The 109,060-nt window shown below is 65.3% G+C and carries 95 protein-coding genes, 1 tRNA gene and 2 pseudogenes; 23 read left to right on the forward strand and 75 right to left on the reverse strand.

The window, feature by feature from the left end; genetic code table 11:
- Positions 1–151 precede the first annotated feature (151 nt).
- The 3 genes from ACPUER_RS10270 to ACPUER_RS10280 all read right to left on the reverse strand — a co-directional run bounded on the left by ACPUER_RS10270 (position 152) and on the right by ACPUER_RS10280 (position 3,110).
- On the reverse strand, positions 152–1,834 hold the full coding sequence (locus ACPUER_RS10270) for a fimbria/pilus outer membrane usher protein (protein WP_425131022.1): 1,683 nt from the start codon (positions 1,832–1,834) through the stop codon (positions 152–154).
- A complete protein-coding gene (locus ACPUER_RS10275) occupies positions 1,794–2,435 on the reverse strand; it encodes a fimbrial biogenesis chaperone (RefSeq protein ID WP_425131023.1) in 642 nt (213 codons plus the stop codon). Before ACPUER_RS10275 ends, ACPUER_RS10270 begins: the two co-directional genes overlap by 41 nt.
- Positions 2,436–2,528: 93 nt before the next feature.
- On the reverse strand, positions 2,529–3,110 hold the full coding sequence (locus tag ACPUER_RS10280; RefSeq protein ID WP_425131024.1) for a Csu type fimbrial protein: 582 nt from the start codon (positions 3,108–3,110) through the stop codon (positions 2,529–2,531).
- Positions 3,111–3,714: 604 nt separating this feature from the next.
- Here ACPUER_RS10280 and ACPUER_RS10285 point away from each other — a divergent pair.
- Both ACPUER_RS10285 and ACPUER_RS10290 read left to right on the forward strand, forming a co-directional pair.
- The gene (locus tag ACPUER_RS10285) at positions 3,715–4,026 is read left to right on the forward strand and encodes an EAL domain-containing protein (RefSeq protein WP_425131025.1); all 312 of its coding nucleotides are present in this window, start codon (positions 3,715–3,717) and stop codon (positions 4,024–4,026) included.
- 379 nt (positions 4,027–4,405) lie between these two features.
- Entirely contained in the window at positions 4,406–5,815 is a 1,410-nt protein-coding gene (locus ACPUER_RS10290) for a GGDEF domain-containing protein (RefSeq protein WP_425131026.1), read from the forward strand.
- A gap of 628 nt (positions 5,816–6,443) precedes the next feature.
- Here the strand turns inward: ACPUER_RS10290 and ACPUER_RS10295 are convergent.
- The 5 genes and pseudogenes from ACPUER_RS10295 to ACPUER_RS10315 form a co-directional block, all read right to left on the reverse strand.
- Positions 6,444–6,588 (reverse strand): annotated as a pseudogene (locus ACPUER_RS10295) (IS5/IS1182 family transposase); the annotation flags it as partial.
- 223 nt (positions 6,589–6,811) lie between these two features.
- Positions 6,812–7,405: an NUDIX hydrolase gene (locus ACPUER_RS10300; protein ID WP_175958755.1), complete on the reverse strand. Its 594-nt coding sequence runs from the start codon at positions 7,403–7,405 to the stop codon at positions 6,812–6,814.
- Between the two features lie 602 nt (positions 7,406–8,007).
- Positions 8,008–8,262 (reverse strand): DUF2489 domain-containing protein, encoded by a 255-nt coding sequence (locus tag ACPUER_RS10305; protein WP_175958754.1) that lies wholly within the window; start codon positions 8,260–8,262, stop codon positions 8,008–8,010.
- The gene (locus ACPUER_RS10310; protein WP_175958753.1) at positions 8,259–8,789 is read right to left on the reverse strand and encodes a hypothetical protein; all 531 of its coding nucleotides are present in this window, start codon (positions 8,787–8,789) and stop codon (positions 8,259–8,261) included. Before ACPUER_RS10310 ends, ACPUER_RS10305 begins: the two co-directional genes overlap by 4 nt.
- Before the next feature lie 291 nt (positions 8,790–9,080).
- On the reverse strand, positions 9,081–9,992 hold the full coding sequence (locus ACPUER_RS10315; protein WP_175958752.1) for a LysR family transcriptional regulator: 912 nt from the start codon (positions 9,990–9,992) through the stop codon (positions 9,081–9,083).
- Between the two features lie 106 nt (positions 9,993–10,098).
- On the opposite strand from ACPUER_RS10315, the gene ACPUER_RS10320 reads away from it, so the two are divergent.
- A complete protein-coding gene (locus ACPUER_RS10320) occupies positions 10,099–10,707 on the forward strand; it encodes a short chain dehydrogenase (RefSeq protein ID WP_425131027.1) in 609 nt (202 codons plus the stop codon).
- Positions 10,708–10,725: 18 nt separating this feature from the next.
- On the opposite strand, the pseudogene ACPUER_RS10325 reads toward ACPUER_RS10320, so the two are convergent.
- The 8 genes and pseudogenes from ACPUER_RS10325 to fdnG form a co-directional block, all read right to left on the reverse strand.
- Positions 10,726–10,943 (reverse strand): annotated as a pseudogene (locus tag ACPUER_RS10325) (transposase); the annotation flags it as partial.
- Positions 10,944–10,990: 47 nt separating this feature from the next.
- A tRNA-Sec gene (locus ACPUER_RS10330) sits at positions 10,991–11,086 on the reverse strand.
- A 32-nt stretch (positions 11,087–11,118) separates the two neighbouring features.
- Positions 11,119–13,044, reverse strand: a complete 1,926-nt coding sequence (gene selB / locus ACPUER_RS10335; protein ID WP_425131028.1) for a selenocysteine-specific translation elongation factor — start codon at positions 13,042–13,044, stop codon at positions 11,119–11,121.
- A complete protein-coding gene (gene selA / locus ACPUER_RS10340) occupies positions 13,041–14,480 on the reverse strand; it encodes an L-seryl-tRNA(Sec) selenium transferase (protein ID WP_425131029.1) in 1,440 nt (479 codons plus the stop codon). The genes selB and selA overlap by 4 nt, the downstream gene beginning before the upstream one ends.
- A 74-nt stretch (positions 14,481–14,554) precedes the next feature.
- Positions 14,555–15,490 carry a formate dehydrogenase accessory protein FdhE gene (fdhE, locus tag ACPUER_RS10345; protein ID WP_175958748.1) on the reverse strand — a complete coding sequence of 312 codons (936 nt, stop codon included), beginning with the start codon at positions 15,488–15,490 and terminating at the stop codon, positions 14,555–14,557.
- Positions 15,491–15,596: 106 nt separating this feature from the next.
- Positions 15,597–16,223, reverse strand: a complete 627-nt coding sequence (locus tag ACPUER_RS10350) for a formate dehydrogenase subunit gamma (protein ID WP_059599523.1) — start codon at positions 16,221–16,223, stop codon at positions 15,597–15,599.
- Positions 16,220–17,134 (reverse strand): formate dehydrogenase subunit beta, encoded by a 915-nt coding sequence (fdxH, locus tag ACPUER_RS10355; protein ID WP_425131030.1) that lies wholly within the window; start codon positions 17,132–17,134, stop codon positions 16,220–16,222. Before fdxH ends, ACPUER_RS10350 begins: the two co-directional genes overlap by 4 nt.
- A 10-nt stretch (positions 17,135–17,144) precedes the next feature.
- Complete coding sequence (gene fdnG / locus ACPUER_RS10360; RefSeq protein WP_310140372.1) at positions 17,145–20,216, reverse strand: formate dehydrogenase-N subunit alpha; 3,072 nt, start codon at positions 20,214–20,216, stop codon at positions 17,145–17,147.
- A gap of 141 nt (positions 20,217–20,357) precedes the next feature.
- Here fdnG and ACPUER_RS10365 point away from each other — a divergent pair, with 141 nt between their 5' ends.
- The 3 genes from ACPUER_RS10365 to ACPUER_RS10375 all read left to right on the forward strand — a co-directional run bounded on the left by ACPUER_RS10365 (position 20,358) and on the right by ACPUER_RS10375 (position 23,731).
- The gene (locus ACPUER_RS10365) at positions 20,358–21,281 is read left to right on the forward strand and encodes a YihY/virulence factor BrkB family protein (protein ID WP_425131031.1); all 924 of its coding nucleotides are present in this window, start codon (positions 20,358–20,360) and stop codon (positions 21,279–21,281) included.
- 435 nt (positions 21,282–21,716) lie between these two features.
- Positions 21,717–22,874 carry a porin gene (locus ACPUER_RS10370; protein WP_175958745.1) on the forward strand — a complete coding sequence of 386 codons (1,158 nt, stop codon included), beginning with the start codon at positions 21,717–21,719 and terminating at the stop codon, positions 22,872–22,874.
- Between the two features lie 383 nt (positions 22,875–23,257).
- Positions 23,258–23,731: a VOC family protein gene (locus ACPUER_RS10375; protein ID WP_425131032.1), complete on the forward strand. Its 474-nt coding sequence runs from the start codon at positions 23,258–23,260 to the stop codon at positions 23,729–23,731.
- Positions 23,732–23,903: 172 nt separating this feature from the next.
- Here the strand turns inward: ACPUER_RS10375 and ACPUER_RS10380 are convergent, their stop codons facing one another.
- Positions 23,904–24,695: an AadA family aminoglycoside 3''-O-nucleotidyltransferase gene (locus ACPUER_RS10380; RefSeq protein ID WP_175958743.1), complete on the reverse strand. Its 792-nt coding sequence runs from the start codon at positions 24,693–24,695 to the stop codon at positions 23,904–23,906.
- A 305-nt stretch (positions 24,696–25,000) separates the two neighbouring features.
- Positions 25,001–25,450 (reverse strand): HU family DNA-binding protein, encoded by a 450-nt coding sequence (locus ACPUER_RS10385; protein ID WP_069747789.1) that lies wholly within the window; start codon positions 25,448–25,450, stop codon positions 25,001–25,003.
- A 543-nt stretch (positions 25,451–25,993) separates the two neighbouring features.
- Here ACPUER_RS10385 and ACPUER_RS10390 point away from each other — a divergent pair.
- Entirely contained in the window at positions 25,994–27,112 is a 1,119-nt protein-coding gene (locus tag ACPUER_RS10390) for an acyltransferase family protein (RefSeq protein WP_425131033.1), read from the forward strand.
- A 397-nt stretch (positions 27,113–27,509) separates the two neighbouring features.
- Here ACPUER_RS10390 and galU read toward each other — a convergent pair whose 3' ends face one another.
- The gene (gene galU / locus ACPUER_RS10395) at positions 27,510–28,397 is read right to left on the reverse strand and encodes a UTP--glucose-1-phosphate uridylyltransferase GalU (RefSeq protein ID WP_034179975.1); all 888 of its coding nucleotides are present in this window, start codon (positions 28,395–28,397) and stop codon (positions 27,510–27,512) included.
- A 230-nt stretch (positions 28,398–28,627) separates the two neighbouring features.
- Complete coding sequence (locus tag ACPUER_RS10400; protein WP_006479318.1) at positions 28,628–28,771, reverse strand: hypothetical protein; 144 nt, start codon at positions 28,769–28,771, stop codon at positions 28,628–28,630.
- A gap of 232 nt (positions 28,772–29,003) precedes the next feature.
- Here ACPUER_RS10400 and ACPUER_RS10405 point away from each other — a divergent pair, with 232 nt between their 5' ends.
- Positions 29,004–30,179: an acyltransferase family protein gene (locus tag ACPUER_RS10405; protein WP_072444083.1), complete on the forward strand. Its 1,176-nt coding sequence runs from the start codon at positions 29,004–29,006 to the stop codon at positions 30,177–30,179.
- A gap of 346 nt (positions 30,180–30,525) precedes the next feature.
- Here the strand turns inward: ACPUER_RS10405 and ACPUER_RS10410 are convergent, their stop codons facing one another.
- From ACPUER_RS10410 to ACPUER_RS10420, 3 genes are read right to left on the reverse strand one after another with little or no spacing between them, the layout of a single operon-like run.
- Positions 30,526–32,994 carry a glycosyltransferase family 4 protein gene (locus tag ACPUER_RS10410; RefSeq protein WP_425131034.1) on the reverse strand — a complete coding sequence of 823 codons (2,469 nt, stop codon included), beginning with the start codon at positions 32,992–32,994 and terminating at the stop codon, positions 30,526–30,528.
- Complete coding sequence (locus tag ACPUER_RS10415) at positions 32,991–34,457, reverse strand: flippase (RefSeq protein WP_310140397.1); 1,467 nt, start codon at positions 34,455–34,457, stop codon at positions 32,991–32,993. The genes ACPUER_RS10410 and ACPUER_RS10415 overlap by 4 nt, the downstream gene beginning before the upstream one ends.
- Before the next feature lie 49 nt (positions 34,458–34,506).
- Complete coding sequence (locus tag ACPUER_RS10420) at positions 34,507–36,699, reverse strand: hypothetical protein (protein ID WP_425131065.1); 2,193 nt, start codon at positions 36,697–36,699, stop codon at positions 34,507–34,509.
- A gap of 492 nt (positions 36,700–37,191) precedes the next feature.
- Here ACPUER_RS10420 and ACPUER_RS10425 point away from each other — a divergent pair, with 492 nt between their 5' ends.
- The 3 genes from ACPUER_RS10425 to ACPUER_RS10435 are packed head-to-tail and all read left to right on the forward strand — an operon-like array spanning position 37,192 to position 40,283.
- Entirely contained in the window at positions 37,192–38,256 is a 1,065-nt protein-coding gene (locus ACPUER_RS10425; RefSeq protein WP_175958739.1) for an acyltransferase family protein, read from the forward strand.
- A gap of 31 nt (positions 38,257–38,287) precedes the next feature.
- On the forward strand, positions 38,288–39,334 hold the full coding sequence (gene gmd, locus ACPUER_RS10430) for a GDP-mannose 4,6-dehydratase (RefSeq protein ID WP_175958738.1): 1,047 nt from the start codon (positions 38,288–38,290) through the stop codon (positions 39,332–39,334).
- Positions 39,321–40,283 (forward strand): NAD-dependent epimerase/dehydratase family protein, encoded by a 963-nt coding sequence (locus ACPUER_RS10435; protein ID WP_175958737.1) that lies wholly within the window; start codon positions 39,321–39,323, stop codon positions 40,281–40,283. The genes gmd and ACPUER_RS10435 overlap by 14 nt, the downstream gene beginning before the upstream one ends.
- 129 nt (positions 40,284–40,412) lie before the next feature.
- Here ACPUER_RS10435 and ACPUER_RS10440 read toward each other — a convergent pair whose 3' ends face one another.
- The 12 genes from ACPUER_RS10440 to ACPUER_RS10495 form a co-directional block, all read right to left on the reverse strand.
- Positions 40,413–41,603 (reverse strand): O-succinylhomoserine sulfhydrylase, encoded by a 1,191-nt coding sequence (locus ACPUER_RS10440; protein ID WP_175958736.1) that lies wholly within the window; start codon positions 41,601–41,603, stop codon positions 40,413–40,415.
- A gap of 244 nt (positions 41,604–41,847) precedes the next feature.
- Positions 41,848–43,380 (reverse strand): amidophosphoribosyltransferase, encoded by a 1,533-nt coding sequence (purF, locus tag ACPUER_RS10445; protein ID WP_175958735.1) that lies wholly within the window; start codon positions 43,378–43,380, stop codon positions 41,848–41,850.
- A 51-nt stretch (positions 43,381–43,431) separates the two neighbouring features.
- Positions 43,432–43,926, reverse strand: a complete 495-nt coding sequence (locus tag ACPUER_RS10450) for a CvpA family protein (RefSeq protein WP_425131035.1) — start codon at positions 43,924–43,926, stop codon at positions 43,432–43,434.
- Positions 43,927–43,932: 6 nt separating this feature from the next.
- On the reverse strand, positions 43,933–44,757 hold the full coding sequence (locus ACPUER_RS10455) for an SPOR domain-containing protein (RefSeq protein ID WP_175958734.1): 825 nt from the start codon (positions 44,755–44,757) through the stop codon (positions 43,933–43,935).
- Positions 44,758–44,786: 29 nt separating this feature from the next.
- Positions 44,787–46,097, reverse strand: coding sequence for a bifunctional tetrahydrofolate synthase/dihydrofolate synthase (gene folC, locus ACPUER_RS10460; protein WP_310140414.1), 1,311 nt, complete (start codon positions 46,095–46,097; stop codon positions 44,787–44,789).
- Between the two features lie 100 nt (positions 46,098–46,197).
- Positions 46,198–47,070, reverse strand: coding sequence for an acetyl-CoA carboxylase, carboxyltransferase subunit beta (accD, locus tag ACPUER_RS10465; protein WP_175958732.1), 873 nt, complete (start codon positions 47,068–47,070; stop codon positions 46,198–46,200).
- A gap of 65 nt (positions 47,071–47,135) precedes the next feature.
- Positions 47,136–47,951 carry a tryptophan synthase subunit alpha gene (gene trpA, locus ACPUER_RS10470; protein ID WP_175958731.1) on the reverse strand — a complete coding sequence of 272 codons (816 nt, stop codon included), beginning with the start codon at positions 47,949–47,951 and terminating at the stop codon, positions 47,136–47,138.
- A gap of 42 nt (positions 47,952–47,993) precedes the next feature.
- Positions 47,994–48,845: a DNA-methyltransferase gene (locus ACPUER_RS10475; RefSeq protein WP_425131036.1), complete on the reverse strand. Its 852-nt coding sequence runs from the start codon at positions 48,843–48,845 to the stop codon at positions 47,994–47,996.
- A gap of 9 nt (positions 48,846–48,854) precedes the next feature.
- Entirely contained in the window at positions 48,855–50,048 is a 1,194-nt protein-coding gene (gene trpB / locus ACPUER_RS10480; RefSeq protein WP_111019907.1) for a tryptophan synthase subunit beta, read from the reverse strand.
- Between the two features lie 54 nt (positions 50,049–50,102).
- The gene (locus ACPUER_RS10485; RefSeq protein ID WP_425131037.1) at positions 50,103–50,804 is read right to left on the reverse strand and encodes a phosphoribosylanthranilate isomerase; all 702 of its coding nucleotides are present in this window, start codon (positions 50,802–50,804) and stop codon (positions 50,103–50,105) included.
- Positions 50,801–51,613 (reverse strand): tRNA pseudouridine(38-40) synthase TruA, encoded by an 813-nt coding sequence (gene truA, locus ACPUER_RS10490; RefSeq protein WP_425131038.1) that lies wholly within the window; start codon positions 51,611–51,613, stop codon positions 50,801–50,803. The genes ACPUER_RS10485 and truA overlap by 4 nt, the downstream gene beginning before the upstream one ends.
- The gene (locus ACPUER_RS10495; RefSeq protein ID WP_425131039.1) at positions 51,613–53,715 is read right to left on the reverse strand and encodes a FimV/HubP family polar landmark protein; all 2,103 of its coding nucleotides are present in this window, start codon (positions 53,713–53,715) and stop codon (positions 51,613–51,615) included. The genes truA and ACPUER_RS10495 overlap by 1 nt, the downstream gene beginning before the upstream one ends.
- Before the next feature lie 288 nt (positions 53,716–54,003).
- Between ACPUER_RS10495 and ACPUER_RS10500 the strand changes: the two genes are divergently transcribed.
- Positions 54,004–54,228, forward strand: coding sequence for a hypothetical protein (locus ACPUER_RS10500; protein ID WP_425131040.1), 225 nt, complete (start codon positions 54,004–54,006; stop codon positions 54,226–54,228).
- A gap of 188 nt (positions 54,229–54,416) precedes the next feature.
- On the opposite strand, the gene ACPUER_RS10505 is transcribed toward ACPUER_RS10500, so the two are convergent.
- The gene (locus ACPUER_RS10505) at positions 54,417–54,614 is read right to left on the reverse strand and encodes a hypothetical protein (RefSeq protein ID WP_310140435.1); all 198 of its coding nucleotides are present in this window, start codon (positions 54,612–54,614) and stop codon (positions 54,417–54,419) included.
- Positions 54,615–54,640: 26 nt separating this feature from the next.
- Between ACPUER_RS10505 and flgE the strand changes: the two genes are divergently transcribed.
- The gene (gene flgE, locus ACPUER_RS10510; RefSeq protein WP_425131041.1) at positions 54,641–55,885 is read left to right on the forward strand and encodes a flagellar hook protein FlgE; all 1,245 of its coding nucleotides are present in this window, start codon (positions 54,641–54,643) and stop codon (positions 55,883–55,885) included.
- Positions 55,886–55,987: 102 nt separating this feature from the next.
- Here flgE and asd read toward each other — a convergent pair whose 3' ends face one another.
- From asd to ACPUER_RS10550, 8 genes are all read right to left on the reverse strand, one after another.
- Positions 55,988–57,109 carry an aspartate-semialdehyde dehydrogenase gene (gene asd, locus ACPUER_RS10515; RefSeq protein ID WP_034179994.1) on the reverse strand — a complete coding sequence of 374 codons (1,122 nt, stop codon included), beginning with the start codon at positions 57,107–57,109 and terminating at the stop codon, positions 55,988–55,990.
- 82 nt (positions 57,110–57,191) lie between these two features.
- Positions 57,192–57,311: a hypothetical protein gene (locus tag ACPUER_RS10520; protein WP_006756675.1), complete on the reverse strand. Its 120-nt coding sequence runs from the start codon at positions 57,309–57,311 to the stop codon at positions 57,192–57,194.
- Positions 57,312–57,407: 96 nt separating this feature from the next.
- Complete coding sequence (gene leuB / locus ACPUER_RS10525) at positions 57,408–58,475, reverse strand: 3-isopropylmalate dehydrogenase (protein WP_425131042.1); 1,068 nt, start codon at positions 58,473–58,475, stop codon at positions 57,408–57,410.
- A 77-nt stretch (positions 58,476–58,552) separates the two neighbouring features.
- Positions 58,553–59,203, reverse strand: coding sequence for a 3-isopropylmalate dehydratase small subunit (leuD, locus tag ACPUER_RS10530; RefSeq protein ID WP_034179996.1), 651 nt, complete (start codon positions 59,201–59,203; stop codon positions 58,553–58,555).
- Between the two features lie 68 nt (positions 59,204–59,271).
- Positions 59,272–59,418, reverse strand: a complete 147-nt coding sequence (locus tag ACPUER_RS10535; protein WP_034179997.1) for an entericidin A/B family lipoprotein — start codon at positions 59,416–59,418, stop codon at positions 59,272–59,274.
- Between the two features lie 3 nt (positions 59,419–59,421).
- Entirely contained in the window at positions 59,422–60,831 is a 1,410-nt protein-coding gene (leuC, locus tag ACPUER_RS10540) for a 3-isopropylmalate dehydratase large subunit (RefSeq protein WP_425131043.1), read from the reverse strand.
- 233 nt (positions 60,832–61,064) lie between these two features.
- Positions 61,065–61,823, reverse strand: a complete 759-nt coding sequence (locus tag ACPUER_RS10545) for a Tat pathway signal protein (RefSeq protein ID WP_425131066.1) — start codon at positions 61,821–61,823, stop codon at positions 61,065–61,067.
- A gap of 32 nt (positions 61,824–61,855) precedes the next feature.
- Positions 61,856–62,677, reverse strand: coding sequence for a hypothetical protein (locus tag ACPUER_RS10550; protein WP_310140450.1), 822 nt, complete (start codon positions 62,675–62,677; stop codon positions 61,856–61,858).
- Positions 62,678–63,074: 397 nt separating this feature from the next.
- Here ACPUER_RS10550 and ACPUER_RS10555 point away from each other — a divergent pair, with 397 nt between their 5' ends.
- On the forward strand, positions 63,075–63,407 hold the full coding sequence (locus tag ACPUER_RS10555; RefSeq protein ID WP_425131044.1) for a cupin domain-containing protein: 333 nt from the start codon (positions 63,075–63,077) through the stop codon (positions 63,405–63,407).
- Between the two features lie 120 nt (positions 63,408–63,527).
- On the forward strand, positions 63,528–64,253 hold the full coding sequence (locus ACPUER_RS10560; RefSeq protein WP_425131045.1) for a glutathione S-transferase: 726 nt from the start codon (positions 63,528–63,530) through the stop codon (positions 64,251–64,253).
- Positions 64,254–64,301: 48 nt separating this feature from the next.
- Here the strand turns inward: ACPUER_RS10560 and ACPUER_RS10565 are convergent, their stop codons facing one another.
- The 6 genes from ACPUER_RS10565 to ACPUER_RS10590 form a co-directional block, all read right to left on the reverse strand.
- Positions 64,302–64,478, reverse strand: a complete 177-nt coding sequence (locus ACPUER_RS10565; RefSeq protein WP_425131046.1) for a hypothetical protein — start codon at positions 64,476–64,478, stop codon at positions 64,302–64,304.
- Between the two features lie 24 nt (positions 64,479–64,502).
- Positions 64,503–66,101 carry an amino acid permease gene (locus tag ACPUER_RS10570; RefSeq protein ID WP_425131047.1) on the reverse strand — a complete coding sequence of 533 codons (1,599 nt, stop codon included), beginning with the start codon at positions 66,099–66,101 and terminating at the stop codon, positions 64,503–64,505.
- Positions 66,102–66,198: 97 nt separating this feature from the next.
- Entirely contained in the window at positions 66,199–66,663 is a 465-nt protein-coding gene (locus ACPUER_RS10575) for an Lrp/AsnC family transcriptional regulator (protein WP_175958718.1), read from the reverse strand.
- A gap of 98 nt (positions 66,664–66,761) precedes the next feature.
- Positions 66,762–67,520, reverse strand: coding sequence for a dimethylarginine dimethylaminohydrolase family protein (locus ACPUER_RS10580; RefSeq protein WP_034180128.1), 759 nt, complete (start codon positions 67,518–67,520; stop codon positions 66,762–66,764).
- Between the two features lie 209 nt (positions 67,521–67,729).
- Positions 67,730–68,980 (reverse strand): DUF1479 domain-containing protein, encoded by a 1,251-nt coding sequence (locus ACPUER_RS10585; RefSeq protein ID WP_425131048.1) that lies wholly within the window; start codon positions 68,978–68,980, stop codon positions 67,730–67,732.
- Positions 68,981–69,089: 109 nt separating this feature from the next.
- Positions 69,090–69,479, reverse strand: a complete 390-nt coding sequence (locus ACPUER_RS10590) for a VOC family protein (RefSeq protein ID WP_310140465.1) — start codon at positions 69,477–69,479, stop codon at positions 69,090–69,092.
- A gap of 71 nt (positions 69,480–69,550) precedes the next feature.
- On the opposite strand from ACPUER_RS10590, the gene ACPUER_RS10595 reads away from it, so the two are divergent.
- Positions 69,551–70,516, forward strand: a complete 966-nt coding sequence (locus ACPUER_RS10595; protein ID WP_425131049.1) for a helix-turn-helix domain-containing protein — start codon at positions 69,551–69,553, stop codon at positions 70,514–70,516.
- Positions 70,517–70,605: 89 nt separating this feature from the next.
- On the opposite strand, the gene gltA is transcribed toward ACPUER_RS10595, so the two are convergent.
- From gltA to ACPUER_RS10630, 7 genes are all read right to left on the reverse strand, one after another.
- Positions 70,606–71,907, reverse strand: coding sequence for a citrate synthase (gene gltA / locus ACPUER_RS10600; RefSeq protein ID WP_014899964.1), 1,302 nt, complete (start codon positions 71,905–71,907; stop codon positions 70,606–70,608).
- A 53-nt stretch (positions 71,908–71,960) separates the two neighbouring features.
- Entirely contained in the window at positions 71,961–72,233 is a 273-nt protein-coding gene (locus tag ACPUER_RS10605) for a succinate dehydrogenase assembly factor 2 (RefSeq protein WP_031400668.1), read from the reverse strand.
- Between the two features lie 7 nt (positions 72,234–72,240).
- Positions 72,241–72,942 carry a succinate dehydrogenase iron-sulfur subunit gene (locus tag ACPUER_RS10610; protein WP_011658352.1) on the reverse strand — a complete coding sequence of 234 codons (702 nt, stop codon included), beginning with the start codon at positions 72,940–72,942 and terminating at the stop codon, positions 72,241–72,243.
- Between the two features lie 21 nt (positions 72,943–72,963).
- Complete coding sequence (gene sdhA / locus ACPUER_RS10615) at positions 72,964–74,739, reverse strand: succinate dehydrogenase flavoprotein subunit (protein ID WP_310140499.1); 1,776 nt, start codon at positions 74,737–74,739, stop codon at positions 72,964–72,966.
- Between the two features lie 3 nt (positions 74,740–74,742).
- Entirely contained in the window at positions 74,743–75,111 is a 369-nt protein-coding gene (gene sdhD / locus ACPUER_RS10620; RefSeq protein ID WP_174378791.1) for a succinate dehydrogenase, hydrophobic membrane anchor protein, read from the reverse strand.
- 4 nt (positions 75,112–75,115) lie between these two features.
- On the reverse strand, positions 75,116–75,532 hold the full coding sequence (gene sdhC, locus ACPUER_RS10625; protein ID WP_047901353.1) for a succinate dehydrogenase, cytochrome b556 subunit: 417 nt from the start codon (positions 75,530–75,532) through the stop codon (positions 75,116–75,118).
- 170 nt (positions 75,533–75,702) lie between these two features.
- Entirely contained in the window at positions 75,703–76,527 is an 825-nt protein-coding gene (locus tag ACPUER_RS10630) for a GntR family transcriptional regulator (protein ID WP_081938389.1), read from the reverse strand.
- Between the two features lie 288 nt (positions 76,528–76,815).
- Between ACPUER_RS10630 and ACPUER_RS10635 the strand changes: the two genes are divergently transcribed.
- The 5 genes from ACPUER_RS10635 to acnA all read left to right on the forward strand — a co-directional run bounded on the left by ACPUER_RS10635 (position 76,816) and on the right by acnA (position 83,980).
- A complete protein-coding gene (locus tag ACPUER_RS10635) occupies positions 76,816–77,802 on the forward strand; it encodes a malate dehydrogenase (RefSeq protein ID WP_034180017.1) in 987 nt (328 codons plus the stop codon).
- A 179-nt stretch (positions 77,803–77,981) separates the two neighbouring features.
- Positions 77,982–78,989, forward strand: a complete 1,008-nt coding sequence (locus tag ACPUER_RS10640) for an HpcH/HpaI aldolase/citrate lyase family protein (RefSeq protein WP_175958713.1) — start codon at positions 77,982–77,984, stop codon at positions 78,987–78,989.
- Positions 78,990–79,219: 230 nt separating this feature from the next.
- Positions 79,220–79,735, forward strand: a complete 516-nt coding sequence (locus ACPUER_RS10645; protein ID WP_175958712.1) for a hypothetical protein — start codon at positions 79,220–79,222, stop codon at positions 79,733–79,735.
- A gap of 23 nt (positions 79,736–79,758) precedes the next feature.
- Positions 79,759–81,210 (forward strand): bifunctional 2-methylcitrate dehydratase/aconitate hydratase, encoded by a 1,452-nt coding sequence (locus ACPUER_RS10650; protein ID WP_425131050.1) that lies wholly within the window; start codon positions 79,759–79,761, stop codon positions 81,208–81,210.
- 52 nt (positions 81,211–81,262) lie between these two features.
- The gene (gene acnA / locus ACPUER_RS10655; RefSeq protein ID WP_425131051.1) at positions 81,263–83,980 is read left to right on the forward strand and encodes an aconitate hydratase AcnA; all 2,718 of its coding nucleotides are present in this window, start codon (positions 81,263–81,265) and stop codon (positions 83,978–83,980) included.
- 135 nt (positions 83,981–84,115) lie between these two features.
- On the opposite strand, the gene ACPUER_RS10660 is transcribed toward acnA, so the two are convergent.
- From ACPUER_RS10660 to ACPUER_RS10705, 10 genes are all read right to left on the reverse strand, one after another.
- Entirely contained in the window at positions 84,116–84,547 is a 432-nt protein-coding gene (locus ACPUER_RS10660) for a DUF1801 domain-containing protein (protein WP_425131052.1), read from the reverse strand.
- Positions 84,544–84,975, reverse strand: coding sequence for an SRPBCC family protein (locus ACPUER_RS10665; RefSeq protein ID WP_425131053.1), 432 nt, complete (start codon positions 84,973–84,975; stop codon positions 84,544–84,546). The genes ACPUER_RS10660 and ACPUER_RS10665 overlap by 4 nt, the downstream gene beginning before the upstream one ends.
- Complete coding sequence (locus ACPUER_RS10670; protein ID WP_034180131.1) at positions 84,975–85,298, reverse strand: ArsR/SmtB family transcription factor; 324 nt, start codon at positions 85,296–85,298, stop codon at positions 84,975–84,977. Before ACPUER_RS10670 ends, ACPUER_RS10665 begins: the two co-directional genes overlap by 1 nt.
- 261 nt (positions 85,299–85,559) lie before the next feature.
- Complete coding sequence (locus ACPUER_RS10675) at positions 85,560–86,969, reverse strand: hypothetical protein (protein ID WP_425131054.1); 1,410 nt, start codon at positions 86,967–86,969, stop codon at positions 85,560–85,562.
- Complete coding sequence (locus ACPUER_RS10680) at positions 86,966–87,223, reverse strand: PAAR domain-containing protein (RefSeq protein ID WP_425131055.1); 258 nt, start codon at positions 87,221–87,223, stop codon at positions 86,966–86,968. The genes ACPUER_RS10675 and ACPUER_RS10680 overlap by 4 nt, the downstream gene beginning before the upstream one ends.
- Positions 87,224–87,272: 49 nt before the next feature.
- Positions 87,273–87,854, reverse strand: a complete 582-nt coding sequence (locus ACPUER_RS10685; protein ID WP_425131056.1) for a hypothetical protein — start codon at positions 87,852–87,854, stop codon at positions 87,273–87,275.
- 27 nt (positions 87,855–87,881) lie between these two features.
- Positions 87,882–88,625: a T6SS immunity protein Tli3 family protein gene (locus ACPUER_RS10690; protein WP_425131057.1), complete on the reverse strand. Its 744-nt coding sequence runs from the start codon at positions 88,623–88,625 to the stop codon at positions 87,882–87,884.
- A complete protein-coding gene (locus tag ACPUER_RS10695; RefSeq protein ID WP_425131058.1) occupies positions 88,622–89,353 on the reverse strand; it encodes a T6SS immunity protein Tli3 family protein in 732 nt (243 codons plus the stop codon). The genes ACPUER_RS10690 and ACPUER_RS10695 overlap by 4 nt, the downstream gene beginning before the upstream one ends.
- Entirely contained in the window at positions 89,353–91,293 is a 1,941-nt protein-coding gene (locus ACPUER_RS10700) for a T6SS effector phospholipase Tle3 domain-containing protein (RefSeq protein ID WP_425131059.1), read from the reverse strand. The genes ACPUER_RS10695 and ACPUER_RS10700 overlap by 1 nt, the downstream gene beginning before the upstream one ends.
- 3 nt (positions 91,294–91,296) lie before the next feature.
- Positions 91,297–93,810, reverse strand: coding sequence for a type VI secretion system Vgr family protein (locus ACPUER_RS10705; protein ID WP_425131060.1), 2,514 nt, complete (start codon positions 93,808–93,810; stop codon positions 91,297–91,299).
- A 1,073-nt stretch (positions 93,811–94,883) separates the two neighbouring features.
- On the opposite strand from ACPUER_RS10705, the gene ACPUER_RS10710 reads away from it, so the two are divergent.
- Positions 94,884–96,617, forward strand: coding sequence for a S53 family peptidase (locus ACPUER_RS10710; RefSeq protein ID WP_425131061.1), 1,734 nt, complete (start codon positions 94,884–94,886; stop codon positions 96,615–96,617).
- A gap of 85 nt (positions 96,618–96,702) precedes the next feature.
- On the opposite strand, the gene ACPUER_RS10715 is transcribed toward ACPUER_RS10710, so the two are convergent.
- From ACPUER_RS10715 to ACPUER_RS10735, 5 genes are all read right to left on the reverse strand, one after another.
- Positions 96,703–98,121: an MFS transporter gene (locus ACPUER_RS10715; protein WP_425131062.1), complete on the reverse strand. Its 1,419-nt coding sequence runs from the start codon at positions 98,119–98,121 to the stop codon at positions 96,703–96,705.
- Between the two features lie 368 nt (positions 98,122–98,489).
- The gene (locus ACPUER_RS10720; RefSeq protein WP_175958704.1) at positions 98,490–99,329 is read right to left on the reverse strand and encodes an ABC transporter permease; all 840 of its coding nucleotides are present in this window, start codon (positions 99,327–99,329) and stop codon (positions 98,490–98,492) included.
- 33 nt (positions 99,330–99,362) lie between these two features.
- Entirely contained in the window at positions 99,363–100,616 is a 1,254-nt protein-coding gene (locus ACPUER_RS10725; protein WP_425131067.1) for an ABC transporter permease, read from the reverse strand.
- Positions 100,617–100,715: 99 nt separating this feature from the next.
- Positions 100,716–101,762 carry an ABC transporter substrate-binding protein gene (locus ACPUER_RS10730; protein ID WP_175958703.1) on the reverse strand — a complete coding sequence of 349 codons (1,047 nt, stop codon included), beginning with the start codon at positions 101,760–101,762 and terminating at the stop codon, positions 100,716–100,718.
- A gap of 77 nt (positions 101,763–101,839) precedes the next feature.
- Entirely contained in the window at positions 101,840–102,946 is a 1,107-nt protein-coding gene (locus tag ACPUER_RS10735; protein ID WP_425131068.1) for an ABC transporter ATP-binding protein, read from the reverse strand.
- A 187-nt stretch (positions 102,947–103,133) separates the two neighbouring features.
- On the opposite strand from ACPUER_RS10735, the gene ACPUER_RS10740 reads away from it, so the two are divergent.
- Positions 103,134–104,672: a PLP-dependent aminotransferase family protein gene (locus ACPUER_RS10740; protein ID WP_175958702.1), complete on the forward strand. Its 1,539-nt coding sequence runs from the start codon at positions 103,134–103,136 to the stop codon at positions 104,670–104,672.
- 27 nt (positions 104,673–104,699) lie between these two features.
- On the opposite strand, the gene ACPUER_RS10745 is transcribed toward ACPUER_RS10740, so the two are convergent.
- The 3 genes from ACPUER_RS10745 to ACPUER_RS10755 form a co-directional block, all read right to left on the reverse strand.
- Entirely contained in the window at positions 104,700–105,734 is a 1,035-nt protein-coding gene (locus tag ACPUER_RS10745; protein ID WP_310140534.1) for a lipase secretion chaperone, read from the reverse strand.
- A gap of 3 nt (positions 105,735–105,737) precedes the next feature.
- Complete coding sequence (locus ACPUER_RS10750; RefSeq protein ID WP_425131063.1) at positions 105,738–106,832, reverse strand: triacylglycerol lipase; 1,095 nt, start codon at positions 106,830–106,832, stop codon at positions 105,738–105,740.
- Between the two features lie 220 nt (positions 106,833–107,052).
- A partial coding sequence (locus ACPUER_RS10755; RefSeq protein ID WP_425131064.1) for a TonB-dependent copper receptor occupies positions 107,053–109,060 on the reverse strand: 2,008 nt, incomplete at its 5' end.

The raw sequence follows: 109,060 nt of genomic DNA on the forward strand, positions 1-109,060 counted from the left end.
GCGCATTGCTGACCATCCGATCAACCGCATCGACGAACTGCTGCCGTGGAACGTGGCTCTGTCGCTGCCGTCTACTGCTCACGTCGTGCCCATCCGATAGCATCGCGACTCCCCGTCGTCGTCGACCTACGCTACGGTGCTGATCGAGTGCTTACGCACTAACCGAGCTACGCGTGCCGAGCGGAATGGTCAGGCCTGCCAGTATCCCGCTGCTACCGTTGCTGGCGAAGTCACGAAATCCGGTGACGTAGATCGACATGTTGCGCACCGGGACCGAATAGCTGGCGGAGAGGATATGCGTGTGCTGTGCCGGCTGGAAATAAACGGCGCCACCCAGTGACGCGTTCCGGGCTACCGTGCTTCCCGGCGGAACGTACAGCCTGATCGGGCTCGGAGCGCTGTCACGGTAGACTCCCGCGTACGCGGCGCCCACAGAGCCGAACCGCCCCAGCGACAGGCCGACGCTGGCGTTGAGCCGCAGCCGTGGAACCGGGTCGCCGTTCATCGCCGCAATGTCCCGGAAGTCGTGGCCAGCCACCGATACGGAGGTGCTGAAGCTGAACACAGCGCCGAGGCGCTGGACACCGACGGAAAGCTGCGTACCGGTGCCCCCGGAGCCAGTGCTGGCCGCTGCTGCGACGTTGAGCATCGCGAGATTGCCGACATTCACCACGAGGCCGCTGCCCGCCATGAACGTGCCTGCGGTGCCCTCGGCGCTGGCTTCCACGGTCAGCGCCGAGGACAGGCCGCGACGCCAGGTCGCGGTGGCCGCAAAGTTGCCGTAGTCGTTGCTGAGCAGGCCCCAGTTGCGTCGCACGGCGCCCGCTTGCACGGAGAAGGTCTGCAGACCCGGAGCAAGCAGCGCCGAGCTGGCATAGAAGGGTAGCGTTGCGACCACCTGCCGGCCCAGCGCGTTGGTCAGCGTCATCGAAATCGTGCCGGCCCCTGTCACCACCGGCAGTTGCGGGATCTCGAAGGGCCCCGCCTCGACCTCGTGCGAGAACAGCCTGATACCGTTGGCCAGCACGTCCACCGTGGAAGGGACGGCGGCCGAGCCGCTCACCAGAGGCACCGGAAAGGTCACGAGATCGGGCCGCATGCTGAAGTCCGAGGTGATCTGTGCCCCCCCAAGGCGAACCGGACGCGTCCAGCCCAGGCCGCCCGTGATGAAATCGCCCAGGCGATAACGGCGCAGCGTATCGGGGTCCGACAACGTGTAGGTCGAGTCCAGGCGTATCGCCGATTCCGTACCGGGGCCGCCCGGACCACCACCGGCATAGGCCAGCAGTCCCGAGCTGACGACCCCCCAGCGCGAGAACGCCCGCAGGTCAAACAGCCCGTTGGCGACATTCTGGCGACCAGTGCCGGTGCCGGTGATGTCATAGTTGAGCGTTGCACCCGTGCCGCTCTCGACGGTACCGCCGCCGGAGTTTCCCTCTGGTTGCAGTAGCGCCGGCAGCAGGCGGTCATTGGCAGCGGTGACGTATAGCGTCTGGCTCGTCTGAACGAGACGCCAGGTCAACCCCGGTAGGTCGGACAAGGAGATCAGACCGTCAGGCCCGGAGGCGATGGCGTCGGGCACCCGGAAGCCGAGATCATGCAGTTCTCCTCGCCGCGCCAGCAGCGCGCCGTCGCGCAGTGTGAACTCGCCGATCTTGTCGGTGGAATGGCCATTGATCTGTACCTCCAGCAGCAGCGTCTGCCCGGCGGCTTCGGTCAGTCGCGGCATGATGGTCAGCACAAGCATGATGATCGTCGCACGGCACAGGCGCATGGCGGCCACGCGCGGGCGATCAGGGACCGGCAACAACAGGAACCGGCTGGTCGACGACACCGGTGTCCGCGTGCGCGGTGAGGCGCACCGTTTCACCCGGTACCGGCAGGCGGGTCTGCGCGACAATGCGCCAACGGCGGGTGGCGCCGGCGAGAACGTATGGCGATACGTTAGCCTCGGTCTGCAGCCCGCTGCCCTCGCTGGTCGTGAGCGCGATGTTGCGGATCGTTTCGTGGCGGCCGCCGTCATTGAATGCCACGAGCCAGGCCTGCCTCGCATCGCGCTCGATGTGAAACTGCACATGTGGGACCACCCGGGTCGCCGGCTCGGCAAAGATTGGGATGGACAGGCGCAGCGCGATGCGCACGGTCCCGGGCGCGGCTGGCGGCGGAATCTGGTCGAGCAGGATGCGGTAGGCGGCCTCGCGTCCCTGCGGCGGCCGACGCAGCACCAGACGCACGATCTGGGGGGCCGCCGGCGCGATAGTGGCGAGCGGTGGACTCGCCAGCACCTCATCGGAACTGGTGAGCTGGTCGTTGCCATCAGGCTGGTTCCAGGCGAAGGCGCGAACCTGGATGCTGGTCTCGTCGTCGCCCTGGTTGATGACCGTCAGGGCGGTGGCCATCCGTCCCGGTGCCATCTGAATGGTGACGGGCAGCACCGTCAGCGACTGCGCGCTGACCGCGCCACCCGTCAGGAGAGCAATGAAAACCGCAACGGGCGCGACCGCCCCATATGGCTTTGCCGCCATCGGTCAATAGGTGACGGTTGCCGTGATCGTGTCGGTGTACGCACCCGGCGTGACAAACTGCCCCGCCGCTATCCGGCCATAGACGGTCAGTGCCTGGGCGCTGCCTGTGCCAGTGCCGGCCACGGTATCGGTGCCGACGGTATTGCCCCAGTTGGTGGTCCGCCCGGCATCCTGGAACAACGAGTAGAGCAGGCTGGCACCAGTGATGGTCATCGCCCGGCTGGTCACCGTCGCGCCGGTCGCCAGCCCGGCGTCGAGGCCGACGTTATACGGCGTAGTGTTGCTGCAGGTGACCGAGAGGGTGGAGGTGGCGTCCGTCTGCGTGCCCGCGTAGGCGCCGAAGGCCAGCGGGGTGGCCGTGATCAGGCAGGTAGAGTCAACCGTCGCGGTGACCGCCATCGTAGCGGTAGCGGTGGCGGCGACGGCCGGCAGATTGAACGCTAAAATCCCCAGAAGGCCAACGCCGGCGGCAAAGAGTTTCGGACGGCCCCCCCGCGCGATGCGGGTGGCCTTCCTGTCTGGCAGGATGCGGCTGCCATCCCAATGGGAACGTGACGAGGACGTCATACAATGCAAGAGCGTCATGGTAATACCCCCGCTATTTACGTGTGGGAAATGGTCATGACAGGCCGCTGGCACTCCATCGCACATGGCGTGGCCGACCTATCGGAAGAGCCGGATCGTTTCAACGTAAAGTCCTGCTCTTTAACGCAAAGATTAGCGCATATGCGGCCCCGCACAAATATTTATTCATATCAATTGTTTTGACGCGATTGATGCCTGCATTGTCTGCTGGCGACTGCTTCAAAAATCATTGTATTAGAGCATTCTTAATGCGCGGCGCGGGACTGATTTTTGTGCCGCAGGCACGACTCATCTGACTCACGCTCACCCTGCGGGGGCAGCCGAAACCGGGCGGCACTCGAAACTCTGGCGTGAAGTCCTTGCAGGAATAATCGCCCAGATTATTTACTCATTCACCGTTTCGCAACCTGTTGTCGCATAAGTCCTTCTAACGCAACGCGCACCATCGACGTGGCGCCACCTATGCATGGCAGGCCCGGCAAAATCGATGCCGCTCTATAAATCATTTAATTTCTTTTAAGTGCCGTTTTACCGGAGGATAATCGTTTCCGCCTGGCGTGCGCCGCTCAGGCCGAGGCACGGTAAAGCCCAAAGGGGGAAGCGAATGCCAGCAATCGCCCAGTGGCGAGAAAGCGTCGCGTCGCGCCGGCGCGCAGCGCTTGGAATCGCGGTGTCCGCCGGCGCCGCAAGCCACTCCCGTCAGCTCGTTGAAGGCATCGTCTATCTCGCGAACAAGCTGGGCCTGGCCGTGGTGGCAGAAGGCGTCGAAGAAGTCGAGCAGCGCGAGGCCTTGAAGGAGATCGGCATCAGATTCGCGCAAGGTTTTCTGTTTCAGCGGCCAGCCAAGATTCTCGAATTTGACCGGATGTACCGCCATTCACTAACCCTTGCGATATCGCAAACGGTGGCGTACTGACCGGCATGATCGAGAGCTGACATTGTCAGAGGACCGACTGCACGGATCCGCGACACCGCATCAGCCTCAAACATCGGGCGTCCCGGCGGTAACAGAACGGTATCGAGGCAGGCAATTTTGGGGAATGAATTGTGACGACGGTACGGCTGGTTGAGGACGAGCCCGAGGCACCGGCAGCATGGAAGTGCTGTTGTACGTCGGCAGGCTATGAGGTCAGGACTGCGTGCGATACGAATGATGTCTTCGCAAGCCTGTTGACATGGCCGACGTATTTGGTGCGATCCGTCGTCTGCTTGCGGCTTCGGGACTCTGGGCATCCACTATCGCCGGGCGGGAATGCCACCGTCAGGCATAACGAACGGGGCGAAGGAGACAAGCTATGAACGTGAACGTGTCCATGCCGGTAGGTGACCCGAACGTGGTCGTCCGGCTGATAGCGCAGACTTACGCGCGCCTCCTCCTCGTGGCCTTCGCCCTCACCCCGGCCTGCCTCATTGGCTACGTGTTTTTCTTCCAGGATCCCGCTCTCAACTTTGAAAATCATGCATTTCATGAAATGGCGATTGCTGCGGCGACGCTGGAGGGTCTCTTTGTCACGTATGTGACGTGGCGGTGCTACCGTTCCTCCGGCGAACCGTTGCTGCGCTGGATGACGCTGGGCTTCTTCGGGTTCGCGGTGATATACGCACTACACGGCGCCTTCACCGGGTTCGCACACCACAACATCTGGCTATTCCTGCTCTATGGACCGGCGTCGCGGCTGGTCATGTCCGTCCTGCTACTGATCGGGCTGCTGTCATACAGGCAACCGCCGGACCCCACCAGCAAACGCGTCGATACCCGGCAGTGGCTGGCTTGGGTTGCGGCCTTTCTCGTCGTCGACGTGCTGGTTGCGCTCCTTGCGAACTCCTCCGTCGCGGGAAACCTCGGTGTGCGCCTGTCGATGGAAGGCGGCGCCCTCGTCCTTTCGTCGTTGAACGTTGCCACCCTGATGTTGCGGCGGATCCGTTCCCCGTTGATGCTGATCTATGGGATCTCGGTTACGGCGTTCGCGCTCGCGTCGCTCGCCTTCATCCTCGGACGCCCCTGGAATCACATGTGGTGGCTCGCACACGCGATCTTCGCAGGCGGGTTCTTCCTGCTGAGCTACGGGGTAGTCCAGGCCTTTCTCACGACACGTTCATTCGAAACGATCTACAGCCAGGAAGAGTTGATGGCGCGTCTTGCCGAGGCCATGGCGCGCACGGAAAGTGCGCTGCAGGAACTGCAGCGCACCAATCAAACGCTCGAACATCTGGCCGCTACCGATCCGCTTACAGGTGCGTCGAACCGGCGTAAATTCATCGAATGCGTCGAAGCGGAAATCGCGCGTGCGAAGCGGGACAGCGCTCCATTTTCCCTGTTAGCGCTTGATCTTGACAATTTCAAGTGGATCAACGACTGCTATGGACATCAGGTCGGAGACAGGGTTCTGCAAGGGTTCGTGCAGACCTGCCTCGACGCGATCCGGCCGTACGATGACGTCGCGCGTGTCGGCGGCGAGGAGTTCATGGTGTTGCTGCCGCGAGCCGATCCCGACGCCGCGCTCGCGGTCGGGGAGCGCATCCGGTCGGCAATCGCCAGTACCCCGTTCGCCCGTGAGATCGGACGTAGTGTCTCAATTACGGTGAGCATCGGAATATCGCAATTCGGGAAGGACGGCAACACGATTGACGCGCTCCTGCGGGCGGCCGACCAGCGCCTTTATCGCGCGAAGCGTCGTGGTCGTAACTGTGTGATCGCCGCCTAGTGCGATCCCTTCGCCGCCATCACCTGCGGATGTGATTCTTGAGATGTATGACGGACCGCGGGAACTGGTGCAACCAGGATGCTGCGCGCATGCGCGACGCCGTACGGCCAGTCGCCTTGCACAAGCCACGTGGTTTATTGTGAGCTTACGCTGCGCGCCCCGTAACCGTCACGCCCCCTCACATGAGCCATGCCGTTGTAGTCCCTCTACTCACGCCGGCCCCATATGCAAAAAAAACCGACCGCAGAGGGACCACGGCCGGGGTACAAAATCGTCCGCGCTCAGGCACGAGGAAGGACGTTTCCAAAGTCTAGAATTTGCATTCTATTTCCCAAATAGTGGTAAACGATCATTTAAAATTCAAATTATTCGCCAATAGGAATTAATCGCATTCCCTCAATGCACCAACTCAAACGCTGGGTTATGTGGCAGTACCACCGCCGCTCGACCGGAGATCGCGTGCGGCGTCGAGCTCGATTTGTTATCGAGGCCGCCGCAATCTGTCACCTGGACACTTATCGCCGCACTTTCGACCTGCAGGGTTTTCACGCTGCAGCGTACAAGCGAGCCGCCGCTCGAGGCGTCGAATTCTGGTGACGGCCGCCATTTTTCGCATGAAAAATACGATTACTCCACGCAGCAGGTTCTTCGCGATCACCAGGTTCGCCAAAGCGAACATTGCACCGTGTTCTTGACGAGCCCTTGTAGCGCACCTTGCGATGGAGGAACAAGTTCTTGACGATATGAAACGGATCGGATTTCCTGCTCGACAGCATCGTCAATCAAGCGAACCTGCTGGAAAGCGTCAATTCGATGGAAGGCGGCGTCCGACGCCGTGTGCGTGATACGCATTCGCGGCGACGCTGCGTGAATGCGCGCCGATTCCGACCGTACAGTGCACCTGCCATGAGGTGGACGCCGCACATCGGGACGACACGCGGAGTACGTCGTCCCGATGCGGCTTACTCGCCCGTTACAGCCGGGAAATCGTCCTTATTAAATATTATCCTTGAGATTCTTGAGAATAATGTAGAACCAGTTGGTGCTCTGGCTGTTGTTCAATGCTTGAATTTTGCTCCAATCCCTATCGAGATTCCAGATCGAGCCGGTTGCAAGTTCATTGTCTTTCGGGCAATTCGGATATATTTTGAAAATGTCCTTGTAGGTTCCGATTCTCCCATTGCCAATGGCAGCAGCTGCGTCGGCGCCCGTCTTGAGGTTGGCAATTGCCTTGCCGCTGATATCGTTGAATACCGCGTTCGAGAACTGGTAGTAGACGCCGTAATACTCGGACTTGCCCGTCCCGTGATGCCACTCTTTCGGCATCAACTTTCCGTCGAATTTGCGAAGCTCGACGCCGGTCTCCTCCTGAAATTCGTTTGCCGCGCCGATCGCCGGATCGGTGTTCGCTGCGAGCCCTCCGCCGGGAAGCGCGGGCTCTCCAGGGCCGTTCCTGATCGGGGTGCCGTCCGGTGGATAGATATTGCCGTTGCCGTTGTTGTCGGTATGAAAAAAGAACCCGCTAGTATTCTTGACGGCAATAAAGAAATTCTTCGAGGTGTCGTACACGACGGCATATGTCTGGGCCATGTTTTTCTTTCACTCCGGATCGGGTTGATGGAACGGTACGGCTATTCATATTGGATGATAGTGCCTCCCCGAAATTTCGCCAGTTCCGATCGGCATGCCGCTCAATATCAAGATCATTTTTTTGATATTTTAGTTATTTGATATTTTGGTGATGGTCGTTAATTTTTTCGAAACTATTTGTGATGTTTGCCGTGTTGAATTGTGATGCGGCGGATCGAATTGGCGAAACGTAGACCGAAACAAAATCGTCACCGTTTGCGAAGCAAAGATGTCGATTCGGCACCGGACATCGGCAACAGGAAGGGAATTCCTCGTGCATTCTTGAGGTTATGCGCTGCGCAATAAAATTGTCTCCGGTCGTGGCGTCGCGAAGCCCGCTGTCAACACCCTTCCGCCTTGTCGCGACGAGCGCGGTCATGACGATGTGTTGCGCCGATCACCAGTTTCGGTTCGCAATCGCACGATCGCGATAAAAAGATAGTTTTATCCCGAGAACGCTTTCCTCTGCAACGTCGATATTCATGCGTCACATCGAATGGCGGGTCTGGGGCGACCCGGATGGCTCTGTACGACCCATTGCGAACCCTCGCGTAGTTTGGTCTCTACGGGCCAAATCGTGCGATCAACGACTTGCATGCATCGGTTCCTACAGCAGATGCCCACAGTTCAGCTTCTTTGATTTCCGGCTCAAGTTTGGCCAGGACACTTCGATCCCAATGCTCTCGGGACGCACCAAGCGGTAACGCATCGGTTTCTGAATCGATGGCGACGAAAACCAGGAAGTCTGTATCGTCGGCAGCCGCATTGGCCTCATGGCGCAAGCTAGCCAGTCGTCGCGAACCGATCAGAAAGCTCAACTACCCGTCGAGCATTGCCTGCGCTGTAGAGACGATCTGTCGACGTACTGACTGAGCAAACGCTTCATGAGTATTGTATCGGGCCATCTCAAGTCAACCTGGTCGTCGAAATCTGTCGCGCAGTATGCCGGCAAATGGAATTCAACCTCGTCAGGCGAGATGTCAACATATGCTAGATATTCCTCGCAATCCATTTCCTTCGGAAGCGATCGAGCAGCGGCGTCCATCTCGACAATATTGCCCAGAACATCTCTGGTAATATCGATAAAGCGACGATCAATCCTTGAATCGCAACTAGGCACATAAATTTCAAAGTCGAAAAAATCAGCCTTTATCTTGCAACAGCCTCGTTCCGAGCACGACGGCAAGAATATCGCTGATGAGTCGCGCTCATCGGCTCCAACAAATTCACCGTGCTCGATTTTGTAACGCCCAGCTTCACGATGCGGCTGAATTTCAAGAGGCGATCCCGTAAACTGGCCCAAATAGTAAGAGGATGGTTGCGTATCGAGAGCGTACTTGTTCATGGTGAGTGCTTGAGAAATGGCAGAAAACCGTCGCCAGTTGACGGAGCGAAGCAGTGGCCGTCTACATTGATTGCTCGAAATTGTCGACGATCTGAACCAAGGTGTCGAACGTCTCTTCCTGGCTGCGGATTCAACCCGTCGATGCAACGAATTGATGAAATCGCTCGCCGAGACACCTCGTCCTATGCTGTTTGCGCGAGCGCCTGGTGCGTCTTTGAAAGCTGGCGTTTATGTTCTAGCCGGAGGCACTTCTGTCAGCCGATGCGGGGACACCATTTTGCGTGCGTGCCATCAAGCGGAAAAAGCTCGCGAGGGTGCTTCCCGCTCCGGCGCATGCTCGAGCAAATGCGCAACAAATCGGGTGAGCTTCGGCAGGGGGCGCCGGTCGTGTCGGTACACGATGTGGACGGGGTGGGGTTTGGGCGAGTAGGCCTGCAGCACTTGTACCAACGTTCCGCTTGCCAGATCGTGGGCCACCAGGACCTCCGGTTGCAGCAACAATCCCGCGCCTGCGATTGCAGCCATGCGCAAGCCGTTGCCGTCATTGCATGTGAACACCGATTCCGTCGCCAAGCGCGGGCTGTCCCCATCCCCGAACTTCCAGCCGCTACGACTATTCCATACCGTATGAGACAGGCAGTGATGGGCGCTCAAATCCTGTGGCGTCTCAGGACACCCGTATTGAGCGAGGTAGCCCGGCGACGCACAGATCACCATGCGGTACATGGTCAACGGCTTTGCAATCAGGTCGGCATCGCCCAATTCACCAATTCGGATCGCCAGATCAAAACCCTCGTCAATCAGGTTGACGTTGCGATTGCTCAAATCCAGTTCCACACGCACGAGCGGATACATCTGCCGGAAAGTCGCGGCCAGCGGGGCGATGACACAGGCGCCAAAGGTAATCGGCGCGCTGATACGCAACGTGCCGGACGGTGACGCGCGTAGCCGCTCGACCGATGTTTCGGCGATACGCATGTGTTCGAGCGCACGCTTCGCGTCTTCGTAAAAAACGCGGCCGGCATCAGTCAGACTCTGACGCCGTGTAGTGCGCTCCAGCAGGCGCGCACCGAGACGCTCTTCAAGTTCGCGCACATATTTGCCGACCATGACCGCCGATATGTCCAGCCGCTGCGCTGCTTCGGTGAAGTTGCCTCCCTCCACGACGGCAACGAAGGTTTCCATGGCACGCAATCTGTCCATATTGCTAACTGTGGATTAGTAGTGTCGTAAATTAAAGCATATTTATGGTTGCCTAGGTTCGGGGAAGAATGGCGACGTTTCAACCTGAATTCGAAAAGGAGTATTTATGAAGATCGTCGTAATCGGTGCCGGTGGGGACGTTGGTCGTTCCGTGGCGGATGAGCTTGCACGTGACGGCAAACACGACGTCATTCGTGTCGGTCGTACCCGGGGTGATCATCAGGTTGACATCACCCGCGATGACAGCGTGAGCGCGCTGTTCGAGCAGATCGGCCCCGTCGACGCCATCGTCGCAGCCGCAGGCAATGTCATTCTGGCGCCAGTTGAGAAAATGACGGCAGCCGATTTCCATCGAGGCTTGCAGGACAAATTGCTCAGTCAGGTGCGCGTCGCGTTGATTGGTCAGCATTACCTGAGCGATGGCGGCTCAATTACGCTGACCTCCGGCATCGCTGTCGATGATCCGATTGCGCAGGGTTCCCATGCCGCAGCGTCGAATGCCGGGATTGAAGGGTTCGTGCGTGCCGCTGCGTGCGACTTTCGCTGGGGCATCCGCATCAATGCCGTTAGTCCGACCGTGCTGATCGAATCCATGGACCGGTTTGGTCCGTTCTTTCCCGGCTATGAAGGCGTGCCGGCGGCAAGTGTGGCAATGGCCTACCGACGCAGCGTGGAAGGCGTGCATAGCGGCCGCGTATATCGGGTTGGTCATTGAAGTAAGGAATGGACCGGCCAGCGCTTCGCGCCGGCCCGTCGGGGTGCTCATTTTTTTCGGCTGAATTCCTTCAGGCCGTCGATGACCAGCAATTGCTCGGCAATCAGGCGCTTGAGCCGATCGTTCTCCGATTCCAGATCCTTGAGCCGACGGGCGTCGGCCACATCCATGCCACCGAACTTGTTGCGCCAACGATAGAACGTCTGTTCCGAGACGTTGTGGCGCGCGCACAGATTGTAGAGGACGTCAACGGAAGAGATCGGAACAGGACGGAAGGCCCATATGGCGGAAGGCAGCAGGAGTCGAACCTACCCGGGAGTGTCTGACACCCCCAACTGGATTTGAAGTCCAGCCGTACCACCGGATACGAATGCCTTCCTCGGGGAAAACAACCAAAGGAACAACGAGCGCCTACGCCTGAATACCCACCCAACCGCTGTCAGGCCGCAGGAAGTGAAGATCGCGGTGGAAGCGAGTATACCCAACCCGATCGAAGAACTCGAGAATCTGGATCGCGCGCTTGCGGCCGAGCCCCGTCGCGTCGCGAAACGTCGCGGCATCGAGCCCGCCGCCACGCGAAGGCGCAAGATGCGCGACCAGTTCCGTCAGCTCGCGTACGACATCCGCGTGATAGAACAGGTCGCGCACGACCTGGTGCACGTCGCCGCGCCGCGCGAGCTTGCGCAGCAGCGTGCGCACCGCGTCCTCGGCCGCGCCCGTGTCGCGGGCCAGGTCGCGCACCCACGGCGGATCGAAGCGCCCCGCATGAATCAGCGGCAGCAGTTGCCGCGCCAGCGCCTCCTCGCGCGAATCGAGGCTCACCGAATGCGACGGCAGATGCAGCCACGGCCCGCTTCGCGCGACTTCGCCGCCGGACACCAGCGCATCGACGAGCGCGCGCCACAACGCATCGCCGGCAAGCGGCGCAGCCATCCGCCGCAGACGCGCGGCGTCGAGCCCCTGTTCGTCGGGCATGCGCTCGTGATACGCGCGCAGCGTCTCGATCGCCCGCGTCTGCAGCGTGCGCCAGTGTGCATGCGAAATCACCGCGCCGTCGTTCGACGCGGCATCGCGTTGCCCGATCGCCAGCGCGTCGTCCGGCAACGCGAGCGCGTCCGGCGCGAAACCGGTGAGATGCGTGAGCATCGCGCGCGGGATGCCGAGCGGCGCCTGCGCGAGCAGCGCATCGAGGCGCTCCGCGTCGAGCCACTCGGCAAGCGCATCGAGCCACGCGCGACGCGCGGGCGTGCGGCGCTTGCGCGCCGGCCCGAACGGATCGAGCACGCGACCGCCGCCGACGGTGCGCGTCGCCTGCGGATTGCGGACGATGAACCGGTCGCCCGGCAGCACGAACACCGGTTCGTCGAATACCAGTTGCACGCGCATCCGCTGGCCGGCCGCGAGCGTGTCGCCGTCGAGCAGCGCGACATGCGCGACGCGATGCAGCGTGCCGAGATGCACGTGCAGCGGCGCCCAGTGCGTCAACGTCAGCCCCGCGTCCGCGAGCAGCGTCAGCTCGACGTCCACGCGCGGCGACGTCGCGGCGAGCCGCGCATCGGCGACGGTATCGCCGCGCTCGACGTCGGCCTTGTCGACGCCGGCCAGGTTCAGTGCGCAACGCTCGCCCGCGCGGCCGGCCTGGACCGGCCGGTTCTGCGCATGGATGCTGCGCACGCGCGCCGCGCCGCCCGTGCGCACGATCGCGAGCGTGTCGCCAGTCGCGACGCGGCCCGCGAACGCGGTGCCCGTCACGACGGTCCCCTGCCCCGCGAGCGTAAACACGCGATCGACCGCGAGCCGGAACAGGCCGTCGTCGCGGCGCGCGCGCCATGCGATCGCCGCGTCGGCCAGGTGACGCTTCAACGCGGCGACGCCCGGATCGTCCACGGCCGTCGCACGGGTTTCGAAGATCGGCGCGCCGGCCAGCGTCGAGTCGTGCAGCCATGCGGCGATCTCGTCGCGCGCCTGGGCGACGCGCGCGGCGTCGACACGATCGCACTTCGTCAGCGCGACCGCGCCATGCGTGACGCCCAGCAGCTGCAGGATCGCGAGATGCTCGCGCGTCTGCGGCATCACGCCGTCGTCGGCGGCGATCACGAGCAGCGCGAAGTCGATTCCGCATGCGCCGGCCGCCATCGTATGAATCAGCTTCTCGTGGCCCGGCACGTCGATCAGACCCAGCACATCGCCGTTCTCGAGCGGCGTATACGCATAGCCGAGTTCGATCGAGATGCCGCGCGCCTTCTCTTCCTTCAGCCGGTCGGTATCGACGCCCGTCAGCGCGAGTACAAGCGTCGTCTTGCCGTGGTCGATGTGCCCCGCGGTACCGACGATCATGCAGCGGGCTCCGCGGGCGGCACGCATTGCGCGACGAATGCCGCTTCGTCGGCGGCTTCGAGGCAGCGCAGGTCGAGCCGCAGCGCGTTGTCGGCGACGCGGCCGATCACCGGGCGCGGCCATTCGCGCAGCCGCTTCTCGAGCTGCGCAAGCGCGCGGCCGCCGCGCTTGCCGTCCGGCGTGCGCACGACGAGCCCGGCGCTCGGCAGTTGATCGACCGGCAGCGCGCCGCTGCCGATCTGGCTGAACATCGGTTCGACCGTCACGTCGAAACCGTTGCCGAGCGCCGCCTGCAGCGCCGGGCGCACGCGCTCGGCGGCCTCGGCGATCTCGCGCTGCGGACGCGTCAGCAGGCGCAAAGTCGTGAGCCGGTCGCGCAGGAATTCGGGCGCCTGGTAGAGCCGCAGCACGGGCTCGAGCGCCGCGAGCGTCAGCTTGCCGACGCGCAGCGCGCGCTTGAGCGGATGTTTCTTGATCTTCGCGACCAGTGCGCGATCGCCGACGATCAGGCCGGCCTGCGGCCCGCCGAGCAGCTTGTCGCCGCTGAAGGTGACAACGTTTGCGCCGGCGGCGACGGTTTCCTGCACGGTCGTCTCGTGCGGCAGCCCCCATAACGACAGGTCGGCGAGCGTGCCGCTGCCGAGATCGACGGCGACCGGCAGCCCGTGCTCGCGCGCGAGCGGCACGAGTTCGGCGAGCGTCGCCTCCTTCGTGAAGCCGCTGATCGCATAGTTGCTGCAGTGCACCTTCATCAGCAGCGCGGTGCGCGGGCCGATCGCCTCCGCGTAGTCGCGCAGATGGGTACGGTTGGTCGTGCCGACCTCGCGCAACCTGGCGCCGGCGCGACTCATGATGTCGGGAATCCGGAAGGCGCCGCCGATCTCGACCAGCTCGCCGCGAGATACGACGACTTCGCGCTTCGTCGCGAGCGCCGACAGCGTCAGCAGCACGGCCGCCGCATTGTTGTTGACGACGGTCGCCGCTTCCGCGCCCGTCAGTTCGCACAACAGATCGTCGATCAGGTCGTCGCGATCGCCGCGACGGCCCGTGGCGAGATCGAATTCGAGGTTGACGGGCCGCGTAAGCACGTCGATCACCGCGCGCACCGCTTCGTCGGGCAATAGCGCGCGCCCGAGATTCGTATGCAGCACGGTGCCGGTCAGGTTGAACACCGTGCGCACGGCGCCGGCGCTCTGCGCGGCCAGCGTGCGCGCGACGGCCGCAGCGATGCGCGGCTCGTCGAGCGGCTCGGCCGCCATCGGATCGTGCTGGGCGGCGGTACGCCAGCGTTCGAGTTCGGCGCGCACGGCATTCAGCACGCGCGTGCGGCCATGGTCGGCAAGCAGCGGTTGCAGCGGTGCCGACGACAGCACGCGCTCGACCGACGGCACGCGCGCCAGCACCGCATTCAGTTCATTCACACCCGGTCCGGTCACGTAGTAGTGGCTCCAGTCTCAGCTTCGCAGTCGGCCGAGGCCGGCGCTCGCGCACCGCCCCCGGCCCCGTGCCGTCAATCCGCTTCCCGCGACACATCCGGCCACAGCAGCGGGTTCGGCGAACTGCGCTGGTATCCGGCCTCGTTCATCAACAGGTCGAGCGTGAGACTCGCGAGATCGTCCGCCAGCGGCTCGAACTCGTAGTCCTTCTCCTGGTAGCCGATCTTGCGATAGGTCTTGCACTCGTCGCACGATTCGGCCTTGACGGCTTCGCTGCCGCCCTCGATCCCGTGGTATGCGATGCCCTTCGTCGAATCGCAGTGCGAGCACTTGGTGCGCACCATGTGCCACTCGGTCGTGCACAGCCCGCATTGCAGGAAACGGTAGCCCTGGAACTGGCCGCCCACCCGCACGACACTCGCGACCGGATGCGAGCCGCACACCGGGCACAGCCCCGGCTGGTCGAGATACGGAACGTCGGCCGGCGTCACGCGGCTGGCGAGATCGGTCCACACGACCTGCAGCGCGGCCATCAGGAACGGCGCGGTGGCCGGGTCGACCTCGGCGAAGCGCAGCGCGAGGATCGCGTCGGCCTGCGCGTCGAGTTCGGCGGGCGCCGTCAGGCGCAGCCGGTCGAGCAGCTTCGCGAGCGACGGATTGACGAGCCCGGCGCCTTCGACGCGATCGAGCAGTTCGTACAGCACGGCGCGCCAGCGCGGATCGCGCTCGCCGTCGAGCGCCGGCACGAGCGGCATCGAATGCTGCTGCGCACGCGCGATCGCTTCCTTCGACGGCAGCGGCAGCTCCAGCGTCTGCAATGTCGCGTGCTGCGCATCGGCGACGGTGGCCATCAGCCGCAGGTAGCCGCTGATCGGGTTCAGGTCGGCAAGCTTGCGCAGCCGCGCGGCGCGCGCCGAAAACGCGGTGGCGCGCTCCGGCAGGCGAAAGCGCGGAATGGCCGAATGATCGAGTGCCGAGATCTCGGTCGGTTCGAGAATGCGTTGTGTCACAGAAATGTATTCCAAATAAACAAGCGCCGACGGATCGGCGCTTCGGGCGGTTCCGACGGCTGACGGAGCGGCCCGCCGCGATCGGCGAGCCGCCCGCTCCGGTGCGTTATTTCACGCTTTCACGGAACCACTTCGGGTGATGCTTGCGGGCCCAGCCCAGCGTGACGGTGCCACGCACCATCGCACCGATCGAGCCCTTCACCCACAACGCCGCGTAAATGTGCACGATGATGCTCGCGATCAGCACGAAGGCCGCCACGGCATGCACGACAGCGGCCGCGCGGATCACCCCGATCGGGAAGTAGAACGAGAAGTAGCGCCGCCAGATCACGATCCCCGACAGCAGGAGCAACAGCAGGCATGCCACCAACGTAAAGAATAGCAGCTTCTGCCCGGCGTTATAGCGCCCGACGGGCGGCAGCTTGTCCTCCTGGTTGGTCAGCACGTCGCCGATCTGCTTCAGCCACTGCCGGTCGTCCGCGTCGAGCGCGTTGTGGTGCCAGAAGCGCACCACCAGGATCGCGAACGACACGAACATCACGAGGCCGACGAACGGATGCAGGATCCGCGTCCACTGGCCGCCGCCGAACAGCGCGGTCAGCCAGAACATCGACGGATGGAACAGCGCGAGCCCGGACAACGCGAGCAGCACGAACGTGATCGCGGTGATCCAGTGATTCGTACGCTCGTTCGCCGAGTAGCGCACGATCAGGTTGGGGTCGTCGTGCTTCATTTCGCGTCCTCCTTGATGCGTCGCGCCTCGTCGCGCGCGGCCGATTCCTCGTCGTCGCTCACCTCGTTCGGACCGACCCGGACATAGTGGAAGAACCCGGCAAGCGCCGTCAGCGCGATGCCGGCGACCGCGAGCGGCTTCGCGATGCCCTTCCACAGCTTCACCATCGGGCTGATCGACGGGTTGTCGGGCAGCCCGTGGTACAGCGACGGCTTATCGGCGTGGTGCAGCACGTACATCACGTGCGTGCCGCCGACGCCCTGCGGATCGTACAGCCCCGCATGCTCGAAGCCGCGCTCCTTCAGGTCCTCGATGCGCTCGGCCGCGTGCTGCTTCATGTCCTCCTTGGTGCCGAACACGATCGCGCCCGTCGGGCAGGTCTTCACGCAGGCCGGTTCCTGGCCGATCGCGACGCGGTCGGAACAGAGCGTGCACTTGTACGCGCGATGATCCTTCTTCGAGATCCGCGGAACGTTGAACGGGCAGCCGGTCACGCAATAGCCGCAACCGATGCAGTTCTCCTCGTGGAAATCGACGATCCCGTTGTTGTACTGCACGATCGCGCCCGGCGACGGACACGCCTTCAGACAGCCCGGATCCTCGCAGTGCATGCAGCCGTCCTTGCGGATCAGCCATTCGAGGTCGCCTGCCGGGTTCTCGTATTCGGAGAACCGCATCACCGTCCACGAGTGCTCGGTCAGGTCGGCCGGGTTGTCGTACACGCCGACGTTGGTGCCGACTTCGTCGCGCAGGTCGTTCCACTCCATGCACGCCGTCTGGCATGCCTTGCAGCCGATGCACTTCGATACGTCGATCAGCTTCGCGACGCTCCCGGTCACCGGTTCGCGCACCGTAGGCGGTGGCGTCGTGGTGGCCGAGACGCGCTTGATATCCAGCGATTGCAATGCCATCTCTTTCCCCTTACGCCTTTTCGACCTTCACCAGGAACGACTTGAATTCCGGTGTGTACGAGTTGCCGTCACCCACGGACGGAGTCAGGGTATTGGCGAGATAGCCGGGCTTCGTCAGACCTTTGAAGCCCCAGTGCAACGGGACGCCGACCGTCTGGACCTTCTTGCCGTCGACCGTCAGCGGCTTGATCCGCTTCGTGACGAGTGCGACCGCGATGATGTAGCCGCGCTTGGACGACACCTTCACGCGTTCGCCATGCGCGACGCCGACCTCCTTCGCGAGGTCTTCGCCGATCTCGACGAATTGCTCGGGCTGGATGATCGAGTTCAGCCGCGCATGCTTGGTCCAGTAGTGGAAATGCTCGGTCAGCCGGTAAGTCGTCGCGACGTGCGGGAACTCCGACACCTTGCCGAACGACGCGCGGTCGTCCGGGAACACGCGGGCGGCCGGGTTGTTCAGCGCCTGCGGGTTGTTCGGGTGCAGCGGGTTCGCGGCGAGCGGCGTCTCGAACGGCTCGTAGTGCTCGGGGAACGGACCTTCGTTCATCCCCGCGCGCGCGAAGAAGCGCGCGACGCCCTCCGGATTCATGATGAACGGCCCCATCCCGTTCTCGGGCGGTTCGTCCGCCTTGAAGTCCGGTACGTCGGGGCCCGCCCACGCCTTGCCGTTCCAGCCGATCAGCTTGCGGGTCGGGTCGAACGGCTTGCCGTTCACGTCGCACGATGCGCGGTTGTACAGGATCCGCCGGTTCGCCGGCCAGGCCCACGCCCAGTTCAGCGTCTGGCCGATGCCGGTCGGGTCCGAGTTGTCGCGCCGCCCCATCTGGTTGCCGGCCTGCGTCCATGCGCCGCAGAAGATCCAGCAGCCGCTCGCGGTCGTGCCGTCGTCCTTCAGTTGCGCGAACCCGGCAAGCTGCTCGCCCTTCTTCACGAGCGTCTTGGCCGGATCCTTCGGGTCGGGCAGATCGGCGAGCGCCTTTCCGTTGAACTCCATTGCGAGTTCTTCGGGCGTCGGGCTTTCCGGGTTCGCGTACGGCCAGGTCAGGTTCACGATCGGGTCCGGATACTTGCCGCCGTCCGTCTGATACATCTTGCGCATGCGCAGGAACAGCCCCGACATGATCTCGAGATCGCTCTTCGCGTCGCCCGGCGGCTCCGCGCCCTTCCAGTGCCATTGCAGCACGCGGCTCGAACTCACGAGCGAGCCGTTTTCCTCCGCAAAGCACGTGGTCGGCAGACGGAACACCTCGGTCTGGATCTTCGACGCATCGACGTCGTTGTAGTCGCCGTGATGCTTCCAGAACTCGGACGTCTCGGTCGCGAGCGGATCCATGATCACGAGCCACTTCAGCTTCGCGAGCCCCGCGGCCGTCTTCACCTTCGACGGCGCCGCCGCGAGCGGGTTGAAGCCCTGGCAGATGTAGCCGTTCATCTTGCCGGCACTCATCAGCTCGATCACCTGCAGCAGGTCGTACTGCTTGTCCAGCTTCGGCAGGTAGTCGTAGCCCCAGTTGTTCTCGGCGGTCGCCGCATCGCCCCACCACGACTTCATGAAGCTGACGTGGAACGCCTTGTAGTTCTTCCAGTAGCTCAACTGGTTCGGCCGCAGCGGCTGCTGCACGCGCTTGTTGATGTAGCCGTCGAAATCCTGCTCGGCCTGCATCGGCAGCGTCATGTAGCCCGGCAGCAGGTTCGACATGAGCCCGAGGTCGGTCAACCCCTGGATGTTCGAGTGGCCGCGCAGCGCGTTCATCCCGCCGCCGGCGATGCCGATGTTGCCGAGCAGCAGCTGCACCATCGCGCCGGTGCGGATCATCTGCGCGCCGATCGAGTGGTGGGTCCAGCCGAGCGCGTACAGGATCGTGCCGGCGCGGCCGGGCACGGCCGTCGTCGCGAGCATCTCGCAGACCTTCAGGAACTTGTCCTTCGGCGTGCCGCAGGTCTGCTGGACCATGTCCGGCGTATAGCGCGCGTAGTGCTGCTTCAGCATGTTGTACACGCAGCGCGGATGCTGCAGCGTCGGGTCGACCTTCACGAAACCGTCGTCGCCGCGCTCGTAGTCCCAGCTCGATTTGTCCGGGTACGCGTGCTTCTCCGCGTCATAGCCGGAATAGATGCCGTCGTTGAACGCGAAATCCTCGCGCACGATGAACGTGAAGTCCGTGTAGTTCTTCACATACTCATGCTGGATCTTGTCGTTCGTCAGCAGATAGTTGATGACGCCGCCCAGGAAGACGATGTCGGTGCCGGTGCGAATCGGCGCGTAGTAGTCGGCCACCGAGGCCGTACGCGTAAAGCGCGGGTCGACGACGATCAGCCGCGCCTTGCGGTGCGCCTTCGCCTCCGTTACCCACTTGAAACCGCACGGATGGGCCTCGGCTGCATTGCCGCCCATCACGAGAATCACGTCCGCGTTCTTGATGTCGACCCAATGGTTCGTCATCGCTCCACGGCCAAACGTCGGGGCAAGACCTGCCACCGTCGGGCCATGTCAGACACGCGCCTGATTGTCGAATGCGAGCATTCCCAGACTACGGATAGTCTTGTGCGTCAGGTAGCCGACCTCGTTGCTGCCCGCCGACGCGGCCAGCATGCCGGTCGTGAGCCAGCGGTTGACCTTCGCGCCGTCTTCCGTCGTCTCGACGAAGTTCGCGTCGCGGTCGGCCTTCATCAGCTTCGCGATCCGGTCGAGCGCGTCGTTCCACGAGATGGGTTCCCACTTGTCCGAGCCGGGCGCCCGGTATTCGGGGTGCGTCAGGCGGTTCGGGCTGTGGATGAAGTCGATCAGGCTCGCGCCCTTCGGGCACAGCGTGCCGCGATTGACGGGATGGTCGGGATCTCCCTCGATATGGATGATGCTCGGCTGCGCATTCTTCGCGCCGTCTCCGAGGCTGTACATGAGGATGCCGCAACCCACTGAGCAGTAAGGACAGGTGTTGCGCGTTTCGACGGTGCGCGCCAGCTTGTACTGTCGGACTTCGGCAAGCGCTTCGGATGGAGAAAAGCCCATCAGGGCAAGACTCGATCCGGCAAGCGACGTGGCCGTCACCTTCAGGAACTGGCGCCGGGACATTTGTAGCATGGTGGTCTCGGCGTTATTGTGGGGTGGAGGAAACTGAAAGGAATTATAGACAGTTCGCGCAACTATGATCGAATCCTCGGATCAATACTGAATTGTCTGATTACCAACGATGATCCGCGTTCCGCGCGCAACCGAACCGTCATGAAACGACAGATCACTTCCGAAGCAACCCGTCTTGCCCAGCAACAGGCCAACTGGGCCCTCACCGCGTTCAAGCGCTTCTCGTCCGACCGCTGCTCGTCGATGGCCGCGGGCATCGCGTTTTTCTCCGCATTCTCGCTCGCGCCGATGCTCGTGATGGTGATCGCGGTAGCCGGCTGGTTCTACGGCGACGACGCCGCGCGCGGCCAGGTGTTCGAACAGGCGCACCAGTTGATCGGCGACGACGCGGCGGCCAGCATCCAGACGATCGTGCAGAACGCGCACCGCGCGGGCCAACGCGGCGGCTTCGCGACGCTGATCTCGTTCGCCGCGCTCGCGATCGGCGCGTCGGCCACGTTCGCGTCGCTCAACACCGCGCTCAGCGTGATCTGGCCGGCCACCGAAAACCGCTGGTCGAGCATGCTCGGGCTCGTGCGTGTGCGGCTGATCTCGTTCGGGCTCGTGCTCGGCGTCGCGTTCCTGCTGATCGTGTCGCTCGTGCTCGACACCGCGATCACGTTCGTCGGCACCTGGCTGCTGGGCGATTCGCCGTATGTCGTCGTCACGAACCTCGCGCAGTTTTTCGTCGGCATCGCGGTGCTCGCGGCGGCGTTCGCCGCGTTGATGAAGTTCCTGCCCGACGCGCGCGTCGCGTGGCGCGACGCCGCGGTCGGTGGAGTGGTGTCCGCGATCCTGTTCTCCGGCGGCAAGAAGCTGTTCGCGCTGTACCTCGCGCATGCGGGCACCGCGAGTGCGTTCGGCGCGGCCGGATCGTTCGCGGTCCTGCTGATGTGGCTGTACTTCTCTGCAATCGTGCTGCTGCTCGGCGCGGAATTCGCGGCGGCACGCGGCAACGCGCATCGGCCCGCCGCGAATTCCGCAGCGGTCACGCCCACCCAAACGGATCGCATGCGCGGCGACTGATTCATCAACCTCCCTCACAAAGCGGCCGCGCACAGCCATCGCGCGCGCCGCGAAATTGCCTCTCCCACACCCGTCAGACTCTCGCAAACCACGCTGTCCGCCGCGCGTTCGCACGGCGTTGACGCGTTCCTTGCACGTCGACGCGTTCGTCGCTGCAACGGCAAACGTTTGCAAGCACTCATTTCGCTGCTCCAACCGGCCGAAACGGGACGTCTGCCGCAATGTGCATCACACATCGAAACAATCGCACCGCAGCAACTGTCAACTATTTCAGAAACAGGAACGGTCGTTGATGTGCTTGATATATATAGACTTTTTGAGGCTGTTACCTTTTCGAGACACTTTATTTTTTAAGCTTTCTTGCGTGGATGGCACTGAGCTATTCTCCAATCCGCAACAAATAACGATGAATCACTTGCGTGGAGAATCTCAACGATGAAGAAACTTGCTCTCTCGACCCTCTCGCTCGCCCTGCTGGGCGCCGCTGGCGCTGCGCACGCTCAGTCGAGCGTGACGCTGTACGGCGTGATCGATACGTCGATCGCATGGGTGCACGGCAATGACGGTCAAGCCAACAACTCGTGGCAAATGCTGTCGGGCAACCTGCAAGGCAGCCGCTTCGGCCTGAAGGGCGCAGAAGACCTCGGCGGTGGCCTGAAGGCGATCTTCCAGTTGGAAAACGGCTTTGATCCGGGTACGGGCAAGCTGAACCAGGGCGGCCGCATGTTCGGTCGTCAGGCATTCGTCGGTCTCGACAGCAAGCAATACGGTACGCTGACGCTCGGCCGCCAGTACGACCCGCTGGTCGACCTGGTCCAGGCAGTCACGGCCGACAACTACTTCGGCAGCGTGATGGCCACGCCGGGCGACGTCGACAACAACGACAACAGCCTGCGCGTCAGCAACGCGATCAAGTACACGTCGCCGGTCTTCGCAGGCTTCCAGGTCGAAGGCATGTACGCCCTCGGCGGTGTGGCGGGCAAGACGGGCGCGGGCCAGACCTGGTCGGTCGCAGCGGCTTACAACAACGGCCCGGTCGGCGTTGCCGCAGGCTACTTCTACGCGAACAACCCGTCGCCGACGGCCACGCCCGTGCGCGGCGGCTGGGGCTCGACGACGTCCGACAACATCATCGACGGCCCGATCAACTCGGGTTACGCCACGGCGAAGTCGATCGCCATCGCGCAAGTCGCAGGTCAGTACGCGATCGGCCCGGTGACGTTCGGCATCGGCTACAGCAACGCACAGTACAAGCCGGACGCGTTCTCGGGCTTCGGCTCGACCGAGAAGTACAACACGATCCGCGGCTTCGCGACGTACCAGGTCACGCCGCCGCTGCTGCTGGGCCTCGGCTACTCGTACACGAAGGCAAGCGGCGACACGTCCGCGAAGTACCACCAGGTCGGCGTCGGCGCGGACTACTCGCTGTCGAAGCGCACGGACATCTACCTGGTTGGCGCATACCAGCACGCGAGCGGCACGCAGCTCGTCGACGGCGTGCAGCAAAGCGCGCAAGCGTCGATCGCTTCGTACGGCTTCGCCGGCAAGAGCTCGGCCGAAATGGTCGCACTCGGCATTCGCCACAAGTTCTAAAAACGATGTATCCGGCGTGCATGGCGTCTCCGACGCCTTGCCGCCGAACTGGAAAGCCAGCCCCGGTTTCGGCCGCGGCTGGCTTTTTTTCGTCCGTCTCACACGTGCCCGCAGCGCCTGTGCGGGCCGGCGAACGAAGCCGATGCCGACGCACGTCGGCGGGCCGGCAACGGCGCCTGGCGGCTGCAAAGTGCTGCAATCACTACTTCCGGGTGTCCAGGCAGGTCGCGGTCTTTCCTCCAGGCGACTACCATCCGCACTGTCGGCGCCGCTCGTCCGGCGCGACGGATTCGCCCCCGCGTGTCGAATTCGGCGGCCGTCGCCCGTCGTATCGATGGCGGCACGCGGTTTGCGGCCCGGCCACTACAGACAGGAGATTCGCCATGACGATTCAGAAGATCACGCCTTTTCTCTGGTACTCGACGGAAGCCGAGGAAGCAGCGGCCTTCTATGCAGGCATCTTTCCGGATTCGCGCATCGTGCGCGTCACGTCGGTGTCCGGCACCGACGGTACGCGGATGGTCGAGTTCGAGCTGTTCGGGCAGCCGTTCATCGCGATGAGCCACAAGCGCACGGAGACGTTCAATCACGCGATTTCGCTGCTGGTCAGTTGCGCCGATCAAGCGGAACTCGACCTCTACTGGAGCGCCTTGCTCGACAACGGTGGCACGGCCGACGGCTGCGGCTGGCTCAGGGACCGCTACGGCGTGTCGTGGCAGATCGTTCCGGAAGCGCTCATCCCGATGATGGCCGATCGCGACGCAGTCAAGGCGGCACGCGTGGCCGCGGCAATGATGCAGATGACCAAGTTCGACGACGCCGCGCTGAAGGCTGCCTATGCGGGCACGGCGGGTTGACGAAGCGCGTCGTGCCGCGGATGCGTGACGGCGTACCGGTCAAGCGCGCGCGAGTCGCGACTCGCCGGCGGGCGCACGGATCGGCGGCTTGCGCGTACGGCGGCGGCGAAAGCGCTGATGATCCGCGAGGTGCCGGCCCGCAAGCCGATCGCGCGCACCGTGGCATCCGCCGCTACGCCGACAGCATCGATTCGACGGTCCGCCGCGCGTAGCCGATGAACGCGGCGAGCGGTTCACCCGACAGGATCGCCGCGCCCGCTTCGCCACCGAGATAGGCGGCACGCGCAGCCGCCACAACCGGCCGGTAGGCGGCAGGCAGGCGCTCCAGCACCCATGCCGCGGCGACGTCCTTGGGCGCGATCCTGCCGGTTTCCGCGCTGTACCAGATGCGCGCGAGCGCGAGCACCACGTTGCACTCGTCGCCGCGCCAGTCCGGTTCGGCATTCCACTGCGCAACGGTAGCGAGAAGCGCGGCGACCAAGTCGCGCGCGGGCACCGGCTCGAACAGTGCGGCCGCCGGCGGACCGGCCAGCGCGACACTGTGCTGCCGCGCCTTCGTCAACAGGATCGCCAGATCGTGATCGGCGAGCGCCGGTTCGACGATGCCTGCTTCGAGACCGCGACGCAGCCACTCGCCGAACTGCAGTTCGCGTCGCGCCGGATGACGCCACGGCACCACGTCGCCGTGCGCGACGACGGTGACCTCGAGCGGGCGCATGCCGCCTGCGTGACCGGGCGGCGCCGACGCAGCGAGCAGGTCGAACATCAGCGCACGCCGCGCCGTTTCGTCGGGCCGCACGGCCACCGTCACCAGCAGATCGATGTCGCTGCGCGGTTTCAAGCCGCCGTCGAGCGCCGAACCGAACAGGTGGATCGCATCCAGCGTCGCACCGAGATGTCGCTCGATCGCGGCGCGCGCGGTAGCGACCTGCCCGGCGATTTCAGACGGAACGCATTCAGTCACGATGCGCGGGCCTCACGATGCGCACGCAACAGGCGCAGCGGGAGCGACGAGGTAACGAGGTAACGAGAGCGGCGGGCTGCGGCGGTACGACGGCACGTGCGGATGACGATTGCCGTCCAGCGTTGCGCACGCGCGGCACGCCATTCGCCGCGTGGCACGCATCGAACCGCACATCGACGGCGCTTCGCGTTTTCGCTGCCGCGCGATTTGCGCGGCGCAATAAAAATCCCCGCACGCTTTCGCGTACGGGGACCGCAGGACATCGCAACGGCTGCCGACACGCATTCGGCAGCCGTTGCGCGGCATTACGCTGCCGCGTCCTTCAGCTTCTTCAGCGCACGAGCCTTCACGCGCACGCTGGCCGGCTTCGCCGGGAACCAACGCTCTTCGCCCGTGAACGGATCCTTGCCGAAGCGCTTCTTCTTCGCCGGCACGACTTGTGCCGTGATCTTCAGCAGACCCGGCAGCGTGAACTCGCCTGCGCCCTTCTTGTGGACCGAGCCCAGCACGACGTTCTCGAGTGCGGCGAGCACTGCCTTGACCGCCTTCACTTCCACGGCTGCGCGCTCGGCGATGTGCGTTGCGAGCGATGCCTTCGTGAACTTGTCCTTCAGCGGCGTCGGAGCAGCGGGCGCCTTCGCGACGGCGGCCTTCTTGGCCACTACTTTCTTCGCGGGCGCTACTTTCTTAGCAGCCACTTTCTTGGCCGGTGCGGCGGCAGCCTTCTTGGCCACCTTTTTTGCGGAAGTCGCCATGTTTCTCCTACCAGGTGTGGTCGTTGGATACATGAAGCGTGCACTGCGCACGCTTCAACGCCGGATTCTACAAGCGCCTTGACGCTTCGTGCAGTACTTTTATGCGTTTTCGCGGGGTTTCCCGCAGGTTTTGTTGCGTGCGACCGACTTCAACGAGGCTTGAGGGTCTGTTTACGCATGGAACGCACATGCGTTGCCACGAGAACGGCCGCTCGCCGCGTTGCGCTCCTTGCGAATACGTCAGTATTCGCGGCGTCGCGCGCCTCGCGAGCGGCCGTTCTCGTGGCAACCCCAAATTTAAAAAATACATTCCACGGGAATGCCCGCAATCGCCCGCATGGCGGCGTCGCTCGTCGCTTGTTTGGCTCGGCCAAACGGCGCTCCTCACTTCTTGCCCTACGAGCGATTGCGGGCATTCGCATGCGCGTTCCATGCGTAAACAGACCCTCACATCAAAAAACGCCTTCACGTATGCGCCCGAACGTGAATTACGTTCGATATTTGCGCACCTATACTGGCCTCGCTCAATGCCCGGATGCCTCCATGCGCGAAGTCAGATACGTCAAAGGACTCGACGGCCTGCGAGCCATCGCCGTCATTCTCGTTTTCCTGTCCCACAAGGGCCACGTCCTTGCCGTCGACGTCGGCAAGCTTGGCGTGTGGACGTTTTTCCTCATCAGCGGATTCCTGATCGTCGGCGAACTGCATCGCAACCGCCGGGCGGTCGAGTGCGGCACCATGACGCGCCGCCACGCGCTCGCGCTGTTCCTCGCGAAGCGCGCGCTGCGGATCTTCCCCGTGTACTACCTGCTGCTCGCCGCGCTCGCGATCGCGCACGCGCTCTTCTACCAGCGCGGCGTCAACCTCGGGCTCGCGTGGCACGCGGCGTTCCTGTCGAATTACTGGATCGGCGTCGTCAAGGACGGCTGGCCGGGCTCCACGTCGCACTTCTGGAGCCTCGCGGTTGAACAGCAGTTCTATCTGATCGCACCGCTCGCGCTGCTCGCGGTGCCCGCCGCGCGACACGTCGCACTCGGCGTCGCGGCCGTCGCACTGTGCGCGGCCGCGCATCTCGCGCTCTACCTGTCCGACGCGTCGCCGGTGCTGATCTACGCGTTTTCCCCGTGGAATTTCGCGCTGATCGCGCTCGGCGGCGTCGGCGCGATCGCGCTCGCCGATCACGGTTCGGCCGCCGTGCGCCGCGTCCCGCCCGGCTGGCTCGGCGCGGCAGGCGTCGTGTTTTTCCTCGCACTGCCTGCGTGCACGGCACTGCCCGCCGCGATCGCGGGGCTCGCGGATCTCTGCCTGTCCGCGTCGCTCGGCGCGCTGATGCTGTGGATCGTCAGCGAACCCGAGCATCCCGTCGTGGCGCTGCTCGACTGGGCGCCGCTCGTCTATCTCGGCACGATCAGCTACGGCTTCTACCTGTTCCACAACCTGATTCCGACGCGCTTCGGCGTGATGCCCGCGCTCTTCGCGCACGTGCCGATGCCGGAAATCGTCCGCGAAGCGCTGCCCGAGATGCTGCAATTCGCGCTCGCCGTGCTGCTCGCGCACCTGTCCTGGCGCTATCTCGAAAAAAGACTGCTCGACTTCAAGAAGCCGATCGCCGCGATGCTCGCCCGGCATTTCGTCGCGAGGCCGAGCACGTCGGCGCGTTGAGCGCCACGCGGAAGCGGAAAACACCGGGCGGGAAATGCGCGGGAAGATCGCGAGGCAGGTAGCGCCGGGAAGCTGACGCGCTGCGCCGCTACGTCATGAACCGGCGCGGACGGAACCGGCGCCGGCGCGAACGTCGACAATGCATCGCGCAACGACAACAACAACGCCGCGCCGCTCGCCCCGGCAAGCGCTTCGGCACCGGTTTCAGGCGCGACGCCGGACCGCGCCGGAGCGCCCCGCTCCACACACGGCACCACGCTCCACACGAACCCGACCACGCGGCAAGCCGGCCGCTCGCACCACGATCGCGCACCGGCAAATGCAAAAAAGCCCCGGCGCCTGAGCGGCCGGGGCCAACGGAACAACCACCACCTGAAACAACGGAGCGCGCGGCTGCCTACGCGACGGCAGCCAGCGCGGGCAAGCAGGTACGCAGGTACGCCTCGAATTCGCGGCTCACTTCCGGATGCTGGAGCGCGAGCTCGACGGTTGCCTTGAGATAACCGATCTTGCTGCCGCAGTCGAAACGCGTGCCGTAGTAGCGGTACGCGAGCACCTGCTCGTTCGCGAGCAGCGTCTGGACCGCGTCGGTCAGCTGCAGTTCGCCGCCCGCGCCCGGCTTGAGCTTGCGCAGGTGATCGAAGATCGTCGGCATGAACACGTAGCGGCCGACCACGCCGAGATTCGACGGCGCATCCTCGGGCGCGGGCTTCTCGATGATGCCCGACAGCTTGATGATGTCCTCTTCCCATTCGCGGCCTTCGACGACGCCGTACGAGCGGCTGTCCTCGCGCGGGATCGTCTCGACCCCGATCACCGAGCTGTGATAATGGTCGAACACGTCGACGAGTTGCTTGAGCACCGGCTGCTCGCCGTGCAGCAGGTCGTCGGCGAGAATCACCGCGAACGGCTCGCCATGCACGAGCTTCTCCGCGCACAGCACCGCATGGCCGAGGCCAAGTGCTTCCGGCTGGCGTACGTAGAAGCAGTTGACGTGGCTCGGCTTGATGCCGCGCACGAGTTCGAGCAGCTTTTCCTTGCCGCGCGCCTCGAGTTCGGCCTCGATCTCGTACGACTTGTCGAAGTGATCCTCGATCGCACGCTTGCTGCGCCCGGTGACGAAGATCATCTCGGTGATACCGGCGTTGATCGCTTCCTCGACCGCGTACTGAATCAGCGGCTTGTCGACGACGGGCAACATTTCCTTCGGGCTCGCCTTCGTTGCCGGGAGGAACCGCGTGCCGAGACCGGCAACGGGGAACACGGCCTTGGTGACTTTCAACATGTTCGCATCCTGATTGCGTTGACTGCGCCGCGTCGACCTGCGACCCGGCGCGATTGTGTTCCGAACGGCATATCGAGAATCGACGGCACTGCCAATTCCACTCCGCTCATTTTCGATATGGACTGATTGCCCAATGTTTCCGAAAAAAATATAATCCTTTCAATCCGGTCGATATTGCCGGGCCGAGTGCCGAAGCAGAAACAAATTACCGATTTTCCAGATACAAATCCTTACGATTCGAATTCCTCGATATAGGGCACGCCGCCCCGTTCGAGGCCCGGGCGAATCGGCTCGTTCTTCAACGCCTCGCGGTACGCCGACAGCACGGCCATGACCAGCAGTACTGCAGCGCTCGCGATCCAATGCATGTCCATCTTGCCGCTCCTTGCATCAATCAACTGGAGCTTCAAGCTATCAGAAAAAAATCGGTAAATAATTGACGCGCCTTCGGAACCGCTTTCAGAACCCGATAAAACCATCATGTGGAATCGCGTTATTTCCGGGCGAGATTTTTTTATTCATTGATCGAATTCTTGCGCATTACGATGGGAACAGACTTCCCGTTCGTCCGTCTTCCACTCCACCCGTCGCAAGGAATCGAATCGCATGCAAGCTTTCAGCGGATCGTCTCTGACCGCGCCGCCCGTCGCCGATCACAAGGAACACGTCATCGACGCGATGCGCGGCTTCGCGGCGCTGCTCGTCGCCTATTTCCACTGCCGCCAGGTCGTCTGGGTCGGGATGCAGACCTTCCATCATGCTTACGGTCGCGCGCTCGACCCGAGCGTGATCGTCGGCTACCTGACCTTCCCGTTCGCGTGGGGCTCCGCCGGCGTGCCGATCTTCTTCGTGATCAGCGGCTACTGCATCCACCGCAACGCGGCGCTCAAGCTCGCGGCCGATCCCGCGTACCGGCTCGACGCGCCCAACTTCTGGGCACGCCGGTTCGCGCGCATCTACCCGGTGCTGCTCGCCGCGCTGCTGTTCACGCTCGCACTCGACCTGGTCAGCCTGCAGATCGAGCCCGTCAGCCACAAGATCCGCGATATCGGCATCACCGCATTCCTCGTGAACCTGTTCTCGCTGCAGGGCGTCGCCGGCTACACGTACGGATCGAACGGTGCGCTGTGGACACTGTCGCTCGAAGTGCAGTTCTACGCGATCTACCCGCTGCTGTTCGCGCTGCGCCGACGCATCGGCATGCCGGCCGTCGTGGCCGCGGTCGCGCTCGTCAACGTCGCGTCGGCGTGGCTGCTCGAACGGCACGACCTGCAGTTCTTCACGTCGTACTGGCTGTCCTGGACGATCGGCGCATGGATCGCCGACGTGCGGGCTCAGCAGGCGCGCGGCGCGGCCGCCGTGCCGTCGCGCGCGTGGTACGTCGCGGCCGCCGTGCTGCTGGCCGCCGGCTGCGGCGCGTTCCATTTCGGGCAGTACGGCGCGTTCCAGCTGTGGTCGGCCGGCTTCGCGTGCTTCCTGTACCGCGCGCTCGCGCGCCCGCCGCGCCCGACGCCGCCGCTGCGCGTGCTCGGCTGGTTCGGCGACTTCAGCTATTCGCTGTACCTGATCCACCTGCCGCTGTTCGTCTGCCTCGGCTCGGTGCTGTTCCACTCCGAACTGCAACTGTCGATCTGGCCGTCGATCGCGTTCATGGCCACCGCGATTCCGGTCGCGTACCTGTTCTACCGGATGTTCGAGCGGCCGGCGATGACGTGGTCGGCCAGTTTCAAGCCGACGCGCGCTGCCCGCGTCGTCGCGCAGGCACCCGAGCGGGCCGTCTGATTCGGCCGGACCGGTTCCGGAGCCCCCGTGCGGCATCTCGCTGCACGGGGGCTTTTTCACGGCCGAAGCGCGGTTGCATGGTGGGTCGGGGGGATACGCAACCAACCCTGTAGCCGGCGCGCGTGACGGTCGCCTGTCCGGTCGCAATGCACCTGCCATGAGCACCACCTATCGGATTCGTCCGGGCGCCGCCTGTCTGCCTTGCAGCCCCGTCAGCCACACGGTCCCGATCGAATCGGCAACCGGCCGATCCCGCACCCGACCAAACCACGCCCGCTGAAAAACGAAGCCCCCACGCAGCACAACACCGCATGAGGGCTCGTTTCCCGCCGACTGGCGCCGTCTGCTACGTCCGCTTCTTCGCCTTCGCGGCCTTCGCCGTATCCGCGAGGATCTTCTCGACCCGCTCCACGTAGGTCTCGGTGCCGAACCGGCGCACCGCCGTCGCACGCCCGCTCGCGACGAGCCGTTCGCGCAGCGCGCCGTCGCGCTTGAGCATGTCCAGCGCGTTGGCCAGCGCGGTCGCATCGCCCGGCTCGCAGAGCAGCCCGTTGTCGCCGTCCTCGATGATCTCGACGACGCCGCCCGCGCGGGCCGCGACGACCGGCCGGCGCGCAAGCATCCCTTCGACGATCACGCGCCCGAACGGCTCCGGCGTGATCGACGTGTGCGCGACGACGTCGACCGCCGTCATGCACGCAGCCACGTCGCGCTGGAACCCGAGGAAATGCACGCGCGTGTCCATCCCGTGCCGCGCGACGTATTCGTGCAGTTGCGCCGCGTATTCGTCCTCGCCGAACAGCGGCGCGCCAACCAGCACCACGTGCATGCCGGGATGCCGCGCGGCGGCCTCCAGCAGCACGTGCTGCCCCTTCCAGCGCGCGAGACGGCTGAACGAGCCGACGAGCCACGCATCCTGCGGCAACCCGAGGCGCGCGCGCAGCGCAGCCTGGCTGACGCCTTCCAGCGTATCGAACGGCTCGGCCGAAATACCGTTGAACACGACGTCGACGTGCTGCGGCGTGAAGCCCGTCAGCGTGCGGAACGCCTGCGCGGACGCGTCGGAGTTCGCGATCACGCGCGTGACGCCGAGCCGCGCGCAGTACTTGATCGCCAGCAGCTGCTTGCTGCCGAAATGGTCGGTGCTGACGATGTCGCGCAGATGCCAGACCACCGGCTTGCGCGCGAGCCGCCCGGCGAGCGCGGCGACCACCATCGCGCGTTGCGTGTTCGCGTAGATCACCTCGGCACGGCGCGCGCGCCGCGCGACGTCGCGCACGAGCCGCACGAGCTGCTTCAATGCGCCCGCCGACACGCCGCCCTGCTTGCGCACGCCCGCGAGCGCGCCCTGGTCGACCACGTCGACGCGCGCGCCGATCTCGTCGAGCGCCGCGCGGAACGGGCCGTCGTCGAACAGCAGCACGTCGGCGTTCGCGCGCATGTGCTTCATGATCTCGAGCAGCGACAGCTCGGCGCCGCCGAGCACGCCGCTCTGGTCGAGCACGAGCGTCGCCGGGCCGCGCGCGGCCGGCATCGGCGCGACGGCCGTGCCGCGCTGCGCGGTCGAGCCGGGCAGCGCGGTTTCCACATAGTCGAGAAAGCGCCGCCGGAACGTATCGGCGGAAAACCGCTCCGCGTTCGCGCGGCATGCGTTCGGCGTGAAACGCTGCGGCGCGCGCTCGAAATCGTCGACGGCCGCGACGATCGCATGCGGCGTCTGCTCGTCGAAGAACAGCCCGGTCGGGTTCGCGTCCGATTGCGGGTCGAGCACGGTTTCGAGCGCACCGCCCTTGCCGTATGCGATCACCGGCGTGCCGCAGGCCTGCGCCTCGACGACCGAGATCCCGAAATCCTCCTCGGCCGCGAACACGAACGCCTTCGCGCGCCGCATCCGGTCGTGCAGCACCGCGAACGGCTGGTAGCCCATGATCTCGACGTTCGGGCCAGCCTTCGCGCGGATCTTCTGCATCTCGGGGCCGTCGCCGATCACGACCAGCTTGCGCTCGGGCGTCTTCGAGAACGCCTCGACGATCAGGTCGATCTTCTTGTACGGCACCATCCGCGACGCGGTCAGGTAGAAATCGTCCTTGACCGCGTTCAGCGAGAAACCGTCGACGTCGACCGGCGGGAAGATCACCGCCGCGTCGCGGTGGTAGACCTTCTTGATGCGCCGTGCGATGAACGCGGAGTTCGCGACGAAGCCGTCCACCGCGTTGGCGGTGCGCGTGTCCCAGTTGCGGATGTAGTGAAGAATCATCCGCGCGAGCAGCGATTTCGGCCCATGCGTGAGGTTCGACTGCTCCAGGTACTGGTGCTGCAGGTCCCACGCATAGCGGATCGGCGAATGCACGTAGCTGATGTGCACCTGGTCCGGCCCGGTCAGCACGCCCTTCGCGACCGCGTGGCTGCTCGAGATCACGAGATCGTACTCGGACACGTCGAGCTGCTCGATCGCGAGCGGCATCAGCGGCAGGTAGCTGCGGTACTTGGTGCGCGCGAACGGCAGTTTCTGGATGAACGACGTCGTCACCGGCTTGCCGCGCACGAACGCGCGGTCGTCGAGGAAATCGACGAGGCTGAACAGGTCCGCGTCGGGAAAGCACGCGACGATCTGTTCGAGCACGCGCTCGGCACCGGCATAGGTGACGAGCCAGTCGTGGACGATCGCCACGCGCAGCGCGCGCGCCGGCTGGCGCGCGCTGGCCCGCCCGGCCGGCATGGACCGGCGCAGCGCGGCGGCATCGCCCGCTTCGGCCACGGCCGCATCGGCGGTGGCGAGGTTCAGGATGGCGTGTTCCGCCAGATCGCGATTCATATCGTTTTCCTCGCATTGAGACGGACAAACAGGTCGCGCACGAGCGCGCGCAGCCCCGGCGTCATCGTGAGCGACCACGCGACGTTCAGCACCAGCACGATCGCGCACATGCCGATCGATTCGCCGAGCCCCGGCCATGCCTGCGCGAGAAACAGGCTCGCGAGCAGGAAGGCCAGGTGCGCCAGCATGTCGAGCACGATCGCGCGCATCCGGATCGCCGACAGGTACAGCAGCACGCCGTAGTCGACGAACGCGCGCGCCGCGACGACCACCGCCGCGCCGATCAGCCCGAAGTGATGAATGCCGAACCACAGGCCGCCGACGAAGAACGGCATTTCGACGAGCCCGGCGAACGCCGCGCGGGCCGGGTTGACCTGCGACTGGATCAGGATGCGCGTCACGCTCGCCTGGCCGACGAGCCACACGCTGATCACCAGCACGCGGCCGACCGGCGCCGAGTGCGCGGCGAGATCGGCGCCGACCCACAGCGTGAGGAACGGCGCGAGCGCGAAGATCGCGACGATGCCGACCGGCGTGAACACGCCGTTCAGGAATTCGAGCGACTGGCGCGCGAGCGTGTCCGCGTGATCGCGGCCGACCGCCGACAGGCGCGGGAACAGCGTGCGCACGAGCGCGTTCGGCAGCATGTTCAGGCGCGTGACGAGGTTCTGCGGCACCGTGTAGTAGGTGACGAACTTCGCGCCCATGCCGGCGCCGAGCATCACGCGGTCGAGCGTGTCCGCGATCATGCTCGTCGTGCTCGCGATCAGCATCCAGCCGCCGAAGTTGAACAGCCCCTTCGCGGTGCCCCACTGCGGCGGATCGATGCGCCGGATCCCGAGCACCTTGATGCTGGCGTGGCCGAGCATCGCCGCCGCGATCAGGCGCGCGACGACTGCCGCGGCGAGCACGGTCTGCAGGTTCGGCGCGATCCACCATGCGGCGCCGAGCGGCAGCAACTGGAACAGGAACGTGCCGATCGTCTGGTTCGTGTTGAACACGCCGAACCGTTCGGCGCCGTTGATCGCGCCGGCGAACACCCACGACACGTTCGCGAGCGGAATCGCGAGCGCGAGCCACGGCAGCGCGAGATACACCTCGTGCTGCATCGCGGCCGACACCTTCGTGAAATACGCGGTGTAGACGAACGCGCCGAAATAGATCAGCAGCCCGCCCACGACGCCGGTGCCGAGATTCAGCCAGAACGCGCTCCAGAACACGCGCGCGCTTTCGTCGTCGTTGCCGCTCGCGAGCGCCTTCGAGATGTGGTTCTGCGCGGCCATGCTCATCCCGAGATCGAGGATCCCGAAATAGCCGATCAGCGTCCATACGAGGCTGACGACGCCATAGCGTTCGACGCCGAGCGCGTGGATATAAGCGGGCACCGTCACCAGCGACACGAAGGTCGGCAGGATCAGCCCGATGAAATTGATCGAAACGTTCTTGAGTATGCCTTTGTCCATGCTTGTGCCTTGTGTGACGGCGACATCGTCGTGAGCGGCGCGCCGCCCGTCACGGTTTCCAGCGATACATCAGCACCTTGCCGCGCGCGTCTTCCTCGACGAACACGAGGTATTCGCCGTTCTCGCGCCGGAACGCACTGATGCCGAACGGCACGTCGACCCAGCCGGATGCCTTGCCGACCTCGGTGCCCGGGCTCATCACGCCCACTTCCTTGCCGGTGTCCTTGTCGTACACGTGGATCTTGCCGACCGGCTCCACGGTGAAGATGTAGCGGCCCTCGACCGTGATCCCGATCAGGTCCAGGATCGGCTTCGCGTCGAGCTGCCACGGCAGCGCGACCGTATAGCGCACGACGGGCGAGCCGGTCGACCACTTGTCGAAACGCACCAGCACGCGGCCGACTTCCTTGTTGATGCCAGGCTGCGGCGGCGCGTCGGCCGTGTAGCCGGTCACGTACAGCGTGTCGGCTTGCGCGTCGTAGATCGAGCGGCGCAGTTGCGTGAACGGCTGCGGCATCGGGTAGGTCGTGACCTTGTCGTACGAGTAGATCGGGTTGCCGGCCTTGTCGACGCCGCCGGACTGGAAGCGGTGGATGCCGCGCACGTCGCTCGTGCGCCAGATGTCGCCCTTCGTGTCGACCCACCAGCCCCAGCCGCCCGCCTTGGCCTTGCCGGTCGTGTTGATCTCGAACTCGTCGGCGTCGAGCCGGCCGTTGCCGTTCGCATCGCGCCACAGCCAGTCGCCGCCGGGCGGCTTGTTCGGCACCTTGTCGACCGGCCGCGCGCGGCCCGCGATCAGGCCCGACGGAATCGCCACCTCGCCGTCGCGCTTCGCATCGAAGCGGTAGATCTTCAGGTGATCGGCGTACATGTCGGTCAGGTACAGGAACGTACGGCCGTCGACGCGGCGCGCGATCGGCATGCCCGGCCACTGGTCCGTGTGGAACACGGGGTCGTCCGGATACTTGAAGCGGTTCGACAGGAAGCCGACGTATTTCCAGTCCTGGCCCGGCGGCTTCGACAGGTCGAGCTCGAAGCGCTTGTTGCCCGTGTACACGCTGTTCGGCCGCGCGGGGTCTAGCCACGCGCCGTCGACGAACAGCAGCCCCTGCACCTGCCAGCGCGGCTTGCCGTCCGGTGTATAGCTTTCGAGCACCGCGCCGAGCCCGGCGCCGATCGTGTCGTGGCGCGGCCCGATGCCGTTCATCGACACATACACGTTGCCCGCGCGGTCGACGCCGACGCCCGTCAGCCCGTTGAAGCGCTGCGGCCCCGGCCGCCCCGGCACCGGGCCGGCGAAGATGCCGCCGCGCTCGCCGAGCGTGCCGGACTGCGCATAACCCTTGCCGCCTTTCGAGAAGATCAGGATCTGCTGGCGCGGCCCGTTGTCCGCGACGAGCACGCGCCCTTTCGCGTCGACCGCCACGTCCACCGCGTCGGTGCCTTCCGGCAGCGCAGGCGCGTCGTCGAGCTTGCGGCCGTCCGCACGCACGTGCACGAGGTGCGCGGGGCCGCTGAGCGTGTCCGTGAGCAGCCACAGCGTGCCGTCGCCCGCGAGCGCGATGCGGCCCGGTTCGTGCGCGCTCCACGTGCCCTTCTGCTGCATCGTCTCCGCGTCGTACACGTCCACCACGTCGTGCGACGGATTCGTCGCGAACAGCGTCTTGTCGTCGGCCGCGAGGCCGCCCACTTCCGCCTTCACCTCGCCCACTTCCGAGCGCGCGGGGGCCGGCACCTCGTTCATCATCATGAAGCTCGCGGCCATGCGCGCGCGGCCGGCATCGGCGCGTCCGCCCGGCGCGACCTGCGGTGCCGCGCGAAACGGCGCGGGCTGCTTCATGTCGCCGATCGTGCGCCGCGAGATGCCGAACCACTGCTTGCCCTTGTCCGGCCAGATGCCGGGCGACTGCAGGTGGCCGCGTTCGTTGCCGACGCCGATCGCGACATACGCGTACTTGCTGTTCACGGCGATCGCGTTGCCGCCGAGATTGCCCCAGCCGTGCGTGCCGCCGGCGAAGCCGAGCATCTTCCCGTCCTGGTAGACGCTCGCCTCGGCCCCGCTTTCGTCCCACGGCGCATTCGTATACACCTTGCCTTCAGGCGTCACCGCGATCGCGCGGATGTCGATCTGCGTCCAGCTGCCGTCGCCATAGCCGAACGTGTTGCCGATCCACGACGTCGTCGCGGGCAACACCGTTTCGGCCGGTGCGGCGCTCGTCAGCAGCGTCGCGCATACCGTCATGCCTACCAGAATCAGACGTCGCAATGCGCTTCTCCAGACTCGATGCAACAGCGACCGGCGCCGCCCCAAACTGCCGCTGGCGCACCCTGTCGCTAAATGGGTTTCAAACGTCGCGATGCAGGTTACAAGCAAAAATAATCACAAGAAATTTGGAAATATTTGGGGATGTTTCCGCCTGAAATATCGAACCGGAACAGGCGGAAAATGGCGTCCGGAAACGGCAATAACGACCGCCTTTCACGCGTCGCGCTGTAGAAAATGCCGCTCCGCTCCGCCTGTCGCGGCTGCCTGGGCATCAACCTTTCACCTCGCGACCGGAATAATCGGCATTTGAATGCTTGTCGTCAGATAAGTCGCATGCGTTTTTTTGCCGATTTCTTTTCCCTAGAATCGTTTTCGATTCGATATTTCATTTAAAGGCATGCATTACGTTCACGCATCGGATGTGCGACGCGCCGCGGCCCCCGCCGCGCGTTGCGAAGGAGCGGCGCGATGACGGGCATCTCGCGACCCGCCGACCTGGCCCCGCCGCAACACGGCCGCATCGTGCAGCTCGACGGGCTGCGCGCGATCGCGGTCGGCGCCGTGTTCCTGCAGCACGCGCTGAAGGCGCCGCTCTGGATGGGGGTCGACCTGTTCTTCGTGCTGAGCGGCCTGCTGATCACCGGCATCCTGCTCGAACGAAAGGCGCGCGGGCAGTCATACTTCAGCCACTTCTACGCGCGCCGCGTGCGCCGCATCCTGCCGCCGTACGTGCTGCTGCTGGTGGTGTCGACGATCCTGTTCGGCGCGAGCTGGCTGCCGCACTGGCCGTGGTTCGCGTTCTTCTCGACCAATATCGGGCTGTCGCTCGGCAGCATCGGGCATGACAGCCTGAACGTGCTGTGGTCGCTCGCGGTCGAGGAGCAGTTCTATATCTTCTGGCCGTTCGTCGTGCTGTGGTGCTCGGAGCGAGCGCTGCTGTGGGTCGCCGCCGCGCTGATCGTCGCGGCTCCGGTGCTGCGTGCGATCGCGACGCCGTGGTTCGACTCGTTCTGGCCGATCTACTACCTGACGCCGTTCCGGATGGACCTGCTCGCCGCGGGCGCGCTGCTCGCGATCGTGCTGCGCCGCGACCGGCGCGCGCTGGAGCCGTTCTACCCGCTCGCGATCGTCGGCGCGCTCGTGTCGCTCGCGATCCTCGGCTGGCTGCACTTGTCGTTCCCGCGCTTTCGCGCCGCGAACACGCCGCTGTCCAATGCGGCGCTCTACAGCATCTCGCTGCTGTTGTGCACGTCGATCGTCGTGATCGCGCTGCGCGGCCGCGGCATCGTGCAACGCGCGCTGACGAACCCGATGCTCGTCTACGTGGGCACCGTCAGCTACACCGTGTACCTGATCCACCTGAGCGTGCTGTACGCGCTGTGGCCGCTGCACTTGAACCGCTTCGTCACGGCCGCGCTCGCGCTCGCGATCACGCTCGCCTACGCGACCCTGAGCTGGTACGGCTTCGAACGGCGCCTGACGCGCGGCCCCGCACGCCGCGCGCTGCCGGCCGCCGCCAGCACGACCGCCTGATTTTCCCTTTCGCTTCTACCAGGACAACGCCATGAGCCAAACTCGTAAAAAGGCCATCATTACCGGGATCTCGGGGCAAGACGGCGCCTACCTGACCAAACTGCTGCTCGACAAGGGCTACGAGGTCACGGGCACCTATCGCCGCACCAGTTCGGTGAATTTCTGGCGCATCGCCGAGCTCGGCGTCGACACGCACCCGAACCTCACGCTCGTCGAACACGATCTGACCGACGCCGGCTCGAGCCTGCGCCTGCTCGAACGCACGCAGCCCGACGAGTTGTACAACCTGGCCGCGCAGAGCTTCGTCGGCGTGTCGTTCGACCAGCCGGCGACGACCGCGGAAGTGACGGGCCTCGGCCCGTTGAACCTGCTCGAGGCGATCCGCGTCGTGAGCCCGAAGACGCGCTTCTACCAGGCGTCGACGTCCGAGATGTTCGGCAAGGTGCAGGCGATTCCGCAGACCGAAACGACCGCGTTCTATCCGCGCAGCCCGTATGGCGTCGCGAAGCTGTACGCGCACTGGATGACCGTGAACTACCGCGAGTCGTACGGCCTGTTCGGCAGCAGCGGCATCCTGTTCAACCACGAATCGCCGCTGCGCGGCCGCGAGTTCGTCACGCGCAAGATCACCGACACCGTCGCGAAGATCAAGCTCGGCAAGGCGACCCGCCTCGAGCTCGGCAACCTCGACGCGAAGCGCGACTGGGGCTTCGCGCTCGAATACGTCGAAGGGATGTGGCGCATGCTGCAGGCCGACGAGCCCGACACCTACGTGCTCGCGACCAATCGCACCGAGACCGTGCGCGACTTCGTGCAGATGGCATTCGCGGCTGCCGGCTACCAGCTCGAATGGACCGGCAAGGGCGAGCAGGAACGCGGCCTCGACGCGTCGAACGGCAACGTGCTGGTCGAAGTGAACCCGAAGTTCTATCGCCCCGCCGAGGTCGACCTGCTGATCGGCTGCGCGGACAGGGCTAAAGCGAAGCTCGGCTGGGTGCCGAAGACGACGCTCGAACAACTTTGCCAGATGATGGTCGAAGCGGATTTGATGCGGAACCAGCACCATGACACGTTCTGAAGCCGGACGCCCGTCGCGCCGTGCGTTCGTCACGGGCCTGACGGGCTTCACGGGCCGCTACATGCTCGAACGCCTGCAGGCGGCCGGCTATGACGTCTGGGGCACGGTCGCGCCCGGTGCGCCGCGGCCCGACGATCCGGCCTTCGCGCACTGCACGCTGCTGCCCGTCGACCTGCTCGACGCGGACGCGATGCGTGCGGCGGCCGCCGATGCACGGCCCGATGCGGTCGTGCATCTCGCCGCGCGCGCGCATGTCGCGCAGGACGAGCCGTCGCAGACCTACGCGGTCAATATCGTCGGCACACGCAACCTGCTGGCCGCGCTCGCGGGCCTCGACCACCGCCCGTCGGCCGTGCTGCTCGCGAGCAGCGCGAACATCTACGGCAATTCGACGGCCGGCGTGCTCGACGAGACCGTCGCGCCCGCCCCCGCCAACGACTATGCGGTCAGCAAGCTCGCGATGGAATACGCGGCGAAGCTGTGGGCCGACCGGCTGCCGATCGTGATCGCGCGGCCGTTCAACTACACGGGCGTCGGCCAGGGCGAAGCGTATCTGCTGCCGAAGCTCGCCGCGCACTACGCGCGCAACGAACCGCGCATCTCGCTCGGCAATCTCGACGTGAGCCGCGATTTCTCCGACGTGCGCGACGTGACGGCCGCCTATCTGAAGCTGCTCGAAGCGGCGCCGGCCGGCGAGACGTTCAACGTCTGCTCGGAGCGCGCGTATTCGCTGAAGGAAGTGCTGGCGATGCTGTCGCGCATCGCCGGTTACGTGATCGACGTGACGGTCGATCCGCGTTTCGTGCGGCACAACGAAGTGAAAAGCCTGAGCGGGTCGCGCGACAAGCTGCGGCGCGCGGTGGGCGAGCTGCCCGTCACGCCGCTCGACGAAACGCTGCGGTGGATGGTGGATGCGATGCGTGCCGCGCCGCACGGGCACGCCGGCTGAATCACGCGGCGCATGCACGAGCGCGGTGCGCCGGACGCCATGCCTTCATGCGGGAAAAACAACGGGCCGCCTGTTTTGCAGGCGGCCCGTCGTCGTTGATGCGTCGATGCGGCGAAAGCACCGCGTCGCTCAGCCCTCCAGGCCGCGCGCGAGATCGTTACGCAGGTCGCCCGCGTTCTCGAGGCCGACCGACAAGCGGATCAAACCTTCGGTGATCCCTGCCGCCGCGCGCGCTTCCGGCGTGATGCGGCCGTGCGTCGTGGTCGCCGGATGCGTGATCGTCGTGCGCGTATCACCGAGGTTGCCGGTGATCGAGATCAGCTTCGTGTTGTCGATCACGCGCCATGCGTTCGCGCGCTGCTGCTCGGGCGTGTCGCCCTTCAGCTCGAACGACAGGATCGCGCCGCCCGCCTTCTGCTGACGCTTCGCGAGTTCGTACTGCGGGTGCGACTCGAGGCCCGGATGAAACACGCGTGCCACCGCCGGATGCGAATCGAGCCAGCGCGCGATTTCCAGCGCGTTCGCCGATTGCTTCTCGACACGCAGCGACAGCGTCTCCATCCCCTTCAGCAGCACCCACGCGTTGAAGGCCGACAGCGTCGGGCCCGCGCTGCGCACGAACGGGAACACCTTGCCCATGATGAATTCCTTCGAGCCGACCAGCGCGCCGCCGAGCACGCGGCCCTGCCCGTCGAGGAATTTCGTCGCCGAGTGCATCACGACGTCCGCGCCGAGCTTCAGCGGCTGCTGCAGCACCGGGCTGCAGAAACAGTTGTCGACGACGAACAGCGCGTTGGCCTGCTTCGCGATCTTGCCGATCGCCTCGATGTCGGCGAGCTCGGTCAGCGGGTTCGACGGCGTCTCGAGGAAGAACATCTTCGTTTCGGGCCGCACGGCTTCCTGCCATGCGTTCAGGTCGGTCGGATCGACGAAGGTCGTCGTGATCCCGAACTTGCTGAAGATCTGCGAGAACATCCCGAGCGTCGAGCCGAACAGGCTGCGCGAGCTGACGAGGTGATCGCCCGCCTGCAGCGCGGACATCACGACCGACATGATCGCGGCCATCCCCGACGCGGTGGCGATGCACGCCTCGCCGCCCTCGAGCGCCGCGAGACGCTCCTGGAACATGGTGACGGTCGGGTTCGTGAAGCGCGAATAGGTGAAGTAGTCTTCCGAATTCGCGAAGCGCTCGGCCGCGTCGGCCGCGCTCTGGAAGCAGAAGCTCGACGTAAGGAACAGCGCTTCTGAGTGCTCGTTGAAGTCGCTGCGCAGCGTGCCCGCGCGCACGGCAAGCGTGTCGAAGTTGAGGGAGTCGTCCATGTTCCGTTTTCCGTATTCGATGGCCGCGCGTGTCGCGCAGGCCAAGTCAAAACCAGGCCAAAACAAAAAGCCCGCTATGCATCGGCATCAGCGGGCTTCGGGCGGTACGACAGCGATCGACTCGGGCCGACTGCCGCCGGCCTTCGCTTTAGCTGTTTTGGGAAGTCGCCCCGCGTCCGCAAGCTGATATCAAATCGACGCAAGGCAACATCCTATCACGCTTCGGCAAAAGCGTACGCCGGTGTCACTCGACCGACAGCTGCAGGTTCATCTGCGAGCGCCCGGTGTCGCCGGCCGTGTCGCGATCGGCCTGCGACGCCGGCGTAAGGCGCGCGCGCTCGATCGCGTCGAGATACTCGGGCGTCACGTCGCCGGTGATGTAGTTGCCGTCGAAGCACGACGCCTCGAAGCGTTCGAGCTTCGGGTTGATGTCGCGCACCGCGCGGCGCAGGTCGTCGACGTCCTGGTAGATCAGGTGATCGGCGCCGATGATCTTCGCGACTTCGTCGTCGGTACGGCCGTGCGCGACGAGCTCGCCGCGCGTCGGCATGTCGATGCCGTACACGTTCGGGAACTTCACGGGCGGCGCCGCCGACGCGAAGATCACCGACTTCGCGCCCGCATCGCGCGCCATCTGCACGATCTCATGCGAGGTCGTGCCGCGCACGATCGAATCGTCGACGATCAGCACGTGCTTGTCCTTGAACTCGATGCTCATCGCGTTGAGCTTCTGGCGCACCGACTTCTTGCGCACGGCCTGCCCCGGCATGATGAACGTACGGCCGACGTAGCGGTTCTTGAAGAAGCCTTCGCGATACTCGGCGCCGAGCTTCGCGGCGACCTGCATCGCGGCCGGGCGCGACGAATCGGGAATCGGCATCACGACGTCGATCGGCACGTTCGGCAGCTCGCGCTTGATCTTCTCGGCGAGATAGTCGCCCATGCGCAGGCGCACGTTGTAGACGGGCACGCCGTCGAGGCACGAATCCGGACGCGCGAGGTACACGTATTCGAACATGCACGGATTCAGCGTCGGCTGCTCCGCGCATTGCTGGCTGTGGAAGTTGCCGGCCGGGTCGATGAAGATCGCCTCGCCCGGCTGCACGTCGCGCACGAATTCGAAACCGATGCCTTCGACCGCGACCGACTCCGACGCGACCATCCACTCGGTGCCGTGCTCGGTTTCGAGCTTGCCGATGCAGAGCGGGCGGATGCCGAACGGATCGCGGAACGCGAGCAGGCCGTAGCCGGCGATCAGCGACACGATCGCATACGAGCCCTGCAGGCGGCGATGGACGCCCGAGACCGCCTTGAACACCGAGGCCGGATCGAGCTCGAGGCCCGTGGTCGACAGTTGCAGCTCGTGTGCGAACACGTTGAGCAGCACTTCACTGTCGGAATTGGTGTTGATGTGCCGGCGGTCGATCCGGAACATCTCGTCCTTCAGTTGCTGCCAGTTCGTCAGGTTGCCGTTGTGCGCGAGGATGATCCCGAACGGCGCGTTCACGTAGAACGGCTGCGCCTCGGCCTCGCTCGACGCCGAACCGGCCGTCGGGTAGCGCACCTGGCCGATGCCGTAGGTGCCGGGCAGGCTGCGCATGTTGCGCGTGCGGAACACGTCGCGCACCATGCCGTTCGCCTTGTACATGTGGAAATTGCTGCCGTCCGCCGTCGCGATGCCCGCTGCGTCCTGACCGCGATGCTGCAGCAGCAGCAAGCTGTCATAGATCAGCTGGTTGACAGGAGATTGGGAGATAACGCCTACGATGCCGCACATGGCATGTCCTTCAGAATGACAAAATCGGTTACGTCCTGCCCGGCCGCGTCGTCACACGCGTACGTACTGGGCCATGCCGTCGGGCAGGAGCTGCTTCAGCTCGTGCACGCCCTGTTCGGCGAAAGGACGCAATAGCGCATTGCGCCAGAAATCCTGTTTGGGCAGTTCGGTCAGCCCGGCCGCCGCGACCAGCAGCACCACCAGCACACAGCCGCGGACGAGCCCGAACATCATGCCCAGCGAGCGGTCGACGCCGCCCAGGCCGCTCGCCTGCGCGATCCGCGACAGCAGCGCGTTCGCGACGCCGGCGACCAGTACCACGCCGATCACGACCAACGCGAAGGCGATCACCCACTGCGTCAGCGCGCCGCCCGGCCAGTTCGCCGGAATGTACGGCACGACCAGCCCGACGTAGCGACCGGCGATCACGATCGCCGCGATCCAGCCGATCAGCCCGAAAATCTCCGACACGAAGCCGCGCCACGCACCGCGCAGCGCCGACAACACGATCACCGCCAATACAGCGTAGTCGAAAGCGGTCATCATCGTGCGTTACTGCGTCAGACCGGCTTCGCGCACCTTCGCGATCGCGGCGGACGCCGCCGCTCGATCCGCGAACGGGCCGGCACGCAACAGTGTAGCCGTGCCACCGTCTGCCTGCTTGCGATGCTCGACATATGCGGGCACGCCCGCCGATTTCAACTTGGTCGCCCACGAACGGGCCGTCGCGTCATCCTTGAACGAACCGAGCTGCACCGCGAAGCGCGCACCGGCCGGCGACGACGGCGACGATGCATCGCCGCTGTCCGGGCTCGCGGCGTCGGCATTCGCGACGGTCGCGGGCGCCGGCTTCGGCGCGGCCGGTTTCGCCGCGGGAGCAGCCGGCTTCGGCGCGGGCTTCGGCGGCGTCACGCTCGCCGTGGTCGTCGTATCGGGTTTCGCGGCCGGCTTGGCGGGTGCTGCCGCGACGGCCGTGTCGGAGGCATCGGAGGCCGGCGGCTCGTCGTGCGCGACGCCTGCCTGCACGTCGGGCGCGTCGTCGTCACGCGGCGCGACTGCCTGGTGCGCGGGCCGGTTCGGGATGTCGATCGCGATGTCGTCCGTCACCGGCTTCGGGTGCGAATCGAGCACCATCGGCAGCACGATCACGGCGGCCACGACGAGCGCGATCGCGCCGACGAGGCGACGGCGCGCGCGTTGCTTTTCTGGAAGGGTCGGATCGAGGAGCAGCGCGTCCGATTCCGGACGCTCGGTGCGGCGCGGGCGCCGCTCGACGCGTTCAGTGCGCTCCGTGCGCACGTTCCGGGAGGTCCCGGTGCGACCGCCGCGCCGCGTGGGTGCGTCGTCGTCTTTTTTGCCGAACGAGAAAATTCCCATGAATGGCTGAGTCCGAAACTGCCCGTCAGTCAGTGTTGCTGCGATTTACGGTAGGCCAGCACGCCGGCAACCGTATGGAAACTGCCGAAAACCACGATTCTATCATTCTCGGATGCTCTTTTTAGTGCATCGCGAAACGCTTCGGCCGGCGACGCGTAACGCGTCACGCTCGAATCGGGCCCCTCCTCCACGCCAGCCTTGCGCAGCGCGGCTTCGAGCTGCTCCGCGGAGGCCGCGCGCGGCAGCGGCAGGTCGGTCACGCACCAGTGGTCGATCTCGCCTTTCAGGTGCCGCAGCACGCCGTCGATGTCCTTGTCGTGCATCGCGCCGAACACCGCGTACGTGTACGGGAAAAAGCCCATGTTGCCGAGATTCTGCTCGAGCACGGCCGCCGCGTGCGGGTTGTGCGCGACGTCGAGCACGATCGCCGGCTTGCCGGGCAGCACCTGGAAGCGCCCCGGCAGCTCGACGTTCGCGAGCCCGAGCCGGATGTCCTGCGCGGATACCGGCAGCACCGGGCGCAGCGCCTCGAGCGCGGCGAGCGCGGCCGATGCATTGATCAGTTGATTCGCGCCGCGCAGCGCCGGATACGCGAGCGCCGGATAGCGCTTCTCGCGGCCGAGGTAGCTCCACTGCTGGCGCTCCGCACCCGCCTGTGCCTCGTAGCGGAAATCGCGGCCGACGAGCCACAGATCGGCGCCGATCGCTTCGGCATGGTCGATCAACGTTTGCGGCGCGGCCGGATCGCCGCAGATCGCCGGCTTGCCCGCGCGGAAGATCCCGGCCTTCTCGAACGCGATCTTCTCGCGCGTGTCGCCGAGGTATTCGGTATGGTCGATGTCGATGCTCGTGACGATCGCGCAATCGGCATCGATGATATTGACCGCATCGAGCCGGCCGCCGAGGCCGACTTCGAGGATCACCGCGTCGAGCCCGCGCGATGCGAACAGATGCAGGATCGCGAGGGTCGTGAATTCGAAATACGTGAGCGACACCGGTTCCGGCAGCGACGTGCGCGCGGCTTCGACGGCCTCGAAGTGCGGCAGTAGTTCGTCGTCGGTGACGTTCTGCCCGTTCACGCGCGCGCGCTCGTTGAATTCGAGCAGGTGCGGCGACGTGTGGCAGCCGATCTTGTAGCCCGCGCGCAGCAGGATCGTCTCGAGGAACGCGCAGGTCGAGCCCTTGCCGTTCGTGCCGCCGACGGTGATGACGGGGCACGCGAATTCGAGCTGCAGCGCCGCCTTGACCTGCCCGATGCGGGTCAGGCCCATGTCGATGCCGACCGGGTGCGCGCGTTCGAGGTGCGAAAGCCACGCGTCGAGAGTGGGAAAAGTGCTCATCGGATCAAATCTGGATCGGTACCGCCACTACGCCAAAAAACGAAGCGCGCCGCCTGACGCTGAAGCCAGGCGACGCGCAGAGTTCACAACCTCGCGCCGGTCAGGCCAGCGCGTCGGCCGGCTGTCGCTGCAGCAGCGCGAGCAGCTGCGCGATCTCGTCGCGCATCTTGCGGCGGTCGACGATCATGTCGATCGCGCCCGTCTTCAGCAGGAATTCGGCGCGCTGGAAACCTTCCGGCAGCTTCTCGCGGACCGTCTGCTCGATCACGCGCGGGCCGGCAAAGCCGATCAGCGCCTTCGGCTCGGCGATCACGACGTCGCCGAGGAACGCGAAGCTCGCCGACACGCCGCCCATCGTCGGATCGGTCAGTATCGAGATGAACGGCAGCTTCGCTTCGGCCAGCTTGGTCAGCATCGCCGTGGTTTTCGCCATCTGCATCAGCGACAGCAGGCTTTCCTGCATCCGTGCGCCACCCGACGCCGTGAAGCAGATGAACGGCACGTGCTGTTCCAGCGCGTTCTGCGCGCCGCGCGCGAAGCGCTCGCCGACGACCGAGCCCATCGAGCCGCCCATGAACGAGAACTCGAAGCAGGCCGCGACGACGGGCAGCGTGTGGATCGCACCGCCCATCACGACCATCGCGTCGGTCTCGCCCGTCTCGTCCATCGCTTCCTTCAGACGATCGGGGTACTTGCGGCTGTCCTTGAACTTCAGCGAGTCGACCGGCACGATTTCCTGGCCGATTTCATAACGGCCTTCCGGATCGAGCAGCCCGTCGAGGCGCTCGCGCGCACCGATGCGCATGTGGTGATCGCACTTCGGGCACACGTGCAGGTTCGCGTCCACGTCGTTGCGGTAAAGCACGGCCTCGCAGGACGGGCACTTGACCCACAGGCCTTCCGGAACGCCCTTGCGGCTTTTCGGGTCGGTCTGCTTGATCTTCGGCGGCAACAGTTTGTCGAGCCAGCTCATCGTATGGTTTCCTGTTCCGTGGCGGGCCGGGCCGCGTAGCCCGTTCCCGCCTTCCTATGTTGGTGTTATCGCGCCGTCTTGCCCGCGCCGTCCAGCGCGGCGCGCAGCTCGGCGATGAACGCCTTCAGCGCGGCGGCGGCGCCTTCCGGCGCAGCGCTTTCGAGCAGCTGCACGAGGCGGCTGCCGATCACGACGGCGTCCGACACCTCGGCCACCGCGCGCGCCGTTTCGGCGTCGCGGATGCCGAAGCCGACGCCCACCGGAACCGGCACGCGCGACTTGATGGCCGGGATTTTACCCGCAATGCTCGAAACATCCAGATTTCCCGCGCCGGTCACGCCCTTGAGCGACACGTAATACACGTAGCCGCTCGCGATCTTGCCGACGTCGGCGATGCGTTCGTCGGTCGACGTAGGCGCGAGCAGGAAGATCGGATCGATCTGCGCGGCGCGCATCTTTTCGGCGAATACGCCCGCCTCTTCCGGCGGATAGTCGACGACGAGCACGCCGTCGACGCCGGCCGCCTGCGCTTCGGCCGCGAACGCGTCGACGCCCATCCGCTCGATCGGGTTCGCATAGCCCATCAGCACGACCGGGGTTTTCGCATCGGTTTCGCGGAAGCGCTTCACGTCGGCGAGCACGCTCTTCAGCGTGACGCCGCGCGCGAGCGCGCGTTCCGACGAGCGCTGGATCACGGGGCCGTCGGCCATCGGGTCCGAGAACGGCACGCCGAGTTCGATCACGTCCGCGCCGCCTTCGGCGAGCGCGTGCATGAATTCGACGGTCTTCGCGGGATCGGGGTCGCCAGCCGTGATGAACGGGATCAGGCCCTTTCGGCCTTGTTCGGCGAGCGCGGCAAAGGTCTGCTGAATACGGGACATGGCAATTTTCCTAGGATTCGTTCGGCGATACGGCCGCGCGATTCACGCGCATGCCGGCGCGGCGAGCGCGCTCACGCGCTCGTGCGCGATCGCACAATAACTTTCGTTGATCTCGTAGCCGACGAAGTCGCGCCCCTGCCGTGCGCAGGCCACCGCGGTCGTGCCGCTGCCCATGAACGGATCGAGCACGCGGCCGCCCGGCGGGCAGCTCGCGAGCACCATCCGCTCGACGATTTCCAGCGGCTTCTGGGTCGGATGATCGACGCGCTCCGCGTGCTGCCGGTGCAGGCGCGAAACCGACCAGACGTCCTTCGGGTTGTAGCCCATCTCCAGCCACTTGCTGCCTTCGAACAGCTTGCGCGAGCGGGCCTTCTTCGTGTCGGCGTCGTACGGGATGCGGACCGGATCGAGATCGAAGTAATACGCCTTCGAAACCGCGAAAAAACCGATGTTGTCGTGCACCGACGTGAAACGGCGCGTCGTGCCGCCCATGCTCGGCACGCGCCGGTCCCAGATGATCTCGTTGACCATCGTGAGCTTCGTCTTCAGGAAACTGAAGATTTCCGGCGCGTACTGCCATGTGCAGAAGATGTACATCGACCCGCTCGGCTTGAGCTTCGGAATCGCGAGCTCGAGCCACTCGCGCGTCCACGCCAGAAACACGTCGCCCGAACGCTTGTCCGAGTCGTTGCCGTAGTCCTTGCCGAGCCCGTACGGCGGATCGGCGACGATCAGGTCGATCGACGCATCCGGCAGGTGCGCGGCATCGGTCAGGAAATCGCGGTTATGCAGTTCGATACCGGACGGCAGCGCGCGCGGCACGACGGCAGCAGGCTGAAGCGCCTCCGCCTCGCTCGCGGCACCGCCGCCCGGTTCTTCGATCAGGTCACGCATCGGTCGGGGTCAGAGCTCGATGCCCGATCGCTCGGCGACCGTGTGCATGTCCTTGTCGCCGCGGCCCGACAGGTTGACGAGCAGGATCTTGTCCTTCGGCAACGTCGGCGCGAGCTTCACGCCATACGCGATCGCGTGGCTCGACTCGAGCGCGGGAATGATCCCCTCGATCCGGCAGCAGTCGTGGAACGCCTTCAGCGCTTCCTCGTCGGTGATCCCGACGTACTGCGCGCGGCCGCTGTCCTTCAGCCATGCGTGCTCGGGGCCGACGCCAGGATAATCGAGGCCCGCCGACACCGAGTGCGTCTCGATGATCTGGCCGTTGTCGTCCTGCAGCAGGTACGTGCGGTTGCCGTGCAGCACGCCCGGGCTGCCGGCGATCAGCGATGCCGCGTGGTGGCCCGTGTCGAGCCCGTCGCCGGCCGCTTCGACGCCGATCAGCTGCACCGACGCATCGTCGATATACGGATAGAAGATGCCCATCGCGTTCGAGCCGCCGCCGACGCAGGCGATCACCGCGTCCGGCTGCCGGCCCGCGAGCTCGGGCATCTGCACCTTGCACTCGTCGCCGATCACGCGCTGGAAGTCGCGCACCATCATCGGGTACGGGTGCGGGCCCGCGACCGTGCCGATGATGTAGAACGTGCTTTCGATGTTGGTGACCCAGTCGCGCATCGCTTCGTTCAGCGCGTCCTTCAGCGTGCGCGAACCCGACTCGACCGGCACGACCGTCGCACCGAGCAGCTTCATCCGGTAGACGTTGGCGGCCTGCCGGCGCACGTCCTCGGAACCCATGTAGACGACGCACTCCATCCCGAAGCGCGCGCAGATCGTCGCAGTCGCGACGCCGTGCTGGCCGGCGCCCGTCTCGGCGATCACGCGCTTCTTGCCCATGCGCTTCGCGAGCAGCGCCTGGCCGATCACGTTGTTGATCTTGTGCGCGCCCGTGTGGTTCAGGTCCTCGCGCTTCAGGTAGATCTGCGCGCCGCCGAGCGTCTCGCTCCAGCGCTGCGCGTGGTAGATCGGCGACGGACGGCCGACGAAATGCTTCAGCTCGCGCTCGAATTCGGCGACGAAGTCGGGATCGTTCTGGAATTTTTCATACGCCGCGCGCAGTTCGTCCAGTGCGTGAATCAGCGTCTCGGCGACGAACGTGCCGCCATACGGGCCGAAGTGGCCGCGAGCATCAGGAAGGTTGTACATGGTGTCTCTCTCGATCGGTCGATGCGCCCGCTTTCGGGGCCGCACCGGCTTGCATCACCCGGCGTCCGCTTCGCGCACCGCGCGTACGAACGCCGCCATCCGGGCGTGATCCTTCACGCCCTTCGCGCCCCCCACTTCGATGCCACTCGAGACATCGACAGCAAACGGGCGCAACTGGCGGATCGCATCACCGACGTTTTGCGCGCTCAAGCCACCACTCAAAACGGCCCGATGCGCGAGCTCTGCGGGAATAAGAGACCAATCGAAGACCTTGCCGCTACCGCCGTAGTCCGGCACCAGGGTGTCGAACAGGAGGCCGCGCGCTTTCGAATAATGAAGAGCCGATTCTACCAAATCGGACGGCTGCGTCGAGGGGCCGACGCGCACCGCGCGCAACCACGGCAGGTGTGCCGCGCGGCCGAGCGCGTCGCATTGCTCCGGCGTCTCGTCGCCATGGAACTGCAGCAGCGTGAGCGGCACGTCGCGCACGACGGCTTCGATCTCGGCTGCGGTCGCATTCACGAACAGCCCGACCACCGACACGAACGGCGGCGCGAGGCGCGCGAGCTCGGCCGCCTGCGCGATCGTCACCGCGCGCGGGCTCTTCGGGTAGAACACGAGGCCGATCGCGTCGGCGCCGAGCGCCGCCGCGTGCAGCACGTCCTCGGGACGCGACAGCCCGCACAGCTTGATGCGCGTGCGCGGCGGCAGGCCGGCCGCGGAGGAAGTCGAGGGAGACACGGCGTGATCCGTCATGATTGCGGGTCCAGATCGGCCCATACGCTGCTCCACGGCACGCTGCCGAGCTGCGCGGGCGGGACGGCGAATTCCGCCGGGTAGCCGACGTGGGCAAGGTACAGCCCGTCGGCCATGAACGTGGGCGCCGCGAGGTTGCGGTCGCGCCCTGCCAGCACGTCGGCGACCCAGTCGGCCGGATAGCGGCCGCGCCCGACCGCGACGAGGCAGCCCATCAGGTTGCGCACCATGTGGTGCAGGAACGCGTTGGCGCGGAAGCGGAAATGGATGAAATGGCCCGCGCGCCGCACGTCGATCCGGTACAGGTGTTTGACCGGCGTCTTCGACTGGCATTCCGACGACCGGAACGACGAGAAATCGTGCTCGCCGATCAGGTGCGCGGCGGCGGTGCGTATCGCGTCGTCGTCGAGCGGCGTATGGATCCAGCCCGCGCGCCCGGCCAGCATCGGCGAGCGCACGGGGTGCACGTACAGCACGTAGTAATAGGTGCGCTCGAACGCCGAGAAACGCGCGTGGAACGTCTCCGGCATCGGCTTCGCCCATTGCACCGATACGGTCGACGGCAGGAACGCGTTGGTGCCGCGCACCCACGAGAATGCCTCGCGGTCGAGATCCGTGTCGAAGTGCACGACCTGCCCGAGCCCGTGCACGCCGGTGTCGGTCCGCCCGGCCACCGTCGTATGCAGCGGCACCCGCGCGAACTCGGCCAGCGCATGCTCGAGTGCGTTCTGCACGGTCTTGCCGTGCGGCTGCGCCTGCCAGCCGCAGAATGCCGCGCCGTCGTACTGAATGCCCAGCGCGATCCGCATCACGCCTCGTCCGCGAGTTTCGCGAGCAGCGCACGCGCATCGTCGCGCGTCGCGGCGTCGTTCGCGTCGACCACTTCCTGCAGCAGCGTCCGCGCGCCGGACAGGTCGCCCAGTTCGACGTACTCGGCAGCGAGGTCGAGTTTGTTGCGCGCGATACGCGCGAGTTCGTCCGGTGTCAGCGCAGGCAGCGCGGCGCCCGGCGTGGACGGCAGGTCGAGGTCGAAATCGAGCTTCAGCGCGCCGAACTGCGCGCCGCCGAGCGGCGGCAGCAACGACGTCGCGGACGGGCTGCCCACGTGGTCGGCCGGTGTCGTCGCGTCCGGGTCCCATTCGAACTCGTCGTCCTGGTCGGCCGGATGTTCCTGGCCCGGATCGTTCGAGCCAATTGGCGGGCGCGACGCGGGTTGACCGTTAGTTGCGATTTTATCGGTATCGGACTGCCCTGCTCGTGCGGCCGACTCGTCCGCCGCCAGCGACGGATCGTCCTGCGTGCGCGGCGGCAGCGGCATGTCGAGGCTGCCGAGCGCACTGATCGCGTTCTGCATCAGCGCCGCGTGCTGCGTTTCGGTCGCCGAAGGTTCGGTGGGCGTCTCGGCGGGCTTGTCGGTGGCCGCCTGTTCTACCGGTTCTGCATCATGCAGGGCCGTAGCCGTAGCCGGAGCCGAAGCCACGTCGTTCTCCGGCGGTACTGCGGCGTGGGCAGGCGCAGGCGGCAATTCAGGCTGGTCGTCATGCGGCTTCGTTACTTCGGGTGCAGGCGATGCATCCGCCTCAGGCGGCTCGACCGTCTCCGCCGCTGCGGCAGTCGCCGCGGCGAGGTTCATGTCGGCGGCCGCGTCGCGGGCGACCGGCATCTCGGGCAGGATCGGCAGTTCGCGTTCGACGGACGGCACCGCTTCCGCTTCGGCAGCCACGGCACCGCCCGCTGCAGCGGCTGCAGCCGTCGTGCCCGCATCGTCCGTATGCCGGCCCTTCCGGCGCCTGCGCCACGCAAACCCGGCCGCGAGGACGATCACGGCCGCGCCGGCCGCTGCGACCGGACGCCAGTCCATCTGATCCGAAGCGCGCGCAGGCGCCGTCACGGGTGCGACCGGCTGTGCGGGCGCCGATGCCGGCTGCGCAGCGCTGGCGGCCACGCCGGACGCCGCTTCGGCTGCCGGCGATGCGGCAGACGGTGCGCCCGCATCGTTTGCGGCCGGACGCGGCGCGGCAGGCACCAGCGCAGGCGCGACGTTGTTCGTCGCGGCCGGCTTGCCGATGCCGTGCTTCTGCAACTCCATCAGCACGCGATTCTTCAGTGCCAGCAGTTGCTGCAGGCTCGACGGCCGCGGCTGCGATGCACCCGTGGCGGGTGCCGCACCGGCCGGTTCGTTCGCGCCCGAAACCTGGCTGCCCGGCGCAGGCTGGACAGCGGCCTCGCTCGCGGACGACGGCGCCGACTGGATCGCGCCGCTCCACACATGCGGGCCGCTGGCGCCGGCAGCAGGCGCCGCCGGCTGCATGTTTTCGACAGCCGACGCGCCGTGTGCAGCCGAAGCGCCTGCCGAAGCAGACGCCCCCGCTGCCGTCGCGACGCTCGCACCGCTCACCGGCGCCGCATGCACGGCCGGCGCCACCGGCGCGGATTGCACGGCCGACCCCGGATGCGGCGCGGACGCACCGGGCTGCGCGAGCGCCGCACCGCCCGACGCGGCAGCGGGTGCGGAGGCAGCCGCCGCACCGGATGCGCCAGACGCACTGGCCGGCGCAAGCGCCGCGCCCGTTGCGTCGAGCGCGGGCACGGTCAGCGTCGCGCCGACTTTCAGGCGGCTCGCGTCGCGCTTCATGAACGCCTGCGGATTGGCGTCGAACAGCGCGCGGCCGGCACGCGCGAGCACGCCGGGATCGTGCGATTGCGTCGCCGCTTTCGCGATGTCGTTCAACGACTGGCCCGGCTGGACCGTCACGGTAAGCGGCGCGGCGGCGCCGGCAGCAGACGCCGGCAGTTCGCCGGTGCTGGCCGCCCAGGCCGACGCGGCTGCGCCGAGTGCCAGAATCGCCAGCGCGCCACGCACGGCGCGCGACAGACGGGACTGACGCGGAAACAAGGAAGTTCGGGACATCGTAGGCTCTATCTCCGCGCGCGGGCGCGGCTCGGATTCGCGGTTGGAAGCGTCAATAAAGTTGCCGCAGAAATGCAAAAGCGTCGCGCGGAACGCGACGCTTTTGGCTGGTCTGTGCGTCGTAACCGCGTAGTTTACTTCACGTGCTCGCGTTCGGGCCGAATTCATCGGCGGCGGATGCAACCGGCCGCGCTCGCGCGTCGCGGCACACGCAGCGATCGCGTCGGGCTGCCGCACGGGTCGCGCACTGCAGCCGGCGCGCCGGATCGACCGAAAGGATGGACATCAATGACTGAAAAACCTTTCGATAACCTTTCAACAACATCTCATCCGGAACGAATGCCAAGGCTTTACGCCGCGCCGCTGCCCTTCCTCGCGCCAAACGATGCGATGCAGGAACGGCCGCGCAAGCGGGTTCGGCGCTTCCACGTTTCCGCCGGCCGGTTCCGGCGCCGAACCGCGGCCGGGGTAATCGAGCGCATTCGCTCAACAATTCGCGTCACCTGTCGTTAATTGATTAACAGCCGCCATTTTCAAATACCCCCCGGCCGCCCCGCCAATCTCATTCAAATAAATTTCAATTGAATGATAAGAAGTCAATTCCCATCTCTTATCGTCGAATTTAACATTAATTCCGCTAAATCCCCGCCCCACAAGGCTTCCAGACCTGACAGCACGGTCCTTTAATCATACAAAAGCGATCATTTCGACAGCAATTCAATAACATTACACAAAATTACACAGATCAAATAATTGCCGTCGCTACGATCGACTTCAAACAGGAATCGGCGCAATCCGGCCATCGCATTCGCATATGCCGGAAAGGCGGGACTGCGATCGGCCGGGTTGACGCCGTGAGACGCCAGAGGGTCATCGCGCAGTTGCAAGACTGCGTTCACTCACCAGCTCGTTACGGGGATCGAACATGGGCTATCAGCAGGGTTTGAGCGGGTTGGCCGGCGCGTCGAGCAATCTCGACGTGATCGGCAACAACATCGCGAACGCAAACACGACCGGCTTCAAGCAGGGCCGCGCGAACTTCTCCGACATGTATGCGAATTCGGTCGCGACGTCGGTCAATACGCAGATCGGCATCGGCACGAAGCTCGCGTCGGTGCAGCAGCAGTTCGGCCAGGGCACGATCAATACGACGCACTCGTCGCTGGACGTCGCGATCAACGGCAACGGCTTCTTCCAGATGTCGAGCAACGGCGCGACGACGTACTCGCGCGACGGCACGTTCCACCGCGACAAGACCGGCGCCATCGTCGACTCGCAAGGCCGCAACCTGATGGGTTATGCGGCAGGCGCGGGCGGCGTGATCAACACCGCGCAGACCGTGCCGCTGCAGGCGCCGACCAACAACATCGCGCCGCAGGCGACGAGCAGGATCACCGGCCAGTTCAACCTGAACTCGCAGGACAAGGTGCCGGCCAAGACGCCGCTCAACGCGAGCGACAACACGACGTACAACTACAATTCGTCGATCCAGGTCTACGACACGCTCGGCGGCTCGCAGCAGGTCACGATGTATTTCGCGAAAAGCGCGGCCGGCACCTGGCAGGCCTATGCGGGCGTACAGGGCCAGACGCCGACGAATCTCGGCACCGTCACGTTCGATGCATCGGGCCGGATCAGCTCGACGACATCGGCCGCCACCGGCCAGCCGACGCCGAGCCTCGGTCAGTTCGCGCTCTCGATTCCCAACACGACGGGCGGCGCCAACCCGCAGAACCTGACGCTCGACCTGAGCGGCACGACGCAGTACGGCGGGAAGAACGGCGTGAACAACCTCGCGCAGGACGGCTTCGCGAGCGGCACACTGACGACGTTCTCGATCGGCACCGACGGCAAGCTGACCGGCAACTACTCGAACGGCCAGAGCGCGGTGCTCGGCCTGATCGCGCTCGCGAACTTCAACAACCCGAACGGGCTCGTGAACATCGGCGGCAACCAGTATGCGGAAACCGCCGCGTCGGGCGTGCCGCAGATCTCCGCGCCGGGCAGCACGAACCACGGCACGCTGCAGGGCAGCGCGCTGGAAAACTCGAACGTCAACCTGACGACCGAGCTCGTGAACCTGATCACCGCGCAGCGCAATTACCAGGCCAACGCGCAGACGATCAAGACCCAGCAGACCGTCGACCAGACGCTGCTGAACCTGCGCTGATCCACGCATGAAAAACGCGCCGCGCCAGCCTTGACATCATCAAGGCCGACGCGGCGCGTCATCTTGTGCAGCCCGGCCCGCGGGACGGACCGGCAAGCGGGCTTACTTGTCGAGCAGGATGCGCAGCATGCGGCGCAGCGGCTCGGCCGCGCCCCACAGCAGCTGATCGCCGACCGTGAATGCCGACAGGTATTCGCCGCCCATCGCGAGCTTGCGCAGGCGGCCGACCGGCACCGTCAGCGTGCCGGTGATCTTCGCCGGCGACAGGTCGCGCATCGACGCTTCACGCTCGTTCGGCACGACCTTCACCCAGTCGTTCGCCGAGGCGAGGATGCCGTTGATCTCGTCGAGCGGCACATCCTTGTTCAGCTTGATCGTCAGTGCCTGCGAGTGGCAGCGCATTGCGCCGATCCGCACGCACAGGCCGTCGACCGGGATCGAACCCGGCTCGCCCATCGCCGGCTTGCCGAGGATCTTGTTGGTTTCCGCGCCGCCCTTCCACTCTTCCTTCGACATCCCGTTGCCGAGATCCTTGTCGATCCACGGGATCAGCGAGCCGGCGAGCGGCACGCCGAAGTTGCTGGTCGGCATCGCGTCGCTGTTCATCGCGGCCAGCACGCGGCGGTCGATGTCGAGAATCGCGGAAGCCGGATCGGCGAGCTGTTCCTGCACCGCGCCGTTCAGCGTGCCCATCTGCGACAGCAGCTCGCGCATGTTCTGCGCGCCCGCGCCCGAGGCGGCCTGGTAGGTCATCGCCGTCATCCAGTCGACGAGGTTCTCGCGGAACAGGCCGCCCAGCGCCATCAGCATCAGGCTCACCGTGCAGTTGCCGCCGACGAAGTTCTTCGTGCCCTTGACGAGCGCATCCTTGATCACGTCGAGGTTGACCGGATCGAGGATGATGACGGCGTCGTCGTTCATCCGCAGCGACGATGCCGCATCGATCCAGTAGCCGTTCCAGCCGGCCGCGCGCAGCTTCGGGAACACGTCGTTCGTGTAGTCGCCGCCTTGGCACGTGATGATCACGTCGCACTTCTTCAGCTCGTCGACGTTGGTTGCGTCCTTGAGCGTAGTCTCGTTTTTCGCGAACGACGGCGCCTTGCCGCCCGTGTTGCTGGTGCTGAAAAACACCGGTTCGATCAGGTCGAAATCGCCCTCTTCCTGCATGCGCTGCATCAGGACGCTGCCGACCATGCCGCGCCAACCTACGAGACCTACGTTCATGACTAACCCTTTGAATGGAGCTTCCCCGCCATTTCCGTCCCCGGCGTGACCGCGCGGGGAAACAGGCGGGCACGACGGACGATCAGCGTTTAATGATCGTTTTCGTGGTAATGGTTTTCGTGATGACGATGGCGCGCGCACCCGCACGGGCAGTGTTGCCGTGGAGTTTCAGGACCGGGGAGATCAGGGAAATCAGCGCCATCGTTCGAGTCTACACAAACCTATTCGGCCGCACAACGGCCAACCCGGTGCGAACGCGCCGTTTTTACCGGTCGCGTTCGCACCCTTTACTGCCTGCTTACAGCGCCGCGACCACCGCGTCGCCCATCGCCGCCGTACCGACCTGCTGGCAGCCCGGCGTCGCGATGTCGCCCGTGCGGTAGCCCTGTTCGAGCACCGATTTCACCGCACGCTCGATGCGATCGGCCTGCTCCGCGCGATTCAGCGAGTAGCGCAGCAGCATCGCGGCCGACAGGATCGTCGCGAGCGGGTTCGCGATGCCCTTGCCCGCGATGTCCGGCGCCGAACCGTGCGACGGTTCGTACAGGCCCTTGTTGTTCTTGTCGAGCGACGCCGACGGCAGCATGCCGATCGAGCCCGTCAGCATCGACGCTTCATCCGACAGGATGTCGCCGAACATGTTGCCCGTGACGATCACGTCGAACTGCTTCGGCGCCTTCGCGAGCTGCATCGCCGCGTTGTCGACGTACATGTGCGACAGCTCGACGTCCGCGTATTCCTTCGACACGTCGATCATGATGTCGCGCCAGAACTGCGACGTCTCGAGCACGTTCGACTTGTCGACCGACAGCAGCTTCTTCGCACGCTTGCGTGCCGCCTGGAACGCGACGTGCGCGATGCGGCGCACTTCCGGTTCCGAGTAGCGCATCGTGTCGAAGCCTTCGCGCTCGCCGGCGAACGGGCCGTCCGGTGCGGCGCGCACGCCGCGCGGCTGGCCGAAGTAGATGTCGCCGTTCAGTTCGCGCACGATCAGGATGTCGAGGCCCGCGACGAGCTCGGGCTTGAGCGGCGAAGCGTCGACGAGCTGCGGATAGCAGATCGCCGGGCGGAAGTTCGCGAACAGCTCGAGATGCTTGCGCAGCCCGAGGATCGCCTGCTCGGGGCGCAGCGCGCGCTCGAGCGAGTCGTACTTCCAGTCGCCGACCGCGCCGAACAGGATCGCGTCGGCTTCCTTCGCGAGCTTCAGCGTCGCGTCGGGCAGCGGATGGCCGCTCGCCTCGTAGCCCGCGCCGCCGACCGGCGCGTGCTCGAGTTCGAACTTCTCGTCGAGTGCGTTCAGCACCTTGACCGCTTCGTTGACGATTTCCGGACCGATGCCGTCGCCGGGCAGCACTGCAATCTTCATGCGTTATTCCTGACTGGGTAGGTTATGGAGCAGGCCGGCGAACGCGCGGATAGCGCGCCCGCCTCGAAGGCGATATATCAGCCGACCAGCTTGGTATTGAGCCACGGCTGCTTCACGAGCCGCTCGGCTTCGAACTGGCGGATCTTGTCCGCGTGGCGCAGCGTGAGGCCGATGTCGTCGAAGCCGTTCAGCAGGCAGTACTTGCGGAACGCGGCGATCTCGAACGGATACTCGCGGCCGTCGCCCGTGCGCACGACCTGCGCGTCGAGGTCAATCGTCAGCTGGTAGCCGTTGAACGCGTACGTGTCGTTGAACACGTGATCGACCTGCTGCTCGGTCAGCACGATCGGCAGCAGACCGTTCTTGTAGCAGTTGTTGAAGAAGATGTCCGCGAAGCTCGGCGCGATGATCGCGCGGAAGCCGTACTGCTGCAGCGCCCACGGCGCGTGCTCGCGCGAGCTGCCGCAGCCGAAGTTCTTGCGCGCGACCAGCACCGATGCGCCCTGGTAGCGCGGCTGGTTCAGCACGAAGTCGGGATTCAGCGGACGCTTCGAGTTGTCCTGGCCCGGCTCGCCGTGATCGAGGTAACGCCACTCGTCGAACGCGTTCGGACCGAAGCCCGTGCGCTTGATCGACTTCAGGAACTGCTTCGGGATGATCGCGTCGGTGTCGACGTTCTCGCGATCGAGCGGCGCCACGACGCCGGTATGTACTGTGAATTTTTCCATGATCCGTCTATCCGGTTGGAGGGCCGGCCTTCAGCCGGCGCACATCGACAAATTCTCGGCGGGAGTCGTCACTCCGCGGCGCGCTTCAGCGCGTTGCCGGCGGCGTTGACGTCCTGCCCGAAGCCCTGGACGGTATTGCAGCCCGCGAGGCCGAAGCCCAGCCCCGCCAGCGCCAGCGCGGCAACCAGCCGCGCAATGATCTTCGATGCCGTCACGCGTCACCCCAGCTTGCGAATGTCGACGAAGTGGCCTTCGATCGCCGCGGCCGCCGCCATCGCGGGGCTCACGAGGTGCGTGCGACCGCCCGCGCCCTGCCGGCCTTCGAAGTTGCGGTTCGACGTCGACGCGCAGCGCTCGCCCGGCTCGAGCCGGTCTGCATTCATCGCGAGGCACATCGAGCAGCCCGGCTCGCGCCATTCGAAGCCCGCATCCGTGAACACCTTGTCGAGCCCTTCGCGTTCGGCCTGCGCCTTCACGAGGCCCGAGCCCGGCACGACCATCGCGAGCCGAATGTTCGATGCGATGCGACGGTTCAGCTTCTTCACGACGTACGCGGCCGCGCGAATGTCCTCGATCCGTGCATTCGTGCACGAGCCGATGAAGATCTTGTCGACCTTGATCGATTCGATCGGCGTGTTCGGCTCGAGCGCCATGTAGGCCAGCGCGCGCTCCATCGCGTCGCGCTTGACCGGATCCTTCTCGCGCTCGGGATCGGGCACGCGGCCGTCGATCGACGTGACCATTTCCGGCGACGTGCCCCACGTGACCTGCGGGACGATCTCGGCTGCGTTCAGCTCGACGACGCGGTCGAACTGCGCGCCTTCGTCCGACTTGAACTGGCGCCAGTATTCGACGGCCTGGTCCCATTCCGCGCCGGTCGGCACGAACGGACGGCCCTTCAAGTAATCGATCGTCGTATCGTCGACGGCGACCATGCCCGCGCGCGCGCCGGCCTCGATCGCCATGTTGCAGACCGTCATGCGGCCTTCCATCGACAGCGCGCGAATCGTCGAGCCGCCGAATTCGATCGCGTAGCCCGTGCCGCCGGCCGTGCCGATCTTGCCGATGATCGCGAGCACGATGTCCTTCGCGGTGCAGCCGCGCGGCAGTGCGCCCTCGACCTTCACGAGCATGTTCTTGCTCTTCTTTTGCAGCAGCGTCTGCGTCGCCAGCACGTGCTCGACTTCCGACGTGCCGATGCCGTGCGCGAGCGCGCCGAACGCGCCGTGCGTCGACGTATGCGAATCGCCGCACACGATCGTCATGCCCGGCAGCGTCGCGCCCTGCTCCGGCCCGATGATGTGGACGATGCCCTGGCGCACGTCGTTCATCTTGAACTGCGTGATGCCGAACGCATCGCAGTTCGCGTCGAGCGTGTCGACCTGCAGCTTCGAGACGGGATCGGCAATGCCGTGGCTGCGGTCCGTCGTCGGCACGTTGTGATCCGACACGGCCAGGTTCGCGCTGATGCGCCACACCGGACGCTGCGCGATCTTCAGCCCTTCGAACGCCTGCGGGCTCGTGACTTCATGCAGCAGCTGACGGTCGATATACAGCAAGGTCGTGCCGTCTTCCTCGGTGTGGACGACGTGGGTATTCCACAGTTTGTCGTAGAGAGTCTGTGCCATGGGTATGCGGGGTCGTTGTGACTACAAGCCTTACGGATGCGGTCGATTATGCCACGCAGAACGCGTCGCGGCGCAGGCCGGACGCGAAAAAACCCATTAAAAACAGTGGTTTGGCTGGTAGTGCCAATACCTGTATCGGCATTACCCGGCAAATGGGGCACGCCGGGTCCGGATGACCGCGATCGCGGATCGCGTCGCCCGGACCGGGCGCGACGGGCCGGAACCCGGCGGCCTCAGCCGTTCGGATATTCGCGGTTGATCAGGTCGAGCCGCAGCATCGCAAGCTGCATGCCGGCGTTGCTCATCAGGTAGAGATCGCGGCGGCGCATCGCCGGCGGCGGCGCGGACGTGTCGTAGGCGACCGGCAGCACCAGCCCGGCCGGCACCGCCGCCTGCATCCCCACCGCATTCGACACGCGCACGGCGATCGACGCCTGATCCGCGTGCGTAACGATCGCGACCTTGCCGAGCGCCGCGGCCGAACCGGCCTGCTTGACGATCGCGGCGGCGACGCCGGCGGGCGTCGGTATCGGGCTGCCTGCGCTCAGGGCCGGCGTCGCGATCGTCGTCACGCCCGCTGTCAGCCCGTATTTCGACGCGAGCACGCTCGCGACTTCCTGCTGCGCGCAGACCGGCACGGCGACCTTCTGCCGGAGCGCGAACACGGCGTCGGCAATCGCCTCGTTCACCGGGCCCGGCACCGGCGCGGCACCGGATGCCGCGGCGCGACTGCCGAAGCTGAACGCGGCGATCGTATTGATGCCGGCCGCCGCGACGGCGGGCGGCGCCCACGAGAAAAACGTGTCGAACAGGTAACCCGTCTCGTCGGCGGCGGTCGCGCGATCGTTCAGCTCGTTCGTCAGCTTGCCGAGCATCTGGCGCTGCAGTTCGGCATCGGAGGCCGGTGCGTCGCTTGCGAACACGGGCGTGGCGGCCGCGCACGATGCGGCGAGTACGGAAGTGGAAGCCAGGAAATGGCGGCGGGTCTTCATGGTCATCGGAATCGTGTGGAAAGCGGGAATCGTCAGCCTTTCGGGAAGGCCTGCGTCGTAGCGGCCATCGCGCGGCCGAGCATTTGCGCATACATGTCGTGCACGAGATACAGGCTGCGGTTGCGCGTCCACGGCTGGCCCGATTGCGGGTCGTAGAGCGTCGGGAGCGGCACCTCGGCAACCGCTGCCGCCGTCATGCCCGCCTGCTGCGAGGTCTGGATGCAGCGCTTCGCGTGATCGCGATGGCCGACCACCGCGACGGTGCCCATCGCGGCCGCGCCGCCCGCGCGCGACACGGCCACGGCGGCGACGCCTGCCGTGCTCAGGTACACGATCGAGCCGTCGCTCGCGATCACCGGTTCGATCGACGACAGCACGTCGGCGCCCATCCCGTATTTCGACACGAGAAAGCGCGCGATTTCCCACTGCGCGTAGACCTTGACGGGCTTCAACTGGCGGATGCGGTACACGGCGTCCGCGAGCGCTTCGTTGACCGGCCCCGGATCGGGCAGCGCGGACTGGTTGCCGCCCGTGCTCGACGTGTTGCCGCTCGCCGCGTTCGGACGGTTGCCGAAGCTGTATGCGACGATCGCGCCGACCTGCGCGGCCGGCACCGTCGGCAGGCCCCAGGTGAAGCCGACATCGGTCAGCGCCGGCACGATCGCATTGACCGTCGCCGCATCGCCGAGCTGCGCGTTCAGCTTCGCGGACATCTGCGCGGCAAGCGCGCTATCGGTGATGGGCGCCGACGTGACGTCGTCGCCACCGCATGCGCTCAACAGCGGTGCTGCCGCAACGGCCGGTGCGGCGGCAAGAAATTTTCTGCGTGAAGAAGCCGGCGGGTTCAGATTCATAAGAGATACGAAACGATGCGAACAACGCCGGCGGCAGGTCGCGGCGTTGCAAATCGCGGGTTCACGGGAAATGACAATCGGGCACGTCGCGCGGTTGGGAGACGGGCGGCAGGATCGGCGCGCGGATCGGATCGCTGCGCTTTGTCGATCGACGACGCTGGATCGTAGTGGGCGTTTATTAAATTGCGGTGAACCTGTCGATCGAATGCGGGCGATCGTCATGCCGTTTCATCGATGGACGAATGCGTTTCATCCGTGGCGAGCGAACCCAGCCGCCGTTTCACCGGTGGCGAGCATGCTATTCGCGTGCATCGTCGCGCGCTGAATCGTGATCTCCGAATTTCACGATACGATGGCGCAACGCACGTTCCCACGATCCGATCCGGAGCACACAACGATGAAGCTCGGCCTGAACGAATCGCTTGCTCGCCTCGACGAAGAAGGCACGCTGTTCACGACGTTGTTTCAGCACGGCACGCTCGACATCGAGCTGTACCGGCCGCACATCGAGGACAAGCAGAAACCGCATGCGCGCGACGAGGTTTACGTGATCGCCACCGGCACGTCGCGCTTCGTCGTCGACGGACGCGAATGCGACGTCTCGGCCGGCGACGTGCTGTTCGTCCCCGCTCACGCGGAGCATCGCTTCGTCGGTTTCTCCGGCGACTTCTCGACCTGGGTGTTCTTCTACGGCCCCGAAGGCGGCGAACGCGGCGAACGCGGCGCGTGACACGATGCGCGCAGCACTTTTCATGCGATTGCCTAGACTGTCTATTCGCGGCGGACCGCGCACGGCCGCCCGGTTATCACGATAGCTCAGGCATCCGGTTCAACTGGACAGGAGAACAGCATGCGATACGAACTCTATTACTGGCCCGAGATCCAGGGTCGCGGCGAATACGTGCGGCTCGCGCTCGAGGCGGCCGAAGCCGACTATGTCGACGTCGCGCGCGAATCGGGCCGCGGCATGGGCGTGTCGGCGATGATGCGCATGATGGACAGCACGAAAGCGGAATGCGTGCCGTTCGCGCCGCCGTTCCTGAAGGCCGGCGACGTGGTCGTCGGGCAGACCGCGAACATCCTGCTGTTCCTCGGCGCGCGGCTCGGACTCGCGCCCGACGACGAAGCCGGCCGGCTGTGGGTGCACCAGATTCAGCTGACCGTTGCCGATTTCGTCACCGAGATCCACGACACGCATCATCCGATTGCAAGTTGCCTGTACTACGAGGACCAGAAAGCGGAAGCGGCCGAGCGCGCGGCCGATTTCCTCGATAATCGGCTGCCGAAATTCCTCGGCTATTTCGATCGCATGCTCGAACAGAATCCGCACAAGAGCGGCCATATCGCGGGCAGCGCGCTCAGTTATGCGGACCTGTCGATGTTCCAGCTCATCGAGGGCTTGCGCTATGCGTTTCCGAAGGCGATGAAACGCGCGGAGCGGAAAGTCGCGGGGCTCGTCGGCTTGCACGACCGCGTCGCGCAACATCCGCCCGTCGCGCGTTATCTCGACTCGGAGCGCCGCATCCCGTTCAACGACATGGGGATCTTCCGGCACTATCCGGAGCTGGACAAGTAACGGCTGCCGATGCCCGTGCGTCGTCGCGCGCGGCGGTACGGTTCCCGCTCACGCAGCGACCGGCGTCTCGTGAAGGTGTCGCCACACGATCAGGCCATCCGCTTCGCGCCGGAACACGGCCGTCGAGCGCCGCACCGTGCGCCGCCCGTCTCCATCGGTCTGCGTCTCGCGATAGCCGATCGCCGATCGCAGCGCCGTCCCGCCCCACATACCTTCGAGCATCAATCCGACCAGCTCGCACACCACGCACTACACATCGCGCGCTCGCTCGCGCGGGTCCGCCGCCGCGTCGACGGCCTCGACCGAGCGGGTCAGCCACGGCCCGATGTCCATCTCCTCGTAGCGCACGAGCCGGCTCTTGCGTGCACGGCGATACGCGAACCAGATCGCGACGAACAGCGGAATCCACACATAGATCGACAACACTTCCATCCAGTCGATGCGGGTCGCGAAGAACGCCTGGTAATCCTGCCCGAGCGAGATCACGATGCAGATCGCGATCGCGAACAGCGGCCCGAACGGAAACCATTTCGCGCGATACGGCAACTGATCGAGCCGGTAGCCCTGCTTCAGGAAGCCCTTGCGGAACCGGTAATGGCAGACCGCGATACCGAGCCACGCGATGAAACCCGTGATGCCCACCGTATTCAGCAGCCACAGATAGATGCGCTGGTTGTTGGTCAGCGACGTGAGGAAACACAGCCCGCCGACGGCCATCGTCGCGTACAGCGCGTTGCGCGGCACGCCGCCCGGCGACAGCGTCGCGAACATCGCGGGCGCGCGCCCTTCCGATGCGAGGTTGTACAGCATCCGCGTCGCCGCGTAGGTGCCGGAATTGCCGGCCGACAGCACGGCCGTCAGGATCACGAGATTCATCGCGCCGGCGGCAAGCGGGAAGCCCGCATGGCTGAACACCAGCGTGAACGGGCTCACGCCGATGTCGGTCACGTCGCTCTTCAGCAGGTTCGGATCCGTGTACGGCACGAGCAGGCCGATCACGAAGATCGCGAGCACGTAGAACAGCATGATCCGCCAGAAGATCTGCTTCACCGCGCACGGGATCGTCTTGCGCGGGTTTTCCGATTCGCCGGCCGTGATCCCGACCAGTTCGGTGCCGAGAAACGAGAAGCCCGCGATCAGCGCGACGCTCATCATCGCGTGCACGCCGCCGACGAACGGCGCGTCGCCCGTCGTGAAGTTGCGCCAGCCGACCGGATGCCCGGCGCCGGTATGCCCGGTGCCGGTATGCCCGCTGCCGGTATGCCCGCTGCCGGTATGCCCGCTGCCGAGCACGCCGGCCGCGATCAGCAGCCCCGCCACGATGAACGCGATCACGGTGACGACCTTGATCAGCGAGAACCAGTATTCCGATTCGCCGAAGCCGCGCACCGACAGCGTATTCAGCAGGAAGATCAGCACGAGGAAGGCGGCGCCCCACCACACGCCCGGCACGGCCGGAAACCAGTAGCGCATCACGATCTGCGCGGCGACCAGCTCGATCGCGATCGTCACGGCCCAGCTATACCAGTAGGTCCAGCCGAGCGCGACGCCGAAGCCTTCGTCGACGTACTTCTCGCCGTAGATCGCGAACGAACCCGATACGGGCATCAGCGCCGCCATCTCGCCGAGCCCCGTGACGACGAAGTAGACCATGATCCCGATCGCGAGATACGCGGCGATCGCACCGCCCGGCCCCGCCTGCGCGACCGACGCGCCCGACGCGACGAACAGCCCCGTGCCGATCGAGCCGCCGATCGCGATCATCGCGATGTGGCGACCCTGCAGACGGCGCTTCAGCGTCGTCCCGGACGGCGCGGCCGTCTGCGCTGCCGCTTGCAAAGCATCCATAGTGTTCACCCTGATTGGATTCGGGCCGACCGATTTGATTCGGAATGCAAATCGATTGACCTGGTCATTCGCATCGAAACCGGACGTTCCCGGCGCGTCAAACGACGCTGCGCTTGATCGCCTGCAGTTCGGCCGTCGTCACGATCTTCTCGATCCGGTACCGCGGGCTTTCCAGCCACGCGTTCGCGATCCGCCGGTACTCGTCGAGATCCTCGCATGCGAGCCGCACGAGAAAATCGAACGTGCCGCTAACGAGCCAGCAATCGAGCACGGCCGGATTGGCCCGCATTTCATCCTCGAACGGCGCCTGCGAACGCCCGTGATCGGCCAGCACGATCTGCGCGATCACGACGATCGGCTTGGTCGCGCGCGGCGCGTTGATCACAGCGCGGTAGCCTTCGATCACGCCGAGCGCCTCGAGCCGTTCCACGCGCGCCTGGCAGGGCCGCGGCGTGAGGTTCACGAGCTCGGACAGCTTCCGGTAGGAAATCCGCCCGTCGGTGCGCAGGATGTCGAGGATCCGGAGATCGATCTTGTCGAGCTGCATCTTCCTGTCGGTCATCCGCGTTCGCTCCGGTCGGGTCGTGGCTGGTGCGCGGGACGTCTCCTTGTCCGCGCGGGGGCCACATTATCCGGCCGAAGCGGCCGCGCGCCAATCGGCTAGAACCGCAGCGACAGGCAGGTCAGGCCGCCGTCCATCTTGCGGAACTCGCTGGTGTCGATCACGTGCAGCGGCAGCCCGAGCGACGCGATCGCGTCGTGCACGCGCGGATAGCCGGCCGGCGTGATCAGCGTACCGTTCACGCGCAGCGTGTTGCCCGCGTATTCGTCGGCGGCCGAGATCGCGATCCGGCGATAGTCGGCGAACGCCGGGTGCGCGGCCAGCGCTTCGGTCACGAGCAGCGTGTCGTCGCCGAGCGCGTTGACGACCGACTTCAGGTGCAGGCCGGCGCCGACCGGCACCGCGACGACCGAATAACCGTAGCGCGACACGAGCGATTCGAACGCGGCAATGCCTTCGGCGTCGGTGCGGCCGGTCAGGCCGATATAGAAGCGCTTGCCGACCAGCATCACGTCGCCGCCGTCGAGACGGCCGTCCTGCATCGGCAGCAGGTCGCGATGCGCGGCGAGCGCCGCTTCGATGTGCGCCGTCTCGCCGCGCCGCGCGGGCGCGCCGGGACGCGTGATCACCGCGAATTCCGGCGTCACGACGGCCACGTCCTCGACGAAGTGCGAATCGGGGAATGCGTCCAACGGCGGCAGCTCGGTCAGTTCGACGCCAAGCGTGCGCAGCGCGTCGCAATACGCGTGGAACTGCGTGAGCGTCTTGTCGTAGTCGGGCGCGCCGAGTTCGGCGGTGGTCAGGCCCGCGCCACAGGACGGCGCGGGACGGCGAACGATCGCTTGCGTGAATTGCATCGACTCCTCCTTGGTCATCGCCACGCCCGTGCGGCGCACGGGGCAGCGGCGTTGTGTCCGGACCATTATCGGAAGCCAAATTGCGCAATTCGCGTCGATTTCGGCTGCACCGACAGCCGATTGCGTCGAATTGCGCACGGCGCGCAGCGGATTCGGCAGACGGCCGTTCGCCGTGTCGCGAACGGCCGCTTTCGTATGTGGCGCTCCCGTTACACGCCGGGCCCGAACCCCATCTGCGAGCGACCGAGCGCCGTGAGATCGCCCTCCCCGCCGCGCCCGTCGAATTCGACCTCGAAATGATCGGCCGGGAAATCGGGCGGGCTCTCGCCGCGCAAGAACGCGGGCAACTGGCGCCGCAGGTACGCGTCGTTCTTCGCGCAGCCGGGCGCGGCCGCGATGTACATCACGTTGCTGTCGCCGCTGCCGCGATGCGCATCCTCGACCGCATGCACGACGTCGCCATGCCAGAACACCGCGTCGCCCGGCTCCATGTGCGGGATCGGCACCAGCCCGTCGAGCAGCAGCGCGTGCCATTCGGGCCGGATCGACAGTGCGCGGCCGGGACGCGCGCCGCACAGGTCGTCATCGGCGACATCGTCCTGCAGCGCGCGCAGCACGACATAGGCCATCGCATTCGCGACCGGGATCAGTTGCAGCGTGCCGTCGCCGGGCCCCTGCGGCGTCAGCGCGGTCCAGCCCTGGAACGTGCGGAACATCGAACACACGGCCGGCGACGGAATCTCCTCGACGTCGGGACGGAATGCGGCGTCGAACGGGTCGTAATCGCGCCAGCGGCCGGCCAGCACGTGCCGATAGACCTGGCGGAAGTTCGCACCGAGCCAGCGTTCGACGGAGCCGCCGTCGACATGCGGCGACAGCCCAAGCGACGTCGAACCCGGCGGCCGGCGGCGAATCCGGTCCGCATAGACGGGCACCTGGTCCGGATCGAAATGCGTGCGCACGCCGTCCGCATGCCGCCACAAGCGGTTGAGGAACACGCGCGCCTGCGTGAGCGCCGGCGACTGGCGCGCGGCCACCTGCGGCTTCGACCAGTAGACGCCGTAGATCTGTGGCTTGCCCGACGCGAGGTTGCCGAAATAGCGATCCTCGGCGCGCGCATTCAGTCGGTCGGCGAAACGGTTCGCATCCAGATACGCGCCGATCTCGTCGTTCCAGTCGCGCGCCTGCCGTGCGTCGAACACGCCGCGAATCACGACCGCGCCATGCGTGCGGATCGCGGCAATCGCATGCGGATCGACGGAGCCGCCCGCGATATCCGCGAACGGCACCACCGGAATCACGTCGCGGCCATGCGCATGCGCGCGGCGGATCGCGTCGACCTGCCGCGCGATGTCGCCTTCCAGCTCGCGAAACGTGGCCGTGTAACCGGGCAGGTCGGCGCGCAGCGCCTGTTTCGCCGCGCGGATCGCGGCGGGCAGATCGTCAATCGTCAGTTGCATCGTGTCTCCTCGCTGAAGCGTGTCGTGATGTGCTGCCAGCGTACGGCCGGCGCACGACCGCCATCACCGCTATCCGGTCAACTATCGATACAATCCTGACAACCGTGCATTACTCGGGACGATGGCAGACCACGCAGAGCTTGTTACCGTCCGGGTCGCGGAAATATGCGCCGTAGTAGTCGCGGTGGTAATGCGGCCGCAGGCCCGGCGGCCCTTCGCAGCTACCGCCATGCCGCAGCGCAAGCGCGTGGCAGCGGTCGACGTGCGCGCGCGTCGGCGCGTCGAACGCGATCGTGTGGCCGTTGCCCGGCTCGGGCGCGCGGCCGTCGAGCGGCTGGCCGAAGAAGAACAGCGGCCGGTCGGCGTCGGCCGGCATCCAGCCCGACCAGCCGTCCGGCTCGCGGAACTTCAGGCGCAACCCGAGTTCCGCGAACAGCGGCGCATAGAAATCGTAGGCGCGCGTCGTATCGCCGACGCCCACGCAAACATGTGAAAACATGGCATCGCTCCGTGGTGACGATCGCTCACGATCATGCCACGGCGCGCAGCCCGCCCCACCCGGAGGTCGCGATGAAACCGCAGTACGAGCACGTGACGTTCGCTCCCGGCTGTTCGATCCGCGTGTACCACCGCCAGCTCGCGCGCATCCCGTTCGAATGGCACCGCCATCCCGAATACGAGCTGACGCTCACGCTCAACAGCCGCGGCCAGCGCTTCATCGGCGATCATGTCGCGCGCTACACGGACGACGATCTGGTGCTCGTGCCGCCCAACCTGCCGCACACCTGGTCGTCGAACGCGCGCATCGATCGCGATGCGCCCGAAGTCGCGCTCGTCGTCTGGTTCGACGGCGACTGGGTGCGGCGGCTTGCCGACTGCTGCACCGAATACGCGCCGCTACGCTCGCTGCTGCGGCGCGCGGCGCCGGGCCTGCGCTTCGACACCACCACGGCCCGCGCGATGCGCGCACGGCTGCCGCAGCTGCTCGATCCCGCTCCGCGCGTACGACTCGCGGCCGCGCTCGACACGCTCGCCGATCTCGCGGAAGCCGGCGGCGAGCCGCTCGCCACCGCGCATGCGTACGGCGGGCCCGACGGCACGACACCGCACGCCGATGCGGCCGCGCCCGAAGCCGAGCGGCTCGATCGCGTGCTCGACGCGATCGACCGGCACTTCCACGAACCGCTGCGCATCGATGCACTCGCCGCTGCCGCGCACATGTCCGAGCGCACGCTGCAGCGCCTGTTCGTCCGGCATCTCGGCGAAAGCGTCGGCCGCTACGTGCAGCGGCTGCGGCTCGCGCACGCGTGCCGCCATCTCGTCGGCACCGACTGGCCGATCGCGACGGTCGCCGCGCGCTGCGGCATTCCGAATGCCGCGAACTTCAACCGCCAGTTCCTCGCCGCGCGCGGAATGACGCCCGGCGCGTACCGTCAGTTCTTCCTGCAGCACGGCCACGCGCCCGACGAAGACGCGCCGGCGCTCGATACGCGGCCGCCGTCGCTGGAGCGCCGCGCCGATCCGGCGCGCAAATGAAAACACCCCGGCGGGCTGACCCGTCGGGGTGTCGTGGCGTTGCGATTGCCCGACGCGAGCGGCCTGCCGGCCGTCGCGCCGCACACGACTTAACGTGCGTTGATCGGCTTCGCTTCGCGCGGCGTATCGCCGATGAACAGCTGGCGCGGACGGCCGATCTTCTGCTCCGGATCCGCAATCATTTCGTTCCACTGCGCGATCCAGCCGACCGTACGTGCCATCGCGAAGATACACGTGAACATCGACGTCGGGATGCCCAGCGCGCGCTGGACAATGCCCGAGTAGAAGTCGACGTTCGGGTACAGCTTGCGCGACACGAAGTATTCGTCTTCCAGCGCGATCTTCTCGAGCTGCATCGCGAGCTTGAACAGCGGGTCGTCGTGCAGGCCCAGTTCGTTCAGCACTTCGTAGCACGTCTCGCGCATCAGCTTCGCACGCGGGTCGTAGTTCTTGTACACGCGGTGGCCGAAGCCCATCAGCTTCACGCCCGAATTCTTGTCCTTCACCTGCTTGATGAATTCGGGGATGTTGTCCGGCGAACCGATCTGCTCGAGCATGTTCAGCGCGGCTTCGTTCGCGCCGCCGTGCGCCGGGCCCCACAGACAGGCGATACCGGCCGCGATACATGCGAACGGGTTCGCGCCCGACGAACCGGCCAGGCGGACCGTCGACGTCGATGCGTTCTGCTCGTGGTCGGCGTGCAGGATCAGGATGCGGTCGAGTGCGCGGACGAGCACGTCGTTGACCTTGTACTCTTCGCACGGGTTCGAGAACATCATGTGCATGAAGTTCGCGCTGTACGACAGCGAGTTCTTCGGATACACGAACGGCTGGCCGATGCTGTACTTGTACGCCATCGCGACGAGCGTCGGCAGCTTCGCGATCATGCGGATCGCCGACACTTCACGATGACGCGGGTCGTTGATGTCGAGCGAGTCGTGGTAGAACGCGGACAGCGCGCCGACCGCGGCGACCAGGATCGCCATCGGGTGCGCGTCGCGGCGGAAGCCACGGAAGAAGAAGTGCATCTGCTCGTGCACCATCGTGTGCTTCGTGACGGTGTCGACGAATTCCTTCTTCTGCGCCGCGTTCGGCAGTTCGCCCTTCAGCAGCAGGTAGCAGCTTTCGAGGAAGTCCGCGTTTTGCGCGAGGTTGTCGATCGGGTAGCCGCGATACAGCAGTTCGCCCTTGTCGCCGTCGATGTACGTGATCGCCGAATTACAAGCTGCCGTCGACATGAAGCCCGGGTCGTACGTGAACTTGCCGGTCTGGCCGTACAGCTTGCGGATGTCGATTACGTCCGGGCCCATCGTGCCCTTGTAGATCGGCAGTTCGACGCTCGGCGAGTTGTCGCTGAACGATAGCGTGGCTTTAACATCAGACGGAGTCATGGCACATCCTCAATCGAAATAAAGAAACGGGATTCGATAACGGGCGTAACGCGTTACACGTTGCGCAGCATCTCCAACAGCCGGTGAATATCCGGGCTGTCTAGGTCGCCCTCTGGTTCCTTGCGCGCGAGGAGCAAGTCCATCAGGTCGTTGTCGCTCAGATCGAGCAGGCGCGACAACGCGCCTACGTCTGCATCGGTGAGGTCATGCTCGTATCTGCCGAAGAAACGTTCGAAGATGATGTCGTTTTCCAGCAGACCCCGCCGCGCGCGCCAGCGAAGGCGCGCGCGACGGTGCGGGTCGGATTGATGCGAATCGTCGCTCATTGCAACCTTAAACCGCGCGGCGAACCATCAGTTCCTTGATCTTGCCGATCGCCTTCGTCGGGTTCAGGCCCTTCGGGCAGACGTCGACGCAGTTCATGATCGTGTGGCAACGGAACAGACGGTACGGGTCTTCCAGGTTGTCGAGACGCTCGCCGGTGGCCGTGTCGCGGCTGTCCGCGATGAAGCGGTACGCCTGCAGCAGGCCGGCCGGGCCGACGAACTTGTCCGGGTTCCACCAGAAGCTCGGGCACGACGTCGAGCAGCTCGCGCACAGAATGCACTCGTACACGCCGTCGAGCTCGTCGCGCTCTTCCGGCGACTGGAGGCGTTCCTTCTCCGGCGGCGGCGCGTCGTTGATCAGGTACGGCTTGATCGAGTGATACTGGTTGAAGAAGTGCGTCATGTCGACGATCAGGTCGCGCACGACGGGCAGGCCCGGCAGCGGACGCAGCACGATCTTCTGCGGCAGGTCGTTCAGGTTCGTCAGGCACGCGAGACCGTTCTTGCCGTTGATGTTCATCGCGTCCGAACCGCACACACCTTCGCGGCACGAACGGCGGAACGACAGCGTCTCGTCCACTGCCTTCAGCTTGACCAGTGCGTCGAGCAGCATGCGCTCGTGCTGGATCTCGAGTTCGTACGTCTGCATGCGCGGCGCTGCGTCCTTGTCCGGATCGTAGCGGTAGACTTCAAAAATGCGTTTTGCCATTTCGGATTCCTTTGACTCGGCTTAGAACGTGCGCGGCTTCGGCGGCACGGATTCGACCGTCAGCGGCTTCATTTGAACCGGCTTGTAGTCGAGGCGATCGCCTTCGCTGTACCACAGCGTGTGGCGCAGCCAGTTCTCGTCGTCGCGGTGTTCGTAGTCGCTGTGGGCATGCGCGCCACGGCTTTCCTTGCGCGCTTCCGCCGACACCATCGTCGCGCGGGCGACTTCGATCAGGTTCTCCAGCTCGAGCGCTTCGACGCGCGCGGTGTTGAACACCTTCGACTTGTCCTTCAGGTGGATGCTTTCCACGCGCGCCGCCAGGCCGGCCATCTGGTCGACGCCTTCCTTCAGCAGCGTCGACGTGCGGAACACGCCTGCATGCTTCTGCATCGTCGCGCGGATGTCGTTCGCGACGTCCTGCGTGTATTCGCCCGACGTCGACTTGTCGAGCTTGTTCAGGCGCGCCAGCGAGAATTCGCCTGCATCGGCCGGCAGCGGCTTGTGTTCCTTCTGGTTCTTCACGTGCTCGACGATGTGGTTGCCGGCCGCACGGCCGAACACCACGAGGTCCAGCAGCGAGTTCGTGCCGAGGCGGTTCGCGCCGTGCACGGACACGCACGAGCACTCGCCCACTGCGTAGAAGCCGTTGACCGGTTCCTTGTGATCGCGCGACGTGCCGACGACCTGACCGTGGATGTTGGTCGGGATGCCGCCCATCTGGTAGTGGATCGTCGGGACGACCGGGATCGGCTCCTTGATCGCATCGACGTTCGCGAACTTCAGCGCGATTTCGCGGATCGACGGCAGACGCTTCATGATCGTCTCGGCGCCGATGTGCGACAGGTCGAGCAGCACGTGATCCTTGTTCGGACCCACGCCGCGACCTTCCTTGATTTCCTGGTCCATCGAGCGCGACACGAAGTCACGCGGCGCCAGATCCTTCAGCGTCGGTGCATAGCGCTCCATGAAGCGCTCGCCGTTCGCATTGCGCAGGATGCCGCCTTCGCCGCGCACGCCTTCGGTGATCAGCACGCCCGCGCCGGCCACGCCGGTCGGGTGGAACTGCCAGAACTCCATGTCCTGCAGCGCGATGCCCGAACGCGCGGCCATGCCGAGGCCGTCGCCGGTGTTGATGAACGCGTTGGTCGATGCCGCGAAGATCCGGCCTGCGCCGCCCGTCGCGAACAGCGTCGTCTTGCCTTCCATGATGTAGACGTCGCCCGTCTCCATCTCGAGGGCCGTCACGCCGAGCACGTCGCCGTCCGCGTCGCGGATCAGGTCGAGCGCCATCCATTCGACGAAGAACTGCGTCTTCGCCTCGACGTTCTGCTGGTACAGCGTGTGCAGCAGCGCGTGACCGGTACGGTCGGCGGCCGCGCATGCGCGCTGGACCGGCTTCTCGCCGTAGTTCGCGGTGTGGCCGCCGAACGGGCGCTGGTAGATCGTGCCGTCCGCGTTGCGGTCGAACGGCATGCCGAAGTGCTCGAGTTCGTACACGACGTTCGGCGCTTCACGGCACATGAATTCGATCGCGTCCTGGTCGCCGAGCCAGTCGGAGCCCTTGATCGTGTCGTAGAAGTGGAAGTGCCAGTTGTCTTCGCTCATGTTGCCGAGCGACGCGCCGATGCCGCCCTGCGCGGCCACCGTGTGCGAACGCGTCGGGAACACCTTCGACAGCACGCCGACCGACAGGCCCGCGCGCGACAGTTGCAGCGCCGCGCGCAAGCCGGAGCCGCCCGCGCCGACGATCACGACGTCGAACTTGCGGCGCGGGAGGGAAGTTTTGATTGCAGCCATTCTTTACACTCTCCAGAGAATCTGCGCGGCGTAGCCCGCACATGCGAGCAGCCAGACGATGGTCAGCGATTGCAGCAGCAGGCGCACACCGACGGGCTTCACGTAATCCATCCAGATGTCGCGCACGCCGACCCATGCGTGGTAGAAGAGGGAAAGCAGCATCACGAAGGTCGCGAGCTTCATCCATTGCGCGGAGAAGATCGACGCCCAGCCTTCGTACGAGAAGTCGTGCGCGCCGAAGAACAGGACGAGCAGGATGACCGTGTAGACCGCCATGATCGCGGCGGTGATGCGCTGCGCGAGCCAGTCGCGCAGGCCGTAGTGCGCGCCGACGACGAGGCGCTTCGAGCCGATTCGGTTATTGGCTGCCATTTTCTTAGAACGCTCCGAACAGTTTGAGTGCCATGGCGATCGTCAGCGCGATCGAGACGACAAAGACGACGACTGCCGTCCGCTTGCCGCTTTCCTTCGTGACGGCGTCGTGGTTGACGTCCATCAGCAGGTGGCGAATGCCGGCGCAGAAATGGTGGAAGAAAGCCCAGGACAACGCGAGGACGATCAGCTTGACGACGATGTTGGAGAGGAAGGCCTTGAAGACTTCGAAGCTGAGCTCGGACGTCAGGCTCTGGTCGAAGAGGAACAGCAGGAACGGCAGGAACAGGAACAGCAGCGCGCCGCTGACTCGATGGAGGATCGACAAAGTCGCTGCCAGCGGCATGCGATATTTCATCGTGATATCGCTGAATCCGATGTTCCGGTATTCCGGCCTCGGTTTTCTTACTGCGTCAGTCATGCTAGACCCCTACTATGTTGTCACACTAATCCGCGATTTTAGCGCCTTTTTATATCGCGCTGCAGCGAAAGTCTGCTCTGGATAGTTGCGCGAACGAGAACAAAGGCGGCCCGAAACGTGCTTCGCGAGCGTGGGAAACGCGAATGCACTCGGCCTGAGCCGAACCGTCGTCAGCTCAAGTCATTCTGATAGTAGTACCCGGTTGTGACATACCAGCCGCGCCGCACTTCCACCGGCCGATCCCCGTACGTATAGGACACGCGCTCGACCGACAGCAACGGGAAACCCGCGGGCACATGCAGCAGGTCGGCCACCGCCGGATCCGCCGCGACCGCGCGGATCTTCTCCGTCGCGCGGATCATCCGCGTGCCGAACTCCGTCTCGAACATCGCGTAGAGCGGCCCCTTGTACTCGCTCAACCGCTCGAACGTGAGCCCGCGAAACATCGCGCCCGGCAGCCAGATCTCGTCGAGCACCGTCACCTCGCTGTCGAACTCCAGCAGGCGGCGCACCTGCACGACGGGATCGGCCGGCTTCAGGTCGAGCTGCCGCGCGATCTCGGCCGGCGCACGCAGGCGCCGGCATTCGAGCAGGCGGCTCACGTGCGGGTGCTCGGCACCGTCGTCGGCAAGCAGACGCAGGAAGCGGAATTGCGCGCGATCCTCGTTGTGCGTTGCAACAAAAGTACCCTTGCCCTGCCGCCGGACCACGAGGTTTTCTGCGGCCAGTTCGTCGATCGCCTTGCGAACGGTGCCCTGGCTGACCTTGTAACGGGCGGCGAGCTCCACTTCGCTCGGAATGATCTCGCCCGGCTTCCATTCGCCGGTTTCGAGACTTTGCGTGATCAATGACTTGATCTGCTGGTATAACGGGCTGAACGTCGGCGACGCAGACGCCGCGGGCGAAGGAGCGGAATCGCTCGCGCCCGGCTGCCCTGGGCCGCCTGCGCCGGTCTGATTCGCGGTATTCGCCTGGTTCGATGTCATGGCGCGCATTTCATCACAAACCGCACTTTTTCGTCCACTCAATTTCGGCAAAACATCTGTCTTATATAAGACATATGATACCGTTTGACTTTGCGCGTGACGGCTCCTACACTCCCGGTCGAGCAAGGGTTCGCGGGTGCAAAAGCGCGTCCCAGGCTACGTGCCACGGCCGTCTCCAGGTTCACCGCGTCTGCCATCGCGAGTCCTCCGCCCTGCTTCACTGCAACGTTACGCACAACGCGCATAGAATGGCGTTTTCGCTAGCGTCCAACGCTTCACCCGTCCTGGAGATTTTCAATGGCTAAGCCCGCAAAGCGCGTTGCCGTCACCGGCGCCGCAGGTCAAATCGCTTACTCCCTGCTGTTCCGCATCGCGAACGGCGACCTGCTCGGCAAGGACCAGCCGGTCATCCTGCAACTGCTCGACCTCCCGCAAGCCCAAGCCGCCGTCAAAGGCGTCGTGATGGAGCTCGACGATTGCGCGTTCCCGCTGCTCGCGGGCGTCGTGATCACCGACGATCCGAAGGTTGCATTCAAGGATGCCGACGTCGCGCTGCTGGTCGGTGCGCGTCCGCGCTCGAAGGGCATGGAGCGCAAGGACCTGCTGTCGGCGAACGCCGAAATCTTCACGGTTCAGGGCGCTGCGCTGAACGAAGTCGCGAGCCGCGACGTGAAGGTGCTGGTCGTCGGCAACCCGGCGAACACGAACGCGTACATCGCGATGAAGTCGGCACCGGACCTGCCGAAGAAGAACTTCACGGCCATGCTGCGCCTCGACCACAACCGCGCGCTGTCGCAGCTCGCCGCCAAGTCGGGCAAGCCGGTCGCATCGATCGAGAAGCTCGCCGTGTGGGGCAACCACTCGCCGACGATGTACCCCGACTTCCGCTTCGCGACCGCCGAAGGCGAATCGATGCTGAAGCTGATCAACGACGACGTGTGGAACCGCGACACGTTCATCCCGACCGTCGGCAAGCGCGGCGCGGCGATCATCGAAGCACGCGGCCTGTCGTCGGCCGCGTCGGCAGCCAACGCGGCGATCGACCACGTCCGTGACTGGGTGCTCGGCACGAACGGCAAGTGGGTCACGATGGGCATCCCGTCGGACGGCTCGTACGGCATCCCCGAAGACATCATCTACGGTGTGCCGGTCGTTTGCGAAAACGGCGAGTACAAGCGCGTCGAAGGCCTGGAAATCGACGCGTTCTCGCGCGAGAAGATGGACGGCACGCTGGCCGAGCTGCTCGAAGAGCGCGATGGCGTCGCCCACCTGCTGAAGAACTAATTTCAGTACCGTGACGGGCAGCCTCCGGGCGCTCGTCACCGCAGGGCCGGCAAGCCGCCGGCCCTGCCGCCCGATCCGATCCGGGCACGTTTTGCCGCCTCGTGCGCCCCGCGCATCGGCCCAGAACGCGCCCGAATCCGATTTTCTCCACGTTGACCCGCTTCCCTGACGTAGAAGAGATGGCCGCGCTCACTCCTGCACAAGTGCTGTACGACGGGGCGTCCCCGCCCGCGATCCTGCCATGCTGCGATCACTACGCGGGCAGCGAGAAGCTGATGCGCAAGTCGCTCGCGCTGCAGGCCGAAACGGGCCCCGTATTCGACATCACGCTCGACTGCGAGGACGGCGCGGCCGTCGGCCAGGAAGCCGCACACGCGGAACTCGTCGCCGAGCTGCTCGGCAGCGCCGAGAACCGCTTCGGGCGCGTCGGCGTCCGGATCCACGACTTTTCCCACCCGCACTGGCGCGACGATGTCCGCATCGTGCTGCGCGCCGCCCGCGCCCCCGCCTACATCACGCTCCCGAAGATCGCGAACGCCGCCGACGCAGCCGAAATGGCCGCGTTCATCGAAGGCACGCGCCGCGAGCTCGGCATCGCGCAGCCGATCCCGGTCGACGTGCTGGTCGAGACGCACGGCGCGCTCGCGCAGGCGGCCGCCCTCGCCGCGCTGCCGATGGTCGGCACGTTGAGCTTCGGGCTGATGGATTTCGTCTCCGCGCACCACGGCGCGATTCCCGATGCCGCGATGCGCTCGCCCGGCCAGTTCGAACACCCGCTCGTGCGCCGCGCGAAGCTGGAAATCGCCGCGGCCTGCCACGCGCACGGCAAGACGCCGTCGCACAACGTGACGACCGAGGTGCGCGACATGGGCGTCGTCGCCGCCGATGCACGCCGCGCGCGCGACGAATTCGCGTTCACGCGGATGTGGAGCATCCACCCCGCGCAGATCCGCCCGATCGTCGACGCATTCGCGCCGCGCACCGACGAGGTCGTGCTGGCCGCCGAGATCCTGCTCGCCGCGCAGGCCGCCGACTGGGGCCCGACGCGCCACGGTGATACGCTGCACGATCGCGCGAGCTATCGCTATTACTGGTCGGTGCTGCGCCGCGCGCGGGCCACCGGCCAGCCCGTACCGGCCGAGGCCACGCGGCTGTTCGGCCCGGCCGCCGCGGGCGACGCGCAGTGAGCGCGCGCCGCCGGCCGATACACGAATTTCATGCATTCGCCGAGGCGCGAACCGGACAGAGGTTTGCGAAACGACAAAAAACGTAACGGAGCCCGAAAACCTGAAATATGCGCGGCCAAATAGGTGAAAATAGCGGCCGCTGCGCGCTTTCGGGGCGCGTGCAGTTTCAAACCGGCCGGCAGCTTCGATTGCCGGCCCTTGTCAACTGATTATCGAAAGGTTCTGACTCCATGAAGAAACTCCTGATCGCTACCGCCATCGGCGCCTTGTCCGCCACGATGCTGGTCTCGGCTCCGAGCGCGTTTGCCCAGGGTACGGCCAGCACGACCGCGAAGAAGGCCGCGGCCAAGCGCCCGGCGCCGGCCAAGCGCATCATCCCGCGCAGCAAGAAGGCGCAGGCGCGCGCCGCTGCCAAGGTCGATCCGGTACCGGACGGCGCGGTCAAGTGGGCCTGTAAGGATGGCCTGTCGTTCGACCTCGCCGGCGACATGAAGCGCGACCAGGTCGTCACGGTTCACTGGGCGAAGAAGAACTACAAGCTGCCGCGTCAAGCCACGACGACGGGCGCCGACACGTTCTACGATCCGGCAGCAGGCTTCAAGCTGGTCGTGATCCCGTCCAAGGCGATGCTGTTCTCCGACGCGAACGGCGGCGAGCGCCTCGCGGACGAGTGCGTGACGCCGGAAATGGCGCAAGGCACGCCGGCACCGACGCAGTCGAACGAGCTGAAGCCGGCAACGAACTAAGCGCGTTCCCCCCCGGCCCCTCGATGTCCGCCCCGGTCTCCAACGTCCGCCCTGCTCCGGATACGGTACTCGTCGATATCGTCGACTACGTGCTGAACACCGGCATCGACAGCGCGCTCGCGCTGGAGACGGCGCGTCATTGCCTGATCGACACGCTCGGATGCGGACTCGAGGCGCTGTCCTACCCTGCCTGCACCAAGCTGCTCGGCCCCGTCGTGCCCGGCACGATCGTGCCGAACGGCGCGAAGGTGCCCGGCACGTCCTTCCAGCTCGATCCCGTCCAGGCCGCGTTCGACATCGGCGCGATGATCCGCTGGCTGGACTTCAACGACACCTGGCTCGCCGCCGAATGGGGTCATCCGTCCGACAATCTCGGCGGGATCCTGGCGACGGCCGACTGGCTCTCCCGCACGGCCGTCGCGGCCGGCCGGAAGCCGCTGCTCATGCGCGACGTGCTGGTCGCGATGATCCAGGCCCACGAGATCCAGGGCTGCCTCGCACTCGAGAATTCGTTCAACGCGGTCGGGCTCGACCACGTGCTGCTCGTGAAGGTCGCGTCGACGGCCGTCGTCGGCCGGCTGCTCGGGCTCACGCGCGACGAGCTGATCAACGCGGTATCCAACGCGTTCGTCGACGGCCACGCGCTGCGTACCTACCGCCACGCGCCGAACACGGGCTCGCGCAAGTCGTGGGCGGCCGGCGATGCCACGTCCCGCGCGGTGCGCCTCGCGCTGATCGCGAAAACGGGCGAAATGGGCTATCCGTCGGCGCTCACCGCGAAGACCTGGGGTTTCTACGACGTGCTGTTCGACGGGCAGCCGTTCCGCTTCCAGCGCCCGTACGGCACGTACGTGATGGAAAACGTGCTGTTCAAGATCGCGTTCCCCGCCGAATTCCATGCGCAGACGGCCGCCGAGGCCGCGCTGCAGCTGCACGCGCAGCTCGCCGCGGCGGGCCGCACGACCGACGACATCGGCCGGGTCACGATCCGCACGCATGCGGCCGCGATCCGCATCATCGACAAGCAGGGCCCGCTCGCCAATCCGGCTGACCGCGACCACTGCATCCAGTACATGGTCGCCGTGCCGCTGCTGTTCGGCCGGCTGACCGCGGCCGACTATGAAGATTCGGCCGCAGCGGACCCACGCATCGACGCGCTGCGCGCGAAAACCGTGTGCGTCGAGGATCCGCAGTTCACGAAGGATTACCACGATCCGGACAAGCGATCGATCGCGAATGCGCTGACGATCGAATTCACGGACGGATCGAAGCTTGCCGAAGTGGTGGTCGAGTATCCGCTAGGCCACAAGCGACGCCGCGCAGAAGGCATCCCGCTGCTGGTCGAGAAGTTCCGGACCAACCTCGCCCGCCGCTTCCCGGCCAAGCAGCAACAAGCGATTCTCGACGTGTCGCTGGACCAGGCAAAGCTCGAAGCGATGCCGGTCGATGAGTACGTCGACTTGTATGTGATATAGCCGTCATCTACAGGACACGTTGTTTCCTAGCCTTAAACCCAGGAAAATCACCATGGCCCACAATCTCCACAAGACCCTCAAGGAATTCGACAGCGGTTCCGGCAAAGGCAAGTTCTACTCGCTGCCGCAACTCGGCAAGGAGCTGAAGACGAAGATCGAACGCCTGCCGGTGTCGATCCGTATCGTGCTCGAGTCCGTGCTGCGCAACTACGACGGCAAGAAAATCACCGAAGAGCACATCGAGCAGCTCGCGAACTGGAAGCCGACCGCGAAGCGCGTCGACGAGATTCCGTTCGTGGTGTCGCGCGTCGTGCTGCAGGACTTCACGGGCGTGCCGCTGCTCGCCGACATCGCGGCCATGCGCGGCGTCGCCGAGCGCACCGGCAAGAACCCGAAGAAGATCGAGCCGCTGGTCCCGGTCGATCTCGTCGTCGACCACTCGGTCCAGATCGACTACTTCCGCCAGAAGGACGCGCTCGACCTGAACATGAAACTGGAATTCCAGCGCAACAACGAGCGCTACCAGTTCATGAAGTGGGGCATGCAGGCCTTCGACACGTTCAAGGTCGTGCCGCCGGGCGTCGGCATCGTCCACCAGGTGAACCTCGAATATCTCGCGCGCGGCGTCCACAAGAAGGCGGACGGCGGCGACACCGTGTACTACCCGGATACCCTCGTCGGCACGGACAGCCACACGACGATGATCAACGGCATCGGCGTGGTCGGCTGGGGCGTGGGCGGCATCGAAGCCGAAGCCGGCATGCTCGGCCAGCCGGTGTACTTCCTGACGCCGGACGTCGTCGGCGTCGAGCTGAAGGGCAAGCTGCGCGAAGGCGTGACGGCCACCGACCTCGTGCTGACGATCACCGAAATGCTGCGCAAGGAAAAGGTCGTCGGCAAGTTCGTCGAGTTCTTCGGCGAAGGCACGAAGTCGCTGTCGCTGCCGGACCGCGCAACGATCGGCAACATGGCGCCGGAATACGGCGCGACGATGGGCTTCTTCCCGGTCGACAAAAAAACGATCGACTACTTCGAAGGCACGGGCCGCACGAAGGCGGAAATCGCCGCGTTCGAAAACTACTTCAAGGCGCAGAAGCTGTTCGGCATTCCGAAGGCCGGCGACATCGACTACACGAAGACGGTCACGCTCGACCTCGCGACGGTCGCACCGTCGCTGGCCGGCCCGAAGCGCCCGCAGGACCGCATCGAGATCGGCAACGTCAAGTCGACGTTCACCGACCTGTTCTCGAAGCCGGTCGCGGAAAACGGCTTCGCGAAGAAGGCGGACGACCTGAACACGCAGTACACGACGAGCAACGGCGTCGACGTGAAGAACGGCGACGTGCTGATCGCCGCGATCACGTCGTGCACCAACACGTCGAACCCGAGCGTGCTGCTGGCTGCCGGCCTGCTCGCGAAGAAGGCCGTCGAAGCCGGCCTGACCGTCGCACCGCACATCAAGACGTCGCTCGCGCCGGGATCGCGCATCGTCACCGAGTATCTGACGAAGACGGGCCTGCTGCCCTACCTGTCGAAGCTCGGCTTCGAAGTCGCCGCCTACGGCTGCACGACCTGTATCGGCAACGCGGGCGACCTGACGCCGGAACTGAACGAAGCGATCACGAAGAACGACCTCGTCGCGGCAGCCGTGCTGTCGGGCAACCGTAACTTCGAAGCGCGTATCCACCCGAACATCCGCGCGAACTTCCTCGCGTCGCCGCCGCTCGTCGTCGCGTACGCGATCGCCGGCAACATCACGCGCGACCTGATGACCGAGCCGGTCGGCAAGGGCAAGGGCGGCCGCGACATCTACCTCGGCGACATCTGGCCGACGAGCGACGAAATCCAGGCGCTGCTCAAGTTCGCGCTCGATCCGAAGAAGTTCGAGGACAACTACGCGAAGCTGACCAAGAAGGGCGATCTCTGGAGCAAGATCGAGGGAGAATCGGGCCAGGTCTACGACTGGCCGAAGTCGACGTACATCGCCGAGCCGCCGTTCTTCGGCAACGACTTCTCGATGGAACCGGCCGCTTCGATCCCGTCGGTCAAGGGCGCGCGCGCACTGGGCATCTTCGGCGACTCGGTCACGACCGACCACATCAGCCCGGCAGGCTCGATCAAGGAAGACTCGCCGGCAGGCAAGTGGCTGAAGGAAAACGGCGTGCAGAAGGCCGACTTCAACAGCTACGGCTCGCGCCGCGGCAACCACGACGTGATGATGCGCGGCACGTTCGCGAACGTCCGGATCAAGAACCTGATGATCCCGGTGAAGGCGGACGGCACGCGCGTCGAAGGCGGCCTGACGATCCACCAGCCGAGCGGCGAACAGCAGTCGATCTATGATGCAGCGATGCAATACATCGCCGCCGATACGCCGACCGTCGTGTTCGCGGGCGAAGAGTACGGCACGGGCTCGTCGCGCGACTGGGCCGCGAAGGGCACGCAACTGCTCGGCGTGAAGGCCGTGATCGCACGCAGCTTCGAGCGGATCCACCGTTCGAACCTGGTCGGCATGGGTGTGCTGCCGCTGCAGTTCAAGGGCTCGGACAGCGTCCAGTCGCTCGGCATCACCGGCGACGAGACGTACGACATCGAGGGCCTCGGCGACGACTTCAAGCCGCAGCAGGACGTCACGCTCGTGATCAACCGCAAGAACGGCGAAACGCAGCGCGTGCAGGTGCTGCTGCGCATCGATACGCCGATCGAAGTCGACTACTACAAGCACGGCGGTATCCTGCCGTTCGTGCTGCGCTCGCTGCTCGCAGCGTAAGCGCCCTGCTTTTGCAGGTGCCGCAGCCGCCTCGCGGGCGGTTGCGGCCGATTTGGATGCCCGACCTCGTGTCGGGCTTTTTTTGGTTCATCGCGTTACGCGATGTTGCCGGTCGTCCGGCGCGTCACGCCGCCGTCACGCCGCCTTGTCGCCGCGCGCCTTCGTGCCCGCTCCTCGCGCGTTCTTCTTCAGGTGGGTGCGGTTGTATTCGATCGCCGCGCGCACGAGGGTCTTCAGCGCCCGCTTGTCGATCCGGTCGCCTTCGAAGAAATCGATCGCGCGCCGCGCATTGCCTTCGAGGCCATCATTGAACAGCCCGCCAGGATCGGGCAGATGCGCGCCGTGCATGAACGTCAGCTTCACCTTGCCCTTGTGCGCATTCGCGACCGCGATCATCCCGTCGCGCGACCACACGGGGCTGCCCATCCATTTCCATTCCTCGACGATGCCGTCGTCGGCAGCGAGGATAGTCTGGCGGAGGTCGGCAAAGAGCGGGCCGCGCCAGTCGGCGATGCCGGCGATCAGCGCGTCGATGCGCGCCGACGGTTGAAGGTCCGTTGTACTCATGCGCGGGCCTCCGTGCCTTCGTCGGGGCGCGCCAGCACCTGTTCGAGCGACTCGAAGAACCGTACCCAGCCGTGCTGCGCGCCGCGGTACGCCTGCTCCTGATCCGCGCGGAAGCCGACCTGCTCCATGCGCAGGTGCGTGCCGGCCGGCGTCGGTGTGAGCGTCCACGTGACGACGCTCTCGAGGCCGTAAGCGGCCCACGTATAGGACAGCGCCCGCTGCGGCTCGATCGTCAGCACCGTGCAGTCGACCGAGCCCCAGTCCGCGCGAAAGCTGAAGGCGCGGCCCGCGACGGGCTCGAAGTCGCTCTTCATCAGCCACGCCTCGATCAGGTGCGGTTGCGTGAGCGCGCGCCAGATCTTCTCCGGCGGATGAGACAGCTCCCGTTCGACGACGACGGAGCGCGTTTCGGTAGTGGCTTGGTTCATTACTGATCCATCCTTTTCAGCAGATCTTCGAGGGCGTCGAACCGGTTCTGCCAGAAGCCTGCCATCTGGCTCGTCCAGTCGATCAGCGGGGCCAGCGCTTGCGGCTGTGCGCTGTAGTGCGTCTGCCGGCCTTCGTGACGGTCATTCACGAGCCCGGCCTGCTTCAGTACGCCGAGATGCTTCGACACGGCCGGCTGCGAGACGCCCGCATGGGCCGTCAGCGCGGCAACCGTCAGCTCGCCCTCCTCGCACAGCCGCTCGAACAGCGCGCGGCGGGTCGGATCGGCAAGCGTCCTGAAAAGCATGTCGTGAGCGTTCTGCATGTCCTGATTCATAACCCGTTGGTTATGGGTTGAAGGATATCTGCTGAACGACGAGAGTCAAGGAGGAATTTCGCGGATGCCGATAAGTGCCGCTGCTGCATGCGACGCGCTTCGCGTTGGGCGCAATCGCGCCGGAAGCGGGCCGGCCGAAGGTCTCGCGTACCGTCGGATCACGCCGGCTTCGCCCGTCCGGGTTCGAGTGTTTGCTCTAATTTTTATTCGATCGTCGCGCGCTGATGCCGTGCCACACATGATCCGGCCTCAAATCCAAGCGCCCATGCGCCGCAGTTGCTGGTAAAAATCGTCTTCCAGCAAGCGACGCCTCAGGAACGAACCGCCAAGCTGGATCAGGAACAGCAATACGAATCCGGCCAGGCAGGCCCGGAACCATCCTCTGGATGCATTGAGAGCATTAAGCGCGACCATGATCAGGATCAGGCAACAACTCCCGCCCACGCTTACCGACAAGCTAAGCCGACGCATATAGCCCGCCTCGACGCGAGGCACCGGTGCGCTCTGCGCTCCGACCAAATTCAGCCGCACCTGTTGAGCGTTCGGCGAAGCAACCAGTTGTGCGCCCTGGCCATGTGCCACCATCTGCGCCGCGAGCACCTGAAGCAATAGCTCATTCACCGGCCCCGGTTTGCCGATCGCGCGGTCGACATCGTGCACCGGCAGTTCCAGTCCTGCATCCTTGATGGCGCCGAGCGTCGCATGCCGACCCGGGGGCGGCAGATCACTCAGCCACGCGTGCCTGATGCGCACGCGCGGCGTCTGCTCCGATTCCAACAGCGTTTCCAGCGCGTCCACCACGGAATCGGATGGCATCGCAATCGGGCGGAATAAACGCGCCTGAGGCCGGAGTTTTCCGTTGAAGTCCTCGATCACGCGCGGCGAGGTGAGCAACATCGCCACGGCGGCCTCCGACCATGCCGGCTCCGCGCCCTCCGCATGCATTTGACAGGCCAGCAACAGCCGGAAATCGGATTTGCAGCCTTCGTCGAACCACGTCTCGATATTCGTCTGCTTCGCACCGAACGGCACCCATCCGAACTGCACGAGGTCGGGCAGGTTCAGCCTCTTCCAGACGGCCCGGAGTTCGGTCAGATCCTCCTTGCCGGCCGATTGCAGGATCACATCGACGACACGGCTCCGCGCATGACGCGCAAGGCTGGCCGCGAACGGCGTCAGCAGTTGTTCCAGTACCCGTTCGAGCCGCGATACGCCTGCCGAACCGTTCGACTCCGGCAACGCCAGGATCTTGCCGGGATTCATCGGCGCACTGCCCTCCAGGCCCAGCAGACGTTCAGCCAACTCGGGCTCCGGCGTCAACGCAACGCTATCGACGATCACCACGTGAGCTTGCGCCCATTGCCGCCACGTCGCCCGCTCGCTGCGGCACAGGAAATTCCACCAGTCGACCCGCTCGATCCACTCCTCGTAGCTGCAATAGATCACGCCGCACACGGCACCAGACACCAGCAACGGCAACAGCAACGCGCGCACGAAGAAGAGTTCGGATATCACCGGCTTGCCCTGCTCCCAGGTGAGTACCGCAATGAGCATGCCCGCGATCTCGATGACGACGATCGCAAGTACGCACCACCAGATCGAGGGGGGCTTGCCGTACTGATATTCCCCGACGTTCGGGACCGTCCACGTTTGCTTCATGCGATTTTCACCCCTGTGCTGCTGGCGATCACCTGGCTGCCGCACCGCGTTCGGCACATGTGCACCGCCCATTTGCGGCCGCCTTCGCTGTAACCCTCGGCGCACTCGACGATCGGGTTGTCGCCGTGCTCCGGGCACGAGACGACGTCATGCAGCAGCGCTACCTTGCGGCCGTCGAGGTCGAATGTCGATGATGCGGTCTTGACGGCACCGCCATGTGTCGTCGCATCGCCCAGGCATACGGGTGTTTTCATGGGGAAGGTCCTCGTAATAGTGAGTGCCGCGCGCCACGTCGGAGCTGGGTCATGGCTGGCCCTCGCCTGAAACTGCTGAACTAGACTGAAGGTTATCCATGTTCCGACAAAGCCACGCTCTCGCCCGCACAGACGGCGTATCCGGCTCGATCAAATCAATAGAGAGCGGCTTCATGTCTTTGCGTTGGCCTGAGTCACTCACCATATTCCCTTTCCCGTCGTATTCATCAAACCGGAGAGTAAAAAACGTAGCAACCTCGTTCTTTTTATAACCATCTCCACACCAGTAGCTCTTGCCTTCAATGGTGGACGCATAGCCGAACGATTGCATACATCGGCCCCTTGCCTCCTCGCGAGTCTGTGCCGCGTCATGATCAGAGCAATTCATTCGATTTACCAGAACCGCGGCCAAAACGACATTCGAATTATGCGCCCCGCGTCTGGCTCGCTTTGCATCAACGTAGACATCGTCACCGCCGAAACTTCGGCCTGCATATTTCCAAACTTTCTGGTCTAGCGTCGTTTCAAATAATTTATTATCGAATTGAGCAAATGCGTTTCCTGACAACAGCAAGGCTACAGGTAGCAAAATTCTATATAACTTATTCAGGCAACCGAGGGATTTCATCATGGGTCTTTGTTGTAAGTATCGCGCGCCTCATGGCACCAGTGGCGCGTCCGGGTTCGTTGGCTTGATCGATGCGTCGCAGGTAATGCGGTCCTGACCGGAGGGCGTGCGAAGCTTTGAAAAAACACTTGGTCGCTTTGACGCTGAAAAGCTCCCGCCCTTGACGCCAGGCGGATAGGGGCCGCTTAAGTCAATGCCTGGAATCATCGGATATTCGACAACGTACGCGTCACCGTCCGCAGACCTATTTGCGACATAGAGTCGATCTTTGGTTACAAAAACAGAATAGTCCTTTGAGTCCTCAAACGCATTGAAACTGTGGTCCATGTAGATCTTCGCGGCAAAGATTTTTCCACCATCTGTCGAATACCAAAATGGCACCACACAACCTTTTTCACCGTTACCGCAAAATGCTCTCGGTGGATAAGCCATGGGCAATACGATATTCATTCCAGCCGGATCGGCATTAATGATACGCCCCTGGAAATTTTCAAAATGCCCGCGCCCTAAATACTTTCTGATTCCGGCACGGGTATCGTTGTAGTACGACTCCCCGTGATAACAGTCTCGATAACGCTCCAGCGTCACAAAGCGGTGGTCATCAATCTGGTAGATGACTTGGGGCGGAGAGTCATACGGCAACTCCTTGAGTGCCGAACTCCAAAAATCGCCGAGCCTGAAGACGGGACGCTGAGGCGGGTGTGCCGCGCACCCTTGCATCAGGGTGACCAGCGCGATTATGGCAACGGCGTATCTCATCATCTTGCGGCTCATTGGGGTACCAGCGGTGCATCCGGGTTAGTCGGCTTGATCGACGCGTCGCAAGTGATTCGATCCTGGCCGGAGGGCGTGCGAAGCTTTGAAAAAATTCCCGGCCGCTTTGATGCTGCAAAGCTCCCGCCCTTGACACCAGGCGGATAGGGGCCGCTTAAGTCAATGCCTGGCATCATCGGATATTCGACAACGTAGGCGTCATCGTCTGCCGACCTATTTGCGACATAGAGTCGATCTTTTGTTACAAAAACCGAATAGTCCTTCGAGTCCTCAAACGCATTGAAACTGTGATCCATGTAGACCTTCGTGGCAAAGATTATTCCGCCATCTGTCGAATACCAAAATGGCACCACACAACCTTTTTCACCGTTGCCGCAAATCAATCCATCCGGATAGGCCAGCGGAAAAACAATATTCTTTCCAGTCGGGTCGGCGTTAACGATGCGCCCCTGGAAATTTTCAAACAGGCCCCGCCCTAAGAACTTTCGAATCCCGGCACGGGCGTCGTTGTAATACGATTCCCCGTGATAACAGTCCCGGTAACGTTCCAGCGTTACAAAGCGGTGTTCGTCAATTCGATAGATGACTTGGGGCGGCGAGTCATACGGCAACTCCTTGAGCGCCGAACTCCTAAAGTTGCTAAGACTGAAAACCGAATGCTTCGGCTCTGGTGCCGCACACCCTTGCATCAGGGTGACCAGCGCGATTATGGCGACGGCATATCTCATCATGCTCCTCCTTTCCATTGCTGTTGCCGAAGTTGTTCGGCTTCGGCCCTGGTTTGCTCCTCGGCTACGGTTCCCCAATCGATATAGGCAGGCTTAACAACGCTTTGCGGAACTCCAAGCTCAAAGTAATCGTCATAACCCTGCGTCCAGTCGGCAAATTTCATCAGACGGGTCCAGAATGCTGGCCTCTCATATGCATCACAAAAGCCGATTGGGAGGTCGTAGGCGACCACCCGGCGCATGAACGCCTGATGCTGCGGCAACGTGCTGTGGTTGGTCGGCTCGGCGAGATAGGTGTCGAGTCGTTGAAGCATTTCGTCCTGTGTCTCAGGCCGAGTCGTGCGTCTGGAGCTATAAACATCCTCAGTAGTAACGGTGCGCCCTGGTCGATAAATCGAGCGCATGTAACGGTAGTCAGGATCAGCGTAGTTCCCTGTATTTGGATCATTCGGATCGGGAATCCATGCACCCATTTCATCGACGCCTTTACGCGAATTTTCAAACTGCCGCATCTCGTCCGCCGTGACCGGATTCAGCACCTGCTCCGCGTTGACCATCACGGTTTTGTCGGGATGCGGTACCGCCCATAGCTTCACGAGCGGCGTAAAGATGTTCCGGTTACCGTTCCAGAAATCGGTCGACTTCGCTCCGGATACAAGCTTGTCTTCGGGAGTCGGCGGAAGCGTGCCGAACTTCTTCACGCCCGGTGCGTCGCCCACCGGAGTACCGCGCGCCAGCATGCGCTGCTTGACGGTATCGCCCAGCTCGGCGAGCAATTTGTCATCCACGCCCTGCCAGCCGATGCTTTGCAGCGGCGTGGCGCCCATCACGCGATCATGCGGCGTGAAGTAAACGTACAGTCGGCCATGATTGTCACGCTCATGCACGCCGGACTTGCGCCGGTTGTCGGGCCGCCAGAAATCCATGTCCTCGGACGCGCCGCACTGAAGCTGATTCAATTCCGTCTCGGTGAAAACGTGCTTGTCCCGCTTGATCCGGTTTGCGATGTTCCGGAAAGTGTTGATGCGCGCCTCCGGAGTGGGGCGTTCCACACCACAGGTCAGGGCGTCCGTGATCTTGTCATCGAGGGCATACGGCGAGTTCATCACGAACACGGCATCGGGCGCGCGTGTCTTGCATAAGGCGGTCGCCGCGAGCGCAATCATCGTCCCTTGGCTATGCGACATCACAGTCACCGTATCGCGCGGACACTCGTCGCGAATCCGGTCGATCAGGTCGGCCAACCGTTGGGCCGCATGAGCGTAGTATGTGCGCGGCGGAGAATCCTGCAGTTGGCGATCGGCCTCCGTGTTCAACGACTCCATGTCAAACCTGAGCACGTAACGCTTGAATCCCTCGTCGCTCCACAATTGCGGCAGGTTGTTGGTGCCGTTCTGGAAAGGGCCGCCTCCCCAATACCACGGACCTTTTTCGTTCGTGCACACCGGTGCCCACGCGTCGAAGCCGCGCGAGTTGCGCATCGGGATGCGCCAGTTGCGCTCGGTCCCGGGGGCCGCGCTGTAACCCCAATAGAAGCGGATCACCGGGGAATGTCCGCTCCACTCCGGATCAAGTTGGCGAGCGATAGGCTTATCAGTGTTTTTATCGAAGGTAATGTATCTGTTCTCTTTTAGCTTCAAGCCGTCAGGCAAATTCAATCGCTCATTCAACCCTTCGCATAGCGCCTTTTCCGCTGCGTCATACCACTCCCCCGTGGAATTAACGCCATGCACAAAGATGATGACGCCTGGCATGTGCGGCGGAATGCGGCATTCTGCGCGCACCTGAAAACTGCTCGGAGTGTGATAGGACTCCCAATACGGCTGCCCCATATGATCACGCTGCATCGGCACGATGCGCGTTGCGGTGTCGTGCCGATAGGGTCTCGGCGTACCAGCATCGTCGTCCGTGTCGTCCGGCTGGTTGAAGTGATCCGTCATGAATCAGCCTTCCTTATTGTTCTGAAGCAGCAACTTGAGCCCCCGTGCAACATCCTGCCGGCTCAACGAAGTCTCCCCCTTTTCGTTGGTGATGCCCTCGACAATCTGCCCGCCGGCGAGCTGAATCTTGTACGGTCGGTTTGCAACCGGTCGACCGGTGATGTCGTCGCTGAGAATGAACCGCTCGTCGTTCGCGATATCGATCTGGTTGAACTTCGGCAGCGGCAGCGACAGCGCACCCGGTCCTTCCTTCCGGATTTCGATGATCTTGAGGATCAGGCAGCCGGCCCCGCCAATCTCGACGTTATCGCCCTGCACCTTGACGTAGGCCGTACCGCCGCCGCCGAGCACAACCCCGTTCGCGGCATTGACGGTCGTGGTGCCGTCGGCACTGGTGATCCGCATGTCCTTCTGCGCCACCAGTTCCATCGCGTCCGACTGTGCCTGGATCCGAACCTTGCCGCGCGCGGCGTAGAGCTTGATGCCGAACTTGTGCGCAAACAGCGACAGCACCTCGCCCGCCGCGATCGCGACGTTCCGGAGCGCATTCACGTTGAACCGCGACGACGTGCCGACACTCACGTCCTTGCCCGCCGACACCATCACCCGATCCGGTGTCGCCAGGCCAATGCCGTTCGGCGCGGACAGTGCGATCACGGCCGTCTTCAAGCTCGCCAGTTCTTCCTTCAGCCACGCGTTTTCCGCCTTCAGGTCCGCGAACTCCGCCTGCGCCACCGCTGCGGCATCGGTCAACCCCTGGGCCTGCGCCTGTGTCAGCGCAAACTGGTTCGTCGCCGGCCGCATGTCGGTCGTCTGCCCGGTCGCCTTCTCCTGCCTGTCGGACGACACCAACAGACCGCCACCCGCGCGCACATGCCCCCGATCGTCGGTGCGCAGTTCGAAACCCTCGCCGCGCAGTTGCTGGTCGCGGTCCACCGTATAGCCGAGATTGAGCTGCGACTTGCCGTGCTCGGTCGCGACCTTGATGTGTTCGCGCCCCTGCCGGTCGTCCATCTCCAACGTGTTGTTCGAGCGCGTGCGGATCGTATTGCGCGTGCCCCAAGGCACGCCCGCGACGATCGGATCCGTGTGCTGAGCGGTATGCAGCACGTGGCTGATGAACGGCAAATCCACGCAGCCCCACAGAAAGCTCACGCCGACCACCGTGCCCTCGACGAGCCCGAAGTGAAAGCCGGTCTGGTTAGGCCCCGCGAACGGCTTCGCCAGCCTCATCGGGCAACTCTGCAGACCCGGTACTCGCGTGTCGCGATCCAGATGGAGATCGACGATGTATTCGCCCTGGCTATCCAGATAGGGGTCTTTCCAGCCGCCGGACGACGCGATCGTCCCGGTGATGACCCCGTCGATCCTGGGCCACGTCGCTTCCTTCAACGGCATTCGATACTGGCGATCGGATGGAATCGCGTCGAACTTGACGTGATAGGCCTTCTTCCGGCTCGCGCCGCACGTCACCCGCACCACGACCAGCCCGTGCTTCGCATCGGGCAATTCCCGGTTCGACAGTTTCAGCACCGAGCCGGGCGTGAGATCCAGCATGTCGCACTCGCCGCGATACTCGACTTGCCCGGCCAGCGCAGCCTCGCGGCGCAACTGCGCCTCTTCCTTCGCCTCGCCCTCGCTCCGGCCCGGCGTTCCCCATGTATACGCTTCACCATACGTGCTGCGATCCTCGCGGATCGGGCTGACCGCCTCGATCGGCGCCGATTCCACCGCTTCGGTGCTGAATGTACGTACCGCGTAGGCCGCGGGCATGGTCTTCGCGCACATTTCCAGTGCGCTGACCGACTCGATGCCCCCGGTTTCCAGACCGCCGTGCGGCCGGTATGCAACCGTCAGGCACTCGGGATCGCGGCGGTAGTGCGCATAGTCGTCGCCGAAGCACACCCGCTCGCAGCGTTCCCCTTCCTCGCAGACGAACCAGATGCCCGAGCGGCGGCACAGTCGCGTGATGAACGCCAGATCGTCCTCGCCCCACTGCATCACGAAGCTGCGCTTTCGATAGGATCGGTACAGCTTGAATTCGAAGCGCGCGAAAATCTTGTTGAACTCATGTTCCCGCAGGATCTGCTCGATGATCTCGGGAATGCTCATGTCGAGGAAGAACCGGCACTTCGGCGCATTGCGCAACAGCGCCAGACGCGATTCCAGCACGATCTCGTACAGCGACTGATCGCGGTTGGTGGCCTTCAGCGCGAAGCCCGTCACCACGCCTTGAATGCGCCGCGCCTCCTCCGGCCGGCTCCATTGGTCACGCGGCGGCGGCTGAATGACGAATGCACCCATCCGGTTCAGGAATTCACCGCGCGACAGGTCGTGACGGGGATGGGTGAACCGGATCGTGTACTTCGTCGGCTCGCCGATCCCGCACTCGCCATCGAACTCGTAGATGTCCGCAAGCGCGGCAGCGGGCGCACCCTTGATATCCAGGCTATAGAACTGATGGATGTTGACGCCCGCGCGCGGGGGTGTATCGGAAATAGCCGTGCTCGCGGTCAATTAATTCTCCGAAAACGTTTGCGGAATATTCCGCGCGACTTTAACTGGGCGAGGGACAAATCTGCTATAGGACGAATCTGAAATTAGCAAGGATCGGCGTTTAAAGCCTGATCCATTAACGAGTCCAGGTCGAGCAGAAACAGACTCCGTGTTTCCCGGATGCCGATTCGCTCGACTAGCATCACGCTGCCGGCGCATGGACTTTCACCGCGCAACATGCCGGTGCGTCCAGAGACAATGGGCGTGTGAGCCGAAAACTGCCTCACGCCGGGATCCGGCACCGCGTTCCGCGTGCGGCCGAACAGCACCATCGAAACGCATCGAATCGAAAGCATTTCCTGAAAATCCGGAATCCCGGCATATAACCGAACACGCAATACGGAAAGCTACCGTTCGGCACTCCGCGAAATGAGCCTGAGGCTATCCAATCCAATTTCGGCGACGGCGGAGATCAGGCGTCGGCGATCGCCGCCGCACATCATTGCGTATCGCACCAGACAGGATCGACCGTGTAACGTTCCTTTCGCTCGCGAACCCGCCCCGAACAGCACCGGCTTCATGCATGCAGACTCGAGCATTTGCTCTAATTCACGGCGGCGTTCTCGCAATCGAAAGCCGCCTGCAAGAGTGCGCGGCGCGCTGTTCCACACTTCGGGAAACGCCTGCGGTCAGTCTGCCCCTTTGTCGTGCATCCGCGATTCCGCCTCGGCCGCCTCGCCTCGTTTGATCACATAGTGCGACGCCGCGTGCGGCGGTGGCCGATCGCGAATCATGCGCACACGCGATCGTGCGCGCCGTCATCGCGCACGTTCCGGCGCGGCAACGAACGACTCGCGCGCATGAACGCCGTGCGTCGCGTTGCCATCGTGTCGCGAACCGGTTCCGTCGCCAATACGGAGCAGCTGTCGCGTGCACCGCGCGATACACACCCGGTCGCACGCCGATGTCAGAACTGACAGCTATGGAAACTGGCAGCTACCTGAACGGCACCGACGGCCTACGCTCGTCACCGCTCGCGGCCCCACAAGGGCCGTGGGCTCCAGCAACGTCGTCTCTCCTAAAAAGGACTCCCGATGAAAAGGAACGCCTGGTTTTCCCTGCCCCTTCCGTCGCCCCGCCGCCTTGCATGCGCGTGGCCGCTCGTACTCGCCGCCGGCGCGGCGCACGCGACGACGGACTGGGTCGATACCCATACGAAAGCCTTTCTGACCGGCCCGCAGTTGATGGCGCGCAGCGCGGCGCCGTCGCTCGAACTCGCGGCCGGCGAGACGACGGACGTCGTCGTCAGCCTGAAGCTGCGCAACGCCGCGCAGCTCAAGCAACTGGCGCGCGACGTGAACCGGCCCGGCAGCGCGCATTACCGCCAGTACCTGACGCACGAGCAGTTCCTCGCCAGCTACGCGCCGACCGACGCGCAGGTGAAGTCGGTCGTCGACTATCTGCGCAAGAGCGGCTTCGTGAACATCGACGTCGCGCCGAACCGGCTGCTGGTGTCCGCGCGCGGCACGGCGGGCACGGTGAAGACCGCGTTCAACACGTCGCTCGTGCACTTCGAGTACGCGGGCCGCTCGGGCTTCGCGAATGCGTCGACCGCACAGGTGCCGAGCGCGCTCGGCGACGTCGTCGGCTCGGTGCTCGGGCTGCAGAACGTCGCGCGCGCACGGCCGATGCTGCGCATCGGCAACGTGGCGAAGCCGCAGGCACTCGCGGCCGGCACGGCGACCGGCCACTATCCGAAGGAATTCCCGGGCCTCTACAACGCAACCGGCGTGCCGACCGCGGCCGGCGTGACCGTCGGCATCATCACGATCGGCGGCGTATCGCAGACGCTGCAGGACCTGAAGCAGTTCACCTCGAGCAACGGTTACGGCACGGTCTCGACGCAGACCGTCAAGACCAACGGCACGAGCGGCAGCTACAGCGACGACCAGGACGGCCAGGGCGAATGGGATCTCGACAGCCAGTCGATCGTCGGCTCGGCCGGCGGCCAGGTCGGCAAGCTCGTGTTCTATATGGCGGACCTCAACGCCGCCGGCAACACGGGGCTCACGCAGGCATTCAACCGCGCGGTGTCGGACAACACCGCGAAAGTGATCAACGTATCGCTCGGCTGGTGCGAAACCGACGCGAACGCGGACGGTACGCTCGACGCCGAAGAGCAGATCTTCACGACGGCCGCGGCGCAAGGCCAGACGTTCTCGGTTTCGTCGGGCGACGAAGGCGTGTACGAGTGCAACAACCGCGGCTACCCGGACGGCTCGAACTACACGGTGTCGTGGCCGGCTTCGTCGCCGCATGTGCTCGCGATCGGCGGCACGACGCTCTACACGACGTCGGCAGGCGCATTCTCGAACGAAACGGTGTGGAACGAAGGGCTCGACGGCAACGGCAAGCTGTGGGCGACGGGCGGCGGCGTCAGCACGATCCTGCCCGCACCGTCGTGGCAGTCGGGCAGCAGCCGCCAGTTGCCGGACGTGTCGTTCGACGCCGCGCAAAGCACGGGCGCGTACATCTACAACTACGGCCAGTTGCAGCAGATCGGCGGCACGAGTCTCGCCGCGCCGATCTTCACGGGCTTCTGGGCGCGCCTGCTCGCGGCGAACGGCACGGGCCTCGGTTTCCCGGCCGGCAACCTGTATCGCGCGATTCCGTCGAACCGGTCGCTCGTGCGCTATGACGTCGTGTCGGGTAACAACGGCTATCAGGGGTATGGCTACACCGCCGGCACCGGCTGGGATCTGACGACCGGCTTCGGCAGCCTGAACATCGCGAACCTCAACCAGCTGATCAAGTCGGGCGGGTTCTGAGCGATATGTAAAGGCCGGCGCGCGGCAGTGATTTGCCGCGCGCCGGCCTTGTCGCCTTCAGGTCGCGCGGAATTCGCGCATCACCCTACTCCGTCGCACGCTCGTTCACAGGCTCCGGCGCGGCCGGCACACCGCTCCGATGCGACGGTGCAAACAGCCGCAATCCGCTCGCGACGCTCGCAGCACCTGCGAAACCCGCGCCGAGCATCAGCGCGAGCGTCGGCCCGTGACGCCCCGCGATCCCGAACGACAGCGCGACGAGCGCCGCGCCCGTTGCCTGCCCGATCAGCCGCGCGGTCGCGATGATTCCGCTCGCGCCGCCGCTGCGCTCGGGCGGCGCGCTCGACATCAGCGCCTTCAGGTTCGGCGACTGGAAGAAGCCGAAGCCCGCGCCGCACAGCATCATCCGCCAGCCGATGTCGAATACGTTCGGCGCCGCCGGCAGTGCGGCGAGCGACACCATGCCCGCGCTCAGCAGCGCGAGCCCGATCGCACCGAGCAGGCCGGCCGGGTATCGATCCGACAGGCGGCCCGCGATCGGCGCGGCGAGCGCGACGATCGCCGACCACGGCGTCATCAGGAACCCCGTCTCGACCGCGTTGCGATGCAGGACGGTTTCGAAATAGAACGGCAGCGACACGAACGCGAGCCCCTGCGCGGCGAACGCGCACACGGCGGTCAGCGCGGACAGCGTGAACACGGGTCGGCGAAACAGGTCGACCGGCAGCATCGGCGCCGGGTGCCCTGCCTGGCGGCGGATCAGCAGCCAGCCGAACGCGAGCGCAACCGCCGCCGCCGCGAACACGACGGAAAGCGGCCCGCGCTGCGCGAATTCGCCGAGCGCGAAGATCAGCGACGCGAACGTGATCACGTTGAACAGTGCGGCAACCGGATCGAACGCATGCTTGCCGCGCGCCGTCTGCGGCAGCGACGGAATCGCCACGGCGAGCGCGAACACGCCGAGCGGCACGTTCACCGCGAACAGCCACGGCCATGCGGCGACCGACAGGATCAGCGACGCGATCGTCGGCCCCACCGCGAACGACACGCCGACGACGAGCGCGTTGAAGCCGACGCCGCGCCCGAGCCGGTGCGCGGGAAACAGGCCGCGGATCAGCGCGACGTTGACGCTCATGATCGCGCTCGCGCCGAAGCCCTGCACGATCCGCGCGGCCGTCAGCATCGGCAGCGTCGACGCGAGCGAACAACCGAGCGATGCGAGCGTGAACACCGCGAGCCCGGCGATATACACGCGCTTGTGGCCGACGATGTCGCCGAGCGACGCGAACGGCAGCAGCGTCGCGACCATCGCGAGCTGGTACGCATTGATGATCCATACGGACGCGGCCGGCGACGCATGCAGGTCGGCGGCGATCGCGGGCAGCGCGGTGTTCGCGATCGCGGTGTCGAGCGTCGCGAGCGCGACGGCCAGCAGCACGGCGGACATCGCGCGCCAGTTGACGGCCGGCTCCCGGGCGCCGGCGGAGGATGCGAATTCGGACAAGATGAGGCTCGGCTGACGGGCGACGCGCGGCGTCGCGGATTGAGCGGCGCGGCGGCGTGCGTTCCGGACGGCAGGACCGGCGCGCGCGCAGCCGCGATCCGTATTGTTGCAGAGCCGCATCGAACGTGCAGGCGGCCGCCTCGTCAGTCAGCGAAACGAAAGCTTGCGCGATGCCGTGCTTGACGCGCGGCATCGTTGAGCGCACAACGATCGACGATCCGGCGCGCCGGCTGGCCTTCCGGGCGCGTGCCCGTCCTCGTCGTGCCGGCGCGGGCGGCCGGCCCGGCCGCGTCTGCCGGCGGCACCGCGCATCGGAAACCGATGCGCCGATGCGCGGCGTGCGTGCGCCGCCGTCGCGCCAGGTCGGATCAGGTCACCGCGCGCCGCGCATTGCGTCCGCGCAGCCATTCGAGCGCGAGCAGCAGGCTCGTCGAGAAGATGATCAGGATCGTCGCGAGCGCGGCGATCGTCGGGCTGATGTTCTCGCGGATGCCCGTGAACATCTGGCGCGGCAGCGTCGTCTGGTCCGCGCCCGCGAGAAACAGCGTGACGACCACTTCATCGAACGACGTCGCGAACGCGAACAGCGCGCCCGACATCACGCCCGGCGCGATCACCGGCAGCGTCACCCGGAAAAAGGTCGACACCGGATTCGCGCCGAGCGACAGGCTCGCGCGCACGAGGTTCTGGTTGAAACCCTGCAGCGTCGCGGCGACCGTCGTCACGACGAACGGCACGCCGAGCGCCGCGTGCGCGGCGATCAGCCCCGTATAGGTATTCGCGAGCCCGAGCGGCGCGAAGAACAGGTACATGCCGACGCCGACCACGACGACCGGCACGATCATCGGCGACAGCAGCACGGCCATCAGCAGCGCCTTGCCGCGGAAGTCGGCCTTCGTGAGGCCGATCGCGGCGAGCGTGCCGAGCACGGTCGCGACGACGGTTGCCGACGGCGCGACGATGAAGCTGTTTTTCGCGGCCATCCGCCACTCGTCCGACGCGATCAAGTTCTCGTACCAGCGCATCGAGAAGCCCGGGATCGGATAGACGAGGAACGTGCTCGACGAAAACGACAGCGGCACGATCGCGAGCACCGGCAGGATCAGGTACAGCAGCGTCAGCACGACGAGCACGCGCAATGCGACGTACCACGCGCGCTCGACGAACGACATGTGCGGCGCGAACAGCGGCCTGGCGAGCAGTTTCATGGTCGAATCCCTTTCCGTTCCGTTGTTGCGCGCTTAGCCGAGGCTCACGTTCGAGCGGGTGAAGCGGCCGTAGATCGCGTACAGCACGAGCGTCGCCGCGAGCAGCAGCCCGCCAAGTGCGCACGCCATGCCCCAGTTGATCGTCACGTTCGTGAAGTACGCGACGTAGTAGCTGACCATCTGGTCGTTCGGCCCGCCGAGCAGCGCAGGCGTGATGTAGTAGCCGATCGCGAGGATGAACACGAGCAGCGCGCCCGCGCCGACGCCCGGATAGGTCTGCGGCACGTACACGCGCCAGAACGCGGCGAACGGATGGCTGCCGAGCGACACGGCCGCGCGCTGGTAGGTCGGCGGGATCGACTTCATCACGCTGTACAGCGGCAGGATCATGAACGGCAGCAGGATGTGCGTCATCGAGATATACACGCCGACGCGGTTGAACAGCAACGTCAGCGGATGCGAGATCAGCCCGCTGCCGATCAGCGCCGTGTTGATGAGCCCTTCGCTCTGCAGCAGCACGATCCACGCGGCGACGCGCACGAGCACCGACGTCCAGAACGGAATCAGCACGAGAATCATCACGAGGTTCGCACGCCGCTCCGACAGCGTCGAGATCCAGTATGCGAGCGGGTAGCCGAGCAGCAGCGCGAACAGCGTGACCGCGACGCCGATCACGAACGTGCGGCCGAAGATCGCGAGATAGATCGACTGGTCGGGATCGGCCTGCACGATGTGGCCGAAGCCGTCCTGTCTGTGGTCGAGCGCGGCGAGCAGGTAGAACGGCGAAACCGTGCTGCCGTTCTTCGCGATGGCCTGCCAGTACGCCGTGTCCCCCCAGCGCGAATCGAGTTCGACGAGTTTCGTGCGCGTCTGCGCAGGCGTGAGCGTCGATTCATTGTCGCCCTTCAGCGGCATCGCGCGCGCCGTCTTCGCGACGAGCGAGCGATAACCGGGGATCTCGGTGTTCAGGCGCCGCGCGAGCGCGCCCATCGCCTCGCTGTCGGCCACCTTCGTCATGTCGGCCGCGAGCGCGACATACGCGGCGTCGGCCGGCGGCGCCTTGCGGTCCCAGCCCGACAGCGCGGTGACCGTGTTCGGCAGCGCGGTCGCGATCTCGGGGTTCTGCACCGCGCGCGTGAGCAGCGTGCCGATCGGTACGACGAAGATCAGCAGCAGGAAAATCGCGAGCGGCGCGACCAGCAGCAGCGCCATCGTGCGCTTGCGGGCCTCGGCAGCCTTCAGCTCGCGCTTGAGCGCGGCGCCCGACGAGGAAGGCGCGATCGTCATCGTATTCAACGGGTCTCTCCGGCCGGGCACGCTCCGGCGGAATGCCGCGCGACGCGATCGACGCGCCGCGCGGCTGGTTGCATCAGGATGCCTGAACGATTACTTCGTCGCCCATGCGGCGAAGCGCTGCTCGAGCTCGTCGCTGTGGTCGGTCCAGAAGCCGATATCTTCCAGCACCGCGTTCTTGCCGTTGGCCGGCGAGTTCGGCAGGTTCGCGAGCGTCTTCGCGTCGAGCGACTTGATCGCGGCGATGTTCGCGGGGCCGTACGCGATGTGCTGCGCATACGCCTGCTGCGGCTTCGGCGTCAGCGAATACGCGATGTACTGCTCGGCCAGCGCCTTGTTCGGCGAGCCCTTCGGAATCGCCCAGTAGTCGAGGTCGTAGATGCTGCCGTTCCACACGACCTTCAGGTTCTTGCCTTCCTTCTGTGCGGCATCGATGCGGCCGTTGTACGCGGTCGACATCACGACGTCGCCGGCGACGAGGAACTGCGGCGGCTGCGCGCCCGCTTCCCACCACTGGATGTACGGCTTCAGCTCGTCGAGCTTCTTGAACGCGCGGTCCTGGCCGGCCTTCGTGCCGAGCACCTTGTACACGTCCTTCGTCGCGACGCCGTCGGCCATCAGCGCGAATTCGAGGTTATAGCGCGCGCCCTTGCGCATCCCGCGCTTGCCGGGGAATTTTTTCACGTTCCAGAAATCGGCCCAGCCGGTCGGTGCCGACTTCAGCTTGTCCGCGTTGTACGACAGCGCCGTCGACCAAACGAAGAAGCCGACGCCGCACGCTTGCGGCGATTCCGGAATCAGGTCGGACTTCTTGGCGATCTTCGACCAGTCGAGCTTCTCGTACAGCCCTTCGTCGCAACCGCGGTTCAGGTCGCCCGATTCGACTTCGACCACGTCCCAGTTGACGTGCTTCGCCTCGACCATCGCCTTCACCTTCGCCTGCTCGCCGTTGTATTCGACGGCGGTGACCTTGTTGCCGGTTGCCTTCTCGAACGGCTGGTTGAACGCGACCTTCTGCGCGTCGCCGTTCGCGCCGCCGAAGTTGACGACCGTGAGTTCGGCGGCCGTTGCCGATGCGCCGACTACGGCGAACGCCAGTGCCAGCGCGGTGCGGCGCGCCGTGAAGCTTGCTCGTTTCATGATGGTTCCTCTCCTCTCGTGGTGGAAGTGGGCAGTTGTTGTTGACGACGTGCTGCGGTAAATCGGGGAAACCCTGCTCATGCGAACACGCGCAGGTGCTCACGCGCGAATGCAAGCGAGACCGGCGCGCCGGGAGAGAACGCATCGAGCGCGCCGGTGCCGAGCGGCACCTTCACGAAGCATTCGTCCTGGCCCGGCAGCGCGCAGCGCATGCGCACGTGATCGCCGAAATAGATGAGGCTGCGCGCCTCGCCGGTCAGCCGGTTCGCGGCTGCGCCGTTCGCGTGCCCATTCGCGCCGTGCGCGGCGAGGCTCATGCGTTCGGGGCGGATGCACGCGACGGCCGACGCGCCCTCGGCGGCTTCGCCGATATGGCGGCCGACGAGCTTCGTGCCGTCGTCGAGCCGGAACTCGCAGAATTCACCGTCGACGCTCGCAATGGTGCCGCGCAGCCGGTTGCTGTCGCCGATGAAGTTCGCGACGAATTCGTTGCACGGCGATTCGTACAGGCGGTCGACGGTGTCGAGCTGCTGCACGATGCCCTTGTCGAACACGGCCACACGATCGGACATCGTCAGCGCCTCGCCCTGGTCGTGCGTCACGTACACGAAGGTCACGCCGAGCTTCTCGTGCAGCGCCTTCAGTTCGTACTGCATGTGTTCGCGCAGCTGCTTGTCGAGCGCGCCGAGCGGCTCGTCCATCAGCACGAGCTTCGGCTCGAACACGAGCGCACGCGCCAGCGCGATACGCTGCTGCTGGCCGCCCGACAGCTGCGCCGGGTAGCGTTTCGCGAAGCGCTCCATCTGCACCATCTTCAGCGCATGCGCGACGCGCTCCGTGCGCTCGGCGGCCGGCAGCTTGCGCACGGTCAGCGGATACGCGACGTTCTGCTCGACCGTCAGGTGCGGGAACAGCGCGTAGTTCTGGAACACCATGCCGATGTTGCGCTTGTGCGGCGGCACGTTGTTCAGGAGTTCGCCGTCGAGGCGGATCTCGCCGCCGGTCGGAAACTCGAAACCGGCGAGCATCATCAGGCAGGTCGTCTTGCCCGAGCCCGACGGCCCGAGCAGCGTCAGGAATTCCCCTCGGTGGATATCGAGGTCGAGCGATTTGACGACCAGCGTTTCACCGTCATAGGTCTTCCGCACGCCGCGAAAGCTGACGATCACATCATCGGACTTCATCATGCTGTCCCCTTGCGTCGCGACAATCGTTTATGAATGCCCCCTAACCTGCCGCTTCGCGGCAGGCCCCCCGAGGGGGTCAAGAAAACTTGGGGCGGCCCGGCGTTTTCTTGCGAGATGCGTTCCACTATACGGTGCGCACGGTTCTATACTAGGGAACCATTTCAATATTCCAAGTAGGACCACTTTGGATACCGTGATCCTTGCCGACTGGCTCTCCGCCCGCCTCGACCGCGGCTCGTCCGAGCCGATGTACCGGCAGTTGCTGCAACAGATGCAGCAGGCCATCCTGACCGGGGAATTGGGGCCAGGAACAAAACTGCCCAGTTCCCGGACGCTCGCGGCGGACCTGTCGATCGCGCGCAATACCGTGCTGCACGTGTACGACCAGTTGACGGCCGAAGGCTATGTGCTGACGACGACCGGCAGCGGCACCTATGTGGCCGACACGCGGCCGGACGCCGCCGCGATTCGCGCGCCGGGCGGCGCACCGCCCGAGGCCGGTACGCCGCCGTCCGACGCCGGTACGCTGCCGCCGCCGGACGCGCAGGGCAGCCTGTCGATGCGCGGCCGGCAACTGATCGAGCACGCGGGCGTGTCGCGGCGCCAGTGGGGCGCGTTCATGCCGGGCGTGCCGGACGTGTCGGAGTTTCCGAGCCGCACGTGGAGCCGCCTGCAGGCGCGGCTGTGGAAGGAGGCGAACCCCGAGCTGCTGACCTATGCGCCCGGCGGCGGCTACCGGCCGTTACGGCGCGCGCTCGCCGATTACCTGCGCGTCGCGCGCTCGGTCAAATGCTCGCCGGACCAGGTGATCATCACGACCGGCATTCATCAGTCGATCGATCTCGCGGTGCGGCTGCTGTCCGACATCGGCGATCGCGCGTGGGTCGAGGAACCGTGCTACTGGGGCGTGCGCAGCGTATTGCAGGCGGCCGGCCTCACGCTCGCGCCGGTGCCGGTCGACCAGGAAGGGCTCGCGCCGCGTGCCGGCGACATGCAGCATCCGCCGCGGCTCGTGCTCGTCACGCCGTCGCATCAGTACCCGCTCGGGATGGTGATGAGCCTCGCGCGGCGCCGGATGCTGCTCGAATACGCGCGCCAGCACCGCTGCTGGATCATCGAGGACGACTACGACAGCGAATTCCGCTACGGCAGCCGCCCGCTCGCGTCGCTGCAGGGGCTCGACGACGGCGGCCGCGTGATCTACGTCGGCAGCCTCGGCAAGATGCTGTTCCCGGGCCTGCGGATGGGCTACATGGTCGTGCCCGAGCATCTGGTCGATACGTTCCGCACCGGGCTGTCGGAGCTGTACCGCGAGGGCCAGCTGATGCAGCAGGCCGTGCTCGCCGAATTCATCATGGACGGCCACCTGACTTCGCACGTCAGGCGCATGCGCACGCTGTACGGCGAGCGCCGGCAACTGATGATCGACGCGATCCGCGCGCGCTTCGGCGACGCACTGCCCGTGATGGGCGACGAGGCCGGCCTGCACCTGGTGCTCGGCCTGCCCGACACGTGCGACGATCGCGCGGTCACGCAGAGCGCGTTCGACGCGGGCGTGATCGTACGCCCGCTCACCAGCTACTACAGCAACCTCGACACCGCTCGGCGCGGCCTGCTGCTCGGCTATGCGTGCGTCCCGCACGAAAGCATCGGGCCCGCGTTCGACACGCTCGCGGATACCATCGAGCAGCATCTGCCGCGGCACATTACGCGCGCGGCATAGGAGCGGTCACATGCGACGGCGCCCGCGTTACTGCGCGCTGCCCGCGCCGCGATCGAGCGACGCCGCGCGCACGGCTTCGCCGGGCTTCGTGAACACGCGCTGCCGCAGTGCGGCGATCTGCGCGTCGCGGTCCGGCGGCGACAGGCCGGCCGACTCGATCTGCGCACGCTGCGCCGCATAGTCCGCGTAGCGGCTCTGCCACGATGCGTCGTCCTGCTGCATCTGCGCGACGCGCGCGGCGGCCTCGGGCCCGAGCGTCTGCGTCAGTTGCGCGCGCATCGCATCGGGCGTCGCCCCGCTCTTCTGCAACTGCGCGATCTGGTCGATTGCGGCCCGCTGCCGGTCGACCCGCTGCTGCGCCATGCGTTCGTCGGCCGGCATCTGCTGCTCGAGCGCCGCGAGCCGTTCGGCTTTCTGTGCATCGGTCAGCGTGCGATCCTGCGCGATCTTCAGCCGTGCGAGATCGTAGCGCTGCCGCCACTGCTCCGCGCCGAAGAACGGCTGGCTCCAGTCGCCGAGCGTGCGATACGCGATCGACGCGCGCTGGTCGAGCGCGAGCTGCAGCGCGCCCAGGTCGGACTTGTCGACCGCGCCGGCGTCGCGCAGTTTCGCGAGCGCGTCGAGATACGCGCGATACCGGCGCCACACGTCGAGCGCGTCGGCTTGCGCAGCCGTGCCATCGAGCTGCGCGGCAATCTCGCGCGCGACGAGCGCATCGAGCGCGGCCGCGCTGAGGTCGCTCTGCGCGGTCAGGCAGTAGTCGAAGAAATCGCGCACCGCGCGCACCTTCGCGAGATGGCCGCCCGCATCGAGCGGCAGCCGCGGCGCACTGGAACCGGCCAGCGACGACGGCAGGCCCGCGCTCGCCGGCACGGCGGCCTGCGGCGGTGCCGCAGCCACGCCGCCCACCGCCGCCGCATCGGGCGACTCGCCGGCGCTACCCGTACCGCGATGCCATCCCGCCCCGCTCCACATCGCGACGCCGGCGATCGCCGCCAGCCCCACGACACCGTAGACCGCAGCGCGCCGCGCCAGCGGCGCGCGCCCTTCACGTGCCATCATCGATTACACGCCCGCCAGCTTCAGCCGGTTCGCATGCGTGCGGATCACCGCGACCGGATCTTCCGCATACGCGCCGCGCACGCCGAGCAACTGGTTGATCTCGTCGATATGGTTCCACTTGTAGCTCGTGCTCAGCACCTTGCCGTACAACGCGCTGCACTTCGACACGAGCCCGTCGTTCTGGCCCGAGCCGCGGTTGATCATCACCGTGCCCGTGCCGAACAGCGCGAGCGTCGACAGGTCGAGCGCGTTCGCCGGGTCGACGAGCGGAAGGGTGCTCGTGTCCGTCGCACCCGTGACACCGAACACGGAGAGCGTCGGCTGGATCGCCGTGCCGGCCCACGAATACAGCAGATGCGTGTTGCCGCCGACGGTTTCCGTCGGCGCGCCGGTCTGGCAACTTCCCGGTGCGCCAAGGCCCGCGCTCGGATAGTTCTGGTTGTACGTGGCGGCCTGTGCGGTCGTCAGCGTTTTCAGCGACGCGAGCGCGTCCTGGTTCGTGTTGTGGCTGCTGCTCGTCAGGATTCCGAACACATTGACGAACGCGGCGATCACCGATGACGAAAGCCCGGTCGGATCGTATGCGAGCACGCTCTGCACGAAGTCGGCGAACTCGGAGCCGCGATGCGGCGTGCCGATCGTCGTCACCGACGCGACGAGATCGGGCGCGACGGCCGCGACATAACGCGACGTGAGCCCGCCCTGGCTGTGACCGACGAGATTGACCTTGGTCGCGCCCGTCGCGGCGAGCACCGTCTTCACGTAAGCGAGCAACTGTTCGCCGCGCCCGTTCGGGCCGTCGTCGCTCTGGAAACCCGACAGGTTCGCGACGTAGACGGTCGCGCCATGCTGCTGCAGGTCTTCCTGGATGCCGTACCAGTACTCGAGCACGCCCGCGTACTTGTCGGTGCCGGTGAGCCCGTGCACGAGGATGATCGGATAACGCGTCGTCGCGTAGTCGTCGGCGGGCGCGGTCGCCGCCATCGCCGCGCGCGTCGTCGCGAGCGTCATCAACGCAGTCGTCCCCGCGAACGGCGCGACGCTCATCGCGCATGCCACTGCCCCTGCCACCACCCTGGAACGCATCGATCTGGCCATGCATGTTCTCCTGATTATTGTGCTGCCGGTACGAATGAGATCGGATCGACGCACTCGGCGCCCTCGCGTGCGCAGTGATCGTCGAATGCCGGAGTGAAGCACGACTGGCCAACGTTTGCGCCCCGACTAGACACGGTTCTCTAATCGGTTGACGCGCCCCACCCGTTCGGGCGGGGCCGCGTTCATGCGCGCGCATGCTGCAACGCACACGCGCAACGCGCTACAGCTTTGCGCTCACGCGTACCCATGCGGTACGGCCCGGCTCCATCACCGGCGCGTTCGCCGGATAGCCGAAGCCGGCATTGCCGGCGAGGTTCAGATGCTCGGTGTAGGCCTTGTTCAGCACGTTGTCGACGCCGACCGAGACCTGCACGGTCTTGCTGACGTTGTACTGCGTATGCAGCGACAGCACGCCGAATCCGGCGCTCGGGCCGAAGTCCTTGCCGACCACGTTGCCCTCGTTCAGCGCATAACGATGCTGCGGCGCAACGATCCGCCACAGCCCGCCGGCCGACCACGCGCCGCGCGTGTATTCGAGCCCGATGCGCGCCTCGAGCGGCGGCATCTGCGGCAGCGGATCGCCGCTCGCCACGTTGCGCCCCCACGCATACGCGAGCGACGTCTCGACGCGCAGCGGCGCAACCGGCCGCCACGACACACCTGCCTCGCCGCCCATGATCTGCGCGTTGACGTTGGTCGCCCGCGTGGTCGGGCCCATCATGCCGGCCGCGTAGTTGAACAGGATGAAGTCCTGCACGTAGCCTGCGTAGGCCGACACCCACGCATCGAACCGGTCGCTCTTGTATTGCGCGCCGATGTCGAGCTGCGTGGTCTTCTCCGGCTGCACCGCCGAGAATGCGTTGACCGAACCGGCCGGCCCGCGCTTCGCGGAGAACAGCTCCCAGTAGTCGGGATAGCGCTGCGCATGACCGATCCCCGCGTACCACGTGACGGGCAGCGACGCGAGATCGCGCTCGTAGCGCACGAAGCCGCTCGGCAGCACGCGCGTGCGATCGTCGTCGAAGGTCGGGTTGGGTTTGCTCGCCATCATCCCGCTCGTCGTCGCGCGCTTGTCGCGTGCGCTCGCGTAGTCGACGCGCGCGCCGCCGATCACGCGCGACACGTCGCTCGCGTACCACGTCAGCTCGCCGAACGCACCCGCGTTCCACATCGTCGCCTGCGCATCCCACGGCTGGTCGCCGTAGTTCTGCCGCCCCATCGCCGAGCGCGAATCGAGCCGGTTCGATTGCGCGTCGACGCCCGTCACGAGCTTGAAGTCGTCGCCGAAACGGAACGTCGCGGCAGCGCGCGCGCCGACCGTGCGGCGCCGCACCTCCGACGCCATCCGCATCGGCATGCTGCTGGTCGGATCGGGCTGCCGCAACGTGTAGTTGTCCATCACGTGGTCGGCTTCGTTGTAGTACACGCGCGCCTCGATCCGGTCGAGCACGTCGCCGAGATGCCGCTTGTCGAACGACAGGCCGAACGTCTCGCGGCGGAAATGCGCGCCGTCCATCCCGCGGCCCGCATACTTCGCGTAGCCGTCGCCCGTGCCGGCCGTCAGTTCGACCCGCGTATGGTCGTCGGGCGTCCAGCCGAGCGCCGCGTCGGCGTTCCACTTGTCCCACTGCGACGGCACCGTGTTGCCGTTGCCGTCCTTGTAGTCCTGCGAATGCGCGTGGTTCGCGCTCACGCGGCCATAGACGTCCGGCGTGCCGGCCGTCAGGTCGACGTTCTGGTCGTTACGGCCGAACGAGCCGCCGACGAGGCTGCCCTCGAAACGCATGCCCGGCTTGTCGAAACGCGGCGTCACACGCTCGAACAGCACGGTGCCGGCCGACGCGCCGGGACCGTACAGCACGGTTTGCGGCCCCTTCACGACGGTGACCTTGTCATAGCTTTCCGGCGCGATGTACGACGTCGGCGCATCCATCCGGTTCGGGCAGGCACCGAGCGTCGGCATCCCGTTCGCCAGGATATTCAGTCGCGACCCGAACATCCCGCGCAGCACGGGGTCGCCGTTCGTACCGCCGCTGCGGATGGACGTGAAACCGGGGATCGTCTTCAGGTAATCCGCGCCGTCGCTGGCGGGCAGCGGCTGGCGCGGCGCCTTCGGATCCGTGACGACGACGAGCGGCGTCGTCAGCGGCGACGCGACGACCTCGACGGGCGGCAGCAGCGCGGCCGAATCGTCCGCAGGCGCGCCGGCCGCGCGCGCCGTTTCGGCC

This window comes from Burkholderia sp. DN3021 (assembly GCF_049805555.1).
Classification (GTDB): domain Bacteria; phylum Pseudomonadota; class Gammaproteobacteria; order Burkholderiales; family Burkholderiaceae; genus Burkholderia; species Burkholderia pyrrocinia_C.

What these genes read in the sequence shown, in the direction of transcription:
- ACPUER_RS10280 (WP_425131024.1), bottom strand. Translation starts at nt 3,110, where the DNA reads ATGACGCTCTTGCATTGTATGACGTCCTCGTCACGTTCCCATTGGGAT.
- ACPUER_RS10285 (WP_425131025.1), top strand. Translation starts at nt 3,715, where the DNA reads ATGCCAGCAATCGCCCAGTGGCGAGAAAGCGTCGCGTCGCGCCGGCGC.
- ACPUER_RS10290 (WP_425131026.1), top strand. Translation starts at nt 4,406, where the DNA reads ATGAACGTGAACGTGTCCATGCCGGTAGGTGACCCGAACGTGGTCGTC.
- ACPUER_RS10300 (WP_175958755.1), bottom strand. Translation starts at nt 7,405, where the DNA reads ATGGCCCAGACATATGCCGTCGTGTACGACACCTCGAAGAATTTCTTT.
- ACPUER_RS10310 (WP_175958753.1), bottom strand. Translation starts at nt 8,789, where the DNA reads ATGAACAAGTACGCTCTCGATACGCAACCATCCTCTTACTATTTGGGC.
- ACPUER_RS10315 (WP_175958752.1), bottom strand. Translation starts at nt 9,992, where the DNA reads ATGGACAGATTGCGTGCCATGGAAACCTTCGTTGCCGTCGTGGAGGGA.
- ACPUER_RS10320 (WP_425131027.1), top strand. Translation starts at nt 10,099, where the DNA reads ATGAAGATCGTCGTAATCGGTGCCGGTGGGGACGTTGGTCGTTCCGTG.
- selB (WP_425131028.1), bottom strand. Translation starts at nt 13,044, where the DNA reads ATGATCGTCGGTACCGCGGGGCACATCGACCACGGCAAGACGACGCTT.
- ACPUER_RS10350 (WP_059599523.1), bottom strand. Translation starts at nt 16,223, where the DNA reads ATGAAGCACGACGACCCCAACCTGATCGTGCGCTACTCGGCGAACGAG.
- fdxH (WP_425131030.1), bottom strand. Translation starts at nt 17,134, where the DNA reads ATGGCATTGCAATCGCTGGATATCAAGCGCGTCTCGGCCACCACGACG.
- ACPUER_RS10365 (WP_425131031.1), top strand. Translation starts at nt 20,358, where the DNA reads ATGAAACGACAGATCACTTCCGAAGCAACCCGTCTTGCCCAGCAACAG.
- ACPUER_RS10370 (WP_175958745.1), top strand. Translation starts at nt 21,717, where the DNA reads ATGAAGAAACTTGCTCTCTCGACCCTCTCGCTCGCCCTGCTGGGCGCC.
- ACPUER_RS10375 (WP_425131032.1), top strand. Translation starts at nt 23,258, where the DNA reads ATGACGATTCAGAAGATCACGCCTTTTCTCTGGTACTCGACGGAAGCC.
- ACPUER_RS10385 (WP_069747789.1), bottom strand. Translation starts at nt 25,450, where the DNA reads ATGGCGACTTCCGCAAAAAAGGTGGCCAAGAAGGCTGCCGCCGCACCG.
- ACPUER_RS10390 (WP_425131033.1), top strand. Translation starts at nt 25,994, where the DNA reads ATGCGCGAAGTCAGATACGTCAAAGGACTCGACGGCCTGCGAGCCATC.
- galU (WP_034179975.1), bottom strand. Translation starts at nt 28,397, where the DNA reads ATGTTGAAAGTCACCAAGGCCGTGTTCCCCGTTGCCGGTCTCGGCACG.
- ACPUER_RS10400 (WP_006479318.1), bottom strand. Translation starts at nt 28,771, where the DNA reads ATGGACATGCATTGGATCGCGAGCGCTGCAGTACTGCTGGTCATGGCC.
- ACPUER_RS10405 (WP_072444083.1), top strand. Translation starts at nt 29,004, where the DNA reads ATGCAAGCTTTCAGCGGATCGTCTCTGACCGCGCCGCCCGTCGCCGAT.
- ACPUER_RS10410 (WP_425131034.1), bottom strand. Translation starts at nt 32,994, where the DNA reads ATGAATCGCGATCTGGCGGAACACGCCATCCTGAACCTCGCCACCGCC.
- ACPUER_RS10415 (WP_310140397.1), bottom strand. Translation starts at nt 34,457, where the DNA reads ATGGACAAAGGCATACTCAAGAACGTTTCGATCAATTTCATCGGGCTG.
- ACPUER_RS10420 (WP_425131065.1), bottom strand. Translation starts at nt 36,699, where the DNA reads ATGACGGTATGCGCGACGCTGCTGACGAGCGCCGCACCGGCCGAAACG.
- ACPUER_RS10425 (WP_175958739.1), top strand. Translation starts at nt 37,192, where the DNA reads ATGACGGGCATCTCGCGACCCGCCGACCTGGCCCCGCCGCAACACGGC.
- gmd (WP_175958738.1), top strand. Translation starts at nt 38,288, where the DNA reads ATGAGCCAAACTCGTAAAAAGGCCATCATTACCGGGATCTCGGGGCAA.
- ACPUER_RS10435 (WP_175958737.1), top strand. Translation starts at nt 39,321, where the DNA reads ATGACACGTTCTGAAGCCGGACGCCCGTCGCGCCGTGCGTTCGTCACG.
- ACPUER_RS10440 (WP_175958736.1), bottom strand. Translation starts at nt 41,603, where the DNA reads ATGGACGACTCCCTCAACTTCGACACGCTTGCCGTGCGCGCGGGCACG.
- purF (WP_175958735.1), bottom strand. Translation starts at nt 43,380, where the DNA reads ATGTGCGGCATCGTAGGCGTTATCTCCCAATCTCCTGTCAACCAGCTG.
- ACPUER_RS10450 (WP_425131035.1), bottom strand. Translation starts at nt 43,926, where the DNA reads ATGATGACCGCTTTCGACTACGCTGTATTGGCGGTGATCGTGTTGTCG.
- ACPUER_RS10455 (WP_175958734.1), bottom strand. Translation starts at nt 44,757, where the DNA reads ATGGGAATTTTCTCGTTCGGCAAAAAAGACGACGACGCACCCACGCGG.
- folC (WP_310140414.1), bottom strand. Translation starts at nt 46,097, where the DNA reads ATGAGCACTTTTCCCACTCTCGACGCGTGGCTTTCGCACCTCGAACGC.
- accD (WP_175958732.1), bottom strand. Translation starts at nt 47,070, where the DNA reads ATGAGCTGGCTCGACAAACTGTTGCCGCCGAAGATCAAGCAGACCGAC.
- trpA (WP_175958731.1), bottom strand. Translation starts at nt 47,951, where the DNA reads ATGTCCCGTATTCAGCAGACCTTTGCCGCGCTCGCCGAACAAGGCCGA.
- ACPUER_RS10475 (WP_425131036.1), bottom strand. Translation starts at nt 48,845, where the DNA reads ATGCGTGACCTGATCGAAGAACCGGGCGGCGGTGCCGCGAGCGAGGCG.
- trpB (WP_111019907.1), bottom strand. Translation starts at nt 50,048, where the DNA reads ATGTACAACCTTCCTGATGCTCGCGGCCACTTCGGCCCGTATGGCGGC.
- ACPUER_RS10485 (WP_425131037.1), bottom strand. Translation starts at nt 50,804, where the DNA reads ATGACGGATCACGCCGTGTCTCCCTCGACTTCCTCCGCGGCCGGCCTG.
- truA (WP_425131038.1), bottom strand. Translation starts at nt 51,613, where the DNA reads ATGCGGATCGCGCTGGGCATTCAGTACGACGGCGCGGCATTCTGCGGC.
- ACPUER_RS10495 (WP_425131039.1), bottom strand. Translation starts at nt 53,715, where the DNA reads ATGTCCCGAACTTCCTTGTTTCCGCGTCAGTCCCGTCTGTCGCGCGCC.
- ACPUER_RS10500 (WP_425131040.1), top strand. Translation starts at nt 54,004, where the DNA reads ATGACTGAAAAACCTTTCGATAACCTTTCAACAACATCTCATCCGGAA.
- flgE (WP_425131041.1), top strand. Translation starts at nt 54,641, where the DNA reads ATGGGCTATCAGCAGGGTTTGAGCGGGTTGGCCGGCGCGTCGAGCAAT.
- asd (WP_034179994.1), bottom strand. Translation starts at nt 57,109, where the DNA reads ATGAACGTAGGTCTCGTAGGTTGGCGCGGCATGGTCGGCAGCGTCCTG.
- ACPUER_RS10520 (WP_006756675.1), bottom strand. Translation starts at nt 57,311, where the DNA reads ATGGCGCTGATTTCCCTGATCTCCCCGGTCCTGAAACTCCACGGCAAC.
- leuB (WP_425131042.1), bottom strand. Translation starts at nt 58,475, where the DNA reads ATGAAGATTGCAGTGCTGCCCGGCGACGGCATCGGTCCGGAAATCGTC.
- leuD (WP_034179996.1), bottom strand. Translation starts at nt 59,203, where the DNA reads ATGGAAAAATTCACAGTACATACCGGCGTCGTGGCGCCGCTCGATCGC.
- leuC (WP_425131043.1), bottom strand. Translation starts at nt 60,831, where the DNA reads ATGGCACAGACTCTCTACGACAAACTGTGGAATACCCACGTCGTCCAC.
- ACPUER_RS10545 (WP_425131066.1), bottom strand. Translation starts at nt 61,823, where the DNA reads ATGAAGACCCGCCGCCATTTCCTGGCTTCCACTTCCGTACTCGCCGCA.
- ACPUER_RS10550 (WP_310140450.1), bottom strand. Translation starts at nt 62,677, where the DNA reads ATGAATCTGAACCCGCCGGCTTCTTCACGCAGAAAATTTCTTGCCGCC.
- ACPUER_RS10555 (WP_425131044.1), top strand. Translation starts at nt 63,075, where the DNA reads ATGAAGCTCGGCCTGAACGAATCGCTTGCTCGCCTCGACGAAGAAGGC.
- ACPUER_RS10560 (WP_425131045.1), top strand. Translation starts at nt 63,528, where the DNA reads ATGCGATACGAACTCTATTACTGGCCCGAGATCCAGGGTCGCGGCGAA.
- ACPUER_RS10570 (WP_425131047.1), bottom strand. Translation starts at nt 66,101, where the DNA reads ATGGATGCTTTGCAAGCGGCAGCGCAGACGGCCGCGCCGTCCGGGACG.
- ACPUER_RS10575 (WP_175958718.1), bottom strand. Translation starts at nt 66,663, where the DNA reads ATGACCGACAGGAAGATGCAGCTCGACAAGATCGATCTCCGGATCCTC.
- ACPUER_RS10580 (WP_034180128.1), bottom strand. Translation starts at nt 67,520, where the DNA reads ATGCAATTCACGCAAGCGATCGTTCGCCGTCCCGCGCCGTCCTGTGGC.
- ACPUER_RS10585 (WP_425131048.1), bottom strand. Translation starts at nt 68,980, where the DNA reads ATGCAACTGACGATTGACGATCTGCCCGCCGCGATCCGCGCGGCGAAA.
- ACPUER_RS10590 (WP_310140465.1), bottom strand. Translation starts at nt 69,479, where the DNA reads ATGTTTTCACATGTTTGCGTGGGCGTCGGCGATACGACGCGCGCCTAC.
- ACPUER_RS10595 (WP_425131049.1), top strand. Translation starts at nt 69,551, where the DNA reads ATGAAACCGCAGTACGAGCACGTGACGTTCGCTCCCGGCTGTTCGATC.
- gltA (WP_014899964.1), bottom strand. Translation starts at nt 71,907, where the DNA reads ATGACTCCGTCTGATGTTAAAGCCACGCTATCGTTCAGCGACAACTCG.
- ACPUER_RS10605 (WP_031400668.1), bottom strand. Translation starts at nt 72,233, where the DNA reads ATGAGCGACGATTCGCATCAATCCGACCCGCACCGTCGCGCGCGCCTT.
- ACPUER_RS10610 (WP_011658352.1), bottom strand. Translation starts at nt 72,942, where the DNA reads ATGGCAAAACGCATTTTTGAAGTCTACCGCTACGATCCGGACAAGGAC.
- sdhA (WP_310140499.1), bottom strand. Translation starts at nt 74,739, where the DNA reads ATGGCTGCAATCAAAACTTCCCTCCCGCGCCGCAAGTTCGACGTCGTG.
- sdhD (WP_174378791.1), bottom strand. Translation starts at nt 75,111, where the DNA reads ATGGCAGCCAATAACCGAATCGGCTCGAAGCGCCTCGTCGTCGGCGCG.
- sdhC (WP_047901353.1), bottom strand. Translation starts at nt 75,532, where the DNA reads ATGACTGACGCAGTAAGAAAACCGAGGCCGGAATACCGGAACATCGGA.
- ACPUER_RS10630 (WP_081938389.1), bottom strand. Translation starts at nt 76,527, where the DNA reads ATGCGCGCCATGACATCGAACCAGGCGAATACCGCGAATCAGACCGGC.
- ACPUER_RS10635 (WP_034180017.1), top strand. Translation starts at nt 76,816, where the DNA reads ATGGCTAAGCCCGCAAAGCGCGTTGCCGTCACCGGCGCCGCAGGTCAA.
- ACPUER_RS10640 (WP_175958713.1), top strand. Translation starts at nt 77,982, where the DNA reads ATGGCCGCGCTCACTCCTGCACAAGTGCTGTACGACGGGGCGTCCCCG.
- ACPUER_RS10645 (WP_175958712.1), top strand. Translation starts at nt 79,220, where the DNA reads ATGAAGAAACTCCTGATCGCTACCGCCATCGGCGCCTTGTCCGCCACG.
- ACPUER_RS10650 (WP_425131050.1), top strand. Translation starts at nt 79,759, where the DNA reads ATGTCCGCCCCGGTCTCCAACGTCCGCCCTGCTCCGGATACGGTACTC.
- acnA (WP_425131051.1), top strand. Translation starts at nt 81,263, where the DNA reads ATGGCCCACAATCTCCACAAGACCCTCAAGGAATTCGACAGCGGTTCC.
- ACPUER_RS10660 (WP_425131052.1), bottom strand. Translation starts at nt 84,547, where the DNA reads ATGAGTACAACGGACCTTCAACCGTCGGCGCGCATCGACGCGCTGATC.
- ACPUER_RS10665 (WP_425131053.1), bottom strand. Translation starts at nt 84,975, where the DNA reads ATGAACCAAGCCACTACCGAAACGCGCTCCGTCGTCGTCGAACGGGAG.
- ACPUER_RS10670 (WP_034180131.1), bottom strand. Translation starts at nt 85,298, where the DNA reads ATGCAGAACGCTCACGACATGCTTTTCAGGACGCTTGCCGATCCGACC.
- ACPUER_RS10675 (WP_425131054.1), bottom strand. Translation starts at nt 86,969, where the DNA reads ATGAAGCAAACGTGGACGGTCCCGAACGTCGGGGAATATCAGTACGGC.
- ACPUER_RS10680 (WP_425131055.1), bottom strand. Translation starts at nt 87,223, where the DNA reads ATGAAAACACCCGTATGCCTGGGCGATGCGACGACACATGGCGGTGCC.
- ACPUER_RS10685 (WP_425131056.1), bottom strand. Translation starts at nt 87,854, where the DNA reads ATGATGAAATCCCTCGGTTGCCTGAATAAGTTATATAGAATTTTGCTA.
- ACPUER_RS10690 (WP_425131057.1), bottom strand. Translation starts at nt 88,625, where the DNA reads ATGAGCCGCAAGATGATGAGATACGCCGTTGCCATAATCGCGCTGGTC.
- ACPUER_RS10695 (WP_425131058.1), bottom strand. Translation starts at nt 89,353, where the DNA reads ATGAGATATGCCGTCGCCATAATCGCGCTGGTCACCCTGATGCAAGGG.
- ACPUER_RS10700 (WP_425131059.1), bottom strand. Translation starts at nt 91,293, where the DNA reads ATGACGGATCACTTCAACCAGCCGGACGACACGGACGACGATGCTGGT.
- ACPUER_RS10710 (WP_425131061.1), top strand. Translation starts at nt 94,884, where the DNA reads ATGAAAAGGAACGCCTGGTTTTCCCTGCCCCTTCCGTCGCCCCGCCGC.
- ACPUER_RS10720 (WP_175958704.1), bottom strand. Translation starts at nt 99,329, where the DNA reads ATGAAACTGCTCGCCAGGCCGCTGTTCGCGCCGCACATGTCGTTCGTC.
- ACPUER_RS10725 (WP_425131067.1), bottom strand. Translation starts at nt 100,616, where the DNA reads ATGACGATCGCGCCTTCCTCGTCGGGCGCCGCGCTCAAGCGCGAGCTG.
- ACPUER_RS10730 (WP_175958703.1), bottom strand. Translation starts at nt 101,762, where the DNA reads ATGAAACGAGCAAGCTTCACGGCGCGCCGCACCGCGCTGGCACTGGCG.
- ACPUER_RS10735 (WP_425131068.1), bottom strand. Translation starts at nt 102,946, where the DNA reads ATGAAGTCCGATGATGTGATCGTCAGCTTTCGCGGCGTGCGGAAGACC.
- ACPUER_RS10745 (WP_310140534.1), bottom strand. Translation starts at nt 105,734, where the DNA reads ATGATGGCACGTGAAGGGCGCGCGCCGCTGGCGCGGCGCGCTGCGGTC.
- ACPUER_RS10750 (WP_425131063.1), bottom strand. Translation starts at nt 106,832, where the DNA reads ATGGCCAGATCGATGCGTTCCAGGGTGGTGGCAGGGGCAGTGGCATGC.